Raw genomic sequence first — 110,661 nt, 5'->3', positions numbered from 1 at the left:
GGTCGTCGGGCTGCAGCTCGGCCTTCGTTCCGTGGAAGAAGGGTCCGGGATCGTCGGCTGCGGACCGGGTCGGTTCGTTCGTCATGCGCACTCCCGTCGGCGTTCACGCACGTCGGTGGCCCAGCGTCCACCCGTCGCGCTCGTGTGGACGCTAGCTCACCGACGCGCAGCCCGCGCATCGATCACGAATCGAGAAGCGTCCCTCGTGCGGCTCCGGCATCGTGGCGAGCACGACGACACCACGTCGACCGAGACCACGAGGAGCATCCGATGACCACCACCAAGAAGGCCGGCCAGAAGGAATCGACCGGCGTCGGCTTCACAGACGACGAGCGCGCCGCGATGAAGGAGCGCGCCGAGGAGCTGAAGGCGGAGGGGCGAGGCGGCAAGAAGAAGGCCGACAACCTCAAGGCCGTGCTCACGAAGATCGCCGAGATGGGCGACTCCGACCGTGTGATGGCCGAGCGCATCCACGCGATCGTCTCTCGCGTCGCGCCTCAGCTGGGCGCCAAGACCTGGTACGGGATGCCGGCCTACACCGACGAGAACGGCAAGGTGGTCTGCTTCTTCAAGGCCGCGGAGAAGTTCGACGGCAGGTACGCGACGCTCGGGTTCGAGGAGTCTGCCACGCTCGACGAGGGCAGCATGTGGCCCACGTCGTACGCGCTGACCGAGATCACCGACGCCGACGCGGAGAAGATCGAGCAGCTCGTGAAGCGCGCGGCAAGCTGACGACCATGGCGTGCGGGTCTGCCGATGATGGGGTGGGTCGACACGATCCCAATGACGCTGGCGCGGGTAGTCGGCATCGCGCCAGGCCTGGCAGTGGTCGCCGCGCTCTGCCTCGCGGTGCTGCACGTGCTGCCCGCGGGGCTCCACCTGTCTCGCGGCGAGGTGAAGGAGATCGCTTGCTGACACCGGCTTCTGTCGGTTGGCCGTGCCAGAGTGGCGTGCGACATGCCGACGAACGGAGCCAGCGATGAGCCGCGAATTCCAAGTGACCTTCGATGCGCACGATCCCAGGGCGCTGTCGACCTTCTGGCGTGACGTCCTGGGATACGTCCACCCTGGCCCGCCCGGCGTCGACGTCCCAGAGGGCGACGATCCGCTCGCTGCGTGGGACGACTTCCTCGCGCAGATCGGTGTCCCTGAGGAGGCGCGCAACTCGCGCTCTGCCATCGAGGATCCCGACGGCAAGGGCCCGAGGGTGTTCTTCCAGCAGGTGCCGGAGGACAAGGCCTCCAAGAACCGCCTCCACCTCGACGTCCGTGCGGCTCCCGGGCTGGAGGGAGACGCGCGGATGGACGCGTTGGAGGCCGAGTGCGAGCGGCTCGTCGCCTTGGGGGCGACCCGCCTGCGCCGCTTCGAGCCCGCGCCGCCGTTGGAGGCCGGGCACGTCATGATGGCCGACCCGGAGGGCAACGAGTTCTGCCTGGACTGACCGGCCCTCGCGAGCTGGCGCGGCAAACTCCAGGGTCAGGCAGCGAGGGCGCGCTCGAGGCGCCGTGCCCGCAGATAGGCGTACGGCGGCTCGCCGTAGGCGCGCTCGAACTGCCGAATGAGCTGGCCCGTCGACATGCGGGCACCGGCGGCGAGTGCCATGACGTTCAACGGCTGGGCGTATTCCCGCTCGAGCCGGTCACGGACACGGCGAAGCCGTACGAGGTCGTCGAGGCGTTCGGGCCGGTCGTGAGCCGGAAGGGCATTCATCCTCATGCACATGACGTCACGCTAGGCGTGGGCCAGACGGCGTGCTTCTCGATTCCTGACGGGCCTAGGCTGACGGCCATGAGCGAGGAACGCTGGTCACCGGATCGTTGGCAGGGGATCGCGACACCGTTCCTTGCGGTCGACCTCCCGACGCTGCGACGCAACCTCGCCCGCGCGCAGGCGCTCTGCGACGACCGCGGTCTGCGGCTGCGTCCTCACGTGAAGACCCATAAGATCCCGGAGATCGCGCGGCTGCAGGTCGCGGCCGGAGCGCGTGGCCTGACGCTCGCGACCGTTGGGGAGGCGGAGTGCTTCGCGAAGGCCGGGTTCGACGACCTGTTCGTCGCGTACCCGGTCCTTGCGACGGACGATCTCGCGGACCGGCTGCGGCGGCTGCTCGACGCAGCGACGGTCATCCTCGGCGTCGACTCGCGTGACGGCATCGACGCCCTCGTTCGCCACGGCCTCGCGGACCACCCGCGCCTCTCGGTCCTGGTCGAGGTCGAGTGCGGGCTGCGTCGTACGGGTGTCGTGCCCGAGGAAGCCGGCCTGCTCGCGGCGCACGCCACCGAGCGTGGTCTGAGGATCGGCGGGGTGTTCACCTTCCCTGGTCAGGGGTACGCGCTCGGCGCAGGCGCGCCCGCCGCAGCTGACGAGGCGAGTGCGCTGTCGCGTGCCGCCGACGCGTTCGCCGCAGAGGGACTGCCGTGCGAGATCCGCAGCGGCGGGGCGACTCCGTCGTACGAGGCGACCGACGTAGAGGTCGTCACCGAGACGCGGCCGGGTGTGTACGCGTTCCAGGACGCGCAGCAGGTCGCACTGGGGACGGCCGGCCCGGACGAGGTCGCGCTCGCGGTGATCACCACGGTGGTGAGCGCGCCCGCGCCGGATCGCCTCGTCCTCGATGCAGGCTCCAAGACCCTCGCCGCCGACCGGCCGCCGTACGTCAACGGGCACGGAGTGCTGCTCGGAGTCCCCGGCGCGCGCATCGACCGGATCTGGGAGCACCACGGCGTGGTCGACGTGAGCGGCGCGGACCCGGCGGACGTCCCGGCGGTCGGCGACCGGGTCGCGGTTCTCCCGAACCACGTGTGCACCGCGATCAACCTCGCCGATCGGGTTCACGTCCGCGACGATGGAGAGGTGGCGACGTGGACCGTCGCGGCGCGCGGGCAGAACGGCTGAGGGAGCACCGTGAGCGGAGACGATCACCCTGACGACGCGGGTGACGCGGCTGCCCGCAGTCTCGATGCGATCGCCGACCAGCTCGACGCGACGCTCGGCCTGGCCGTGCTCGACCAGCCCGACGGCGTTCACGCGCACCGCAAGGCCGTACGGCGGCTACGCAGCACGCTTGCGGCGTACCGGCCGTTCTTCGACACCGACACGGTCCGCCGCCTGCACGGCACCTACCGGGACTGGGGACGCGAGCTCGGCGAGGCGCGCGACCTCGAGGTGAGGATCGCGGTGGCCGAGCGGTTCCTCGACGACGACGACGACGCCGCTGGCGCCCGGATGCTCGACGAGCTCCGCACCGCGTACCGCGACGCCCACCGCGCGGTCGCACGCCGCGGGGTGAGTGTCGAGGCGAGGGACCGTCGGGCGGATCTCGGGGCCTTCCTCGACGCGCCCCCTCGGACCGCGAAGGCGTCGCGTCGTACGAAGCGCGGCGTGCGTCGCAGGATCGTCAAGGAGGGCGACAGGGTGCTGCGTCGAGCCGAGGCGGCTACCTCGTGTCCCGGTGATGACGTCGCGTTGCACGAGCTGCGCAAGGCGGCGCGACGCCTCCGCTATGCGGTCGAGTCCGTCACTCGCCCCCCGGTCGGACTCTTCGGTGCCAAGGCAGATGCGCTGGCGGTGAGCGCCGAGCAGATCCACGACCTCCTCGGCGACGTCCGGGACCTGCTCGCGTTCGCCCGGGCGTACGAGGCGGCAGGCGGCGTCAGCGACGGCCCGGCCGCGCGCGCCAAGGTCGAGGCGGCCGAGAAGCTCGACGAGCTCCCAGCCGCGGTCGACGACCTGCGCGGCGCGCTCGCTCAGTTCCGCTGACGCGCTCCACCCCGCCTACGCGCCCACGCGGTCGCGCCGATCGCCACAGCGAGCGCGGCGGCCGCCGTCGGCACGAACAACGCCCGCCGATAGTCGTCCAGGGTCGCGTCCTCGGGGCTCGCGCCGAGGAGGACGATCGTGACCGCCGAGAGGCCGAGCGCCGCGCCGAACTGGAAGGCGGTGTTGACGATCCCGCCGGCGACGCCGTGCTCGGACTCGTCGAGCCCCTCGGTCGCAGCCGCGGCGAGCGGCCCATACGCGAACGCGAAGGCGAAGGCGACCAGCAGGAGCGTCGGGAGCAGGTCGACGTACGTCCAGTCGGCTTCGAGTCGCAGGGTCAGCGCGAACGCCGCGGTCGCGCTGGCGAACCCGGCCGTCATCACCGCCGCGGTACCGAGCCGTGCGACCAGGAGCGGCGTGAGGAGCGGCGCGATCACCATGTCCGCGCCCATGATCGCGAAGGTCAGGCCGGTCTCGAGCGGAGTCCAGCCGCGGAGCTCTTGGAGGTACAGCGTGACCAGGAGCTGGAATCCGAAGAACGCGCCCATGAAAAGCAGCCCGGCCGTGCTGCTCGAGAGGAGCATCCCGTGGCGAAGGATGCTCAGGCGAAGGAGCGGCGCAGGGGAGCGGCGCTCCCACAGGACGAAGCCGACCAGCAGCGCGGCGGCGCCGGCCAGGGTGAGCGCGGCCGTCGCTGTGTGTCCCTCGCCCAGGCTCACGAGTGCGAACACGATCGACACCATCGCGGCGGTGACCGTGACCGAGCCGACGACGTCGAACCCGGAGGTCGAGGGGAGGCGTGGCTGGTCGGGACGGATCAGGGCACGGCCGACGACGAGGAGGAGTGCCCCGAGGACCACGGGGGCGAAGAAGACCCAGCGCCAGCTCGCGGTGGTGAGCAGCCCGCCGGCGACCATCCCGAGCGTGAACCCGCCTGCACCGACGGCTCCGTACACGGAGAGCGCGCGGTTGCGCAGCGGTCCCTCCGGGAAGCTCGACGTGACGATGCTGAATCCGGCCGGCGTCATGAACCCCGCGGCGACTCCGGTCGCAAAGCGTGCGGTCACGAGCAGCCAGCCGGAGTCCGCGAAACCACCGACTCCGGAGAACGCGACGAAGACGGTGAGCCCGACCAGGAACACGCGCCGCCGCCCGAACAGGTCTGCCGAGCGGCCGCCGAGCAGCATGAAGCCGGCGTAGCCCAGGACGTACGCGCTGATGATCCAGTGCGCGGTCCCGGTCGCGAGCCCGAGGTCGGCGGCGATCGCGGGGACGGCGACGTTGAGCATCGCGATGTCGATCCCCTCGAGGAAGAGGGCGCCGCAGAGGACGAGCAGCAACCCCCATGAGCGCGGTGTCATCTGCTGTGCGGGTGGATCGAAGACGGGTGCGACGGTCACGCGGGCTCCTAGGGTTACCAAACATCAGCCTGGTTACTTCTTGTAACTGCGATCAGTCTGGGTGAGGATGGGGGCATGGCGGAAGTACGCACTTCGACATCACCTAGTTCTCTTGAAGTGACCGAGCCTCTTGAAGTGACCGAGCCTCTTGAAGTGACCGAGGAGGACGAGCCCCGCTGGGACGTGTTCCAGTGGGACGCGCGCGAGGGCTGCGAGGTACGTCAGATCCTCGACCGGATCGCCGACAAGTGGTCTCTGCTCGTGATCTCGCTCCTCGAGGAGAAGACGATGCGGTTCAACGAGCTGCGTCGCGCCATCGACGGGATCAGTCAGCGCATGCTGACGGTCACGCTGCGCAACCTCGAGCGCGACGGCCTGATCTGCCGGACGGTGTACGCAGAGGTGCCGCCGCGCGTCGAGTACTGTCTGTCCCCGCTCGGATGCACCCTCCTCGGCACGATCCAGTCGCTGGTCCAGTGGACCGAGAAGCACCAGGAGGAGATCGTGCAGGCGCGCGCGGAGTTCGACCGCGCCGCACGCTGACATCACCGGTAGCGTGGCACGGGATGACGACTTCACCGACCACGAGCACGCCGACCCGACCCTCACGCGCGCTTGCCTGGGTGGTGCTCGTCGCGGCGATCGTCCAGGTGGTGACCCCGGCGGTGCAGGCGCTCGGCGACCTCGGCGCTCCACCGAGCAGCCAGGGCGACGACCTGCTGATCACGCCCTCGGGCTACACGTTCTCGATCTGGAGCCTCGTCTATCTCCTGACGATCGCCTACGCGATCGCCGTGCTCGTGAAGCGTGCGACCGGCACCGTGGCGTCTGGCCGCCTCCTCGGTGACCTGGCTCTGCTGTATCTGGGCGCGTCGCTCTGGATCGTCGCCTCGGCCTTCGAGTGGTCGTGGATCACCGCCGTGATCCTCCTTGTGATGGTCGTGATCGCCGTCGATGCGGCGCACGTGGCCGCCGCCCGTACTCCCGACACCGAGGCGCCGACGTGGCTGACGCGATTGGCGCGGGCGACGACGGGTCTGTACGCGGGGTGGGTGACCGCCGCCGGGGGCCTCAACGTCTGCACGGCGCTCGTGGCCGACGGTGACTTCGACGGGATGGAGACCAGTTGGCAGGTGTGGGCCCTCGCCCTCGTCGCCCTGGTCGCCGTGGGCTTCAGCGCGCTGATCGGCGGCTCGATCGCTTATGCGGCGGCGCTGGTGTGGGCGCTCGTCGGAGTGGTCGTGGCCGTACGGGACACGTCAGGCGCGCTGGTCGCCACGGCGGTTGTCGCGGCCATCGCGATCGTGGCCGTCAATGCGCTGCTGCTCCTGCGGCGGCGCAGTCGAACCTAGACTCGACCCATGAGCACCACGACCGACGGACGGCGCGCGCGCGGCGACGCGACGCGGCGCAAGGTGGCCCGCGAGGCCGCCGACGTCGCGACGCTGCACGGGCTCGACTCCCTGTCGGTCGGAGGGCTCGCCGCGGCCACCGGCGTGAGCAAGAGCGGCATCCTCACCGTCTTCGCGAACCGCGAGGCGATCCAGCTCGCGGCGATCGCAGAGGCCCGCCGGGTGGTCATCGCCGAGGTCGTCGCCCCGGTCTGGTCGACGGAGCCGGGCGCACCGCGTCTGCGTGCGCTGGTCGAGAGCTGGGCCGCGTACGCGCGCAGGCGGGTGTTCCCTGGCGGTTGTTTCCTGGTGACCTCGTCGTCGGAGTTCGGGGCGCAGGAAGGGCCGATCGCCGACGCCGTCCGTGCCCTCAAGCAGGAGTGGCTGGATCTGCTCGCGGTCGATGCGGTCGCGGCGGGAGGTGACGGGCGTACGGTCGCGTTCCAGCTTGATGCGTTCCTCGCCGCGGGCATCACGCGGTCGGTCCTCTTCGACTCCGAGGCCGAGCTCGACCTCGCCCTGGCGTGCGCCCTCGCCGCGATCGCCGCACTCGCCTGACCGTACGAGCACTCAGACAGCCGGCCGCTCCACGTGGTCGGCGAGCAGCGGCGCCGCGTAGGTCCACTGCTCGTCGGTCAGCGGCGTCGGCCGCAATGTCGCCGGGTCGAGGTTGACGAGACGGCGCGAGCCCTCCGCGTGCAGGATGGCGCGGTCGGCAGAGGTGATCCGGAACCGGTAGTTCACGCTCGTGCGCCCCGCCTGGTCGACCCACAGGTGCACGGCGACGTCGCCGATCGCCGTGATCGGCTGGTGGAAGGTGAGGTGGACCTCGCGGATCACCTGCACCGACGAGGTCGGGTCGAGCACCCAGCCCGCGTCGGTCCAGAAGTCGATGACCGCGTGGTCGAACAGCCGCGCGTACTCGACGTGGTTGAGCATCCCGAACCCGTCGAGGTCGTCGAGATAGACGCGGACGGGGACCACGACCCCGTACGACGGCTCGTCCAGGGCAGGCGTCTTGTCGTTGGTGAGTGTCATGCACGCAACTTTACGACCGATCGGTCGTAAAGTCGACAGGTCTGCGAGGAGTGACAGCGCGCCACCGTCGCGCGAGCATGGACCGATGAGCACGCAGAGACTGACCGGCCCGCAGATCGCCGACGAGCGACTCGACGGGTGGGCGAACCTGATCGGCGGCCTCCAGACACGCATCCGTACGCCCGACTTCGCGACGGGCCTGGCGCTCGTCAACGCGATCGGTGCTGCGGCCGAGGAGATGGGCCACCATCCCGACGTCGACCTGCGCTACACCCACGTCGATGTCCGGCTCACGAGTCACGACGCCGGCGGCATCACCGAGCGCGACGTCGGTCTCGCGCGCACGATCAGCGGGCTCGTCGCCGACGCCGCCGCGGGCGCCGACATCATCATGGAGTGTGCGACCGTCTCGCGGCTGGAGCTCGGGCTCGACACCCCTGCGTACGAGGGAGTGCTGCCGTTCTGGCGTGCCGCGCTCGCGATGGAGGATGCGTCGTCGTCGGAGGTGGATGACGAGGTGATCGACCCGTACGGTGCGCTGCCGACGATCTGGTTCCAGCCGTCCGGCGGCGAGGAGCCGAGACAGCGTTGGCACCTCGATGTGTGGGTCGAGCCCTCGCAGGTGCGGCCGAGGATCGACGCCGCGGTTGCCGCCGGTGGCACGCTCGTGAGCGAGGCGGAGGCGCCGAGCTTCTGGGTCCTCGCCGATCCGGAGGGCAACAAGGTCTGCCTCTGCACCTGGCAGGACCGCGGCTGACTCGCGTTTCGCGCCACGGAATCCGTTCGACGGCCCGCCGCTGCGCCCGTACGGTCTGGGCATGCGCACCACAGAGTACGGCGATGTCCGCGTCCTCCTCGTCGACGCCGAGGGGCCGGCAATCTCCAGCGAGCAGGACGCGCTGGATCTCGTGGGCGACGCGTTCGGGTGCGAGGCACAGCTGATCGCGGTGCCGGTCGCACGCCTGTCCCCGGAGTTCTTCCGCCTCCGGTCGGGTCTTCTCGGCGAGGTGACGCAGAAGCTCGTCAACTACCGGCTGCGGCTCGCGGTGGTCGGCGACGTCGCAGGGCACGTCGCGGGGAGCGACGCGTTCCGCGACTTCGTCCGCGAGGCGAACCGTGGGACCCAGACCTGGTTCGTCGCGGACGAGAGCGCGCTCGCGGGTCGGCTCTCGCCCGCCTGAGCGAGCCCGGGCCGGTGCTCGCCAGCGCCTCAGCCCGCGGCCCTTGCCGCCAGCGATAAACAGCAGCGGTGCGCGGTCGTCGTTGTCGTGGTCGACCCACGTCTCCTGGTGCCCGGGTCTCGGGGACGGTGAGGTTCGCGATCACGTCGGGGTTCTCGCGGAGCGCCTCGACCTCGATCTCGAAGCCCGGGTATCCGGGCGTCACGACGCGATAGCCCGTCTCGATGGTGTCGTCTCACCCGAGAATGGCCTGCTGCGGAGCACTTGGCCCGCGCGTTGCAAGAGGGGCTCGGTGCCGCCCCCGCCGACGCCGAGCCCCTCTGTCACAGGCCGCGAACCGATGACGCTCTTAGCAGACCAGAAATCTTGACGACTGACAAGATTTTTGTAGGCATTCGTCCAGAAAAGTACCGGGCTGGCCCTTCTTCCGGCCGTACGATGGACGAGATGGGCATCACCGAGGGTCCGAGGAGTCGACAGCGCGCACGCGCCGAGCGCGCCGCGGTCGACAAGTTCGAGCGCCGCCGGGCCGAGATCGCCGACTCCGCCCTGGTGACGCTCGCGGCGAACGGATACGCCCACACCGGGCTGAGGGACATCGCCCAGAACTCCGACTTCTCGCACGGCGTCGTGCACTACTACTTCAGCGACAAGCTCGACCTGATGCAGCACTGCATCCGCCAGTACAAGCAGGACTGCGTCAAGCAGTACGACGAGATCCTCGAGACGGCGACCACGTCCGTCGAGCTGCGCGACGGCTTCGCCGAGGCGATGGCCGAGACGCTGCGAGACGAGAGCACGCTCCACCGCATGTGGTACGACCTGCGCAACCAGAGCATGTTCACCGCCGAGCTCGTGGGCGTCATCAAGGAGATCGACCTGCTGCTGGAGCAGATGATCTGGCGGGTGGTCGAGCGATACGCCGACCTTGCCGACAGCCCGCCGACCATCACCTCGCCGGTGGCGTACGCGCTCTACGACGGGCTCTTCTTGCGCTCGCTGATCGACTTCCTCGCCGGCGACCTCGAAGCGCTCGAGACCCTGCGCCGCGAGTGTGCAGCGCTGCTGGTGCGACTCTGCCCCTAGGCTGGGCGGCGACACCCCTCCGGCGAACAGAGGTCTCATGTCCGACGACGCATCCGCGACGAGGTCGCTCTCCGCGCCACGTACGATCGGGCGCCTCGCGCTCGGTTCGTTCCTTCTCTTCGCCGGCATCAGCCACCTGACGTTCGCGCGTCAGGAGTTCCTCGCGCAGGTGCCGGACTGGGTGCCGCTCGACGGCGACACCGTCGTCCTCGCCTCCGGGTTCGTCGAGATCGGGCTCGGTGGTGCGCTGATCGGTCTGCCCGGCAAGCGCGTCGCCGTCGGCTGGCTCACGGCAGCATTCTTCGTCGCGATCTTCCCCGGCAACATCTCGCAGTACGTGACGCACACCGACGCGTTCGGGCTGAACGACGACCGTGCTCGGGCGATCCGCCTGCTCTTCCAGCCGCTGCTCGTGCTCTGGGCGCTGTGGGCGACCGGCGCATGGCGCGACCGGCGGCGCGACGGCTGAGCACCCTCGCGCCAGCGCGCCACCGGTTGCCGCCACCGGACACCAGGCGCACAGTGAGAGACGACCTGGATCCTCTGGAGGTTCCCCATGCGTCGTCATGCGCTCGTCCTCGTCTCCACGCTCTCCGGCCTGGCTCTCGGCGCCGCCCTGCTCGCGGCACCGGCGCAGGCCCGCCCGGGTCCGCGCCCTCACTTCACGCCGGGCGCTGTCGGCATCGGTGACCCGTACTTCCCGACCGACGGCAACGGCGGGTACGACGCGCAGCACTACGGGCTGGACGTCCGCTACGACCCCGCTACCGACCGCCTCACCGGCACCGCGCGCATCCGTGCACGGGCCACGCAGAACCTGTCGCGGTTCAACCTCGACCTCGATGGTCTGACCGTGAGCGCGGTGAAGGTGAACGGCAGGCGCGCCGGCTGGAGGCACGTCGACGGCGAGCTCACCGTGATCCCGTCGCGCGGATTGCGCAAACGCAGCACCTTCACGACCGAGGTCACCTACGGGGGCGTGCCCGCCACCCTGGAGGACGGGTCGGGCTTCATCCACACGAACGACGGCGCGCTCATCGTCGGTCAGCCGCACGTCGCCGCCACCTGGTATCCGGTCAACGACCACCCGAGCGACAAGGCCTCGTACTCGTTCCGCGTCACCGTGCCGCAGGGCCTCGAGGCTGTCGCGAACGGCGTCCCGCGCGGCCACCGTACGCACAAGGGCTGGACCACGTGGGCGTGGGAGGCGCGCGAGCCGATGGCCTCGTACCTCACGACGGCGACGATGGGTGAGTTCGCGCTCAAGGACTACCGGTACGACGGCATCCGGATGGTCGAGGCGATCGACCCGCAGCTGTACGAGCCGGCGCCGACGCGCACGGGCGACCAGTACGCCATCTCGCAGGTCGCCGGCGAGGCTGCCTCGTACAAGCGCTTGAGCCGCACGGTCGAGGTGCCCGCCGGCGGTGGAGAGCTGGGCTTCTGGGTGGACCGCGACACGGAGACCGACTGGGACTTCGTGTTCGTCGAGGCTCGGACGCCGGGGCAGGACGACTGGACGACGCTGGCGGATCTCGGTGGGGCGACGAGCACGAGCGTCGGCGACGCCTGCCCGTTCTGGCTGAGCCTGCACCCGTTCCTCGGGCACTACCAGAGCGTGCAGCCCGACGACACGTGCGCGCCGACGGGCACGACCGGGACGTGGAACGCGGCGACCGGCAGCTCGGACGGCTACGAGCAGTGGCGCGTCGACCTAGGGGCGTGGGCCGGCGGGTCGGTCGAGGTCGCGATCACCTACGCGAGCGACGACGTCTTCCAGGGGATGGGCGTGTTCGTCGACGACGTCACGACGCCCACCGGTGTCGGGAGCACGTCGTTCGAGGACGACGGCGACACCTTCGACGGCTGGGCGGTCACCGGTGCACCGGCAGGGAGCGAGCCGAACCCGAACGACTGGATCGCGGGCACGCCCGCCGACGGGCCGCCGACACTGGGCGAGAAGGCGGAGGCGAACTTCGCGAAGCACCCGCAGGTCCTCGACTTCCTGCAGGCGAGCTTCGGCCCGTACCCCTTCTCGGCATCGGGCGGTCTCGTCGACGCTCACCCGGGGCTCGGGTTCGCGCTCGAGAACCAGACGCGCCCGATCTATGCGCAGGAGTGGTTCAGCGGCTCCGACGAGACCGCCGAAGGCGTGATTGTGCACGAGCTCGCGCACCAGTGGTACGGCGACAGCCTCGCGCTGTACAGGTGGAGCGACATCTGGCTCAACGAGGGCTTCGCCTCGTACGCGGAGTGGCTGTGGTGGGAGAGCCAGGGTGTCGCGACCGCGCAGGAGATCTTCGACGCGACGTACGGCTCGCACCCGGCCGACGACTCGTTCTGGGACATCGTGATCGGTGACCCCGGGCCGGACGACCTGTTCGCCGGTGCCGTGTACGACCGCGGCGCGATGACGCTGCACCAGCTGCGGGTCACGGTGGGCGACGACGACTTCTTCGCGATCCTGCAGGGGTGGGCGGCACGGAACAAGGGAGGCAACGTGACGATCCCGCAGTTCGTCGCGTACGCCGAGCGGGTGTCGGGGCAGCAGCTCGACGCGCTGTTCGACGCGTGGCTCTTCACGGCGCAACGGCCCGACGTGCCGGCCGCCCTGGCGCGGCGCGCGCCCGTCGACCTGCCGCCGCTGGTCGGGTCGAGCCGGTTGCACCGCCACTGAGCGCGGCGGCGCAGCTCAGAGCCCTTCCCACGGGTAGCCGTGGCGAGTGAACGCCTCGGCCACCCGGCCGCGTCCGGCCTCGACGTCCTGCTCGAAGAGACGCCGGCCGTCGGTGCCGTCGATGACCACCTTCTTGCGGTCGGTGTAGACGGCGGCGACCTGGGCGTGCGCGATCGTGCGCCGGTCGTCGCCGTGCTGGACCACGATCTGCTCATCGCTCACGTCGAGCCGGTAGGCGTCGGCCACGACGACGGCAGCAAGCACGAGACCGACGACCAGGCCGACCGCCGGGCGTGCCACCCACGCCCACGGCTGGTCGAACGAGCCGACCCACTCGAGCGGACCCCTGAACGGGACGAGCGGCACGTCGGCGAGCCACGCCGCGAGCAGCGGGGCGAGGAGGAAGATCGCCAGCCCGGCGCCGCCGAAGACGACAGCGGTGCCGATCTTGTCGTTGCGGGTGTAGCCGAGGGTGGTCGTGGGGGCATCGACGCTCACGCACCCGACCGTACGGAGGCAGGCGCGGTCGCGACATCCGCCATCGGGCTAGCGGCCTGCGACGAAAGTAGGAGGCCGTGCATCTGTCCCGGGTGTCCCGGGCTCCCGCATCGGCGGCGGCAGCTCGGCGAGCCGACCGATCGGGGTGAGCACGATCGCGACGCACGCGAGCGCGTGCACCCCGGCCATCGCGAGCATGGTCGGCCGCGTGCCGACTTCATGCGCGAGGAGGCCTGCGGTCACGCCTGCCAGTGGCATCGCGCCGTAGATGACCACCTGGCTCGTGGTGACGACGCGTCCGATCAGCCGGGCCGGGATGTAGCGCTGCCGCCACGCTCCGCGGATGACGTTGCCGGACACGACGGTGGCCCCGACAAGGACGAGCCCGGTGACGGTGATCCAGACGTGGCGGCTCGACGTCGGGAGTGTGATGAGGAGCGCGGCGGGTCCGCTCAGCAGGAGGAGGCCGGTCGACGCGCGACCGGTGCCGAGCCGGTGGGCGAGCGGGACGGCCACGAGTGCGCCGAGGACACCACCGATGCTGCCGAGCATCATGACGAGCCCGGTGTACGAGGCGTCGATCTCGAGGACGTTCACCAGGTAGATGACGAGCAGCGTGGTGAGGCCTGTGAGTCCGAAGTTGGACACGCTGCCGATGAGCACGAACGGCGCGAGGTAGCGATCGCTCCTGACGACCGTGATCCCCTCGGCGATCTGGGTACGCAGCCGCACGGGCGCGGCCGTCGCGCTGCGCGCAGCCTGGCGGGGCCGTACGCCTCGCATGCACGCCACGGACACCAAGAACCCGGCGACGTCCACGAGCAGACCGGTCGCGGCGGAGACGACCGTGACGAGGAGGCCGCCGATGCCCGGCCCGGCGACCTGGGTCAGCGACTCGGTGCCGAGCAGGCGGGCGTTGGCCCGCTCGAGTCGCTCCGGTGGCACCACCAGCGGCACGATCTTGATGCCGGCCGCGCGTGAGAACAGGCTCGCGGTGCCGGTCGTCAGTGCGACCACGAGCAGATGGCCGAGCGTCAGGTGGCCCGCCCAGCCCGCGAGAGGGACGGTGAGGAGCGCCGCGGCGGCGACGAGGTTGGCGACGACGATGACCGCGCGCGGGGGGTGGCCGTCCACGAGAGCACCGGCCACCAGCCCGACGACGACCCACGGAAGCCACGCTGCCGCGGTGAGGAGGCCCATCCACAACGGCCCGGCCTGCAGGTGGACGACGGCGAGCACCGGGATCAGGAACGAGCTCGTCGCGTTTCCAACGAGGCTCGCGCCCTGGCCGAGCCAGAGATAGCCGAATCCCGACCCGTGTGTGCTGCTGTCGTCGGATGGCGTCAACCTGAGCTCCTCAGGGCAGGCCGACATCACCTCGCGAGGAGGTGTGCGCGGCGGAAGGTGGGGCTGGCTAGGGCTGGTGGGGGAACCCGCGGGAGAAGACGAGGATGGGCTCGCGCTCGGCCCCGTCGTCCGGCACCTCCCTCCGGTGCCAGCGCGTCAGGAGGTCGACCATCTCCTCGCCGAGCTCGCGCAGCTCGGCAGGTGTCAGTCGCAGCCACGTCTGGGCGACGAAGGCAGCACCGTCCCAGTCGCCGGACGTCTCGGAGTTGGCGAGCCAGATGCGGGCTGCCTCGGACTGGCGGTCGAGCTCCATGGACTCCGCGACCTTGGCGGCGTCGACGGCGGCGGTGTCCGTCGCGAACTCGTTGCGTGACCACCGAAGCGAGGGCGACACCTTGCGCCACCAGCGCTCTCGGCGGTCCCGAGCCAGCTCGGGCGCCTCCTCCACGAGTCCCGCCTCGTGGAGGACCTTGAGGTGGTGGCTCGCGCTGCCGACCGCCTGTCCGGTGCGCTGCGCCAGCGCGGAGGCCGTCGACGGGCCGTCCACGCTGAGGGCATCGAGCATCCGCGCACGGAAGGGGTTGGCGAGTGCTGACAGCGCCTTGGCGTCGGTGATCGTACGGCGGTAGGCGGCGTCGTCGGGTCCGTGCTCGCGGTCGTCGCTCATGATCGTCACGCTATATACGCAAGGGTGCTTGTGCAAGAGGTCTTGTGCAATGTTTTTTGTGGATCTGGGTTGCCTAGACTCGACGAATGGGGGTTCGTACCGGCATGCAGCGCGGGCGCCGTGGCATCGGCGCGGTGGCGCTGGCGATGGTCCTGCTCGGCGGCTGCGGCGGCGGAGGCGACGACAGTCCGGGTGAGGCGACGCCGGCGCCGCAGACCAGCGGGACGACCTCGGAGGTGAGCCCGTCGGCCCCGGCCACGACGACGCCCAGTGCGACGGCCGCCAGTCCTGAGCCTGGAACCGTGCCGCCCGCGTGGCTCGGCACCCGAGAGCTGCCTCGTACGGAGGCCGGCTTCGGCGAGGTGCAGCCGACGCCGCCCGAGCTGCGCAACCGGCGGTTCACCCTGCCCGACTCCCTGCCGCAGCTGCCGGGCGACGGCTTCGCGAGCCAGATCACGGATCCCGCCCCTGCGCGTGTCATCGCCCGGTCGACCTGGAAGCGCGGCTGTCCGGTCGGACGGCGAGACCTGGCCTGGGTGAGAGTGGCGTTCTGGGGCTTCGACGACGCCCGCCACACCGGCGAGCTGCTCGTGAACGGCCGCGTCGCCAAGGACGTGGTGGAGGCCTTCCGGCGCATGTACGAGGCACGCTTCCCGATCGAGGAGATGCGCATCACCCGCGCCGCCGAGATGGACGCGCCGCCGACCGGCGACGGCAACAACACGGGCGCGTTCGCGTGCCGGCCCACGCGTGGGGCCACCACCTTCTCGGAGCACGCGTACGGGCTGGCGATCGACATCAACCCGTTCCAGAACCCGTACGTGAAGGGTGACGTCGTGCTGCCCGAGCTCGCGTCCGCCTATCTCGATCGCAAGGACGTCCGGCCGGGGATGATCATCGCCGGCGGCCCCGTCGTCGGCGCCTTCGACGCGATCGGGTGGGGCTGGGGCGGCGAGTGGCGCATGCTGAAGGACTACCAGCACTTCAGCGAGAGCGGGCGTTGATCCGCGCCACGCTCATCCCCAGGCGTGGCTCGTCCACCGCTGCGTCATGGGTCCACGCCGCTGTCGGCGGGAGCCCCTAGCGTCTTAGGTGTGTTCGAGTCCGATGCAGTGCAGGCGCTCAGCGAGGCGGTCGACGCGTTGTGCGTGCAGCCGTTGGCACTGGCCGACGGCACGCAGACCCGCGCGCTGCTGCGGGCGTTGCAGGCGGGCATCGACCGGCTGGAGGGGCTGAAGGCCGCCGCGTTGGACCAGCTGGACGAGACCGGTGGAGGTGCTGAGGAGGGGGCCTCGTCGGCGTTGGGGTGGGCGCGGCGCGAGCTGCGGATGGGTGATGCGGAGATCAAGCGGCGGCGCACGGCGGGTCGTTCGATGCGGCTGATCCCCGAGCTTGGCGAGGCTGTGCGCGGGGGCGAGGTGCGTCTGGACCACGCGTACGAGTTCTCCGCGGGCCTCGCCACTCTCGGTGTCGAGAAGATGCGTGAGGCGAGTGCGCAGATCCTCCTGCCGCTGGCGCGGGTTGCGGGTGCCGCGGACGTGCGCATGGCGATCCGGCGGATCGACGAGCTGGCCCGTCCCGAGCGGTTGGACGAGGCCTACAAGCGCGGCATGGAGCGGCGCAACCTGTCGGTGACGCGCTGCGGCGACGGGTTCCACGTGGCGGGGTTCTTCGACCTGGTCAACGGCGCCAAGCTCGCGACGTGGCTGGGTGCCGCGTCGGCGCCGCGGGGCGCCGACGACGTGCGTACTCCGGCGCAGCGACGCCTCGACGCGTTCGGTGAGCTGATCGACGCGACGTTGGCGCACGGGATGCCGTCGGACCGCGGTGTGCGCCCGCAGCTGCACCTGATGGCTGATGCGACGTGGCTTGCCGGGCAGGGTGGGGAGCCGCCACGGTTGGTCGGGTTCGGGTCGATCGGGCCTCAGCTGTTCGCGCAGCTGGCCTGTGGCGCCGACGTGACCCCGATCCTGGTCGACGGAGTGACGGGCGGGCCGACGCCTCAGGCTGACGTCCTCAACGTCGGGCGCACCCAGCGGTTGGCGACGACCCGGCAGCGCACCGCGGTGATCGCCCGTCAGGAGGGGATCTGCGCGGCGCCGGGGTGTCGGCACCGGATCGCTGAGATCCACCACGCCACGTGGTGGTCACGCGGCGGCCGTACTGATCTGGACGAGCTCGTCGGGTTGTGCGGACGTTGCCACCACGCGGTCCACTCCGGCAGGTTGCACGTCGAGCCCGACGGGCGGCGCGGGTTCGTGTTCCGTCGCGGCGCCGGCGCGGCCGGGCGGGCGATCGAGGACCACGACCGGGTCCAGCACACCCGCATCAGCGCCTACCTGCACCCGTTCGAGCACCCGCTGGCGCGCACGGCACCGCTGACACGACAAGACGGCACGCGCCGTCGCCACCTCCTCGACCCTCGGACGTGACGAGGCCGGAGCGGAGCACCACCACACTCACTCACAGGGGCACGCGAACGTCAGAGCCGCCCTCGTGGGTGAGGCGTTGCGCCATCTGGACGATGGCTGCTGTCGTCGTGAACCCGCCGGCGAACAGCGCCTGCCCTTGGACGAACGTGCCCGAGCGCGTCAGCAGCTCGTGCGGGGCGTAGCCGAAGTACTGGCCGAGCTCTTCGAGGTCACGCGGGGAGGTCATCTTCATGAGGGCGAGGTTGTCGCACTGCGAGAGCGCGTTCGGATGGATCTTTGAAGGACGTTGGGTGGACAGCAGCAACCACAGGCCATACTTGCGTCCCTCGGCCGCGATCTGGACGATGCGCTCGGTCAGTGCGACCTCGACGGGGAGCAGAGGGTCGGCCGGGCAGAGGTTGTGGGCCTCGTCGATCACGATGAGCAACGGTCGCCGGCTCTCGCGGGTCGCCCACAGGTGGTCGAGGATCGCGAGCGAGGCGACCTTCGACTCGTCGGGCGTCTTGAAGCCCCCGAGATCGAGCACGGCCGCACGCGGGCGCTCGTCGATCACGGCCTGAGTCGATCCGCCTCCCCACGCCCACACGTCCCAATCGAGGACACCGAGGTTCTCCAGACGCATGAGGAGCTTGCGAAGGCCGGGGTCCGTCGATTCCCTGAGTCGACGCAGGAAGGTCGTACGGTCGAACGTCGTCGGCCCGAACTGCGACTCGAGATGAAGGAGAACGTTGTACTCCTCGGCGTCCTTCAGCGGGTCGAGCCGGAGGATCGCAGCGCGAGAGCGCAGGCTCAGGTCGACGAACTTCACGCAGAGCCGCTCGTCCCCGTTCGCGCTCGGGCGGAACACCCTCGGGCGGACCGCCGTGAGCCTCTGCGCCGCGTCGCCGTCCACGTCGTCGCGCACCTCACCGAGACGCACGAAGTCGGCGTTCGGGTCCATCACGAGCAGCGGGAGCTGGGTCTGCAGGAGGAGCTGTTCGAGGACGACCCCGAGTGCGTACGTCTTGCCTGAGCCGCTCTGTCCACACCAGAACGTGTGCCGGTTGAACCGCATCGGGTCGAGCGTTGCAGGGGCGCCGTCCACGGAGTCGACGAGGGAGCCGATTGGCAGCTGGTTGTCCATGCGCCGACCGTAGTGGCGGAGAAGGTCGTCCGCCCGGGAGATGTGAGCCCTTGTCGGTGGGCCGTCGTACGGTGGCGACTCGACCGGCGGGGTGCCCGCCCGAAGGGAGCACGCATGGGACCGAAGCGACCGACGACGCGAGCGCCTCAGCTCGACACGCTCGCCGTGGATGCTCTCGTCGAGGGCAGCGTCGACGACCTCGTCGCCTCGGCCAACCTCGACGGGCTCGCCTTCGTTGGCCTCACGCTCGACTCCGCCAACCTCTCGGGCGCCCAGGTGCGGGAGTCGCTGCTCGAGCGCGTCAACGTCGCGGTGCTACGCGCACCGCGTGCGACGCTGCGCGACGTACGGATCGAGGGCGGAAGGATCGGGTCGGCCGACCTCTACGACGGCGTCTGGGAGTCCGTACGGGTGAGCGGCTGCAAACTGTCGTTCGTCAACCTTCGAGGGGCGCAGCTGCGCGACGTCGTCTTCACCGACTGCGTCATCGACGAGCTCGACCTGGTGCAGGCGACCGCCGTGCGGGTGAGCTTTGCCGGGTGCACGATCGCGCGGCTCGACGTGCAGCACACGAAGTCCACCCACGTCGACCTGCGCGGTGCCGAGCTGCGCGAGATCGTCGGAGTCTCCTCGTTGCGCGGCGTCACCATCACCCCGCTGCAGCTCTCGCTCCTCGCGCCGCTGCTCGCCGACTCGCTCGGGATCACCGTCGAGGACTGAGCTCCGGTCAGCGACCGTCGCGCGGGCCGAAGGCGGCGATCGCCTCGGCATCGCCGTTGCGCGAGCGGACGTACTCGTCGGCCCACGCGGCCCGCTCCGGGTAGGTCGAGCGCCGCACGATCTCCGCAACCACCGCATCGACATCGACGGCGGTGTGACGCAGGGCGACCTGCCCGTCACGCATCAGCGCCCATGCGCCGCCGACGCGCCCGTACGGCATGCCGATGCTTCCCGGGTTGACGACGAGGCGCCGGTCCACGAGCCGGACGAAGGGCATGTGGGTGTGCCCGCACACGACTGTGCGTACCTCGTCGGGAAGGTCGGCGAAGACCTCCGCCCAGCGCGCCATCCGCGTGTCGACGAGCACCACCTCGTCGTCGTCGCGCGGCGTCCCGTGGCAGAAGACGACGGGGCCGAATCCCGCGACGTCGAGCGTGACGGGGTGCGGCATCGCGTCCAGCAGCTCCACCTGGTCCGGGCGCAGCTGACGACCTGCCCACTGCGACTCGGGGTGCGACGAGGTGCCGCCGCGTGCGACCTCCATCAGCTCGCGATCGGCGTTGCCTCGTACGAGGATGCAGCGCTCACCGAGCGACGTGAGCCGGTCGAGGACGTCGACCGGCATCGGTCCTGCCGCGTGGTCTCCCGTGACGACGATCCGGTCCGCCGTCGCCACCTCGGGCTCGGCCAGCACCGCGTCGAGCACGGGGAGGACACCGTGGACGTCGGAGAGCACCGCGACGGACGTGACCATCTCGTGACCGTACCGCTAGTCTCGCCGGGTGATCGCACCGTACGGACGCCCCCGCCGCCCGACCGCCGCGACCCCGAAGAGCGCCGTCCTTGCTCTCGCCGGCGTGCTCGTGGCGGCGACCGCGATGCTCTTCGCGGCGGCGCCGCCCGCTTCGGCCGCACCGGCCGACACGATCGCCAGCCTCGCCAACGACGCCCGCGCCGCGCAGGGCGCGAGCCCGCTCGCCCGCAACGCCGCGCTCGACGCCGTGGCCCGCGGGTGGGCGCACCAGATGGCGTCCAACGGGAGCCTGTCGCACAACCCCGACGTCGCTGACGAGATCCCCAGCGGGTGGCGCCGAGTCGGTGAGAACGTCGCGCAGGGCTATCGCACCGCCGCCCAGATGCACTCCGGTTGGATGAACTCGTCCGGTCACCGTGCCAACATCCTCGGCGACTACACCGACATCGGGGTGGCGTTCATCGAGTCGGGTGGCACGACATGGGGCGTCCAGGTGTTCGCGAACTATCCGAACGGGTCGGGGGCGCGTCCGGCTCCGCCGACTCCGTCGGCGACAACGACCGCGACGTCTCGTCCAAAACCCACGGCGACGGCGACCACGCGGAAGCCGGCGAGCGCGCCGCGTCCGCCCAAGGCGACGCCCACCCGGACCCCGTCACCGACCGCGACGAAGACGACGCCGACACCGACGCCCACCCCGAGCCCGACCCCCAGTGTGACGGCCTCACAGGCGGCGGCGCCTGGCACGCCGTCGTCCGGTCCGGGGCAGGACCCGACACGCGAGGTCGTGGCCGACGCCCCCGCCGGAAGGGCGATCGATCCCGTGGTCCTCACGGTGGTGGGTCTTGCCGCGCTGCTGGCGGCGATCGCCGCGCTGGTCGCCTGGCGCCGGCACGCCGTTGCCAGGGATGCGCGTCACCGCGGCTGAGTCCTACTCCGGCACCACCGTGAGGACGAGATCGCGCACGAGGGCCTGGAGCGCGGTGTCGTCGACGCCGATGACTCCGGGCAAGGTCAGGTGCTCGAGGAGCAGTCCGCTCATCGCGAGGTAGAGGAGGAGCGCCGTCGTCGCGCCTCCAGGGAAGCCTCCCTCGACGTGGGCGGCGGTGATCTCGTCGAGGTTGGCGCGGTAGCGCGCGGTGAACGCCTCCTGCAGCTCCGGCCGACGGGCCGCCTCGAGCCGGAGCTCGAACATCGCGAGGTAGCCTGCGCGGTCGGCGCGCGCCCGCTCGACGATGTCCTGCATGAGCACGACCTCGAGCTCGCGTGACGGCGGCTCGGCCAGGCGCGCGGCGGCCTCCTCGGGGTCGGGCGCGAGCCGGACGAACACGTAGTCGCTGAGGTCGCGCAGCAGCGCGTCGCGGTTGGCGAAGTAGTTCGACGTGGTCCCCGTGGGGACTCCGGCCTCCTCGTCGACGGCGCGGAAGGTGAGGCCGCGGGCGCCGAGGCGGGCGATCACCTCGATGCCGGCGTCGAGCAGGGCCGTACGGCGTCCGGGGTTGCTGACCATGGGGAGCATCCTCCCGTGTTCGCACGCAGATAACAACTACGCTTGACGTACTTCATCTGTCGTGGTTGAGTCGGCGGCATGCGAGAACTGACCTACTACATCGCCCTGACCCTCGACGGATTCATCGCCGGACCCGACGACCAGGTCGACTTCTATCCGGTCTCGGAGGACCACACCCAGCACATGAACGCCACCTATCCCGAGGTGCTCCCCACCCACATCCGCCAGGCCATCGGCGCTGACGACGCGCCGAACCGCCTGTTCGACACGGTCGTCATGGGGCGCCGGACGTACGACCCGGCGCTGGAGCTCGGCATCACCGACCCGTACGCGCACCTTCGTACGGTCGTCTTCAGCCGGACGCTCACCGAGTCGCCGGATCCGAAGGTGGAGGTGACGGCCGCAGACCCCGTGGCGCGCGTGCGCGAGCTCAAGGCGGAGGAGTCGCCGTACGGGATCTATCTGGCCGGTGGCGGCGCGCTCGCGGGCGCGCTGCTGGACGAGATCGACCGGCTGGTCGTGAAGAAGTACCCGGTCGTCGCCGGCGCCGGCATCTCGGCGTTCACGACGGACTTCCGCCCGACGCAGCTCGCGCTCGAGGAGGTGAGCACGTTCGACAACGGCTGCGCCGTCCTCACCTACGCGCGGGCGTGAGCGCGTCGGCGCGCAGCAGGTCGACGAGGGTGTCGACGTCGTACGTCGCGAAAGCCGCGACGTACTGCTCGAGCAGCACCGCGTCCCTTGGATCGAGCAGAGCGTACGGGGCGGGCGGCGTGTCGACGTCGACCTCCCGCAGTGTCCGTCGGGCTCGCTGCAACGCGCTGTTGACCGACGCGACCGTGGTGGCGAGGAGCGCCGCCACCTCCGCCGCCCGCCAGCGCAGCACGTCGCGAAGCACGAGCACCGCCCTCTGGCGCGGTGGGAGGTGACGGACGGCGGTGGTGAACGCGTCCCGTACGGCCTGGTGCTCCGCCGCGACCTCGGCCGGGTCGGGCGCGGGGAGGACGTCGACGATGGTGAACGCCGCCCCCTCCGTCGTGCCGAGGTCCGCTGGTCGCGGGAGGCGCGCACGGGACCCCAGGGAGTCATGGCACACGTTCGTCGCGATGCGGTAGAGCCACGACCGCACCGACGCACGTCCCTGGAACGTCCTTCGACCACGCCAGGCCCGGATCATCGTCTCTTGGACCGCATCGTCGGCGTCGGACACTGATCCGAGCCGCCACGCGCAGTAGCCCAACAGGTCGGACCGATAGCGCTCCAGGTCGGCCGTCGCCACCGGCGCGACGGGCGTGATCCTCACCGCCGCGCTCACCGTGCCGACTCCGTGTCGAACACGACGGCGAGCGCGGTGGCGCGCTCGGTGCTGAGGAACTCCTGGTCGATCTGCGGTGAGGCGTGGATGCACAGCATGCGCAGGGTCTGAGGTCCGACCGCGCGGAACGCGTGCGGGGTGTGCGGGCCGACGACGACGACGTCACCGGCCTCGCCGTGCGTCTCTCCGTCGGCGGTGCGGATGTGCGCGACGCCTGCGAGGACGACCCACGTCTCGGAGTACGGGTGGACGTGGGCGTCGGGCCCCGTCCCGGGCGCGTTGTCGACGTGGAAGAACGAGATGCCTGACCCGTACGCCTCGCCCTCGAACCGCGTCGTACGGCTTCCGGGGAGTCGCAGGTCGGCTTCCTTTGCGACGATCAGCATGAGGTGCTCCTTCGTACGTCCGTTGTTCTGGTGACTCGATCGTCGGCCGGGAGACCGGCTCTCCGGATCCGTGCCGAGCACGGAGCCGCCACGGAATCGGCACGGGTCTTCCCTCTGTGGACGGCATACTGAGCGGGTGCCAGATCTGCGCGGCGACGCCGTCTCCCCGCGGGAGCGGGACGTCCTGGGCGCCGTGGCCGAGCACCTGACCAACGCCGAGATCGCACGCCGGCTGCACCTGTCCGTCCGCACCGTCGAGAGCCACGTCTCGTCGCTGCTGCGCAAGCTCGGAGCGCATGATCGTCGCGAGCTCGCTGCGTGGGCCGCCGGGGCCTCGACAGGAACGCAGGCGCGCGCTGCCGCCGGCGAGCTGGTCGGACTGCCGCGTCCACGGACGTCCCTGGTCGGGCGTACGGCCGAGGTCGACGCCGTCACCCGGCTCGTTGCGGAGAGCCGGATCACGACCCTCCTCGGACCCGGAGGTGCCGGCAAGACGCGGGTCGCCGTGGCCGTGGCGGACCGTTCGCGGGCGTGGTTCGCGTCGGGCGGTGCGTTCGTCGACCTGGTGCCGGCCGCCGAAGGAGCCGTCGACGCGACGGTCGCTGCGGTCCTGGGTGTCTCCCAACGCCCGCAGGTCAGCCTGGCCGACGCGCTCGCCGCCGGCCTGAGAGGGCGGACGCTGCTGGTCCTCGACAACGCCGAGCACGTGCCGGACGACGTGGCGAGGCTGGTCGCCCACCTCGCCGACGCCGTCCCTGATCTGCACGTCCTCGTCACCAGTCGTGAACGGCTCGGGGTCCCGGGGGAGGCCGTCTTCCTCCTCGCACCCCTCCCTGACGACGAGGCCGCGGCCCTGTTCGTCGAGCGCGCGTCGGCCGTGGACCCCGCCGTGACGCTGCCGGAGGTCGCTGCCGGCGAGCTGTGCCGGCGCCTCGACGGATCACCGCTGGCGATCGAGCTGGCGGCGGCGCGCGTCGCCTCGTTGGGGCTGGCCGGGGTCGAGGCGGGACTCGACGACGTCCTCCGGCTGCTCACCCTGGGTCGCCCCGCCGACCGTCGGCACCGGTCGCTGCGCGCGGTGGTCGAGTGGAGCCACGCCGCGCTCGCCGACGACGAGCGCGCGGCGCTGCACACCGTGGCGGTGTTCGCGGGCGCGTTCGACCTGGACGCGGCCGCCGCGCTCCTGCCGGACGAGGGGCGCGCCGGTGCCGCCGACCTGCTCGGGCGCCTCGCTGACAAGAGCCTCGTACGCCGTACGCCCGGTGTGGACGGCACCGACCGCTGGTCCTTGCCCGTCGGCGTCCGCGAGCTGGCCCGTGAGCGCCTTGCGTCGTCGAAGAGCGTGGGGGAGACCCGTGACCGCTACGCCGTGTGGGCCCGTGCGCGCGCTCGGGACCTCGTCGAGCGACGCCCGTACGCCGCAGCGACCCTCGCTGCGTGGGCGACGGATGTCGACGCCGTCATGGACGACCTGCGCTCCTGCGTGCCGGGGATGGGACACGGCGATCCCAGAGCGCACGGTCTCGCACGCGACGTGGCCACGCTCGCCTACGCCCGCGGGTTCGTCGCCGAGGCAGGACGACACTTCCGCACGGCCGCCGGCCTTGCGGCGCGGGGCCGTGAGGCGGCGGCCGACCTGACCGATGCCGCTGCCTGCGTCCACCTCGTCTCCGACGCGAGGGAGGCCTACCGGCTCCTGCTGGACGCGGCCGACGCCGCCCGGGGCGAGGATCCGGAGGTTGCAGCAGTCGCCCTGGCGTCGGCTGTCACTGTCGCGGAGCGGTTCCGTGGGGGCGGCTTCGCTACGGACCCCGACCCTGCGAGGTTGGAGTCCCTGCTGGCAGAGGCCGAGGCCCTCTCGGGAGACACGGAGGTGGCGCGCGCGTCCTTGGCCACCGCGCGTGCGTGGACCTCGGGGGCCGACCACCAGCACGTCGTGCCCGCGGCGGCGGCCGAGGCAGTCGCCACCGCGCGCGCCGACGGAGACGTCCTGGTCCTCAGCGCCGCGCTCGACGCGTCGTCCACCGCGGCGGCGTTGTCCGGTCGTCCCGACGAGTCGCTCCGGCTCTCTTCCGAGCGCCTCGAGCTGGTCACGGCGGCGTCGGCGGAACGTGACCCCCGAGGTGCGATCGAGGTGGTCGACGCGCTGCGCTCCGTGACGGCGTACGCGGTCGCGACCGGAGGGCTCGAGGTGGCGCTCGCCGCCACCCGTCGGGGCACCGAGAACCCGACGCTCGAGCCGCACCCGTGCTGGGCGAAGGGCAGTGCGATCGCTCCGCTAGCACTCGCCGGAGACTTCGACGGCGCCGAGCTCATGGCTGTCGACGTGTGGGCGAACGTCGTCGAGACACGGCGCTACCAGAACGCGTCGCTCGCGGGCCCGCTCCTCGGTGCCGTGCTCGCGGCAGGGCTGCGCGGCGACCCGGACGCGTACGACCTGTGGTGGGAGCGGGCGCGGCAGGTCGCCGCTCCGACACGGCTCGACCAGTCGCCGAACCTCGCGCCGTGGGCGGCCTTCGTACGGGCGCGCGTCGCGCTCGCAGAGGGTGACCACCTGGAGCGTGCGCTTGCTGAGGTGTCCGCGTCGTTCGTGCCTGGCAGGTTCGACGGCTATGCCGCCGTGATGGCAGCCGAGCTGGCCGTCGTCCTGGACAGTCCGGACAGTGACCGGCTGCTGGAGCGCGCGGAGCGGTACGCCCCGCACCACCGGTGGGTCGCCGCCGGCGTGCTCCGGGTCCGTGGTCGACGCGACGGCGATGAGGCGACGCTCGACGCGGCGGTCCGAGCGTGGGACGCGATGGGCGCCGCGTATGAACGCGAGGCGACACGAGTGCTCGCCGCACAGGCTGAGCGAGGACGGATGTCCTGAGGTTGCGGGTGGGTCAGGCCGACGCGAGCACGTCGTCGTCGCAGTCCCACGCCGGAGGGCGTTCGTGGCCCGACCTCTCAGCCGCGTCGATGTAGTCGGCGAGCGCCTCGCGAGAGTGAGCGATCTTGCTCATCTGGGCATCAAGCCGTTCGAGGCGTGTGCGCATCGCGGTCAGCAGCTCCGGACACCCGGTGAGGTCCGGCGCCTCACCGGTCGCGCACGGCAGCAGGTAGGCGATGTCGTCGGACGAGAGGCCCGCACCGAGCAGGTGTCGGATCTGCGTCACCCGCAGCACGGCGCCCTCGTCGTACGCCCGATATCCGTTGGACCCGCGCTCGGCCTCGAGGAGGCCCTGTGTCTCGTAGTAGCGCAGCTGGTGGGCGTTGACGCCCGTCCGCCGGCTCAGCTCACCGATCAGCATCGACGCTCCTTGACCTTCACACCGATATCAAGGTTGACGATTCTTCCATGAACGCAGACACCGAGAAGTCCGTGACCGTGATCGGCCTGGGGCTGATGGGCCAGGCGCTCGCCAGCACCTTCCTGGAGGCCGGGCATCCCGTCACCGTGTGGAACCGTACGGCGGCCAAGGCCGAAGGGCTGGTGGCGCGGGGTGCACGGTCGGCGCCCACCGTGGGCGACGCCCTCGGAGCGAATGCCCTGACCATCCTGTGCGTCACCGACGACGAAGCGGTCCGTGAGCTGCTCGGTCAGGATGACGGAGGGCTGGACGGTACGACGCTGGTCAACTTCACCTCCGGCGACTCCGCCCAGGCTCGGAAGGTCGCTCGATGGGCAGAGCAGCGCGGCGCACGCTACCTGGACGGCGCCCTCATGGCCGTCCCTCCGGCGATCGGGTCCGCCGACGCGGTGATCCTGCTCAGCGGGTCGCCGTCCGACTTCGAAGCACACAGATCGACGCTCGACGTGCTCGGAACCACGACGCACCTCGGCGCGGACCCAGGCCTCGCCGCCTTGTACGACGTCGCCGGCCTCGCCATGATGTGGAGCATCCTGAACGCCTGGCTCCACGGGACGGCCATGCTCAAGACGGCCGGGGTCGACGCCGCGACGTTCGCCCCCTTCGCCCAGCAGATCGCCGTCGAGGTCGCGCAGTGGTTGCCGGGCTATGCCGAGCAGATCGACCGCAGCTCCTTCCCTGCCGAGGTCTCGGTGCTGGAGACCGATGCGCGGGCGATGGCCCACCTCGTCGGGGAGAGCGAGGCGCTGGGCGTGAACGCCGAGCTTCCGAGGCTGATCCAGGCGATGGCCGAGCGTGCGATCGCCGCAGGGCACGGTGCGGAGCAGTATCCCGTGCTCATCGAGGAGTTCAGCAAGCCGTAGCGGTCGCTACGGTCACAGGCGCTCGAACACCGTGGCGTTCGCGAGCCCGCCCGCCTCGCACATGACCTGCATGCCGTATCGGCCACCGCGCTGCTCGAGCACCGACAGCAGCGTCGTCGTGAGGCGGGCACCGCTGGCGCCGAGCGGGTGCCCGATCGAGAGCGCGCCGCCGTTGACGTTGACCTTTGCTGGATCGGCGCCGGTCTCGGCGAGCCAGGCGAGGACGACGCTCGCGAACGCCTCGTTGACCTCGAACGCGTCGATGTCGCCGATCGAGAGTCCGGCGCGCGCCAGCACCTTGGCGGTCGCCGGGATGATGCCCGTGAGCATCATGACCGGGTCGTCGCCCGTGACCGCGAACGCGTGCAGGCGGGCCCGTGGCGTCAGCCCTAGCCGAGCGGCCGCCTCCTCGCTCGTGACCAGGAGCGCGGCAGCGCCATCGTTGACCGGTGAGGAGTTGCCGGCGGTGACCAAGAAGTCGAGGTCGGGAAAGCGCTGCGCCCAGTAGTCGTCCTTGAACGCCAGACGCAGGCCCGCCAGTGTCTCGACGGACGTCCCCGGGCGGACCGTCTCGTCGTCGAAGACCTCGTGCACCGACCCGTCCTCGCGGGTCACCTTCACGGGAGCGAGCTCGGCGGCGAACAGCCCGTGGTCGTGGGCCTGCGCGGCACGGTGGTGGCTCTGGGCCGAGAAGGCGTCGAGCTGGGTGCGGCTCAGCCCCCACTTCTGCGCGATCAGCTCCGCGCTGATGCCCTGCGGGATCAGCCCGGACGGGTACCGGTCGGCGACTTCGGTCCCGACGAAGTCGCGTCCCAGAGTCTGGCTGCCGATCGGGATGTGGCTCATCGACTCCACGCCCGACGCGATGGCGATGTCGTACGCGCCGCTCATCACGCCCTGCGCGGCGAAGTGCAGGGCCTGCTGGCTGCTGCCGCACTGGCGGTCGACGGTCACGGCGGGGACGGACTCGGGGAACCCGGCAGCGAGCACGGCCCAGCGGGCGGTATTGCCGCTCTGCTCGCCGACCTGGCCGACGGTGCCGGTGATGACGTCGTCGACGGCAGCCGGATCGAGTCCGGTGCGCTCGACGAGCGTGCGCAGGACGTGGGCGTGAAGGTCGACGGGGTGGACCGAGGCGTACGCCCCGGTCGGTTTGCCCTTGGCGACCGGCGTACGGACGGCGTCGACGATGACGGCGGTGCGGAGCGGTGCGGACATGCGAGGCCTCCAGGCGTCTGAGTCTAGTTTTGTGAACTCAGTTGCACGCTAGCACCGCTGGGTTCAGTTGAACAGACCTAGATCCGGTGCGACGATGGCCAGGTGATCCTCAAGGGAGTGCTCAGTGACCGCGATGCGTGGAGTGCCGTCGGCCACTGCGCGATCGAGAAGGCCGTCGAGGTCGTCGGGACCCGCACGGCGATGCTCGTGATGCGCGAGGCTTACTACGGCACGACGCGGTTCGACGACTTCGCCGAGCGCGTCGGCATGACGCGCGCGGCGACGGCGACCCGGCTGTCGGCACTCGTCGAGGCGGGGCTGCTCGAGCAGCGCGACTACCGCGAGGAGGGGCAGCGCACGCGCAAGGAGTACGTCCTCACCGACGCCGGACGTGACTTGGTCCCCGTCGTGTGGGCGCTGTTCCAGTGGGGGCGCAAGCACCTGCCGAGCGAGACCATCCTCGAGCTGGCCCACCACGACTGCGGCGCGCCCGTCGACGTCGAGGTGCGGTGCGCCGACGGTCACGAGGTCGGTCTCGACGACGTGGAGCTGCGGCTGCCGCGACGCTAGGTCTTGTACTCGACCCGCTCGCCCTCGCTGGGCTTCCAGATGGTGATCTCCAGCCGGTCGTCGCCGGCCGCTGCTGACGACGCACCCGTGAGGTCGGCGACGTAGAACGGGTCGAACACCTGCCCCCGCAGGTCCATCCCCGTCTTCTCGAACAGGTCGGCGGCGAAGCGGGCGTGGAGGTCGGGGGCCTGGAGGTTCGTGACACGGCCCCAGAGCTTGGCGTCGCCCTCTCCGAGCATGGGGTCCGTGGTGGCGGTATGGAGGCAGAACCGAGGGTCGCGGGCGAGGTCACGGAACTTCGTCGTCCCGGGCATGCCGACGAGCACCAGGTGGTCCTCGAAGAGCGTCGGTTCCATCGGGCTGATCCGCGGGAAGCCGTCGGAGCGCAGCGTCGCGAGCATGCACAGGTTGCCGGTCGCCGCGTGCCGCCGGGTGAAGACCTCGGCGATGCGCGGCGCCTCGTCCTGGAATGCGGCCCACGTGACCATCGCCGCCGAGACTACTCGCGCGACGCCGTCGGCGCCGGTCGGCACAATGGCACGCATGTCCGTCACCTTGCGCTGGATCACGGCCTACCTCGACCAGCCCGCTGCCACCGCTCCCGGCGCGCTGGCGTACTGGGAGGCGGTGAGCGGCACCCACGCCTCGGTGCCTCGGGGCGAGCACGACGAGTTCCGTACGCTGCTGCCGCCCGAGGGGGACGCCGCGCTCCGGTTCCAGGTGGTCGGCGACGTCGAGGCGCGTCTCCACCTCGACCTGCACGTCGACGACCCAGGTGCCGCGACGCCCGAGGCGGTGTCTCTCGGCGCGACGGTCGTGGCCGAGCCGGACTCGTACGTGGTCCTTGCATCCCCGGGTGGGATGCCGTTCTGCCTCGTCCCGTACGAGGATCAGCACGTCGTCCCGCCACTGCCGAGGTGGCCCGCCGGCCACACGAGCGCCGTCGACCAGGTGGCGCTCGACATCCCGGCGGACGCGTACGACGTCGAGTGCGCGTTCTGGGCGGCGCTCACCGGCTGGACGTTGCGCGACGTGGACAGCCCGGAGTTCATGCGGCTGCCGCGGCCCGCCGCGATGCCGCTCGGGATCCTCCTCCAACGCCTCGACGACACCCCGCCCGGCCGCCCCGTCACGGCCCACCTCGACCTCGGCGCCGGTGGCGCTGTCGATGCCGAGGTCGAGCGCCACCTCGCGCTCGGCGCCGAGGAGCTGTGGCGCTCGAGCTGGTGGGTCACGCTGCGTGACCCGTACGGGCGGGTCTACTGCGTCACGCGGCGCAGCCCGGGCAAACCGGTCAGCTCATGACGGTGCGCGCAGCTGCGCGGCGAGCGGGCAGTCGAACGGGTCACGGGCGCGCAGACCGACGTGGTTGAGGTAGTCGACGACGATCCCGTACGACTCCAGCAGCCCGGCCTCCGTGTACGGGATGCCGTTCCGCTCGCAGTACGCACGGACGATCGGCTGCGCCTTCTTGAGGTGCGGTCGCGCCATGCTCGGGAACAGGTGGTGCTCGATCTGATAGTTCAGGCCGCCCATCATCACGTCGGTCACCGGCCCACCGCGCACGTTGCGCGACACGAGCACCTGGCGGCGCAGGAAGTCGAGACGCATGTCGCGCGGCACGATCGGCATGCCCTTGTGGTTCGGTGCGAAGGACATCCCGAGCGACACCCCGAAGACCGCCATCTGCACCGCGAAGAACGCGGCGGCCATCCCGAGCGGGAGGACGATCAGCAGTACGGCGACGTACCCGACGAGGCGTGTGGCGATCAGCGTGAGCTCGAGCCGTCGCCACGGCTGCCGCGACGTGCGATCCATGGTCGAACGGACGCTCGCGTAGTGAAGATTGAGCCCCTCGAGCGTGAGCAACGGGAAGAAGAGCCAGCCCTGGTGGTCGGCGAACCATCGCCCGAACGCGCTGCGTCGCTGCTGCACGATCGCCGGCGTGAACGCGAGGGCGCCGGGAGCGATGTCAGGATCGACCTCTTCTTGGTTCGGTCCCTTGTGGTGCTTGTTGTGCTTCGCGCGCCACCAGCCGTAGCTGAGACCGGCGAAGGGGCCCGAGAGGAGGCGCGCCGCCCATGCGTTGGCCGACGCCGACGCAAAGATCTGCCGGTGCGCGGCGTCGTGTCCCAAGAACCCGAACTGGGTGAGCACCACCCCCATCGCGGCTGCGACGGCGAGCTGCCACCACGAGGTGCCGAGGGCGAAGAACGCCACCCACAGGCCGACGAACGCGCCGACCGCGAGCGCGATCTGGAGGCCGTACCAGCCTCGCCGTCGCCTCAGCAGTCCGCGCGCGCGCACCTCGGCGAGGAGCTCGGAGAATCGTCCGGTGTAGCGGTCGGAGGTGGTGGTCGGGGCCAGGGCAGTCTGGATGCTGCTCATGCTCATGGGAGGCTCGTTCCGTGAGGTCGGTGAGCACCACATGTGCCCTTTCCTCGACGTTAGAAACGGCATGCGTCCGAGACGAGGGTGCTGACGCCCCGAGGTGGGTGGGCCTAGCACCACCCCGCCTCGCGATATCGGTTTGATGAGACCGGCGGCTGCGGGCGATCATGCATGGGTGTTCGGGTCCTTCGTCGCAGGTGCTGCCGCCGGGTACGCGATCGCGATCCCGGTCGGCGCCATCACGACCTACCTGGTGATGCTCGGCGCTCGGCACGGTTGGCGGGTCGCCGCGGCGGGAGGTCTGGGCGTCGCGACGGCCGACGGCCTGTACGCGACGGTCGCCCTGACAATCGGCGCGGTCATGGCGCCGGTGATCGTGGCCGTGCAGACGCCGCTGACCTGGATCTCGGTGGTCGTGCTCGCCGGCGTCGGTGTGGCGCTCGCCCTTCCCGCACTGCGGTCCGCCCCCGCGCGCACAGCGGCAGCGGACACGTCGTTGACGACGGCCCGCCGTGCGTACGTGGTCGTCCTCGGACTCACGATCATCAACCCGGCGACCGTCGTCTACTTCGCCGCGCTCGTCGCCGGGTCGTCGTTCGGCTCGTTCGACACCCTGCCCGAGCGGGCCGCGTTCGTCGCAGGTGCCTTCCTTGCGTCCGTGAGCTGGCAGCTGTTCGTCGCCGGGGCAGGCGCGTCGCTCGGCCGGATCCTCACCGGGCCGACCGGGCAGCGGGCGACGGCGCTCCTCGGCGGCGCCGTCGTCATCGCTCTCGCCGTCAAGACCGGGCTCGGGGCATGAGGCTAGACCTCTGCGCCCACCGGAACGCCTGAGTCGTCGCCGACCGACCGCTGCATCCAGGCGACGTCGTGCCACGCGTTGTGCTTCAAGCCGATCTTGCGCAGCGTGCCGACCGGCTGGAACCCGAGCGCGGAGTGCAGCCCGAGGCTCGCGGCGTTCGGCAGCGTGATCCCGGCGAGCAGCGTGCGGAACCCGCGGCCGGCGAGCCGTGGCAGCAGCGCCTCGTAAAGCGCGCGTCCGGCGCCCGAGCGCGGCTGGTGACCCTGGGCGAGGTAGACGCTCACCTCGCACGACCACGCGTACGCCGCACGGGACTTGAACTCCGTGCCGTACGCGTAGCCGGTCACCTCGCCGCCCTCGCACAGCACCAGCCACGCGTGGCGTTGTTGCGCGGCCGCGATGCGTGAGGCCATCCCGGTGACGGTCGGCGGCTCGGTCTCGAAGGTGATCGCCGTGTCGCGGACGTACGGAGCGTAGATCGCGGCGCATGCGGGGGCGTCGGCGCTGGTCGCATCACGGATGTCGAACGGCATGCGGTGACCGTACTCGCGGAACGGCGCACGTCGCGGCGTACGCACTACCGTCGGTGACATGCCCGCGCGCCTCCTTCCGGTCCGTGTCCCGCGCTCTGCGACCGGAGCCGTGCTGGTGCTCCACGGCGGCGGCAGCCGCGAGGACGGCGCGGTCGTCAGCCGCTTCCAGCCGTCGGTGGTGCGGATGGTCCCCGTGGCCTGGCGGCTCGCGCGGGTCGGCCACGGAACCCTCGCGGTCTACCGCCTCCTGAACTCCCACCGTGGATGGGTCGAGGGTCAGAGCCCGCTCGACGACGTCCGGTGGGGGCTCGGGGAGATCCGGGACCGCCACGAGGGCGTTCCTGTCGGGCTCGTCGGGCACTCGTTGGGAGGGCGCGCGGCGCTGCTCTCGGCTGGCGAACCGTCGGTCCACTCGGTCGTCGCTCTTGCCCCATGGGTCTACGCCGACGACGGAACGAAGGTCGATCCTCGGGGGCGTCACCTCATGGTCGTCCACGGGACCGAGGACCACGTCTCCGACCTCGGCCGCGCAGAACGGGTCGTCGATGCGTTGCGGCGGTCCGCCCAGGCGGGCCTCGTGCTGGTGGAGGGTGGGACCCACGGGATGCTCCGCCGTCGAGGTCGGTTCGAGTCCCTCGCCGCCGACTTCGTCGCTGCGACGATGCTCGACCGCGCGCCCACCGAGCCTGCGGTGCGTGACGTCCTCGACGGTGCCGCTCGCGTCCTCGTCTGAGCTGCTGGGAGGATCGGTGGATGAACTCGGTTGGCGACGACCTCGTCGCGCGTCTGCGTGCTGTCGGCTCGGTGTTCGCCGAGGACGAGGCGCGCATCCTCACCGCCTCGGCGTCCAGCCCGGTCGAGCTCGAGGAGTGGACGGAGCGTCGCCTCGCGGGTGAGCCGCTCGAGCACGTCGTCGGCTGGGCGGAGTTCGGCGGGCTGCGCATCCTCGTCGGCCCCGGCGTGTTCGTCCCGCGGGTGCGGACGGAGGCCCTCGCCCGCCGTGCCGCCGCGCTGACGGCCGAGGGCGGGAGGGTGCTCGACCTGTGCTGCGGCTCCGGTGCCGTCGGCGCGGTCGTTGCGCAGCTGCGCCCGGACGTCCGGGTCGTGGCCGCCGACATCGAGCCGGCTGCGGTCGCGTACGCGCGCCGCAACCTCCGGCCCGAGGATGTCTTCGAGGGCGACCTGTACGACGCGCTCCCCGACGATCTGCGCGGCAGCATCGACGTGATCGCGGTCAACGCCCCGTACGTCCCGACCGAGGCGATCGCGTGGATGCCGCCCGAGGCGCGCGACCACGAGCCGCTCGTCGCGCTCGACGGTGGAGTCGATGGTGTCGACGTGCACCGGCGGCTCGCCGCCGAGGCCCCGGAGTGGCTCGCACCGGGTGGCCACGCCCTCATCGAGACGAGCACGTCTCAGGTCCCGTGGACGGCGCTGGCGCTGGCCCGCCACGGGCTGCACGCGCACGTGGCCGACCACGACGACGAGATCGGTACGGCGGTGGTGGCCGGGGTCCCCGTACGCCAGGATCTGCCCGTCGAAGCGTTGCCGCCGTTGGAGTTCGCGTTCCCCGGTCCGCTGCGTGACCGGTTGGCAGGGCTCGTGCTGTCCGGTGCGAAGACGACCACGACGTCGTTGGTGGTCGAGCTCTTCGCAGAGGCGGGTGCGGAGCCGGCCGGTGAGCCGGAGGGGATGCCCGCGGTCGGTGAGCGCTGGCGGGTCATCGACTCTGCCGGTGAGACGCTGTGCGTCGTCGAGACCACCGACCTGCGCATCGTGCCGCTCGGCGAGGTGGACCTGCGCCATGCGCTCGACGAGGGGGAGGGCGACGAGACGCTCGCTCAGTGGCGCGCAAGCCACGAGGGCTTCTGGAACGGATCTGACATGCGGGCGTTCCTGGGTGACCCCGACTTCCGGGTCGACGACGAGACGCTGGTGGTGCTGGAGCGGTTCCGCGTCGTCGCCGATCAGCCCTTCTCGTAGAAGTAGGCGTTGCGTGCGACCAGGGTCCCCATCCCGATGCCGCCGGTGACTCTGATCAGGACGCCGTCGGGCGCGGGATCGCCGCCGCGCTTGTTCTTGATCGTCCCCCACCCGCTGCGCAGGTCGTCGACATCGACGACCCATCCCGGCGGCGGGATCAGGACGAGGTTGCCGGTGCCGCCCTTGACCTCGATCTCAACGACGCGGTGCGGGCAGCGGGCCTCACGGAAGTCGAGCTTGACGTTGCCCATCGCTGGCGAGACGGTGATCCGCGGCGGGACCGTCCATGACCCCGAACGCTTGACGTCGCTGAGCATCGCCGTGAGCGTGAGCTCGCCCTGCACCTGAGCCGGCCCCGCCGCGGCGGCCGGTGACGGCAACGGCGTGTCGGTCGGCAGGTCGGCCACGAGTGCCTCGAGGTCTCGGAACGTCTTCGCCTGGTACGTCTGGTCGAGGCGCTCCCCGAGCTCGTCCGGCTCGAGCCGGCCCTCGCTGGCCGCGTCGCGCAGGATGTCGGCGATGCGTTCGCGGTCAGGATCGCTGGCCCGCAGGTCGCGCGGGTCGAAGGGGTCCATGGGCGACACCGTACCCGCGGGTCCTCCACCTCCCGGCGCGGACCTCGTACGCTCGAGGCGTGCCGATCCCTCCGTACGTCGCCGCGCTCCGTACCCGCATCGGGACCGACCTGCTCTGGCTCCCGGGCGTGACGGCGGTGGTGCTCGACGACGACGGCGGCCAGATCCTGCTGGGTCGACGTGCCGACTCCGGCGAGTGGGCACTGCTCAGCGGCATTCTCGACCCGGGTGAGGAGCCGGCCGTCGGGATCGTGCGCGAGGTGCGGGAGGAGACGGGCGTCGACGTCGTGGTCGAGGCGCTCGCGGCGGTGACGGTCACGGAGAGGCTGCGCTATCCGAACGGCGACGAGTCTCAGTACCTCGACCTGTGCTTCGTGTGCCGTCCGGTCGACGCCGAGTCGGCACAGCGCGCTCACGCCGCGGACGACGAGTCGCTCGAGGTCGCATGGTTCGCGGTCGACGAGATCCCCGACGTGTTCGCGGCGACGTCCGCGGTCCGCCTCGACCGCACGCTCGACTTCATGCTCGCGCCTGCCCGCGGCCCGTGGTTCGGCCGCGCTCAGAACGGATGACGCCACGCCCCCTGCCGTGGGAGCATGCCGGGCATGGATCTTCTGACCCGCGTCACGCTCGCTCTGCTCAGCGTCGCGGCCGGGGTCACGATCGTGGTCGTCGGAGCGACGTACCTCGTGATGTCGTGGATGGCCGCGTACGAAGCCTCCGTAGGCGACGTGCTGGGTGGATCGATGTTCTTCGGGTCGGGCAGCGAGGTCGCGTGGCAGGCGACCCTGATCGTGCTCGACTTCTGGGCCCTCGTGGTGCTCTTCCTGCTCCCGGCCGCACGCCGCGTCCCAGGCACGTGGCGGCTCGCGATCGCGGCAATGCTGTGGTTCGGGATCACGAGAGGACTCACGGCAGGACGGCTCGCGTCCGACGCTGTGCTCCCCTGGGAGTCCGCGTTCGCTGTCGTCAACGCTGTTCTGGCGGCGCTCGCGGTGGTCGGGATCGTGCGCGTCTGGCCGCTCGCCCGCGGTCGGGCCGCGCTCACCGAGCCGCGGCTCGCACCTGTCCCTGCGACCGGTACGCCGTCGGACTGAGGCCGCGCTCGCGCGAGAACGCGGCGCTGAGCGCGAACGGAGACGCGTAGCCGACCTCGCGCGCGATCGCGGTCAGCGTCCGGTCCGTCCGCTCGAGCAGGTCGGCAGCGAGCGCGAGTCGCAGGCTCGTCAGGTAGGCCATCGGTGGCTCGCCGACCACCGCAGAGAAGCGTCGCGCCAGCACCGCGCGGGAGACCTGGGTGTGGGCCGCGAGCGACGCGACCGTCCACGGCTCCGCGACACGCCGGTGCAGCTCTTGCAAGGCCGGACCGACGACGGGGTCGGCGGAGGCGCGGTACCACCCCGGAGCCGCGTCCTCCTGGTCGGCGAGCCACGTGCGTACGGCGGCGAGGACGACGAGGTCGAGCAGGCGGTCGAGGAAGACCTCCTGCCCCGGGACGTCGCGCTGCATCTCCGCGCACAGCAGCGCGACGAGGTCGTAGCTCCACTCGCCGCGTCGCAGCACGACGATCGGCGGCAGCGCGCGCAGCAGCCGCTCGCTCACCGCGGACGCGCGCTCGTACGTGCCGGTGACGAGCATCGTCGCGCCGTCGGCCGCGTTGCCCCACGTCCGAAGGCCGAGCAGCATCTCCTCGGACATCGACCGACCGGCGGCGTCGACGCAGTGCTGGCCGGGCTCGACGAAGACCTGCGGAGGTGTCTGCGGGTCGTCGGCGATCGTGTACGGGTCGGGGCCGCGCAGCAGCGCGAGGTCGCCGGGCTCGAGCAGCGTCGGCGCGCCGGTCGCGGTGACGACCCACGCCGACCCTTGCGCGACCACGACGGCCGACAGCGGCGCGCGGTCGCGGATCCGCAGCGACCAGGGCGGCGCGAAGACCGAGCGCAGCAGGAACGCCCCGTCCGCGCGCGGGCCGTCGAGGAGCCCTCCGACGATGTCCACCCGACCAGCGTAGGCGCTCGTGAGACGTTCGCGTATGGAACTGCCCTTGTCAGCCATGGATCGTCTCGGCGCAGTGCAGTGAGATGGAGTCCTCATCAGCCACACCCACCCAGGAGGAACCCATGTTCAGCACTCACGACGCTCCCGTCCTCGTCGTCGGCGGAGCCGGCAAGTCCGCCCGCCGCGTCGCCTCCCGACTCGACTCTCTCGGCGTCCCCGTCCGCGCGGTGTCCCGTACGACGGCCATCCCGTTCGACTGGTCGGACCCGTCGACGTGGGACGCCGCCCTCGACGGCATCACGGCCGCCTATCTCTCGTACGCGCCCGACCTCGCCTTTCCCGGCGCCGCCGACCAGATCGCCGATCTCGCCCGCCGGCTTGCCGACCACCGGATCGAGCGCGTCGTCCTGCTCTCGGGCCGCGGCGAGGCCGGTGCCCGAGCGGCGGAGCTCTCGCTGCTCGACGCCGTTCCGACCGCACGGGTCGTCAGCTGCTCGTTCTTCGTGCAGAACTTCACCGAGGGCGTCTTCGCGTACGACGTACAGGCGGGCGAACTCGCGATCCCCGTCCCTACGGACGTCCCCGAGCCGTTCGTCGACCTCGAGGACGTCGCCGACGTCGCGGTCGCCGCGCTGCGCGACGACACCTATGCGGGTGAGGTGCTCGAGCTGACCGGACCCGAGGCGATGACGTTCGGCGAGGCGTGCGCGTCCGTCGGCGCCGCGCTCGGCCACCCCGTGAGCCTGCGCGCGATCTCCGTCGAGGAGTTCGTGGCGTCCGTCGTTGCGGCGGGCGAGCCTGCCGAGGTGGCGTACGGGCTGGCAGAGCTCTTCGCCGAGGTCTTGGACGGCCGCAACGTCGCCACCACCGACACGATCGCGCGCGTGCTGGGCCGACCTTCGACGTCCATGAGCGCTGCTGCACAGCGAGACGTCGCCCAGCTCGCGCACTGACGGGACGCAGTTCGTCTGTGCGCCCGACAGACGAGACGGGCGGTGAGCCTGCCGTCACCGAGCTTCCTCGGATGACGGCGGACCCACCGCCCGTTCGCGCTGCGGAGCCGCCTACTCCAGCAGCGCGTCCAGGGACCTCCCGAGGAGGTCGCTCCGTGCGCCGGCGTCGAGGCCCTCGAGCCCGAAGCCGAACAGCACCGAGTCGTCGGTCATGACGGCTGCGCCCTCGTCGACCGACTGCTGACCGCGCTCCCAGTCGTTCGGGTTGCCCGGCGAACCAGCCGGTGCGCCTGGCACCGTCCAGTCACCGAGGTCGGACTCGAACGACGTGTCGCTGACGGTCGCGCCGCCCACGGTGACGCTCGCGTCGTCGATCCACACGCCGAGGTTGGTGGTGCCCCAGTCGGTGGCGTAGACGATCGCGACCTCGACCTCCTGGCCGGCGTAGGCCGACAGGTCGGCCTTCCAGTCCTGCCAGCCGGAAGAGTTGCCGCTGAACGCGTTCCACTCGCCCGTGGTGCCGGTGGGCTCGCAAGCTGCGTTCATGTAGTGGCCAAGCTGCGGATGGATCTCGGCGACCCAGCCCGAGGTGCAGCTGTCACCGGTGCTCTGCGTGGTGTCGGAGGTGCCGCCGGTGTCCGGCAGCGTCGTCCAGTCGTCGGTCCCGACCGGGCGCACCTCGACGAACAGTGCGTCCCAGTCGGCCTCGACGTCGGCACTGAACTTGAAGTCGATCGAGCCCGACGTCGCCCCGGTCAGGTCGACCGTCGTTGCGAGCCGCTTGTACGACTGGTCGGCCGAGCCTGCGCTCATGAACCACTCGCCGGTGTACGGCGAGTACGGGTCGCCGAACCCGCGCAGCCACGACAGCGGAGCGCTGGACGCGAACTGCGGGAACTCGTCGGCCGGCAGGAAGGACGACGTCGCGACGAAAGCGCCCGTGTGGTCCTGCGTCGCGTCGAGCTGGGCGGCGAATCCGGCGAACGGCCCGTCCTCGTCGCCCGACAGCGCGAACGCCGTCCCGTCGTCGCGCGTGCCGCCGTTGTCGACGTACTGGTACGACCCCAGCCAGTACTGGAGGAAGTCGTTGCCCATCGGCAGGCACGGGTAGGCGCCCGGCGTCGTGCACGAGCCGGCCGTCTCCTCGTCGGGGTGGTAGTAGTACGAGCCGTCCGCCGCCTGTGCGTAGAGCGCGTACTTGCCGGCGATCAGCACCTTGCCGCCGTCGTTGAGGTAGTCGCGGACCCGGAGCTCGGTGTCGTAGCCCCACTTCGCCGCGGAACCGCCGGGCTGGCCGACGTTGCGCGGGATGATGTCGTTGCCCGTCTGCCAGACGACCGCGTCGTAGTGCGACAGGACGCCGAGGTCGTGCGGTGCCTTCCGGCCGTTGGCGTCGATGTCGTACACGTCGGTGCTGAAGCCGGCATCGTCCAGCGCCGCTGCGTACGCGGCGACGGCGTTCGGTCCGCCGGTCTGGGCCGGTGATGCGCCGGTGTAGTCCTCGGCGGCGAGGATCAGCACGTCACCGCCGATGTCGCTGGCGACCGTGTAGGAGAACGACTCCTTCGCGCTGCGCAGCGGCTTCACGTTGAGGCCGGTAAAGATCACCTCGACCTTGTCGCCAGGCTTCTGTCCCTTCACCGCGGCGCGGTACTCGGCGTAGTGCTTGTCGTTCTCGCCGCCGTACTTCTCGCCGCCCTTCCACTCCTTCATCGGAGTGATGCCGCGGATGCGCCCGTTGATCTTGTACGTCATGAGCAGGCCCTTGAGCTTGCGCTTGGCCGTGACCGCGACGGTCTGCTTCGTGCCGTACGAGGTCGTGAACGCGTCGGGCCGGATGTCCTTGACCCGCTGGCCGATCGAAGACTTCGGGTCGTCCGGGTCGTGCGCCGACTCCGCGAGCGACAGGGCGAACGGGATGTTCTTCTCGAACTCCGCCTGGACGAGCTCCTCGTCGTCCGGGAACGCGAAGACGCTCGTACATGCCTCGGGCTCCCACTCGTCGTCAGGATCGACCGCACTGGCCGTCGCGCAGGTCGCCATCTCCGGCGTGAACGCGAGCGTGCCCTGCTCCTCGTGGGTGTGGCCGTCGGTGTCGCCGTTGGTGGTGTAGAGCTCGGCGGAGATGTCCGGGTCGTATCCGGGGATCGCCGAGTTGGCGTCGTTGCCGGCGAGCGCGGTGTAGATCTCGTCGTCCGGCGTCGGGGTGTCGACCTGCCACCCGGTGCCGTAGAGCAGCAGCTCTGCGGCCGAGTGGTAGTTGACGAAGAACTCGAACCCGACCTTGTCGACAAGGCCGACGGTCGCCTGCGTCTCGGGCTCCGAGGCCGGCTCCGGGCCGCGGTAGGTGTCGCTGAAGGGCTGCGGCGAGCTGCCCTCGTTGTCGTAGCCCCACTTGAACGGGAAGTTGCGGTTCATGTCGACGCCGTCACCCACGGTGACCTGACCGTCGCCGTTGTTGTCCCGCACCGTCTTGCGCCACTCGCGGTTGCCCTCGGTGAAGGTGAAGTCGTAGCCGTCGGGGTTCTGGACGGGCAGGAACCACAGCTCGGTGGTGTCGAGGATCTTGGTGATCCGGCGGTCCTTGCCGTACTGGTCGAGCATGTGGTGCATGAGGCGCTGGACCATCTCGGGCGTGATCCACTCGCGCGCGTGCTGGGCGGCGCCGTAGAGGACGGCCGGCTTGCTGCCGTCCTTGGTCTTGCTCGCGTTCTTGCCGACCTTGACGGCGAGGATGTCCTGGCCGGTGCCAGACTTGCCGGCCTTCACAAGCTTGGTCAGCTTCGGGTAGGCCCGTGTGGTGGCGACCATGTCGTCACGGATGCCGCCGGCCTCGCTGTAGGAGGTGAACACCTCGTAGCCCGCGGCGGACTGGCGTGCGGAGAGGGTGGTGGCCTTGACCCCGTCGATCTTCTTGAGCTTCAGCGGCACGCCCTGTTCCACGAGCTTGGCGGCCTCGCCGGTCGGGAGGACGACCTCGACCTTCGCCTTGCCGTCACCGGTCGGTGCAACCACATCGTGTCCGCGGTCGACCCCGGCCTCGCCGAGGAGGTCGAGTCCCTTCGCGTCGACGGTGGCCGTATAGATCTCGAGGTCACCTGGCGGGGAGTCCGCGGACGGTGACGCTGGTGGAGACGCGGCGGCCGGAACGGCTGCCAGGAGCCCTCCGACGAGTGCGGCGGTGAACACGATCGCTACAGGACGTCTCATGCTGTGCCTCCACGGGGCCAGGTCGTGTCTTGTCCGACACGTACTGCCGAAAATGTTCCAGTGTCGAGGCACCGTGTCAACGGTTGTGCTGAGCAACCTGCCTAGCGGCCCGCGGCGACGAGGCCCGTCTCGTACGCGATCACGACCGCTTGAGTGCGGTCGCGGGCGCCGAGTTTGGCCAGGACGTTGGCCACATGGGTGCGGACCGTCTCGACCCCCACGACGAGCGCCGTGGCGATCTCCGGGTTGGACATTCCCCGCGCGACGAGCGCGAGGACCTCGGCTTCCCGCGGTGTCAGCGCGGGCCCACCGTACGAGATCCGGGCCGTGCCGTGTCGCAGGGCGATCCGGCGTACGGACTCGGGGAACAGCAGGCTCTCGCCGGCTGCCACCGCGCGCACCGCGGCGACGACCTGGTCGGCATCGGCGCGCTTGAGCAAGAACCCCGAGGCGCCGGCTCGCAGCGCGTCGAAGACGTGGTCGTCGCTCTCGAAGGTCGTCACCACCAGCACGCGAGGCGCCGGGTCCAGCGTGAGCACGAGCTCGGTCGCACGGATGCCATCGACGTCAGGCATGCGCACGTCCATGCACACCACGTCCGGCGAGAGCGACCGGGCAGAAGCCAGAGCGGCCGCGCCGTCGCCCGCCTCACCCACGACCTCGATCTCTGGATCGCTCTCGAGGATCGCCCGCAGGCCCCGCCGTACGAGGGGCTCGTCGTCGACCAGCAGGACCCGGATCGTCCCGTTCATGGTCGTGGCTCCCTGTCGATCCCGAGCGGGACGCGGGCGAGGAGCACCCACGTCGTCGCGTCGACCGTACCGACCTCGAGCTTGCCTCCGAGCAGCGCCACGCGCTCGCGCAACCCGGCGAGCCCGTGGCCGGAGCGTTGCCCGCGAGAAGTGGCGCGGGCCCCGATCCCGTTGCGGACCTCCACGACGAGGGCGGGTCCGAAGTGCGTCGTGAGCACGATCGCCGTGCCGTCGCCGTGCTTGTGCGCGTTCGTGAGCGCCTCTTGCACGATCCGGTATGCCTCGCGCGAGACGAGCGGCGCGATCCCGGCGGGCTCGGCGAGGTCGGCACGGACGTCCGCGCCCGCGGACACGTACGACGCCACGAGCGCCGGCACGTCGGTGAGCCGCTGCTCGGGAAGGCGGGCGGTGGGTTCGTCGCGCAGCACGCCCAGCGCGTGGTCGAGCTCGTCGAGGGCGTCACGAGCGGTCCGCGCGATGATCTCCAACGACTCGGCGGCGTGCTCGGGATCGCGGTCGACGACGCGGCGTCCCGCGACGGCCTGCAGCGAGATCACGCTCAGCGCGTGGCCGATGCCGTCGTGAAGGTCGCGCGCCAGCATGCGCTGACCGTGCTCGCGGCGGATGCGCTGCTCGGCGACGGCAAGCCGATCGGTGTCGGTCGGGCCGAGGCAGACGACGGCGAGCCTGGCGAGGAGGATCCCGAGCGCGGCGACGGCGGCGAGGATCCCGACCACCGCACCCACCGCCGCGTACCAGGGAAGCTCGCTCGCGGCGAGCGGGATGCCGACGACCAGTGCCGTGCCGGTCAGCCCGCCCAGGAGCACGTGGGCGAGCACGAACCAGGTCGTCCGCCAGCGGTGGCGCCGCGGCTCGGCCGGCTCCTCGACCAGCTCGCCGTCGGGGTCGAGCAGGATGCGGGCCGCCGCGACCTCGACGTCGCGCACGCCGGGGAACAGCGACACCGCGACGAGCAGCGCGACCACGAGGACGACGCCGACCACGCCCACGAACACGTGGGCGGTGGTGCGCCCCACGGCGGCGACGCTGAGACCGAGCAGGCCGAACGCCAGGAACAGCGCTGCGCCGATGAGGAGGAAGACCGTACGGAGCAGCGCCGTCCTGATCGCACCGGCTGCGCTCATGCAGCCATCCTGCCGGGCGAGAGGTCCGCCTGCGGAGCGGGCCGGTCGTCCAGGCGGCGTCGACGGACGTATCCCCAGACCGCGACGGTCAGGGCTGGTCCCCACAGCCAGAACGGGAGGAGGAGCAGCATCCACAGCGCTTCGCGGTCTCCGTCGGCGGCCTGTTCGACGGACATCAGCGCGATCGAGGGTGCCGAGGCGGTCAGGACGAACGCGACCGCATAGCCAGGGACTGCCGCGGCCGCGACGGGAACGGCGCGACCCCCCACGGACGGCATCCAGGCGGGAAAGACGCGGCCCCACGGGCGGAGCAGTCCCAGCGTCAGGACCGCACCGCCGAGAGCTGCCGCACCGAGCATCAGCCCCCACAGCCGCATCGACGGATCAAGGTCTGCAGGCGTGATCGGGCCGGTGAAGAGGCTGTCGGGGACGAGCCAGGTGGCACGGATGGCGACGTACGGCAGAGGGCTGAGGATCGCGAGGACCGTGGCGACGGTGGCGACCCGGTCGAGGCGTGCGGACGGGCGTCTCAGCCGTGCGGTGAGCGGTGCCGCGAGGGGGAGCGTGGCCGCCATCCACTGGACGGTCGCGAGGGCGAGGCCCACCAGGAGCCACGGCCGACTCCCGACCCGGGCGAAGCCGCCGCCGAGCTCACGCACCATCTCGCCGACCGCGTCGGGAGCCAGCGATTCCGAGGCGGCTCCCCACCACGCGACCAGGCCGACTACGACGACGGCCGTCGTACGCGCAGCGGTCGATCGGCGCAGGGCCGCGACGAGGAGGGCGATCGCGACGAACGGGATCGTCATCGCGCACACGTAGCCGACGAAGGAGATCAGCTGCGTGTCCATGCACGACAGCGCGAGCACGACGGTGACCGTCGCGGCGGGGACGAGGAGCCGTTGACGTTGCGCCGGCGTACGGGCCTGGCTTCGGAGTGCGGCAGCGACGGCGAGGCCGAGCACCCCGGCCAGCAGGACGAGGGTCGCCGGGAGCGGGCCAGGGAGCAGGGCGACGACGGAGACGCTGCCGGAGCTGGCGTCGAAAGGGTGGGTGTCGGGCTCGACAAGCCACCACAGGGCCAGGGCGGCCGCGAGGGTCGACGTGACGGCGAGTGCGAGGGGTGAGCGGGCGTGGGCGCCGAGGGCGTTGAGCACGAGGACCTCCTGAGAGGGGATCGGGACTCGTCCAGCCTCGCGACGACGCGCACCGCCGGACTCCTCCGTACGGGGGAGACCGGCGGCGTCGGCGGGGGAGATTCGCGGGTTCAGATCACCACGCGGGCAACTCGGCGGGAGCTGGCCGCGCCGGCGAGGACGAGGGTGGTTGCGACCGCCACGCACAGCAGGTACTGGATGACCACCGACGGCTGCGCCACTGGCTGTGTCCCGACGATCGGGACCATCACGAGGAGCACGCAGACCGTCGCCAACCCGACACTGACCGTGAGCGGGACGAGGGTCTCGCGCATCCGTGCGCGGTCGAGCGTGCGAGGGTCGGTGCCGGCGAGGGTCAGTGCGCGGTACTCGGCGTGCTGCTCGATCACGCGACCCGCCTGCATCACCCCGGTCGACACTGCGGCGAGGACACCCGCGATCGCGAGCGTCAGAAGGCCGCCCGTCTTGAGGTCGGCGATGAATGCCGCCTCGTCGACCCGCCCGCTGTCGGTCGGGTCGAGCAGCGAGAACGTGCTCGTCAGGCCGGCGATGAAGGCCGCGAGAGCGACGCCGCCGACCGAGCGCCACGCCGACTTGGGGGAGTCCGCGATCCGCCGTCCGGCGAGCAGGGTGGGTACGGAGCGCGCCGCGCCCGCCGTCATGCGCCCGGCGATCCAGAGGACGAAGGGGCCGACGAGGTTGAGCGTCGCGAACATCGCGAGCAGCAGCGCCACCAGCACCGCGAGCGCGACTCCGGCTGAGCCGCCGGTGAGCTGCGGCGCGACGATGAGGGCGCCGGCGACGGCGAGCATCACGAGGACCCGCACCGCTCGCATGCCCGGCGGCGTGACGCGCTGGGCGACGCCGAGCGGGGTGATCGCCACCCGACGCAGGCTCGCGATCGCCGAGAGCACCGCCACGGCGAGGACGGCCGCGACCGCGCCGATCATGACCGGCACACCGACCCAGAGCTCGGACAGTCCGAAGCTCCGCCCTTGGAAGCGCACTTGTGCGACCGCCGGCACCAGCACCGCGTACCCGACGAGACCGATCAGGGCACCCACCGCCGCCTGGGCCGCGGCGTCGAGGACGGTCAACCCGGTGACCTGGCTGCGGGTCGCGCCGCACAGTCGCAGCGTCGCGAGGCGCGCGTCGCGTCGTGCCGCCGCCATCCGGGCGGCTGCCGCGCCGAGGGTGGCGAGCGGGACGAGCAGGAGGAGCGCCGCGATCCCGGCGAGGAGCGGGTACTGGATCGCGTAGGGGGTCTCGGGGGCCTCGAGCCCGGCCCGGATCCCGTCGGCTCCACCGGCTCGGTCCCAAAACGCTTGGACCCCCGCGATGACGACCAGCAGGACGGCGGTCGACGTGGCGAAGGCGACGACGGCCAGCACCGCGGTGAGGCGGCGCGGATCCTCATCGCCTGCACTCCGGGAACGAAGCAGCGACCACAGGCGCAGCGTCGTCATCGTGTCGCCTCCGCGACGTACTCGCCGGTGACTCGTCCGTCGCGCATCGTGATCGTGCGCGCGCAGTGGCGTGCGACCCCGGCGTCGTGGGTCACGACGACGAGCGCGGCGCCGGTGCTGCGGGTCGCCGACGTGAGGACCGAGAGCACCTCTGCGCCCGTCGCCTGGTCGAGCGCCCCGGTCGGCTCGTCGGCGAACACGACACCGGGCGCGCCCGCGAGGGCTCGTGCGATCGCGACACGCTGTGCCTGACCTCCCGAGAGCTCCCCCGGTCGGCGCTTCTCCATTCCGCCCAGCCCGAGATGGCCGAGCCATGCTGCGGCGACCCGGGTGGCCTCGACGCGAGACGTCCCGGCGAGCATCAGCGGGAGCGCGGCGTTCTCGACCGCGGGCAGCTCGGGGAGGAGCTGGCCGGACTGGAACACGAAGCCGAAGTCCGTACGCCGCAGCGCCGTACGACGACGGTCAGACAGTGCCGCGAGGTCGCTGCCCTGCCACGTGACCGATCCTGAGGTCGGGCGGATCACCCCGGCGAGGCAGTGCAGCAGAGTGGTCTTGCCGGAGCCGCTGGGGCCCATGATGGCGACGGACTCGCCGGGGGCGACGGCGAGATCGACGCCGGCGAGGGCGTGGGCGGTGGTGGGGCCTTCGCCGTAGGTCTGGACGAGGTCGCGAGCGACGAGCGGTGCGTTCATGCCGCCACGGTAGGAATTCGCAGGGGTGGGTTTCGTCGGTCTGCGGGACGGGACTGCGGCTCGCGCGTCATACTCCGGTCGGACGGCGAGCGAGGAGGACACGTGGCGGACGGCGAGCTTCTTGCGCAGGCCTACTCGGCGGCCTGGCAGCACCGGGAGACCACCGGCGACGCCTCGCGCTGCTGATGCGGGCATGGACGCGAGGGACGCCTCCCGAGCGTCTCTGGCGGCCGATGCTGTGGAGCGGGGTCACGTCCACCTTGGCCACGGTGCGTCTCCTGTATCGGATGCTGCGGACACCGAAGGAGTTCACGCTCCCGCGCGGGGTGGTCGCGTTCGGCAGCGTGCGAGAGGACGACCCGGAGTATGTCCTCCTCGAGACCCTCCCGTTCCACGAGGAGGCGGGCACACAGGCCGTGCTGGCATGGGCGTGGCCGATCACGCACGACCCCGCCGATCTCGACGACATCGACGACGTGCCCGTCTGGCTCGACGTGATCGAGGGAACTGACGTCGCCGCTGTGATGATCGGCGAGCGCCGTGTCGGCACCACGACGGTGCCCGAGGGGACGTACGACGCGCTCCGACTGCTCGACCGTCGCCAGCGCAGGTGTGTCCCGGACGGTTCGCTCGACCTGCGGCGGCTCCCCGACGGGCGGCTCGTGGTCGAGCACCTCGACGTCGAGCTGCCCTGACGCGCCGAGAGGCTAACGCTGCCGGACGGCGTAGGTCAGGTGGGTCACGTTCCGCGACGACTCCGCGCGGACCTGCTCCAGAGCGACGCGGTCGGCGTCGACGCCGTCGAACAGGCGGACCCCGCACCCGAACAGCACGGGCGACAGCGCGATCGAGAACTCGTCGACCAGGCCCGCGTTCAGATACTGAAGGATCGTCTCGCCGCCGCCTGCGATGCGGACGTCGCGGTCGCCGGCGGCCTCGCGGGCCTGGTCGAGCGCGGACTCGATGCCGTCGTTGACGAAGTGGAAGGTGGTCCCGCCCGGCCGCTGCCAGGGCTCACGCTTCTCGTGCGTCACGACGAAGACCGACGTGTGGAACGGCGCCTGCTCCGGCCACATCGCCTCGCCGGCGTCGAACATGCGCTTGCCCATGACGCTCGCGCCGGTGCGAGCGAACGTCTCGCGCAGGATGTCGTTGTCGCGCCCCTCCTCGCCGCCCTCGCCGAGCAACAGGTTCTCCCGGAAGAACCGCTGCGGGAACACCCACTGCTGCAGCTCCCTCCACTGCTTCCCCATGAGCTCGTCCGAGGACTCGGGCGCGATGAAGCCGTCCAGCGACATCGACACGCTGAAGAACGCCGTCCCGGCCATCAGCCTTCCTCTCCCGACCGAGCGATCTCGGCGACGTAGGCAGCCAGGTTGCCCAGAGTCTGCTGGCCGCCCTCGATCGCGTGGAACTTCTCGACGGCCTCGGCGCGCAGCTCCGCGGTGGGGAACACCGTGCGCATCTCGATGCGGGTCGCCGCCCCGTCCGGCTCGAACGTCAGGACCGACTCGAAGGCGTTCGGGTCGTCGCGGGACTCACCGTGCAGCATCGCGATCCGCTCCGACGGGACGATCCCGGTCCACGTGATCCACTCCTGGTAGTCCGTCCCGTCCGGTCCGTGCATCACGAAGTCCCACTCTCCGCCGACGCAGAACTCGAACGACCGTGTCGTGGTGGTGAACCCCTCCGGTCCCCACCACTGCGACAGGTGCCGCACCTCGGTGAACGCCTCGAACACCAGCTCCCGCGGGGCGTCGATGACCCGCGAGATGACGATCTCGCGGTCGGCTGCCGTCGACGTCGGCGGCGTTCCTTGTCCTGTCGTGCTCATCAGTCGATCTCCTTGTCGTGTCGTGTGAGGTCCTGCACGTAGGCGTCCAGGCGGTCGAAGCTCTCGTTCCAGAACTGCTCGAACCCGCCGGCCCACTCGTGGACCGGGCGCAGCCCGCGGGCGTCAAGGCCGTACAGACGTTGCTTGCCTGCCTTGCGGTCTCGCACCAGCCCGACCTCCCGAAGCACCCGGAGGTGCTTGGACGCCCCTGGCTGCGTCATCCCCAGCTCCTCGGCCAGCTCGGTCACCGGCCGCTCGCCTGTCCGCAGCAGCACCAAGATCTCCCGGCGCCGCGGCTCGGCGATCGCGTTGAAGACGTCCGACGTCGTTGCTGCCCGTGCCATGGGAAGAATCATATACCCATATCGGCATGCGTCAAGCAGTCAGAGCGCGAGCGTCGCGCCGTCCCACTCCCGACGCCACCAGCGGTCGTGGGTGACCAGCACGACCGGGACGCGCGACGCGGCGAGCGCCTCCTGGAGCTCCTCGACGAGCGCGACCGACAGGTGGTTGGTCGGCTCGTCGAGGAGCAGGAGCTGCGGGTGCTCGCTGACGACCCGCGCGAGGGACAGCCGTCGTTGCTGTCCGATCGACAGGTCCGCCACCGGCTTGTCGAGGTCGCGGGGGTGCAGCAGGCCGGTCTCGCGCAGCGCGTCGCGCCACTGCTCGGCCGGCGCGTCGCGGCCGGCGGCGAAGGCAGCGAGCGCGCTCGCGCCGGGATCCGCGTACGCGTCCTCCTGCGGGAGGTAGCCGACCCGCAGCCGACGCTGCCGTCGTACGGTCCCGGAGTCGGGCTCGAGGACGCCGGCGAGGACACCGAGCAGCGTGGACTTTCCTGCGCCGTTGGGACCGACGACCAGCAGCCGGCTGTCCGCGGTGACGTCGAGCGCGTCGAGACGCAGGCGTCCGGCCACCACGACGTCGCGGACGGAGACGAGCACGCCGTCGGCGGGTGCGGCGTCGACGAGTCCGGTGAACGCCCGCTTCTCCGGCGGCGGTTGAACCGGGTGGTCCGCGAGCCGCGCGAGCCGGTTCTCGGCATCGCGGACCCGCCTCGACACCGCGGCGTCCTTGCGCTCGCCGAGGAAGTGGCCGATGAACTTGTCGTTGTCGCGCGGCGCACGGTAGCCCTGGTGCCCGACCTGCCGGCTGCCGTTGGTCACGACCGCCTTCGCCTCCGCGTACGCGGTCTCCCACGCGTCGCGCGCCTGCGCCCAACGCACGCGGGCGGACGCCTTCGCGTCGAGGTACGCCGTGTAGTCGCCGGTGTAGCGGGCCGGACCGGTCGACGTGGTGCCGTCCGGCGCGACGTGGAGGGTCGGGTCGAGGTCGAGGATGCCGGTGCAGGTCGCGTCGAGGAAGGCACGGTCGTGCGAGACCACGACGACCGCGCCGTGCTGCTCGGCGAGCGCGCGCTCCAGGTAGTCCACCGCCGCGTCGTCGAGGTGGTTCGTCGGCTCGTCGAGAAGCATCAGGTCCGCCGACACGACCAGCGCCAGCGCGAGCGCGAGCCGCGAGCGTTGCCCGCCCGAGAGGGTCGAGAGTTGTCGGTCCGAAGGGAGGTCGCCGAGCCCGAGTCCGGCGAGGGCGCGTGCTGCCCGCGCGTCCGCCGACCAGCCGTCGCGCCGCTCGTACTCGTCGAGGACGTCGCCGTACTCCTCGAGCACCGCCTCGTCACCGTCGGTCATCGCGTGCTCGAGCGCGCGCATCCGCGTCTCGAGAGTGCGGAAGTCGGCGAGCGCGGCGTCGGCCGCATCGCGGATCGTGCCGTCGTCGGGGAGGTCGGGGACCTGGCCGAGGTATGTCACATGCGCGGGACGCGTGACCGTGCCGTCGTCGGGCGCCTGGATCCCGGCGAGCACACGCAGCAGCGTCGACTTGCCGGCGCCGTTCTCGCCGACGAGCCCGAGGCGCTCACCGGGAGACGCGGTCAGGGCGACGCGGTCGAGGACGGTGCGCAGCCCGTACGCGACGGTGATGCCGCGGGCGACGAGCGCGCGGCTGGTCGCGGCGGCGAGCGAAGCGGCGGGGGGATGAGCAGAAGAAGACACCGAGGAACCTCGTGGGGTCCGGAGGGGCTCGCCGGGCACGTGGCCTCGGACGCGAGCGGAGTCGGTGTCAGTTCTTCATCGCCCATCCAGGATGCCATGCCGGGTCAACCGATTAACGCTGAGCGAAGAACGCCGGTCGATTGCTCAACGCTCGTCGAGCGTGCCGCGGCGCACCGAGACTCCGCCCCAGATCGCGACCCCGCGGACCCGTACTGTCGGCGAGTTCGGCCCGACCTCGCTGTCGTCGGTCGGACCACCGAAGCCGCCCATGATCCCGATGCCGTCCATCACGACGCGGGTCGTCGGGGCGACTACGACCTCGGCGCCACCCATGATCGCGTTGACGGTGATGACGACCTCGGGTGCGCTGAACCGGGCGCGCCGGGTGTCGATGAGCGCGCCGCCCATCACGGCGGTGACGGTCAGGTGCTGCGGGACCAGCCAGTCCCCGCGCCGCTCGAAGCCGCTCATGATCGCCACCCCACGTTCGCGTGCGGGGCCGGCCGGCACGACCGCATTCACGTGCTGCGCCGGCTGCGCGGGGCGGACCGGGAGGGCCTGCGCGAAGGGCGGCGCATCCGGCAGGTCGGCGGTCAGCGGGACGAGGTCGGCGACCGTGCGGGCCGTGTAGGCGGCGCCGAGCCGCTCGTCGAGCTCGTCGGCGTCGATGCGCCCGTCGCCGGCGGCCGCGCGCAGGATCTCGGCGACGTGCTCGCGTTCGGCGTCGGACACGCGCATCCGCCGTGCCGGGTCCTCGGTGGGCTCCATGCGCAAAAGGCTACGGACACGTGGGTGCGAGAGCCACGGGGGACCAGCGTCGCGCCGGCCAGGTCAGCGCGAGACGAGCGCACCGACCCCGTTCAGGATCAGGAGCACGCCGATGATGCCGAGGAGCCACGCCGTCGCCGAGCCCGCACCACGCTCGGCCCACGTGCCGAAGCGACGCAGCGGCGCGTCGACCCAGCGCGCCGCCACGATCCGGAGCGCGAGGATGACGAGTGCGGGCGTGATCATCACGAGGCAGTACACGACGAGCGTCGCGATCGTCGTGGCCGCGCCCAGGTCGGCGGCCGTGAGTGCGCCGATCGCCGCGAGGTAGGGGAGCATGCTTGCGGCCTCGACCGCACCGGCGGCAAGAGCAAGGACGACGATGCCGCGGCGGGTGCCCAGAGCCGCGGCGATGCGCTCGTGCCAGCGACGAGCGGTCGACTCTGGATCCTCGCCGCGCTTCGCCTTGGCCTTCGGATCGACCCGATAGCTGAGCCAGACCAGCAGAGCACCCGCCGCGATCACCACCACATCGCCCACGACGGAGTCGAGCGCGTCGACGATCGCCGGCCCGACGGCATACGCGCCCGCGGCGAGTGCGAGCCCGAGGACGAGGTAGAAGGCGGCGATGGTGAGGAGGTAGGCCAGGACCCGCCCGAGCTCGCCCCGCCGGGTCACCAGCACGAGCCAGATGGGGATGACGAGGGTCCCGATGCTGGTGCCGTCGACCAGCGCCATCACCAGGAGGAAACCCGCGAGTGAGAGCGTCACCCCCTCAGTCTCGCTGCCTCCAGGCTCATGGCGCATCGGCCGGAGGTCGAGCGACGGCCCCACCTTTGGTAGGGGGCGTACGGCAAAGGTCGCGCGGGAGATTCCCACACGGTGGCGTGATGTGGGAGCGTCGCTCTCATGCTGAGTGCGCTGCTGTGGGGCGTTGTCGCCGCGTCGTCGTTCGTCCTCGGCGGGGTGCTCGCACTGTGGCGCCCGCCGAGGCCGTCGTGGGTCGCCGTCGGTGCCGGGATCGGTGCTGGCGCGCTGCTCGGGGCGGTGTCGTTCGAGCTCATCATCGAGGCGGCGGACCACGCTGGTCGCGAGCTGGTCATCGCCGGGGGGATGCTCGCCGGGGTCGCGCTGGCCACGACCCTGATGCTGCAGCGGGGGCTAGGTGCCGCGATCGCCGACACCCGGCAGGCACCGCCCGAGATCGAGCACCGCTTCGCGACGCTCCTGCTCGCGGTCGCTGCCGAGGCGGTGATCATCGTCGGGGCGCTGCACGGGCACGGCATCACCGCCGCGGTCGTCGTCGCGGTCTTCCTCTGCGGCGTCCCCGAGGCCGTCGTCGGCACCGCGCTGCTCGTCGACGGTGGGGCCAGCGGCGCGCACGTGATGCGGACGTGGATCGCGCTCGTCGGGTACGGCGGGCTCAGTGCCGTGGTCGCGGACCTGCTGCTCGACCTCGGCGGACCCAACGTGGTCGCCGGTGTCCTGTCGCTGGCAGGGGGCGTCGTGATCGCCGACATCGTGGCGCACCTCATCCCGACCGCGTTCATACGGCTGGGCGTGCTCAGCGCCTTCCCGGTGGTCCTGGGGTTCGCGCTGAGCGTGAGCCTGATCGGCGTCGGCTGAGCGGACGCGCTCGGCTCAGGCGTCGGCCGCGCAGCGGAAGCCGACGTGTCCTGTCGAGCTCCGTACGCCGTGACCCTGGCGCGCGGCTGGTCGGTAACGGTGGCAGTACGACGGCGCGCACAGGTGCGACCCGCCCTTCGTGACCATGCGCGTGCCCTCGTCGAGCGGAGCTGCCGGCGCGCAGCACGACGGCGGCGCGACCTCGCCCTCGTGGGTCTGCGACCACGGCGTGCCCGTCCACTCCCACGTGTTGCCGGTCATGTCGAACAGGCCGTAGCCGTTCGGAGGGTAGCTCCCGACCGGCTGGGTCATCCCGCGCTTCTTCGGGAGGTCGTTGCGCCACGGGAACTCGCCGTGCCAGGTGTTGGCCATGACGCGGCCCTTCGGCATGAACTCGTCGCCCCACGCGTAGCGGGCGCCGACCAACCCGCCGCGGGCCGCGAGCTCCCACTCCTCCTCGGTCGGCAGCCGTTTGCCGGCCCAGTGGACGTACGCGACGGCGTCCTCGTACGCGACGTGGACGACGGGGTGCTTCTCGCGGCCGTCGAGCGTGCTGCCGGGACCCTCCGGATGGCGCCAGTCGGCGCCGGGCTGCCAGCGCCACCAGCGCTGCCAGTCGTCGAGCGGGACGGGGCCCTCGGTCGGGGTGAAGACCAAGGATCCGGGCACCAGCGCGGCCGGGTCGGCCCCGGGGAACTCACGCAGGTCAGGGGCCCGCTCGGCGACCGTGACGTGGCCGGTGGCCTTGACGAAACGGCGGAACTGCGCGTTGGTCACCGCACAAGGGTCGATGCGGAACGCCGGGACGGTCACCTCGCGGACCGGCTGCTCCTCGGGGTAGAAGTCTTCGCTGCCCTGGAGGAGGAGGTCGGGCCCGACAAGGACCATGCCCGCGTCGATCGGCTTCGCGGGGCGTGTCGGCATCACGGCGGCCATGCTAGCCGCCGCGGAACCGGCACACCCCGCGCGCGGGACGTCAGCGGCGGGTGCGCCACGCGGCGACGACGGCAGGACGCGGCACCGAGCCCGGACCGTCCGGCCACCGCGACGCCGGAGCATCGACGCTCGCGCCGTCCTTCTCGCCCGGGTGCTGCACGCACACCATCACCCGGTCCTCGTCGATCCACGGGCCGCACGTCTCCGCGCCGACCGGCACCGTGAGGAACTGCTTGACCTGGCCGCGGCGATCGCCGTCGAGCGGCACTGCGAACAGCCCGTCGTGCGAGCCGAGGGCGTTGCCGTCGGTGGAGATCCACAGGTTGCCGTGCGGGTCGAACGCGACGTTGTCTGGGCACGAGATCGGTGAAACGCGCCGCGCGTCGAAGCCGCCCCAGTAGGTGGTCGGGTCCTTCGGGTCGCCGCACACGAGCAGCAGGTTCCAGCTGAACGAGGTCGCCGCTGCGTCGTCGTCGTGCTCGGTGAGCTCGAGGACGTGTCCGTGCTTGTTGGCGTGGCGCGGGTTGACCTCGTCGGCGACCGCCTGGCCGGCCGCGCCACGGTTGCTGTTGTTGGTCAGCGCGACGTACACCTTGCCCGTACGGGGGCTGGGCTGGACGTCCTCGGGGCGGTCCATCTTGGTGGCCCCGACGAGGTCGGCGGCCTGGCGCGTGAACAGCAGGACCTCCTCGGCGGTCATGCCCTTGACGTACGAGGTCGTCCCGCTGACCAGTGGCACCCAGACGCCCACGCCGTCGAACGCGCCGTCGCTCGGCAGCGCGCCCGTGCCGTCGATCTCGGCCTGAGAGGAGTTGCCGAGGAAGCGCGCGACGTAGAGCGTGCCGCTGTCGAGAACGTCGCGGTTGCGGCGGCGCGCGGAGTCGTTGTCGCCGCGCGCCACCGTGCCGGAGGAGACGAACTTGTAGAGGTAGTCGAAACGCTCGTCGTCACCCATGTACATCGCGACGCGGCCGTCGTCGGTGATCCGCGGCTCGGCGGCCTCGTGCTTGAAGCGGCCGAGAGCGGTGCGCTTCTTCGGCGTCGACGTCGGGTCGTACGGGTCGACCTCGACGACCCAGCCGAACCGGTTGATCTCGTTCGGCTCCTTGGCCACGTCGAAGCGGTCGTCGAACCGCTCCCACTTGCGCTCCGTCGCGCCGCCCGCGGCCCCGTACCGCTTGAGGCGGGCGAGCGTGACGGGGTCGGTGACGGTCGCGCCGTTCGCGAAGTACTGGTTGACGTTCTCCTCGGCCGTGAGCCACGTTCCCCACGGGGTGAGGCCGCCGCCGCAGTTGTTGAGCGTGCCGAGGGCCGTACGCCCCCGCGGGTCGGCCTTTGTCCGTACGAGCGGGTGGCCCGCGACGGGACCGGTCAGCTCGAACGCGGTCTGGGTGTGGAACCGGCGGTTGAGGCGGTGGCCGAGCACCGGCCTGAGCGCGCCCGTACCGCGCTCCTCCTCGACGACGACGACGCTCAGCCCGTGCGCCGCCCAGCCGATCTCGACCTGCTCGCGCGTCGGGTTGGCGGCGTCGTACCCGCGGTGCATCATCTGCTCGCTGGTGTACTCGTGGTTCACGACCATGAGGTGCTGGCCGCGGCCGAGGGGGAGCAGCCCCAGGAAGTCGTTGTTGAAGCCGAACTGCTTGCGTTGCGCGGCCGCGTTCTGGCGGTCGACGTCGAAGGCGGGGACGCCCTTGAAGAGCGGGTCGCCCCACGCCATCACCACCGCCTGCGCGTAGCCCGGCGGGACGGTGACCTGGTCGAGCGTGTTCGGGTCGACCGGTACGAAGTCGAGGCCCTTGCCGCTCGCGCCGCCGTGGCCGGAGCTCTTCGTGCCGGCTCCTGCGGAGACGGACGGCGTGGCGGCAGCAGGTGCCGCGGTGCCGAGCGAGAGGCCGGCGGCGGCAGCGCCGACACCGACGACCGCCCCGGCGCGCAGCAGGCCGCGGCGCGACATCGCGGTGGCGACGTCACCGAAGTACGCGTTGTCGGACGTGTTGGGTGCGTCGTGGGCGCACGCGTCGCCGCAGCGCATGCGGCAGGTGAGGGCGGCGCGCCCCGACGCGCATGGCGAGCCGGAGGACGGGCTGAGGAACGGCAGCAGTGGGGGCACGATGGTCTCCTGGCGTCGTCGAAGAGCGGACGCTGGCACGCTAGGAATCTGGAGCGACCGCATCCCTACGCTGGCGCGAACGCGCGGTGAACACTCGACGGCGCGCACCTTCGTGCATCGGCTGTGCATCGATGCTTGGCAAACGTGAGGTGATGCCGAGAAGCAGGGATGATGGGCTGAGCTGACCGCACGAAGGAGCGCGCGTGGACTATCTGCTCGTCGGCATCGCAGCGATCGTGTGCATCGTCGCGGTCACCGTTCTCTCGCCCCGGGTTGGAGTCGCAGCCCCGCTCCTGCTCGTGCTCGTCGGCGTCGCGATCAGCCTCCTCCCGTTCGTCCCCGCGATCGAGATCTCGCCGGAGGTCCTGCTCGCCGGCGTCCTCCCGCCGTTGCTCTACTCGACCGCCGTGTCGATGCCGGCGATGGACTTCCGTCGTGACTTCACGGCGATCAGCGGGCTGTCGGTGATCCTCGTCCTGATCAGCGCGGTCGTCCTCGGCCTGTTCTTCCGCGCGGTCATCCCCGGCATCGAGCTGTCGACCGGGATCGCGCTCGGCGCCATCGTCAGCCCCACCGACGCGGTCGCGACGTCGATCGTGCGTCGGCTCGGGGTCTCACCGCGGGTGGTCACGGTGCTCGAGGGCGAGAGCCTGCTCAACGACGCGTCCGCGCTCGTGCTGCTGCGCTCGGCGATCGCGGCGACCGCAGCCTCGGTGTCGGTGTGGGGCGTCGCCGCCGACTTCGTGTGGGCCGTCCTTGCCGCCGTCGCCATCGGCGTGCTCGTGGGCTGGCTCAACCTCGTCGTGAGGCGCCGGATCACCGAGGCCCCGCTGAGCACGGCGATCTCCTTCGTCGTGCCCTTCGTGGCGTACGTCCCCGCAGAGCACTTCGGCGCCTCCGGGCTCGTTGCCGCCGTCGCCGCAGGTCTGGTCACCGGCCGGGGCTCGCCGAAGTACCTGAGTCCGCAGGACCGGCTGTACGAGACGTCGAACTGGCGCACGATCGAGCTGCTCCTCGAGGGTGGTGTCTTCCTGCTCATGGGCCTGGAGCTGTACGGCGTCCTCGAGGACGTGCAGGACGCACACGACAGTCCAGCGAACGCGTTGGTGGTCGGGTTCGCCGCCGGCGCGATCATCCTCATGATCCGGTCGGCGTACGTCCTCCCGCTCCTGCTGTCGGTGCGCCGCAAGCGCCGCAACGCATCGGAGTACCGCCAGAAAGTGGAAGGGCTGCAGGAGCGCCTCGACCAGGGCGAGGTCGCCCCGCGCGGGGGCGCTCACGAGCAGCACATACGACGCCGTATCGGACGCGCCCTCGCCGATGTCGACTACCTGACCGCCGTCCCGCTCGGCTGGCGCGAAGGCGTGGTCCTCGTCTGGGCCGGGATGCGTGGCGTCGTCACACTTGCCGCCGCGCAGTCGCTTCCGCACGACACCCCCGAACGGGCGACGCTCGTGCTCGTCGCGTTCGTCGTCGCCGCGGGCACCCTCCTCGTCCAAGGCAGCACGCTCCCGTGGGCGGTGCGGATGCTGGGGCTCGCGAGCGACGAGGCCGGTGGGCGCGACCCCGACCTCATGCAGCTGGAGGGCGAGATGAACCGGGCTGCCTCGACGCTTCTGGACTCTGCGGACCTCCGACGCCGGGACGGGACGCCGTACGACGACGAGGTCCTCCGCCGCGTGCGCGCGACGCTGCGGCGCGAGGTCGCGGGCGACGAGGAGGAGGCCGCGGAGTCCGCGCGCATCCGCGACGAGGTCCGTGAGCTGCGGCTCCACACCATCGCGGCCGAGCGTGCCGCCCTCCTGCGCGCACGCTCGCTCGGGACGTACAGCTCGGCAGCGCTGTCGGAGGCGCTCGCGATGCTCGACGCCGACCAGATCAGCCTCGAGCTGAAAGCCGCCCCCGAGCACGGCGACGACAACACCTGAGCACGGGCACGGCCGACCGCGTGCGGCGCCGGTACGGCGAGACGTACCGCATCGTCCGTGCGGAGTCCGGCGCCCGTGCGCTCGAGGCGCTCAAGGAGCTGCGGCTGCGCGGTGAGGAGGTCGCGGTGATCCTCGCCGACCATCGCATGCCGCAGATGACCGGCATCGAGGATTGCGACGACGCAGGTCTCCACGTTGGTCGACGCCGCCAAGCAGTACTCGCAGCTCGACCGCGCGCCGTTCGTCCGTACCGACGTGCACGAGCTGATCGACGCGACGCTGGTGACCTCACGGTGGAGTCCGAGCCCGGCGATACGCGGTTCACGGTCCGCATCCCGTACGACGCCCCCGCGATGTGACGCCTTACCCACCTTTCGCGGCGCGGATTCGGTGGACAAGGCGTCACATCGTAAAGGTGGACGGCAGTGAGTCAGCCCAGGGTCGAGGCGCGGGCGACCAGCTCGGGGGCGAAGACGATGTGCTGGTGGTCCCCGCGACCACCCGCCTCGATCTCGGCCAGCAGCAGCTCGGCGGCTCGGCGCCCCATCTCGCGCGACGGCTGCCGGATCGACGACAGCGGGATCGCCGCCGACGCCGCGTAGTCGATGTCGTCGTAGCCGATGAGCGCGACGTCGTCGGGCACCCGGAGCCCGCCGAGCGTGAACGCCTGCAGCATCCCCATGGCGATGAGGTCGTTGGCGGCGAACACGGCGTCGGGTCGTTCGCTGGGCGGCAGGGCCACGATGCGCTCGCCCTCGACCAGCGCCGGAGCGACGTTCATCCCGGCGATCTCACGGTGCTCGAGGGTGGCGCCCGCGACCTCGGCCACCGCCTGGGTCGCACCCTCGAGACGGTCGCGCACCTGCTCGATGTCGGTCGAGGCGCCGACGAACGTGAGGCGGCGACGCCCGATGGACAGCAGGTGCTCCGTCGCGAGGTGGCCGCCCTGGACGTCGTCGACGGAGACCGAGCTGTACGACTCCGTCGACGCGAGGCGGTCGACGAGGATCACGGCCATCCCGCGAGCGCGCAGCCGGTCGAGGCGCTCGAGCACGTCGCCGACCGGGGAGATCAGGAGGCCGTCGACCCGCTGCTCCTCGAAGAGGTCGAGGTACGCGCTCTCACGGGCGGCGTCCTCGGCGCAGTTCGCGAGGAGCACGCTGCGCGAGCGCGCCGTGACCTCGTCCTCGACCCCCTGGGCGACGTCGGTGAAGAACGGGTTGCGGATGTCGAGCACGATGAGGCCGACCGAGCGGCTGTGGCCCTGGCGGAGCTGGCGAGCGGCCTCGTTGCGGACGAACCCGAGCTGCTGGATCGCGGCGAAGACCCTCTCGGCGGTCTGCGCGGAGACCTTCGTAGGATGATTCAGGACATTTGAGACGGTGCCGACCGAGACGCCGGCGAGTGCGGCGACGTCGCGCAGGCTGGACGCGGGCGTGGGCGCAGTGGGTGACTCGGCCACGACGTCTCCTCGTGTCGCAGGGATGTGCGCGAAGCAGTCTGTCGCACGGTGTGTGCAGTCTGCCACTGAATCGTTTCAAAGTCGCGCTTGACCCTGTGAGCGGGCTCATATACGTTGTGAACGCCACGTTAATTGAAACGATTCAAACACGGCCTCTGTGAACGGCGTGTGTACGGAAGTCGGTGAGGAAGTCGATGGCCACAGCTCCCCCCGGGACGGTCGCGCTCGCACTGCGCGACGTCTCGAAGACCTTCGGGCAGGTGGTCGCCCTGCGCTCGGGCAGCCTGACCGTCACCACGGGGTCGATCCACGCGCTGGTCGGGGAGAACGGCGCTGGCAAGTCGACGATGGTCAAGATCATCGCCGGCCTCTACCGTGCGGACTCCGGCTCGTACGAGCTGTTCGGCGAGTCGGTCGACTTCCGTACGACAGCCGAGGCCAAGGACGCGGGCGTCGCGGTCATCTATCAGGAGCCGACGCTCTTCCCTGACCTCAGCGTCACCGAGAACCTCTTCATGGGCCGGCAGCCCCGCAACCGCTTCGGCCGCATCGACCGCAAGGCGATGGACACCGAGGCACGTGCGCTGTTCGCACGGCTCGGCGTCGCCATCGATCCCGAGCGTCCCGCTGATGGGCTCTCGATCGCCGACCAGCAGATTATCGAGATCGCCAAGGCCATCTCCCTCGACGCCCGCGTCCTCATCATGGACGAGCCCACGGCGGCGCTGTCCGGCATCGAGGTCGACCGGCTGATGACGATCGCCCGCTCGCTGCGCGACGAGGGCCGCGCGCTCGTGTTCATCTCGCACCGCTTCGACGAGGTCTTCGCGCTCTGCGACACCATCACGGTGATGCGGGACGGCTCGTACATCTCGACCGACCGCATCGAGGACGTCACCATCGACGACGTCGTCCGCCGGTTGGTCGGACGCGAGGTCGGCAACCTCTACCCGAAGCAGGCAGCCGAGATCGGCGAGGTCGTCTTCGAGATCGAGGGACTCAGCCGCGCGGGCGTCTTCCACGACATCGACCTCCAGGTCCGCCGCGGCGAGATCGTCGGACTGGCCGGTCTCGTCGGCGCCGGGCGCAGCGAGATCATGCAGGCCGCCTTCGGTGTCGACCCGTACGACTCCGGCGCGGTCAAGGTCAACGGCAAGGCCGTGCCGGCGAGCGACCCGGCCGCGGCCATCCGCCTGGGTCTCGCGCTCGTACCCGAGGATCGCCGCAAGCACGGGCTCGTCCTCGAGTCGACCATCACGCGCAACATCACGATGGCGATCCGCCGGCGCCTGAGCCGCGGCGGTCTGCTCTCGTCGCGCGCCGAGAGCGCCACGGCTCGCGAGTGGGCGGCGCGGCTCGAGGTCAAGACGAGCACGCTCGACACCCTCGCGGGCACCCTGAGCGGTGGCAACCAGCAGAAGGTCGTCCTCGCGAAGTGGCTGAGCACCGCGCCTGACGTGCTGATCGTCGACGAGCCCACGCGCGGCATCGATGTCGGCACCAAGGCAGAGGTGCACCGGCTGCTGTCGACCCTCGCCGGCGAAGGCCTGGCTGTCGTGATGATCTCGTCGGAGCTCCCCGAGGTCCTCGGGATGGCAGACCGGGTCGTGGTCGTCCACGAGGGGCGCATCACCGCAGAGCTGAGCCGCGACGAGGCGACCCCCGAGGCCGTCATGTTTGCCGCGACCAACACCGCCGCGGCGACGAACACCAAGGGAGCGTCCGCATGAGCACCGCAGCCCCCACGGCCCCCACGACGCCGAAGCCGTCCGCAGGCGCCCGGGTCCGCAAGATCCTCCAGGCCCGCGAGACCGGCGTCATCATGGCGTTCCTCGTGGTCCTCGCGGTCACCACCGCCATCAACCCGTCGTTCCTGTTCAGCAAGGACGGGTGGCGCGACCTCTTCCTGACGCCGTCGATCCTTGTGGTCCTCGCGGTCGGCCAGGCGATCGTCATCATCACCCGCAACGTCGACCTGTCCGTCGGCTCGATCCTCGGGCTCGTGGCGTACGCGACCGGGCGGATGTTCGTCGACACCGGGCTGCCGATCGTGGTCGTCCTGCTGCTCGCGGTCCTGCTCGGCGTCGGGCTCGGCCTGATCAACGGCGCGCTCGTCGCCTTCGCGAAGGTGCCGGCGCTCGTCATCACGCTCGGCACGCTCTACATCTACCGCGGCATCATGATGTCGTGGGCCGGCTCGGACCGGATCAACGCCTCCGACATCCCACGCGACCTGCTCTCGTTCGGCACGTCGTCGATCCTGGGCATCCCGTCGCTGGCCTGGATCTCGTTCGTCGTCCTCGGCATCGCCGCGTACCTGATGGGGCGCACCCGCGGCGGCCGCGAGATGTACGCGATCGGGTCGGATCCCGACGCCGCCACCCTGTACGGCCTCAAGAAGACCAAGCGCACGCTCCTCGCGTTCGCCGCGTCCGGCGGCCTCGCGGGGCTCGCGGGCGTCCTGTACGTCGCGCGCTACGGCACGATCAGCTCCGGCGCCGGTCTCGGCATCGAGTTCGAGGCTGTGGGTGCTGCCGTCATCGGTGGCGTTGCGATCTTCGGCGGCAGCGGCACGATCTTCGGCGCGGCGGTCGGCGCGTACCTGCTCATGACGATCAACCGCGGCCTCCCGATCCTCGGTATCCAGGACTTCTGGCAGCGCGCGGTGGTCGGTCTCCTCATCATCGCTGCGATCGTCCTCGACAAGGTGCTTCGCGAGCGTCAGCACAAGAAGCTGCTCGCAGAGAGGGATGCCGCATGACCAGCCTCCTCCACCCCTCCGACGCCCCGGCGCAGCAGGGCACCCGGACTTACCGCGACCACCAGAGGCCGCTGTGGCAGCGCGCCCTCCTCAACCGTGACGTCGCGGTGTGGGCGGCCCTGGTCGCCGTCTATCTGTACGCGTCGGCGACCGTGCCGTTCTTCGACCGGCCGATCACCATCACGTACCTGCTTCTCGACGTCGCGCCGATCCTGCTGATCGCGCTGCCTATGACGCTGGTGATCATCACCGGCGAGATCGACCTCTCCGTCGCGAGCACCGTCGCGCTGGCGAGCGTCTCGTTCGGCGTCCTGTACGACAAGGGCACCCCGATCCTCGTCGCGGCGGTGGCGGCGCTGCTGGTCGGCGTTCTCTGCGGTGCGTTCAACGGCTTCCTGGTGACCGTCGTCGGACTCCCGTCGCTCGCGGTCACGATCGGCACGCTCGCGCTCTACCGCGGTGTCGCGGTCGGCCTGCTCGGGACGACGGCGGTCACCGACTTCCCCGACGCCTGGACCGACTGGGCGCGCGGTCGCATCGGCGAGTCCGACATCCCGTCGATCATGATCCCGTTCGCGGTGCTCGCGATCCTCTTCATCCTGCTTCTCCACTTCACCGCCTTTGGACGTGGTGTCTACGCCATCGGTCTCAACGAGGGCGCAGCACGGTTCTCGGGCATCCGTGTCGAGCGGACCAAGCTCATCTTGTTCGTGCTGACCGGCGTGGTGTCCGCGCTGGCCGGCATCTACTACACGCTGCGCTACGGCAGTGCCCGCGGCGACAACGCCAACGGGATGGAGCTGCAGGTCATCGCCGCGGTCCTTCTCGGTGGAGTCTCGATCTTCGGCGGACGAGGTGCACTGCCCGGCGTGATCGCCGGCGTGCTCCTCATCGGGGCGATCGGCAGCGCATTGCGCCTTGCCGACCAGACCGCCGACGTCATCAACATCGTCACCGGCCTGCTGCTGGTCGTCTCGGTCGTGGGCTCCAGCGCCCTCGGCTGGGTCAGCAGCAGGCGACGACGGCGTGGCGCCCCCGAACCGCAGTCATCAACGACCAAGACCGGCAACACCCTCCCCGACACGGACTCACCGGTCGGCGAACGAGAGAGAGAATCCCGATGACCACAGCAACGACGAGGCGACGTGGCGTCGCCCGGTTCGTCCCGGCCGTCGCCGCCGTGCTCGGCCTGAGCCTGGTGCTCACGGCCTGCGGCGGAAGCGACGACGAGGGCGGCTCCGGCGACGGCGGCAACGGCGACCTGTCGGTGACCTTCCTCCCGAAGAACCTCGGCAACCCCTACTTCGACGCGTCCTCCACGGGCGGCGAGGCGGCTGTCAAGGAGTTCGAGGGCACCTTCAAGGAGGTCGGCCCGTCCGAGGCCACCCCCGACTCGCAGGTCAGCTACATCAACACGCTGACCCAGCAGGGCACCGGCGCGATCGCCATCTCGGCGAACGACCCCAAGGCCATCGGCGACGCGCTGCAGGAGGCGCGTGACGCCGGGACCAAGGTCGTCACCTTCGACTCCGACACCGATCCGGAGTACCGCGATCTCTTCGTGAGCCAGGCCGACGCGAAGGGCATCGCCTCCAAGCAGGTCGAGCTCATCGCCAAGGCCATCGGCGACCAGGGCAAGATCGCCGTCCTCTCGGCGTCGGCGAACGCGACGAACCAGAACGAGTGGATCCGCCTCATGGAGGAGGAGCTCAAGGCGAACCACCCGAACATCGAGCTCGTCGAGACCGTCTACGGCGACGACGACGACCAGACGTCGTTCGACAAGACGGCCGCGCTGCTCCAGAAGCACTCGGACCTCAAGGGCATCGTCTCCCCGACCACGGTCGGCATCGCCGCTGCGGCCCGCTACCTGTCGGACTCGCAGTACAAGGGCAAGGTCGCGCTGACCGGTCTCGGCACCCCGGACCAGATGCGTGAGTACGTCAAGAACGGCACCGTCGGCTCGTTCGCGCTGTGGAGCCCCGAGGACCTCGGCTACCTCACCGCGTTCGCCTCGAAGGCGCTCATCGAGGGCGACATCGAGGGCAAGGAAGGCGACACCTTCGAGGCCGGCAAGCTCGGCGAGTACACCGTCGGCGCCGACGGCGTCGTCGTGCTCGGCGAGCCGCTCGAGTTCAACAAGGACAACATCGACGACTTCAACTTCTGAGTCGTCGACCCAAGACGTGGTTCCCGGCCTCCCCGGCGGCCTGGGGAGGCCGGGACCACCACCCGCACGACACACACCAGATCTCGGAGGAACGATGCGACGCGTCTGCTTCCAGCTGCAGGTCCGGCCCGACCGGATCGACGAGTACAAGCGCCGGCACGCTGCAGTGTGGCCCGAGATGCTCGAGGCCCTGTACGCCGCCGGCTGGCACAACTACTCGCTGTTCCTCCGGCCCGACGGGTTGTTGATCGGCTACCTCGAGACCGAGTCGCTCGAGGATGCTCAAGCACGGATGGCCGCCACCGACGTGAACCGTCGCTGGCAGTCCGAGATGGCCGAGCTCTTCGAGGACCTCGACGGAGCCCCAGACGAAGGTTTCCTCGAGCTGGAGGAGATCTTCCACCTCGAGGACCAGCTGGCCGCCCCGCGCGAGGCGGCCGCCCCGACCGCGTACGAGACCCGTACGCATGGAGAGAGCAACTGACATGACGAACTTCGCTGACATCTCGTCGCGGCTCGCGGAGCAGGAGATCGAGGTCCCGTCGTGGGCCTACGGCAACTCCGGCACCCGCTTCAAGGTCTTCGGCACGCCCGGCACGCCTCGTACGCCCGAGGAGAAGGTCGCCGACGCGGCGACCGTCCACCGCTTCACCGGACTCGCGCCTCGAGTCGCGCTGCACATCCCGTGGGACGAGGTCGACGACTACGCCGCGCTGCGCCGGTTCGCCGAGGACCAGGGCATCGCTCTCGGCACGATCAACAGCAACACCTTCCAGGACGACGACTACAAGCTCGGCGCCCTGACGCACACCGATGCCAAGATCCGCCAGAAGGCGATCGACCACCACTTCGCGTGCATCGACGTGATGAACGAGACCGGCTCGCGCGACCTCAAGATCTGGCTCGCCGAGGGCAGCAACTACCCCGGCCAGGCCGACATGCGTGGACGCCAGGACCGTCTCGCCGAGTCGCTCGCGGCGATCTATGCGCGGATGTCCGACGAGCAGCGCCTCGTGCTCGAGTACAAGTTCTTCGAGCCGTCCTTCTACCACACGGACGTGCCGGACTGGGGTACGGCGTACACGCAGGTCGCGGCTCTTGGTGACAACGCCGTCGTCTGCCTCGACACCGGCCACCACGCGCCGGGCACGAACATCGAGTTCATCGTCGCGCAGCTGCTGCGGTTGGGGAAGCTCGGCTCGTTCGACTTCAACTCGCGCTTCTATGCCGACGACGACCTGATCGTCGGTGCGGCCGACCCGTACCAGCTGTTCCGCATCCTCTTCGAGGTCATCCGCGGCGGCGGTTACGGCAACGACGGCGACACCGCCTTCATGCTCGACCAGTGTCACAACATCGAGAAGAAGATCCCGGGCCAGATCCGCTCGGTGCTCAACGTCCAGGAGATGACGGCGCGTGCGCTGCTCGTGGACACTGCGGCGCTGACCGTGGCCCAGGAGGACGGCGACGTCCTGCTCGCGAACGAGATCTTCATGGACGCCTTCTACACCGACGTGCGCGCCGACCTCGCCGCATGGCGTGAGACGCAGGGCCTGCCGGCGAACCCGATGCAGGCCTACCTCGCCAGCGGCTACCAGGACCAGATCGAGGCCGAGCGGGTCGGCGGGACCCAGGCCGGATGGAGCTGATGACCATGTCCACGACTGAACCTTCTACGACTGGCACCGCGAAGGCGCTGATCGAGCGTTCGAACCGCCTCGGCGCCGATCCGCGGAACACCAACTACGCCGGCGGCAACACCTCGGCCAAGGGAACCGAGACCGACCCGGTCACGGGCGAGGCCGTCGAGCTGCTGTGGGTGAAGGGCTCCGGGGGCGACCTCGGCACCCTCAAGGAGTCCGGTCTCGCCGTCCTGCGCCTCGATCGCATGCGCGCGCTCGTCGGCGTCTATCCGGGCGTCGACCGCGAGGACGAGATGGTCGCGGCGTTCGACTACTGCCTGCACGGCAAGGGCGGTGCCGCCCCGTCGATCGACACCGCGATGCACGGACTCGTCGACGCCGCGCACGTCGACCACCTCCACCCCGACTCCGGCATCGCGATCGCGACCGCCGTCGACGGCGAGGCGCTCACGGACACGATCTTCGGCGACAAGGTCGTCTGGGTCCCGTGGCGTCGTCCCGGATTCCAGCTCGGCCTCGACATCGCCGAGATCAAGGCCAAGAACCCGCAGGCCATCGGATGCATCCTCGGCGGCCACGGCATCACCGCCTGGGGCGACACCTCCGAGGAGGCCGAGCAGAACTCGCTGTGGATCATCCGCACCGCGGCCTCGTACATCGAGGAGCACAGCAAGGCCGAGCCCTTCGGACCCGCCCTCGACGGGTACGCCGCGCTGCCCGAGGACGAGCGTCGTACGAAGGCCGCCGCGCTGGCACCGACGATCCGCGGGATCGCCTCGCAGGACCGGCCGATGGTCGGCCACTTCACGGACTCCGACGTCGTGCTCGACTTCCTCGCGCACGCCGAGCACCCGCGGCTCGCCGAGCTCGGCACGTCGTGCCCGGACCACTTCCTCCGTACGAAGGTCAAGCCGCTCGTGCTCGACCTCCCCGCGGACGCGTCGGTCGAGGACTCGATCGCGCGTCTGACGGAGCTCGCGGTGTCCTACCGCGAGGACTACCAGGCCTACTACGACCGCAACGCGGTCTCGGACAGCCCCGCCATCCGTGGCGCCGACCCGCTGATCGTGCTCGTGCCCGGCGTCGGCATGTTCAGCTTCGGCAAGGACAAGCAGACCGCGCGCGTCGCCGGCGAGTTCTACATCAACGCGATCAACGTGATGCGCGGGGCCGAGGGCCTCTCGACGTACGCGCCGATCGACGAGTCGGAGAAGTTCCGCATCGAGTACTGGGCGCTGGAGGAGGCCAAGCTCCAGCGCATGCCGAAGCCGAAGCCGCTGGCCACCCGCGTCGCGCTCGTCACCGGCGCCGCGTCCGGCATCGGGCGCGCCACGGCGGAGAAGCTGGCCGCCGAGGGCGCCTGCGTCGTCATCGCCGACCTGTCACTGGAGAAGGCGCAGGCGGCAGCAGCTGAGATCGGCAGCACTGACGTCGCGGTCGGCGTCCAGGTCGACGTGTCCGATGCCGCTGCTGTCCAGGCGGCCGTCGACGCGGCGGTGCTCGCCTTCGGCGGTGTCGACCTCGTCGTCAACAACGCCGGCCTCTCGCTCTCGCGCTCGCTGCTCGAGACCACCGAGAAGGACTGGGACCTCCAGCACGACGTCATGGCGAAGGGCTCGTTCCTCGTCTCGCAGGCCACCGCCAAGGTGATGATCGCGCAGCAGATGGGCGGCGACATCGTCTACATCTCCTCGAAGAACGCGATCTTCGCCGGCCCGAACAACGTCGCGTACGGCGCGGCCAAGGCGGACCAGGCCCACCAGGTGCGGCTGCTGGCCGCCGAGCTCGGCGAGCACGGCATCAAGGTCAACGGCGTGAACCCCGACGGCGTCGTCCAGGGCTCCGGCATCTTCGCCAGCGGCTGGGGCGCCAACCGTGCCGCGGTCTACGGCGTGGAGGAGAAGGATCTCGGCAAGTTCTACGCGCAGCGCACGATCCTCAAGCGCGAGGTGCTGCCGTCGAACATCGCCAACGCGGTCTTCGTCCTCTGCAGCGCGGAACTGAGCCACACGACCGGGCTGCACATCCCCGTCGACGCAGGCGTCGCTGCCGCGTTCCTGCGCTGAGGCGGGCATGACTGAACCTCTCCGTGTCGCAGCGGTCGACCTCGGTGCCACCAGCGGACGTGTGGTGGTCGCCGAGGTCGGCCTCGGCGGTGTGCGGCTCGAGGTCGTGCACCGCTTCGTCAACACCCCCGTACGGCTGCCCGACGGCCTCCACTGGGACGTGGTCGGCCTGTTCCGGGAGATCGTCACCGGTCTGCGCTCCGCGGTGCGGACCACGCCCGAGCTCGTCGGCCTCGCGGTCGACAGCTGGGCGGTCGACTATGCGCTGATGCGCGACGGCCGGATGGTGTCGACGCCGTTCCACTACCGCGACGCGCGCAACCTCGCCGCGGTGGAGCAGGTCCATGCCGCGGTCGACCCGGCGGCGCTGTACGCCCGCAACGGGCTCCAGCACCTGCCGTTCAACACCGTCTTCCAGCTGGCCGCCGACGGCGACCACCTGGAGCGCGCAGACACGCTTCTGCTCGTACCCGACCTGATCGGCCACTGGCTGAACGGGCACGTCGGCGCGGAGGTCACCAACGCCTCGACGACCGGTCTGCTCGACGTCTCCACCGGCGGATGGGACACGGACCTGGCGGCGACGCTCGGCTTCTCGTCGGGGATCCTGCCGCCGCTCACGCCGCCCGGCACCACGCTCGGCGGGCTGCTGCCGCACGTGCGCGAGGAGCTCGGCGGCCACGACCTGACGGTCACGACGGTGGGCTCGCACGACACCGCGTCCGCCGTCGCCGGCACCGTGCTCGGACCCGACGACGCGTACGTCTCCTGCGGCACGTGGGGGCTTGCCGGTCTGGAGCTCGAGCGCCCGGTGCTCACCGAGGACGCACGGCTGGCTGGCTTCACCAACGAGGGCGGCGTCGACGGGCGGATCCGTTTTCTCCACAACGTGATGGGCCTGTGGCTGCTCAGCGAGTCCGTCCGTACGTGGGAGCGCGAGGACGGGCGGTCCCTCGACTTCGCGGGCCTTCTCGCTGCCGCGGGCGATGCCGAGGCGCCGATGCTCTTCGACGTCGACGACCCGCGCTTCCTCGCACCAGGGGACGTGCCTGCGCGCGTCCGGGCGTACGCCGCCGAGCACGGGCTGCCTGCGCCGGAGGGTCGCGCCGAGATGGCGCGCACGATCCTCGAGAGCCTCGCCGAGGCGTTCGCGACGACGATCCACCGTGCCGCCGACCTGGCCGGGCGTCGCGTGCGACGGATCCAGATTGTGGGGGGCGGAGCGCTCAACACGCTGCTCTGCCAGCTCACCGCCGACCGCTCCGGCCTGGAGGTCCTCGCCGGTCCCGTCGAGGCCACGGCCTTGGGCAACGCGCTCGTCCAGGCCCGTACCCTCGGCGGCGTCGAGGGAGACCTCGACGCGCTTCGCGCGCTCGTCGGCGCGACGCTCGACCAGCAGCACTACCTGCCTCGCCCGCTCCACCGCACCACTCTTCGAAAGGTCTTCTGATGGAACGCCGCGCCCCCCGCCCTCGCGACCTCCGGCCGCTGCTGAAGTTCAAGAAGCCGACGCTGTCCCCGAAGGAGCGTCGCCTCGCCGCCGCGCTGACCATCGAGGACCTGCGGGCGATCGCGAAGCGTCGTACCCCGAAGGCCGCTTTCGACTACACCGATGGCGCCGCCGAAGAGGAGCTGTCGCTCGCCCGTGCCCGCCAGGCGTTCCGCGACGTGACCTTCCACCCGCGGATCCTGCGCGACGTCTCGACGGTCGACACCTCGCGCACCGTCCTCGGGTCCACGTCGGCGCTGCCGTTCGGGATCGCGCCGACCGGGTTCACGCGGATGATGCAGTCCGAGGGCGAGTACGCGGGCGCGTCCGCCGCCGGCGCGGCAGGCATCCCGTTCGCGCTGTCGACGATGGGTACCGCCTCGATCGAGGACGTCCGCGACGCCAACCCGCACGGGCGCAACTGGTTCCAGCTGTACATGTGGAAGGACCGCGATCGGTCGATGGCGCTGGTCGACCGCGCGGCCGCCGCCGGGTACGAGGCACTCGTCGTCACCGTCGACGTCCCCGTCGCAGGCGCACGGCTGCGCGACACCCGCAACGGGATGACGATCCCGCCGACCCTCACGCCTCGTACGGTCGTCAACGCGATCCCGCGGCCGGCGTGGTGGATCAACTTCCTCACCACCGAGCCGCTCGCGTTCGCCTCGCTCGACCGCTGGTCGGGCACGGTCGCCGAGCTCCTTGACACGATGTTCGACCCGACGGTCACGTTCGACGACCTCGCCTGGATCAAGCAGCAGTGGAAGGGCAAGCTCGTCGTCAAGGGCGTGCAGAGCATCGAGGACGCCTCGCGGCTCGCCGAGCTCGGCGTCGACGCGATCGTGCTGTCCAACCACGGCGGCCGCCAGCTCGACCGTGCGCCGGTGCCGTTCCACCTGCTGCCCGAGGTGGCCCGCGAGGTCGGCGGTGCGACCGAGATCCACCTCGACACCGGCATCATGTCCGGCGCCGACATCGTCGCGGCCGTGGCGCAGGGCGCGAACTTCACAATGATCGGCCGCGCCTACCTGTACGGACTCATGGCTGGCGGGCGCGAGGGCGTCGACAAGACCATCGAGATCCTCTCCACCCAGATCGAGCGGACCATGCGCCTGCTCGGCGTCCGTACCCTCGACGAGCTCCAACCCGAGCACGTCACCCAGCTCGAGCGGTTGGTCCCGAGGAGGTAGCAGGCGATGAGGGGGACGGGGGGAACGATGACACGCGGCGGTCACCAGCGGCGTACCGCACCACCGGGGCCGCTTGACCACGACGACCTCACGCTGCTTGCGCTGGTCGCCCAGGGGCTGACTGTGGAGGCAGTCGGGCGGCGGATGCTCCTGTCGGAGCGGACGGTGCGCCGGCGGCTCCGTACGGTGTGCTCGGCGCTGGACGTCTCGACCCCGATCGAGGCCGTCGTCTGGGCCGTCCGCCGCGACCTCATCTGACCGCCCCGGGTCCCTTTCTGGCCGCCCCGGGTCAGCGCCGACCCGGGGCGGGACGGGAGTGACCCGCGAGGCGCAGAGAGTGACCCGGGGGAGAACGGGGGAGGGTCCCCGGGCCGGGTGGCTCGGGGACCCTCCGTACGAACGGCGTCACGACACGGGCAGCGACCACACGTCCGCGATCGACGGGTCGTAGTCGGCCCCCGTGTCCTGGAACCGGACGCGCACCACGCCGTCGGCCGTGAGGTCCGGACGGTCGACGAGGACCTGGTACGTCTGCGTGCCCGCACCGTCCTCCGTACGTCGCGCGTCGTGCGCGTGCACGACCTCCCCGTCGACGACGATGTCGTACGTCTTGCGACGCGCGCCGTCGTACGTCTCGATCGCCCGCAGCACGAACGCCTTCCCCGCAGGGACGGCGAGGTCCATCTCGAACCAGCCGCCCGGGTACGAGGAGTGCGCGTAGCGCCGGGTCAGCCCCGCCTCGACGTTCGTGCCGGATTGCTGCGACGCCGTCAGGCGGTGCGCCTGCTCCGACGAGGCGAGCCCGACGTCCACGTGGTCGACCGCGCCCTGCGGCGGCGTCGCGAGCGTGACCCCCAGCGACGCCGTCGCCTTCTCCGCCTCGGTCGCTCCAGTCGACACCGTCAACGCGAACGGTCCAGCGGTCACCGTCGTCGGCACCGCCACCGCTACAGGGACCTCGGCCGTCGCGCCTGCGGGCACGGAGTACGCCGTCGGCGCGGGCGACGTGACACCCGGACCCGACACCGTCAGCTCACCCGAGGCCGCCCGCGCGCTGTGGTTGCGCACGACCGCGGTCACCGTGACCTCGTCCCCGGCCGTCGCCGTCCCCGGCGTGACCGACGCGGAGTCGAGCGTGAGCGTCGGCGACACGACGACGTCCGCCGCGACCGGGAGCGTGGCCGTGCCCCAGCTCTGCCGGTAGGAGACCGTACCCGCCAGAGCCTCGGTGCCGACCGGAGTGCCGGCCGGGACCTTCACGTCGTACAGGTGCGTCAACGTCTTGCCGGCACCGACCGATCCCGGTCGTCCACCGACCGCCTTCACGGACCAGCCCGACGTCGACGTCAGCGTGCTCGCGACGTTCGGCAGCGTCTTCGGGCCGGTGTTCTCCAGCGTCACCGCCACCCGGACGGTGTCACCGGCGAGGTGCACCGTCCCCTCCGGCGCCGCCTTGGCGACCGCGCCGACGATCACGCCGGAGGCAGCCGACAGGTGCGCGTCGATCCGACCCAGCGTGGCTTTCAGCGCAGCGGCGGTCGGCTTGTCGACGAGTCGCAGCACGCGCTGCAGGTCGACCCACAGCTCGAGTGCGGACACGGTCGCCAGCGCCTGGTGCGTCCGAGCGGCAGCGCCGTCGCGGTCACCGGCAGCTCGGGCTGCCCGCGCCTGCTCGACCTGTCGGTCCAGCGTGGCGACCTCGCCCTGCAGGTGCCGCTTGAGAAGCGCCGTGAGCTTGCCCTTCGTCGCCAGCGCGTCGACCTGCCCGGCCAGCACGTCGACGTCGACCGCGGCCTCGCCGAGCTCACCGAGCGCACGGTCGATCCCGAACGCGTAGTCGCCCGACCCGACCTCGTACACGGCGTGGCCGTCCTCGAACCGGACGAACCTCACCCCTTCGGCGGACTCCGCGGCCGCGCCGCCCTCGGTCACCGCCCAGCGGCTCTCCGTCGGCACCCGGACCTCCGCCGTCGCGTTCTCCGGCACCGACACCTCGAGGTCGAGCCCGCCGGCCACCTTCTTCCACGCGCTGCGGACCTTGCCGTAGCGGGTCTGGACCGAGAACGCCGCGTGGTCGATCCCGTCGCCGGGCTCTGGCGCCACGAGCACCTTGCGATAGCCCGGCTCGAGCGCGGACACGCCCGCCATCGTGCGGTACATCCACTCGCCGACCGCGCCGTACGCGTAGTGGTTGAACGAGTTCATGCCCACGTCGTTGAACGTGCCGTCAGGGTTGATCGAGTTCCAGCGCTCCCAGATCGTGGTCGCGCCCTTGCCGATCTCGTACCCCCAGGACGGGTAGTCCTCGTTCTGCAGCAGCCGGTACGCGATGTCCGTACGCCCGGCCTTGGTGAGCGCCGGCAGCAGCCCGTCGACGCCGAGGAACCCGGTCGACAGGTGGTAGTCGCGCCGCTCCAGCGTCTCGACGAACTGGTCGACCACCGCGTCGCGCCGGTCGGCCGGCTCGAGGTCGTTCATCAGCGTGAGGATGTACGAGGTCTGGCTGTCGCCCTTGACCGTCCCGTCGGCGTTGATGAACGCGTCCTGGTACGCGGCGCGGATCGCCTCGTACCGGTCCTGCAGCTCGGCCGCGTCGGCGTCCTTGCCGATCGCCTCGGCCATCTGCGCGAGCTCGCGGGTGCTCTTGGCGACGAACGCGGTGTCCAGCACGTCGGCCGGCGTCGGGTCGTCGAGGTTCAGCCAGTCGAGGTAGCCGCCGGCCGAGCGGATGTGGTTCGTCGAGTCCGCCGCGAGGAAGTCGACGTACTTGCGCATCATCGTCCAGTTCTCACGGACGACGTCGAGGTCGCCGTACGCCTGCCAGAGCGTCCACGGCACGTGCACGCCCGCGTCCATCCAGCCGGCCGACTCGTACCCGCCGTCGAAGCGGCCGGGCACGATCGGTGCGACGCCCGGCAGCGAGCCGTTCGCGCGCTGCGTGTCGCGCAGGTCCTGCAGCCACTTGTCGAGGAACGCCTGCGCGTCCATGTCGTACACGGCCGTACGGGCAAACACGTTGATGTCGCCGGTCCAGCCCATCCGCTCGTCGCGCGCCGGGGTGTCGGTCGGGATCGAGAGGAAGTTGCCGCGCATGCCCCACACGATGTTGCGGTGGAGCTGGTCGACGAGGTCGGACGACGTGTCGAGCGAGGACGTGAGCTCACCGTCCGTGCCGACGACGACGCCCACGAGGTCCTCGGCGTCCGGCGCCGCGTCGACGCCGCTGATCTCGACGTAGCGGAACCCGTGGAACGTGAACGCCGGCTCGTACGTCTCGGGCCCGTCCGAGCCGAGCGTGTAGTAGTCGGTGGCCTTCGCGCTGCGCAGGTTGGCGGTGTAGAGCGTGCCGTCGGGGTTGAGGACCTCGCCATGCCGGATCTTGACCGTGTCGCCCTTCGCGCCGTCGAGCGTGACGCGGACGTGGCCGACCATGTTCTGCCCCAGGTCGTACAGGTGGACCCCCTCGGTCGGCGAGTCGAGGCGCTTGGCGTCGGTGAGCTCCTGCGTGACGCGGACCGGTGTGGTGGTCTGCGGCTCGAGCGTGTCCTTCGGCTCGTTGCGCGTCACGACGTCCGACCAGCCGTCGGCCTCGTACGACGCCTCGTCCCAGTCGCCGATCGCGTCGGCGCGACGGCGGTCGTACGACTCGCCGTCGAGGAAGTCGGCCTCGCGGACCGGCCCGTCGGTGGTGCTCCACGTGCCGTCGGTGCCGACCGTCGTGGACGTGCCGTCGGTGTAGTCGACGCGCAGCTGCGCGATCAGCGAGGTGTCGGTGCCGTACGTGTTCGCCCCGAACATCGCGATCTTGCCGGTGTACCAGCCGCTCGCGATCTCGGCGCCGAAGGCGTTGTCGCCGCGGCGCACGAGGTCGGTGACGTCGTAGGTCTGGGAGTCGATGCGCTTGTCGTACGCCGTCCAGCCGGGCGCGAGCTCGTCGTCGCCGACGCGCTCCCCGTTGAGGCGCAGGCGGTAGACGCCACGCGCTGACGAGTAGACGCGGGCGCGTTCGACGTCCTTGTCGGCGAGCGCGAACTCCTTGCGCAGCAGCGGCACCGGGTCGTCGCGGCGCAGCCACGCCTCGGGCCCGGCGGCGTCGACGGTGAGCGCTCCGCCTGCGACGGTGCCCGCGGCGAACGAACGGTCGCCGGCGGGGAAGGTGGTGTCGACGAGCGCGGTGCCGTCCTTCGCGGTCACGACGACGTCGTGGACGCGGCCGGTCTCCGGCCCGCTGGTACGGAAGCCGACCGAGCCGGGTCCGGCGAACGTCGCGTCGGTCCGCTCGTCGAGGAGCGTGCCATCGACCGACGTACGGATCGTCGTGCCGTCGACCTCGATGCGGTAGCGGTGCTCAGCAGCGAAGTCGAAGCCCGCGGGGAGCGCCGTCGCGGGCAGCACGCGGTAGGCGCCGTCCTTCACGTGCGGACGCAGGGACTTGTCGGCCTGGCTGAGCTGCCACATGTACGCGTGCTCGGTGTCGCGTCCACGGAAGTAGACGCCGAGTGCGCCGGTGATCTTCGAGGCCGTGAACTCGATCGCGTAGTCGGTCCACTCGGGTCCGAGCTCCTCGCTCGGAGCGCCGATCCACGACGCGGTCCACTCGTCGGCGTCGAGCACGCCCGTCTCGAAGGTCGCGGGCTCGCTCCACGCAGAGGCGGCACCGGCGTCGTCCCAGACGCGGACCGACCACACGTACCGGGTCTGCGACGCGAGCGTCGGGCCCCCGTACGCGACCTCGACCGACTCGCGCGAGCTGGTCTTGCCGCTGTCCCAGACGTCCGGGTCGGAGAGGCGGGACCGGCTGCTCGCGACGCGGACCTGGTAGGCGGACTGGGTGACGGCGCGGCGCGCTGCGTCGAGCTGCCAGCCCAGACGCGGGGCTGCACCGTCGATGCCGAGCGGATTCTCGGTGCTGTTGACCCGCAGCGCGCCGACCGTCGGCGGCGCGGCGGAGGCGGTGGCGGGTGAGGCGCCGTAAGCAGAGGCACCGGATGCGGGGGCGGTGGGGGCCTGGAGGCCGACCACCATCGCCGCGGCGGCGAGGAGGACGAGGGGGCGGGGACGAACGGCCACGATGGCTTCCTTCGTTGCGGAACGTTGGAACGTTTCAACTAGACGGTAGGGTGACCTGCATCACATGGCTACGCCTGTGTCCGCTTTCGGTCACGGGCGCCAGCTGCTCAGGGCGGCGCGTTCAAGACCGTTGTCGAGAGAACTGTCGGATGCGTACGGTTTCCTGAGGCGTGCAGCGAGATCCGCTGCTGCCACGTGCCGAGGGGGCACCATGACGGCCGTTGCGACGACTGAGCTTGATCTCGAAGGACATCGACGCGAGCTCACCGGATACTGCTACCGCATGCTCGGCTCAGCGTTCGATGCTGAAGACGCCGTGCAGGAGACGATGGTCCGCGCGTGGCGGAGCCTCGACAAGTTCGAGGGGCGGTCCTCCCTGCGTTCGTGGCTCTACCGCATCGCCACCAACGTCTGCATGGACTCGCTCGGCTCCGGTCAGCGCCGCGCTCGCCCGATGGACCTGTCCGCGACCGCGTGGCAGCCGGTCGTCGACTCCCTCGCAGCCCAGCGCGTAAACGAGGCGTGGATGGAGCCGATGGCCGACGAGCGGATCCTCCCCGACTCGGCGGACCCTGCGGAGATCGCCGCCGGCAGGGAGTCCATCCGGCTCGCGTTCGTGGCGGCCCTGCAATATCTCCCGCCGCGCCAACGTGCCGTGCTCGTGCTTCGCGAGGTGCTCCGCTGGAAGGCCGCCGAGGTCTCCGAGCTCCTCGACACCACCGTCGCCTCGGTCAACAGTGCCCTCCAGCGGGCCCGTGCGACCCTCGCCGACGCGCAGGGCGAATCGGGTGAGGGCTTCGACCCGCTCGACGAGGATCAGCAGGAGCTCCTCGACAAGTACGTCGACGCCTTCGAGGCGTACGACATCGACACCCTCGTCACGCTACTGCGCGAGGACGCGACCCAGAGCATGCCGCCGTACGAGATGTGGCTCCAGGGCCGTGACGACATCCGGACCTGGATGCTCGGGCCCGGGGCGGAGTGCCGGGGGTCGCGGGTGGTCCGCCTCACCCTCAACGGCTCCCCGGGGTTGGCGCAGTGGCGAGCCGCGCCCGAGGGGGGCTACGTTCCGTGGGCGTTGTACGCCCTCGACGTCCGAGACGGCATGGTCACCAACATCTCGACGTTCCTCGACACCCGGCTGTTCACGCTGCTCGGCCTCCCGGAGACGCCGCCCGAGTGAGCAGATGTCACGTTCTCGTGGCCTGCGTCGTCTTTCTCGCAGAGACGACACCGCACGGAAGGAGCGCGTCATGAGAGTCGCCGTCGCCGGAGGCACCGGCATGCTGGGTGCACAGGTCTGCGAGGCCCTGGCCTCGCGAGGACACGAGGCGCGGGCGCTGAGCCGCTCGAGCGCCGACTTCCCCGTCGACCTGAGCACGGGTGAGGGGCTGCGAGAGGCGCTCGCGGGCTGCGACGCAGTCGTCGACGCGAGCAACGGGCAGGGCAAGGCCGCTCAGGCGGTCCTCGTCGACGGGTCGCGCCGGCTGCTGGATGCAGAGGCTGCCGCCGGCGTCGGACACCACATCGCGATCTCGATCGTCGGGTGCGACCTCGTGCCGTCGTTCGGCTACTACCGCGCCAAGGTCGCCCAAGAAGGCGTCGTACGCTCCGGGTCCGTGCCGTGGACGGTGGTCCGGGCGACGCAGTTCCACGGGTTCCTCGACATGGTCTTCGGCGCCGCTGCAAAGGTCGGGCTGCGTCCGTCGTCGTCGATGCCGCTGCAGCCCGTCGACGTGGACGATCTCGCCGACGTGGTCGCCGGGGTCGCCGAGGGCACGGGCGAGGGGCGCACGCTCGAGGTCGTCGGTCCCGAGGTCGTGTCGCTGCGCGACCTCGGGCGGGCGTGGCGCCGCGCTTCCGGACGCGGCCGCGTGCCGCTCCGCATCCCGTTCTGGGGCAAGACCGGGCGGGCGCTTCACGACGGTGCGCTGACGTCGGTCGACCCGTACGCCCGGGGCAAGGTCGGCTTCGAGTCATGGCTCGAGCGTCGGTACGCATGACCCTCGACGACCTCGCCGCCGACTTCGAGACGCATCGCGCCCACCTCGAGCGCGTGGCGTACGCGGTGACGGGTTCGCGCGCGGCCGCGGAGGACTGCGTCCAGGAGGCGTGGCTGCGACTGCAGTGCGCGGACTCCGAGGCCATCGACGACCTTCGGGCGTGGGCGACGACCGTGGTCGCGCACCTGGCGCTCGACCACCTGGGGAGCGCGCGGGTCCGCCGTGAGCAGTACGTCGGGACGTGGCTGCCGGAGCCGGTGGTCGAGCCCCTTCCGCCGTTCGTCGCGCCGCCACCGGCCGACCCGGCCGACCGCGTCACGCTCGACGAGTCGCTGAGCATCGCGCTGCTCGTCGTCCTCGAGCGACTGTCTCCGGCCCAGCGGGTTGCCTACCTGCTGCACGACGTGTTCGGGATGTCCTTCGACGACGTGGCCGACGTGGTCGGACGCTCACCCGCCGCCGTCCGGCAGCTCGCCGCACGGGCTCGCAAGGACGTCCGCGAGCGGGCTCCGAGGGCAACCCCGTCGGTCCACGAGCAGCGCAAGGTCGTCACGGCGTTCGTCGCGGCGTGTGCGGGCGGCGATCTCGCGGCGCTCGTCAGCCTGCTTGACCCGGACGTCGTGATGCGCTCCGACGGCGGCGGCAAGGTTCCGGCCGTGCGTGACATCCAGCACGGAGCGGAACAGGTAGCCCGCATCCTGTTCGGGTTCCTCCGACGTCCACCCCTCGAGGTGCGCCCCGTCCTCGTCAACGGGTCCTACGGCATCGTCATGTGTGACGCGACGGGTGCGTGGTTGGTGACGTCGTTCGTGGTGGTCGGCGGCCGGGTGGCAGCCGTCGACATCGTCCGCAATCCCGACAAGCTCAGCGACGTGCACTGAGCCTGCGGCGGCTGGGCCCCGCCGCGCTCGCCCCCACCGGACGTCATACGAATCGGGGGTTCTGACCCACGATCCGTATGACGTCCCGGCTAGTGCGGCAGGAGGGACATCGCGCGTCGGCGCCAACCGCACTGCTCGCTGCCGCGCCGTACCGTCGTCGGGAGCGTCCACCGCGAGGGCAGCTCGGTCGCCATCGAGCGGCGGGTCCGCCGGACGTGCTGCGCGTGGGCCCGCACCAGCTCGGGATGGTCAGCGTAGGCGTCGAGCACGCGCGCAGTGCCCGGGAGCGCCGTCGCGGTCTGGGTCCACAGGGCGTCGACGGCCTCCTGGTCGCCGTACGCCCCGTTCTCCATCAGCGTGTCGAGTCGCGCGTCGAAGGTCCGCACCCACTGGGCGTGCGCCTCGAGCAGCAGCGTCTCGAGCGAGCCGAAGGTCTGCGTCCTCGCGCGGCGCACGGCGTCCTGCAGCGTGGCCGGGTCCTTCTCGACGGACGAGGTCAGGGTGCGGAGAGCGCGTTGGCGCTGGGTGGTCCGCTCCCAGGCGGAGCGGGTGGTCGTGGAGCTCGTCATCTGGGTCTCCTCCCATGAAGATCAAGGTCGACCGACGCAGTGCTTGTGACGTTCTCTGCGTCGGTCACATACACAGTGTATGTCTTATCCTGGGAGTATGTCACGTCCCCGCAGCAGGCGCGAGCAGTACTCCGATGAGACGCGTGAGGCGTTGCTCACGACGGCCGCGGGCCTGTTCGCCGAGCGAGGATTCGCCAAGACCGCCCTGTCCGAGGTGGCATCGGCGGCGCAGGTGACCCGAGGCGCGGTCTACCACCACTTCAAGGACAAGCAGGACCTCTATCGCGCCGTCCTCGAGCGCACCGAGACCGACGGCATGGCGGCGATCCGCGAGGCCTACCTCGTGCACGAGGACCCGGTTGCAGGCGCGCTGGCGGCGATGAACGCCTACCTCGACCACGCGGTCGACTCCGACTACGCCGAGATCGTGCTTCGGCAGGGGCCGATCGCGCTCGGTTGGGAGGAGTGGAAGGCGTGCGAGGAGCAGTACGCCGCGGGCCTGATCGAGCAGATCATCACGGCCCTCGTCTCGGCGGGGAGACTTCCGCCGCTGCCGATCGCGACGACGGCGGCGATCACGTTCACCATGCTCGGAGGCTGCGGCATGGCGCTCGCCGCCGCGGCGCCTGAGGACCGTCCACGCGTGAAGGACGAGTGCTCCGAGGTGCTCGCACGACTGGTCGCTGGACTGCTGGTCTGACCTGCGGCGTCCGAGGGGCTGCTCAGCGGGGGGCGCGGCGGCGCATCCGCGTGATCGCGACGCCGAGGAGGCAGAGCACTCCGCCAGTGAACCCGAGTGCGGTCGGGACCTCCGACAGGAACAGCCAGGACAGCAGGATCGCGGTCGCAGGGGCGGCGTACGTCGTCGCGCTGGCGGGCCCTGCGCCGACGCGTCGCAGCGCGTATGCCCACGTCGTGAACGCCAGCGCCGTCGGGAACAGCCCGAGATAGGCCACGCCGAGGATCGCGCCCGTCGAGGCGTCGCGCGCCTCGGCCACGAGCTGGCCGACGAACGGCAGGCACACCACCACGCCGATGACGCAGCCGAGCCAGGTGACCAGCAGCGGGCTGACGCTGCCCATCACCGGCTTCTGCAGCAGCACGCCCGCGGCGTACAGGACGGCGGCCAGCACGCAGAGCACGACGCCGACGAGCTCGTTGCCAGAGCCGTCGCCGCCTAGGGCGATCAGGGCGACGCCGGAGAACGCGACCGCGAGCCCGAGCACGAGGGTGCGGGGGAAGCCCTCGCCGAGGAACAGGCCGGCGATCACGGCGATGATGATGGGCCCGAGCTGGACGAGCATCGCTGCCGTGCCGGCGTCGATGTGGCGCTCGCCGGCGTTGAGCGCGATGTTGTAGGCGCCGAACCACAGGACGCCGTAGCCGAGGATCAGCCACGCCGTGCGTCCGCGGGGCATCGCCTCGCGGCGGGTCGCGGAGAGCTGTCGCGGGACGAACAGGACCGAGAGGGCGAGAGCGGCGACGAGCAGCCGGCCGAGCGAGAGTGCTCCGGGTGAGAAGGTCTCGCCGATCGCGCGGATCCCGACGAACGCCGAGGCCCACAGCACCACGGTCACGACGAGTGCGGCGAAGGAGAGGTCGCGTGCGGCGTGCGAGGTCGTGCTGGTGTCGGTGTCGTCCGTAGAGGTGGTCACGAGCCGACGTTACGGAGCGGGACCGACAGTGCGCCACGCGATAACCGCCAGGTGCAGGGACAGATCGCGCCAACGTCCAGATCGCGGCACGCGCGCCCGTACGGACTCGCCGCCGCGCCTGCTCTGCGAGGCTTGACGCGTGAACGATCCGATCCCCACCGGAGTCCCGACGAGGCCGGGCCCCAAGCCCCACGTCGTCGTGCCGTACCCCCGGCTGTCGGCAGGCCTTCGACGCTATCTCTCGACCGAGTCCGGCGGAGCGATGCTGCTGCTCGCGCTGTCCGCGGCCGCGCTGGTCTGGGCCAACGTCGCGGGCCACTCGTACGAGGAGTTCTGGTCGACGCCGGCCAGCATTGCGATCGGCGACGGGAGCATCGACCTCTCGCTGCACCACTGGATCAACGACGGCGCGATGGCGATCTTCTTCCTCGTCGTCGGCCTCGAGGTCAACCGCGAGTTGACTGTCGGCGAGCTGCGGAGCTTCCGCGCGGCGTCGGTGCCGCTGTTCGGCGCGGTCGGCGGCCTGGCGATCCCGATCCTGCTCTTCATCCTCGTCAACCCCTCCGGTGCGGACTTCGACGGCTGGGGCGTCCCGATGTCGACCGACACCGCATTCGTCGTTGGCGTCCTGGCGCTGGTCGGCCCCCGGTGCCCGGACCAGCTGCGCGTGTTCTTGCTGACGCTCGCGATCTTCGACGACATCGGCGCGATCGCGCTGCTCGGCATCTTCTACTCCGACGACGTCTCGTTCACGGCGCTCGCGATCAGCGCGGCGCTCGTCGCTCTGCTCGTCGCGATGCGGTGGGTGGGCATCTGGCAGGTCGCCCCGTACCTTTTCGTCGGGGTCGCGCTGTGGCTGGCCGTCCTTGAGTCAGGACTGCACCCGACCCTCGCCGGCGTCGCGGTCGGCCTGAGCGTCCCCGTCCGCCACAGCTCGCGTACGGAGGAGGTGCGGCTGCGGCTGATGTTCTATGGGCGGGCGCTGATCGAGGACCGGGACGCGACGCGCTCGCGGCTGGCCGTCAGTGCCGTACGCTCCGCCGTGCCGACCGCCGACCGCCTCCAGGACGCGCTGCACCCGCTCAGCTCGTACCTCGTCGTCCCCGCGTTCGGACTCGCCAATGCCGGCATCGTTCTCAGCGGTGACGCGCTCAGTGATGCGCTCGGCAGTCCCGTCACGCTCGGCGTGGTGCTCGGCCTGTTCGTCGGCAAGGCGCTCGGCGTCGTGGCAGGTGCGGCGATCGCGCTGCAGACCGGACTCGGCACGCTGCCCGGGCGGGTCCGGTACGGCCACCTGATCGGGGGCGCGTTCCTGTGCGGCATCGGGTTCACGATCGCGCTGTTCGTCAGCGAGCTCGCGTTTGCCGACGAGGCGCTGCGCAACGAGGCGAAGATCGGCATCCTCGTCGGCTCGCTCGCGTCGGGACTGGTCGGCGCCGTGATCCTCAGGTTCTTCGGCGAGCGCATGTCGTTGTGCTCGCCGGATGAGGAGGACGGCCCGCCGCCGCTACCGGACGGACCGTGGCGATCCCCGGCGTGACAGGCCGAGCGCCTTGCGCAGGTCGGGCACGGTGACCCCGTCGAGGTACGGCTCGCCGTCGAGGAACAGCGTCGGCGTGCCGTGCACCCCGAGCGCGATCCCGTCGGCGTAGTCGCGACGGACCGCGTCGGCGTACACCTGCGCGGCGTCGCCGACCAGCGTGCTGGTGTCGAGGTCGAGCTGCTCGCCGTACGCGAGGATCGAGGCGTCGTCGAGCCGGTCCTGGTGCTTGAACAGCAGTCCGGCCATCGGCCAGAACGCGCCCTGCTGCCCGGCGGCCTCGGCGGCGAGCGCGGCGGTCAACGCGAACGGGTGCACCGTGTAGAGCGGGAAGTGCCGCCACACCAGGCGCACCTCGCCGTCGGAGCCTGAGATGAGGTCGTGCAGGACGGGCTTCGCGGCGCCGCAGTACGGGCACTCGAAGTCACCGAACTCGACGATGGTGTGCGGGGCCTCCGGGTTGCCGTACGACCAGCGCTCGACGAACTCCTCGGTCTCTCGCCCGTCGACTTCGGGCACGTACGGCGCCGTGGTCGGCGCATCGTGCGGCTCGTGGGCGTCGTGAGGCTGCTCCGGTGCCATACCGTCCATGGTGGCACGGCTTCGGCGGGCCCGGCGGCGTCCTCCGGCGTAACCTGGCGGGACCGCTGCGCCGACGGGAGGGCGATCTGATGACCGAGGGGATCGACGTGGACGTGACGCCGAGCGGGCCGGGATGCGTCGAGTGCGAAACCGCTGACCCGCGGGGCTGGTGGTTCCACCTTCGCCGCTGCGCGCAATGCGGGCACGTCGGGTGCTGCGACTCCTCACCAGCCCGTCATGCGACCGCCCACTGGAAGGCGACCGGCCACCGCTACGTGCAGTCGTTCGAGCCGGGGGAGGACTGGTTCTACGACTACCAGGACGAGACCCTCGCAACGGGCCCGGACCTCGCACCCCCGACCTCGCACCCCGCGGACCAGCCGTCACCAGGGCCGGCCGGGCGCGTGCCGCCCGACTGGATGGCGCACGTCCCGCGTTGAGGGGGAGTGTCTGCGCCTTTCCCTACGGTCGGAGCCATGACTGACGAGACTCCCGCCGACCGCTACGCCCGCCTGCGTGAGCGGTTCGGCGCGACCCTGCGGGGCGTGCCCGACGACGCGTGGGACAACCCGACGCCGTGCGAGGACTGGTCGGTCCGGGCGCTGGTGCAGCACGTCGTCGACACCCAGGGTCTGTTCGAGTCGTTGGTCGGACGCACGATCCCCCCGGCGCCGAGCGACGGCCTCCGCGCCGCGTACGACCACGCCACCGGCACCGTCCTCGCCGACCTGCGCGACCCGGAGGTGGCAGGCACCCCGTACGAGAGTCCGATCTTCGGGGCGACGACATTCGAGGCGATGGTCGACGGGTTCCTGAGCTTCGACTTCGTCGTCCACGGGTGGGACCTCGCCCGCGCCCTCGGCGTCGACGACACGATCCCCGACGCCGACATCGCGTGGGTCCGCCGCCGCACCGACACGCTCGGCGACCTCATGCGCACCAGCGGCCAGATCGGCACCGAGGTCGAGGTCGGCCCCGACGCGTCGCCGACCGAGCAGCTCGTGGCCTTCCTCGGGCGACACCCGTAGCCCCGGCGTCGCCGCGCGCTAGCGTGATCCCATGGCCGAGATCCTGCGCTACACCGCGTTCTCCGACGACCCCGCCGGCGGCAACCCTGCGGGGGTCGTGCTCGACGCCACCGGCATGAGCGCTGACGAGATGCGCGCGACGGCTGCGGATGTCGGCTACTCCGAGACGGCCTTCCTGGTCCCGCGCGACGGCGACGGTCGGACGTACGACGTGCGCTACTTCGCTCCGGCGTCCGAGGTCGCGTTCTGCGGGCACGCCACCGTGGCCACCGCGGTCGCGCTCGCCGATCGGATCGGTCCCGGGCCGCTGGCGTTCCACACGCCGGCGGGCGAGATCGCGGTCGACACCGTCGAGCGCGACGGCCGGCTCTGGGCCACGCTGACCAGCGTGGAGCCGCAGGTCGAGCCGGCCGACGCCGATCTCGTCGACGACGTGCTCGACGCGCTGGGCTGGTCCCGCGACGACCTCGACTCGCGCTATCCGCTCTCGCGCGCGAACGCCGGTGTCTGGCACCTCGTGCTCGTGACCCGAACCCGCGTACGGCTCGCCCGGCTGTCGTACGACCTGCCGCGGCTGGCGGCCCTCATGCGCGAGGCGGACCTGACGACGCTCCAGCTCGTCTGGCCCGACCACTTCGGCACGTTCCAGTCGCGCAACCCGTTCCCGGTCGGCGGCGTCTTCGAGGACCCCGCGACCGGGGCCGCGGCCGCCGCCTTCGGCGCCTACCTCGCCCACCACGGGCTCGTCGCCTCCGACGCCGCATTCTCGATCGAGCAGGGCGTCGACATGGGGCGTCCGAGCCTGATCCACGTGAACCTGAGCCCCGATACGTCGCGTGTACGGGTCAGCGGCAAGGCGGTCGTGCTCTGAGCACGTCGGGCGCCGAAGGCCCACGCGTCAACGGCCGGATCTCGTACTGGATGGACAGCCTCGGGCGCACCGCACCCACACGTCCTCCGCTCACGCACGACCACCGTGTCGACGTGGCGATCGTCGGCGGCGGGCTGACCGGACTGTGGACGGCGTACTACCTCGCCAAGGCCGATCCGAGCCTGCGGATCGCGGTCCTCGAGAAGGCGCTGTGCGGCTACGGCGCGTCCGGGCGCAACGGCGGGTGGCTGACCGCGGCGATGGCCGGCTCGCCGGAGCGGTACGCGCGTACGCACGGCCGCGACGCCGTGGTCGCGCTCGCCGAGGAGATGAAGGGGTCCGTCGACGAGGTGATCGCGGTCGCTGCCGCCGAGGGTGTCGACGCCGACATCGTGAAGGGTGGCGAGCTCACCGTCGCGTGCAGTCCGGCGCAGGACGAGCGGCTGCGCGCCGAGCACGAGCACGCCCTCACGTGGGGCGACCACGACCACCAGCTCCTCGACGCCTCCGCGCTCGCCGGGCGCGTCCGGATCGCCGAGGCCGTCAGCGCGCTGTGGACCCCGCACTGCGCCCGCCTCCACCCGGCGAAGCTCGTGACGGGTCTTGCCGAGGTCGTCGAGTGGCTCGGGGTCGAGATCTACGAGGACACGGAGGTCGTGGCGATCGAGCCGCGTCGCGCCGTGCTGCGGGCCGGGCGGGTGGACGCGACCTACGTCGTCCGCGCGACGGAGGGGTTCACCCCACGCCTGCCCGGGCTGCGCCGCACCTGGCTCCCGATGAACTCCGCGATGATCGTCACCGAGCCGCTCGGCGACGCGGTGTGGGACGCGATCGGGTGGGACGGCTACGAGACGGTCGGCGACATGGCGCACGCTTACATGTACGCCCAGCGCACCGCCGACGGGCGGATCGCGATCGGCGGCCGCGGCGTCCCGTACCGCTACGGCTCGCGCACCGACCATGACGGCGCCACCCAGCAGGCCACGATCGACAGCCTGCGCGCGATCCTCGCGCAGCGGTTCCCGCAGGCGGCCGGCGCGAGGCTCGACCACGCGTGGGCGGGCGTGCTCGGCGTCCCCCGAGACTGGTGCGCGGCTGTGACGCTCGACCGTACGACAGGGCTGGCCGCGGCCGGCGGCTACACCGGCCACGGGGTGACGGCCACCAACCTCGCGGGGCGGACGCTGCGCGACCTCGTCCTCGGGGAGCCGACCGCGCTCACCGCCCTTCCGTGGGTCGGCCACCGCACGCGTCGGTGGGAGCCCGAGCCGTTGCGGTGGCTGGGGGTTCAAGCGATGTACGCCGCCTACCGCGCCGCGGACCGTCGCGAGGACAGGCGCGGCGGCCCGACCTCGTGGATCGCCCGGGCCGCCGACGTCGTCAGCGGCCGCTGAGCCCGCAGCGTCGTCTCGGCGAGGTCGGCCGCGGTCCGCTGCCGTACCGCCAGGTCGTGCCGTCCCAGCGCCAGGCCCGCTGCGGCGCACGCCCACACCCCGGCCACGAGGCCGGGTGCGAGCAGGGCGATGTCGTCACGCAGCAGCAGCGGGTCCACGGCCACTCCCTCGCTGAGGGCGCGAGCGGCCCACTGCCAGACCACGCAGAGGAGCGAGGCGAGCAGACCGATGAACGCCCAGGCGGGGTACGGGGTCGCCAACGCCTGACGGTGACCGTCTCGGAGCGCGACGGCGCCGGCCGTCGCGTACCACAGCGCCGTGGTCGCGACCGCGGAACCGATCGTCGCGTCGGGGGTGTCACCGGCCAACGTTCCGACGGCTCGTCCGAGGACGACCCATACGGCGACGAGGGCGGCGACCCTCCACGCGACGTCCCCCAGGCGTCGCATGCCGTCATCATCCCCCGCGCGGGCGCGGTCGGCAGGTCGGTTGCGCAGGGTCGCGCAGGGCGGCTCAGCGCGTGCGGTGGTCCATCCGGGTGATCCGCGGGCCGCGACGCGGTCGCCCGAGCACCCCGTCGGCGTACAGCAGGTGCACGACGCGGCCCCGGTGGCCACGCCACGGCTCGAGGATCTCGAGCATCCTCGCGTCGTCCACCGGTGCGCCGTCGAACGTGGTGCCGACATCCTTGGCCAGGTTGTAGTCGCCGACCGAGACCGCATCGGGGTCGCCGAGACGCAGCGTCACCTCCGCCGCCGTCCACACCCCGACACCGGGGAGCGAGCGCAGGCCGGCGGCGACCTCGTCGTACGGACGGTCGACGAGCCGCGCGAGGGCCGTGGCGCGCTCGGCGACGCGGATGACGGTGCGGGAGCGTGCGGGATCGACGCCGGCGCGGTGCCACACCCACGACGGCAGCGTCCGCCACTGCTCGGGCGGCAGCGGGACCGACATCGGCCGTGGCGTCGGGCCGGGTGCGGGCTCGCCGTGGGCGCGCAGCAGGCGGCGCCATGCGGCGAACGCGTCGACGCCGGGGACGCGCTGCTCGAGGATCGCGGGGACGAGCACCTCGAGCACGCGACGCTGGCGGGGGAAGCGTAGCCCGGGGTGGCGCTGGCGGGCTCGGGCGACGAGGGGGATGAGCGGATCGAAGCCTGTCCAGTCGTCGTCGGCGCCGAGAAGCGTGGGGGCGTCGGCGACCAGGGTGCCGGAGCCCGGCCCCCAGGCCTCGACCCGGATCTCGTCGTCGACGGACGTGACGCGGTAGGTAACGGCGCCGTCGGGCATCCGGCTCGCACGCCACACCGCACCGTCGGGGGTCACGTGGTGCGCAGGGTCGTACGGGCCCTTGGCGAGCATCGCGAGGGTACGGCGCACGTTGACGGGCCCGTCCGGACGCCAGGTGCGGACGGCGTCGGGGCGCGGGGGACCGGACGTGCTCACCCTTCGATCGTGGCACGCGATCCTGACAGGCCGGCGGCTGTGGGATCCGTCACGACCAGCCCTCGCGCCTGTCGCCGCCGGTCAGGGCGTGCGTAGGATGCCCGGTCTATGAGGGAATCGTCATGAGCGGCATCGTGTCCCTGCTGCCGGCCGCCACCGACATCGTCCTCGCCCTCGCCCTGGGCGACGACCTCGTCGCGGTGACTCACGAGTGCGACGAGCGGGCCCGTACGGGGCGTCAGGTCGTCGTCCGCGCCGGCCACACCCGCTCGGTCCTCGACGTGGACGCGTTGGCCGGGCTCGACCCGGCGCTGATCCTCACCCAGGACCTCTGCGCGGTCTGCGCCGTCCCCGCCGGCGATGTAGACCTTGCGCTCGCACGGCTCGGCTCCGACGCGGCCGTCGTCACGCTCGACCCGCACTCGCTCGCCGACGTCCTCGTCGGCATCGCAGAGGTCGCGCAGTGCGCCGGGGTCCCGCAGCGCGGAGAGGCCCTGGTCGCGCAGCTGCGCAGCCGTCTCGCGGACGTCTGCCTCGCCGTCGAGGGGCGCGAACGGCCGCGCGTCGCGGTCGTGGAGTGGACCGACCCGTTGTATCTCGCCGGCCATTGGATCCCGGACATGGTCGCGCTCGCGGGCGGAACCTGCGCAGCGGGTCATCCCGGAGCACCGTCGCACCCGACCGGCTGGAAGACGCTGCGCACGGCCCGGCCGGACATCGTGGTGGTCGCGCCGTGCGGGTACGACCTGGACGGCGCCGCCAAGCAGGCCGAGGAGGTCGCCGCGCGCGTGGCCGAGATGGTCGGGCCGGTGCCGGTGTGGGCGATCGACGCCGACGCGCTGGTCGTACGGCCGGGGCCGCGGCTCGTGGACGGCGTGGAGGCGCTTGCGTCGGTGCTGCACGCGGGTGCGGTGGCCGAGCACGCCGGCGTCCGGCGGGTGGCGTGAGCGGGCGGTACGCCCCGAGCCCTTCGGGGGACCTGCACATCGGCAACCTCCGTACGGCGCTGCTCGCGTGGATGTTCGCCCGTTCGACCGGACGGGGATTCCTCATGCGTGTGGAGGACCTCGACCGCGTGCGCGAGGGGGCCGAGGAGCGCCAGCTCGCGGACCTCGCCGCGCTCGGGATCGACTGGGACCCGCCGGTCGTCCGGCAGTCCGAGCGCCGCGCCGTCTACGACGAGGCGGTCGCCGCTCTGGTCGCGCGCGGCCTGACGTACGAGTGCTTCTGCACCCGCCGCGAGATCGCCGAGGCGGCGTCCGCGCCGCACGGGACGCCGGGCCTCTATCCGGGGACGTGCCGCCGGCTCAGCGAGGCCGAGCGCGAGGAGCGCCGCGCCGAACGGCCCGCCGCGCTGCGCCTGCGTGCGGGCGTCACGCAGTTCACGGTTCGCGACCTGCTCCACGGCGCGTACACGGGTCCGGTCGACGACCTCGTCCTCGTCCGCAACGACGGCGTCCCCGCGTACAACCTGGCGGTGGTCGTGGACGACGGTGCGATGGGCGTCGACCAGGTCGTACGAGGCGACGACCTGCTGGCGTCGGCACCTCGTCAGGCCTACCTCGCGGCACTCCTCGGCCTCACGCCGCCGGTCTACGCGCACGTGCCGCTGGCGCTGAACGTCGACGGCAAGCGGCTCGCCAAGCGCGACGGCGCCGTGACGCTCGCGGACCTGCACGCGCTCGGATGGAGCACGGCCGACGTGGTCGCGACGATCGCGGACTCGCTCGGCATGGCCGCGCGCGACGCGGCGGGGATGCTGGCGGGGTTCGACCCCGCGGCGCTGCCCCGTACGCCCTGGGTGTTCGTGCCCCCGTCCGCGCCCCCGTCCGCGTGGTGAAAGCAACCTGACCGAATCGCGGGCCCAGAACGGTCAGGTTCCTTTCACAGCGCGGACGCGAGAGGATCGGCAGGAGAGCCACGTACGAGGAGGTCGTCATGCCTGTGGACGGTGGAGTGCTTCAGGGTCGCGAGGCCGAGGTCGTCGCCGGGGTGCACCCCCAGCTGTTCGTCGCCGGGAAGTGGCGCGACGCCGAGGGCGCCAAGACCTTCGCCGTGCACGACCCGTCGACCGGCGAGACGATCGCGCACGTCGCGAACGCGTCGGTGGCCGACGGGCGCGCCGCACTCGATGCCGCCGTCGCCGCGCAGGACGACTGGGCCAAGACGCCGCCGCGCGACCGCGGCGAGATCCTCCGTAAGGCGTTCGAGATCATCACCGAGCGCGCCGACGATCTCGCGCTGCTGATGACGCTCGAGATGGGCAAGCCGCTGTCGGAGTCGAAGGCCGAGATCGCGTACGGGGCGGAGTTCTTCCGCTGGTTCTCCGAGGAGGCCGTGCGCATCACCGGCCGGTACGCGGTCGCGCCCAACGGGGCGACGCGCCTGCTCACGCTCAAGCAGCCGGTCGGCCCCTGCCTGATGATCACCCCGTGGAACTTCCCGCTGGCGATGGGCACCCGCAAGATCGGCCCGGCCATCGCCGCGGGCTGCACGATGGTCGTCAAGCCGGCCGCGCTGACGCCGCTCACGATGCTCGCGCTCGCCGACATCCTCGTCGAGGCCGGGCTGCCCGAAGGCGTCCTCAACGTCATCACCACCCAGTCGACCGGCGAGGTCATGGAGCCGCTGGTCCGTGACCCGCGCCTGCGCAAGCTCACGTTCACCGGCTCCACCGAGGTCGGGCGCCGGCTCATCGAGCAGAGCGCCGAAGGCATCCTCCGGGTGTCGATGGAGCTCGGCGGCAACGCGCCGTTCCTCGTCTTCGAGGACGCCGACCTCGACCGCGCGGTCGACGGCGCGATGCTCGCCAAGATGCGCAACATCGGCGAGGCGTGCACCGCGGCCAACCGGTTCCTCGTGCACGAGTCCGTGGCTGACGAGTTCTCGCGGCGCCTGTCGGAGCGGATGGGCGCGATGTCGGTCGGACGCGGCTCCGAGGAGGGTGTGCAGGTCGGTCCGCTGGTCGAGGAGAAAGCCCGCACGAAGGTTGCCGAGCTGGTCGCGGACGCCGTCGGGTCGGGCGCGGAGGTGCTGACCGGCGGCGAGGTGCCGGAGGGGCCGGGGTGGTTCTATCCGCCGACGGTGCTCGCCGGTGTCTCGACGGATGCGCAGGTCTTCCGCGAGGAGATCTTCGGCCCGGTCGCGCCGGTGTTCACGTTCTCCTCCGACGAGGAGGCACTGCGGCTGGCCAACGACACCGAGTACGGCCTCGTCGCGTACGCGTTCACCGAGTCGCTCGAGCGTGCGGTGCGGGTGTACGAGGGGCTGCAGACCGGGATGGTCGGCATCAACCAGGGCGTGGTGTCCAACCCGGCCGCGCCGTTCGGCGGCGTGAAGTCGTCGGGCTTCGGCCGCGAGGGCGGCGCCGAGGGGATCGACGAGTACCTCGAGGTGAAGTACGTGGGGCTCGCGCTGTAGCGCGGGAAAAAACTTCTGTGGTCGCTGTAGAAGTCGGCCGCCGTCGTTCGTGGAGGTCGTGAGAGGCCGACGCGCAGGGCGGCGGCCGACAACCGCAGGAGACCACGATGGCCACCACGACACGCACACCCGAGACCCACGGCACCACCCGTACGCACAACGACTGCGACCCCGCGACCCGCGTCACCAGGTCGCTCCTCGGGTACGGCGTGCTCGCCGGCCCGTTCTACGTGAGCGTCGCGCTCGCCCAGGTGTTCATGCGGGACGGCTTCGACCCGGCAGTCCATCAGTGGAGCATGCTGGCGCTCGGCGACCACGGCTGGATCCAGATCGCGAACTTCACCCTCACGGGTCTCATGCTCGTCGCCTTCGCGGTCGGCCTGGGGCGGGCGCTGACCCCTGGACGCGGAGCTCGCTGGGCCCCGCGCCTCGTGGCGGCGTACGGGATCTCGCTGGTCGCGGCGGCCGCCTTCCGCGCCGACGCGGCGTACGGGTTCCCGGTCGGCACCGCCGAGGGGCCTGGCGACATCTCGTGGCACGGGACGCTCCATCTCGCCGCGGGTGCAGTCGGCTTCACCTGCCTCGCCGTCGCGTGCTTCGTGCTGGCCCGGCGCTACACGGCGGACGGGCGTCTCACGCGGGCCGTCTTCTCGCGGATCGTCGGAGTCGTCTTCCTCGCCGGCTTCGGTGCTGTTGCCGTCGGCGCGGGCGCTGCCGCCGCTAACCTCGCGTTCACCGCCGCCATCGTCCTCGTCTTCGGGTGGATCACCGCCGTCGCGCTGGACCGCTACCGCCGCACCGTCTCCCCGTCCTGACCAGAACCCACACCAGAACCACTTCGAAGGAGATCACCATGCGTTACCTCGTCATTCTCGACGGAACCCCGCCCGAAGGCCCCCCGCCGCCCGAGCTCATGGAGGCGATCATGACCCTCGGTGCCGAGGCGACCAGCTCGGGCGCGATGCTCGACAACGCCGGGCTCGCCCCAAGCGCGTTCGGCGCCCGTGTGGACCTCACCGGCGGCGAGATCACCGTCGCCGACGGCCCGTTCACCGAGGCGAAGGAGCTCATCAGCTATGCGCTGTACGAGGTCCGTACGAAGGAAGAGGCGGTCGAGTGGGCGCGCCGGTTCCTCGCGGTCCACCAGGAGCACTGGCCCGCGTGGGAGGGGAGTGCCCGCGTCGTGAAGATCTTCGGCCCGGAGGACTTCGCGCCCCCCGCCTGACCCCCGTCCCCGCCCCGCCCCGCCCCACGATTTGACGGGTTGCCCACCGCTTTCTTGCCGAGAACGGTGGCTAACCCGTCAAATCGTGGGGCGGAGCGGGGTGTGTGCTTGGATCGGCGGTGTGACATCCGGCGAGGGGGCGGCGCGCGCTGCGGTCGAGGCGGTGTGGCGGATCGAGGCCGGCCGGCTCGTCGCCGGACTCGCACGCGTGACCGGTGACGTCGGGCTCGCCGAGGAGCTCGCGCAGGATGCCCTCGTCGTCGCGCTCGAGCAGTGGCCGACGGCGGGCATCCCGCCGAACCCCGCAGGGTGGCTGATGACCACCGCCAAGAACCGCGCGATCGACGGCGCGCGGCGTCGCGCCACCTACCAGCGCAAGCTCGAGCAGGTCGGACGCGACACCGAGATCGCGACGCACCCCGGCGACGAGGTCGAGGACGCGCTCGACGACGACATCGGCGACGACCTCCTGCGGCTGATCTTCACCGCGTGCCATCCGGCGCTGTCGGTGGAGTCCCGCGTCGCGCTGACCCTGCGGTGCGTCGGCGGGCTGAGCACGAGCGAGATTGCGCGCGGTTTCCTGATCCCGGAGAAGACCGCGGGCCAACGCATCTCGCGGGCGAAGAAGGCACTGACCGACCGCGGCGTCGTCTTCGCGATGCCCGATGCGGCCGAGCGGGCAGCGCGGCTGCGCTCGGTGAGGGAGGTCGTCTTCCTCATCTTCAACGAGGGGTACGCCGCGCAGGCAGGCGACGACTGGATGCGCCCGGCGCTGTGCCACGAGGCGCTGCGCCTCGCCCGGTTGCTCACGACACTCGTACCGGATGATCCCGAGGGTCACGGGTTCGTCGCCCTCCTTGAGCTCCAGGCCTCACGCCTCCCGGCCCGGACCACTCCCGATGGACATCCCGTCCTCCTCCTCGACCAGGACCGGCGGCGCTGGGATCGCACGCTCCTCCGTCGAGGGCTCGAGGCGCTCGCCCGCGCGGAGGAGCTCGCGAGCGCCCCCGGACCGGACGGGCCCGCGCTCGGCCCATACGCGATCCAGGCCGAGATCGCCGCCTGCCACGCGCGTGCGGCACACGCGGACGACACCGACTGGAGGCGCATCGCCGCCCTTTACGTCCTTCTGCGGCACGCCTGGCCGTCGCCGGTCGTCGAGCTCAACCGCGCGGTCGCCGTCGGTTTTGCCGAAGGTCCCGAGCGGGGGCTCGCCGTCGTCGACGCGATCGCCGGAACGCCCGCGATGGCCTCGTACCCGCAGCTCCCCGCGGTCCGCGCCGACCTGCTCGCCCGCCTCGGTCGCACCACGGAGGCGCGGGAGGCGTACGAGCAGGCGGCTGCGCTGTCGGGCAACCTGCGGGAGCGCGAGGTGTACGCCGCGAAGGCCACTGCCCTGTCCGGCTGAGCCTTTCGCGTGCGGTGCTCAGACCTCCTGTACGACCGGCTCCGGGGTCGCGTTCCCCCATGCGGACTCGCGGCGCTGGGTCACGAGGGCGACCAACGCGGCGAGCACGGCCGCCGCGCTAGCGGCTGCGGCCCTCGGCCAAGTAGGCCAGCCGACGCAGCGCCTCGCGGTTGCGTGCGCGCAGGCTGAGCGCCTCGACCGGGCCGGGCAGGAGCTTCGCGGGCCCGCTGACGGTGTGCTCCTCCATCTCCACCGTCGTCGTCCCGTCGCGATCGCGGAGGGTGAGACCGACGTATCCCTCGCCCATGGGCCACGCGCGTACCTGCAGCTCGAGTCGCTTCCCAGGCTCGCACGCGAGGACGGAGGTGGTGTCGTCGATGAGTATCGGCCACGTGCCGACCGAGTGGTAGATCTTCGTCCCGGGCGAGGGGAAGCCCTCGTCGACGTCGCGGATGCGTGAGGCTCCGACGACCCAGGACGCGTACGTCCAGCCGTCGGCGAGGACGGCGAACACCTGGTCCGCAGGGGCGTGGATCTCACGGGTGACGAGTGTCATCATGGGCTCCTTCTCGAGGCTCGCAGCCGGCGCAGCAGCGTCGGCTCGGCGAGGACGGCGCGGGCCGCGTTCGCGCCGGGCGCGCCGTGGACACCGCCACCGGGATGGGCGGATGCGGAGGCTAGGAAGAGCCCCGGGACCGGGGTCGATGCGCGGCCGTTGCCGGGGACCGGTCGGAACACGAGCTGCTGGTGGATCGCCGACGTGCCGCCGTTGATCGCGCCGCCGACGAGGTTCGCGTCACGGGACTCCAGCTCGCGCGGGCCGAGCACCCGACGCGCCACCACGCGGCTCGCGAGGTCAGGCGCGTACGCCTCCAACCGCCGCTGCACGCGATCGGCGAACCGCTCGACCTCGTCGTGATCCCACCGCCCCGTGAGGCCCTCGCCTCCGGCGTCGTGGCGGACCTCCTGCGGCACGTGCGTGTACGCCCACAGCGCCTCCGTTCCTGCGGCCGAGCGCGTGGGGTCGGCAGTTGACATCTGCCCCACGACGAGGAATGGCTCGGCCGGGATCGTGGACCCCGCGATCTGGGCGTGGGTCTCGGCCATCGCGGTGACGGAGTCGGCGAGATGGACGGTGCCCGGGGCGGTCGGTGGTGGCGACGACCACGGCACCGGCCCGTCGAGCGCCCAGTCGACCTTGACCGTGCCCGGGTCGAGTGTGAAGTGGCGCATCCGCCGCCGCAGCCGCGCCGGGAGGTCGTCGACCGAGATCAGCTTGCCGTACAACGAGGACGCCACGACGTCGGCGACGACTGCGCGGTCCGCCCGTACGGTCTGGCCGTCGTCGAGACGCACGCCGACCGCCTGGCCGTCCTGCAGCTGCACGCGCTCCACGCGTGTCGAGGTCCGGACCTCGCCGCCCAGGGACACGAATCGCGAGGCGAGTGCGGCGGTGAGCTGCCCGGCGCCACCGCGGGGAACGGGGAACCCGACCGTCTGACCGAGCATCGTCATCAGCAGACCCATCAGGCCGGACCCGGCGGCGTCGGTGGGGATGTCGGCGTGTCCGGCGTTGCCGGCGATCAGCAGCGCCGCCCCTGGGCCTCGGAAGCCATCGCGCCCGAGCGCGGTCGCCGGCTCCAGCAGGCGCCGCACGTAGTCGAGGCCGCCGACCGAGCGCAGCGCCCACAGGGTCCGTACTCCTGCGCGCACGGGCGGGAACGGCGACGTGAGCGCGTCGACCACGGCGTCGCCGACGTGCGCCCAGTCGCCGACCCATTCGTGCCAGAGGTCGCCATCGCCCGTTCCGAGCGCCTCGAGGGACCGAGCCGTCGCGTCGACGTCGCGGTGAAGCATCACCCAGGCTCCGTCCGGGAGCGGGTGCCCGAGTACGGCAGGAGCGTGGCTCCACTCGAGCCCGTAGCGCTCGAGGTCGAGGCCCCGCATCGCCCGCGACGCCGCGGCCAGCGGATAGAAAGAGCTGAAGGTGTCGTGCACGTAGTCGGGGTGCACGTCCCGCGCGCTGCGGACCGCGCCGCCCAGATCGGACTGCGCCTCGAGGACGACCACATCGAGCCCGGCGTCAGCAAGCAGGTTGGCCGCGACCAGACCGTTCGGACCTGCACCGACGACCACCACGTCGTACGCGTTCGTGCCCACGTCGACTCCTCGTGCACTCGTGGATGGCGGCGTTGAGGCGGTACCCGCCGGCGGGCGACCCAAAACATCGACTGCCCTCGACGCGGTTGGGTACCGGAGGTCCGACGGAAGGATCCCGATGCATTCCTGGTGGTACGACCAGAACCCTGACCGCCCGACGTACGAGCCGCTCACCGACGACCTCGCTTGCGACGTCGTCGTGGTGGGCGCGGGCCTGGTGGGGGTGACCACAGCGCTGGCGCTGGCCCGTGCGGGCACGTCGGTAGTCGTCGTCGAAGCGCGAACGGTGGCGGCTGGAACGACGGGCGGGACGACCGGCAAGGTCAGCCTGCTGCAGGGGACGCGGCTCTCGACGATCCAGCAGCACCACGCCGAGAGCCTGCGCGGGTACGTCGGCGCGAACCGTGCCGGGCAGGACTGGATCCGCGCGTACTGCCAGACCAGCGGTCTGTCGTACGACGAGCGTGACGCGGTCACCTACGCCACCACGGCCGCTGGTGAGCGTCGGCTGCGCCAGGAGCAGGAGGCATGCGTAGAGGCCGACCTGCCTGTGGTGTGGGACGGCGAGCCTGGCTTGCCGTACGAGGTGCGCGGGGCGATCCGGTTGGTGGGGCAAGGACAGGTCGACGCCGTTGCACTGACCGCCCGCGTCGCTGCCGATGCCGTCGACGCCGGTGCGCGGATCTTCGAGGGCACTCGCGTGCTCGGCGTGGAGAGGGGACCCCGCCGCCGAGTCCGAACCGCGCACGCGACGATTGAGGCCCAGGACGTCGTGCTCGCCACCGGCACACCGATCCTCGACCGTGGGGGATTCTTCGCAAGGCTGTCGCCGAAGCGGTCGTACGCCGCCGCGTTCCGCACCGAGGGCCCGGCGGTCGACGCCATGCACCTGTCGATCGACGCCCCGACGCGGTCGTTGCGGACGTCGACACCGGACGGATCCGTGCTCCTGGTCGGCGGCAACGGGCACACGACCGGGCGTGCGCGTTCGGAGGCCGCGAAGCTCGACGAGCTGGTCGCGTGGGCACGAGAGACGTTCGGGGTGGGGACACCGCTGGCGACCTGGTCGGCGCAAGACTACTCCCCGACGGGCGGGCTGCCGTACGTCGGACGTCTGCTGCCGGTCGACCCGCACGTCCACGTCGCGACCGGGTTCGACAAGTGGGGGATGGCGATGGGCGCTGCCGCAGGCCTCGCGCTCGCCGGGGACCTCCTCGGTGAGGCGCCAGGCTGGCGCGACTCCGTACGGGCCTGGCGGCGACCCGCCCTCCGGGACGCGACGACGGCGGCGGTGGTCAATGCGGAGGTCGGGGCCGAGCTGGGCAAGGGCTGGGTGTCGGCAGCACTGTCGCGCGACGAGGACCCGCCGTCCGTACGGGGGCTTCCGCCGTGCGCGGACTCCGGAGACGGCACGCGGCTGAGCGCGGTCTGCACGCACCTCGGCGGGGTCGTGGAGTGGAACGACGCCGAGCGCACCTGGGACTGCCCGCTGCACGGGTCTCGGTTCGCCGACGACGGATCGGTGATCGAGGGGCCGGCCACGCGACCGCTGCGGCGCCGCTGAGTTCGCGCGGCCCGAGCGGTCCACCGTACGAGGGCCCGTCCATGGGCCCGGGACAGGAGAACGTCATGCTCGCCGAATCACCCGCCTTCCAGGGCTTTTCCGTCGACGACATTCCGAAGGCCCGTGACTTCTATGCCGATGTGCTCGGTCTGGACGTCGACGAGGAGGACGGGATGCTGCGGCTCCACCTCGCCGGAGGTCGCGACACGCTCGTCTATCCGAAGGGCGACCAGCACGAGCCGGCCTCGTACACGATCCTCAACTTCCCGGTGCCCGACGTCGAGGCCGCCGTGGACGGACTGAGCGCGCGCGGAGTCGTGTTCGAGAAGTACGAGGGGACGCCGATGGCGACCGACGAGAAGGGAGTGTTCCGCGGGGGCGGGCCGCTCATCGCGTGGTTCACCGACCCCGCCGGCAACGTGCTTTCCGTCATCCAGGAATAGCTCGCGAGCCTAGAGGGGGACGTCGGCGCGGACGTGGCCTTCGCGGTCGCGGACGCACGTCCCGTCCCGGAACAGCACGCCGTCGCGGAAGCGCCCTTCCACCTCGCCGCCGCCGAACTGCTCGACGTACAGCCGCGAGTACAGCCCGCCCTCCGCGAGCAGCTCGGCGTGCGTGCCCCGCTCGACCAGCCGGCCGTCCTCGAGGCCGAAGATCACGTCGGCGTTCTGGATCGTCGAGAGCCGATGCGCGATGGCGATCGTCGTACGCCCGACGGTCGCGCGCTCCAGCGCGTCCTGCACCAGCCGCTCCGTCTCCGTGTCCAGCGCCGACGTCGCCTCGTCGAGGATGAGCACGCGCGGGTTCATCAAGAACACGCGCGCGATCGCGATCCGCTGCTTCTCGCCTCCCGACAGGCGGTAGCCGCGCTCGCCGGTGATCGTCTCGTACCCCTCGGCGAAGCTCATGATCCGGTCGTGGATGTTGGCGTCGCGGGCAGCCTGCTCGACCTCCGCAGGTGTCGCACCCTCCTTGGCGTACGCGATGTTGGCGAAGATCGTGCCGTGGAAGAGGTACGGCTCCTGCGTCACCATCCCGACGGTCGTTGCCAGCGAGTGCTCGGTCGCGTCCCGGACGTCCACGCCGTCGATGAGCACCGCGCCCTCGGTGACGTCGTAGAAGCGCGGCACGAGGTACGTCATCGTCGTCTTGCCCGACCCCGACGGTCCGACGATCGCGGCGAGCTGGCCCGGTTCGACCGCGAGCGAGACCTCCCGCAGCGTCCAGCGCTCCTCGGTGACCGGGTCGTGCTCGTCGGTGCCACGAGGCGGGACGCCGAGCAGTCGCGGCGGCGGATAGCGGAACGACACCGCGCGGAACTCGACCCGCCCGCCCTGCCCGGTGTCGGGCAGCGGTCGCGCGTCCGGACGCTCGATGATCGCGGGCTCGAGGTCGAGGTACTCGAAGATCCGGCGGAACAGTGCGAGCGATGTCTGGACGTCGAGCGTGACCCGCATGAGCTGGATCAGCGGCATCTGCAGGCGTGACTGCAGCGTCGTGAAGGCGACGAGCGTGCCGGCGGTGAGTCCGCCGCCGGAGAAGTCCATGCGTCCGGTGAGCATGAAGCCGGCGACCAGGTAGATGATCGCCGGGGTGATCGCGAAGAACGTCTGCACCATCGCGAAGAACGTGCGGCCAGTCATCGCCGCCGTCACCTGCAGGTGCGTCTGGCGCTGGTTCTCCTCGCGATAGCGCAGGGTCTCGCTCTCGGCGCGGTTGAACACCTTCGCCAGCAGGATGCCGGAGACCGACAGCGCCTCCTCGGTGATGGCCGTCATCTCCGAGAGCGACTCCTGCGTCTTGCGGGCCAGTCGCTGCCGCCGTCGCCCCACCCGGACCTGGATCACCACGAACAGCGGCATCAGGATCAGTGTGATGAGCGTCAGCTGCCACGACAAGATCACCATCGCGACCAGCGCCGAGCTCACGGTCACGACGTTCTGCAGGATCGTGGTCGCGGTGTCGGTGAGCACCGTACGGACGCCGCTGACGTCGTTGGCCAGGCGCGACTGGATCGCGCCGGTCTTGGTCGCGGTGAAGAAGCCGAGCTCCATCGTCTGCAGGTGCGCGAACAGCCGGCTGCGCAGGTCGGCCATCGCCGAGTTGCCGATGGTCGACGTGAGGTAGTTCTGCCCGATCCCGATCAGCGCGGTGACGATCGGGATGAGGCACAGCCCCGCGACGAGCCAGCCGAGCAGCCCCAGGTCAGCGCTGCCTCCGTCCACCGGGAAGAGGGCGTCGTCGAACACCGCCTTGGTGAGGAACGGCGCCAGCGAGCTGAGGATTGCGCCGGTCACGACCGCGAGGGCGACCAGGAGCATCTTGCCCTTGTACGGAGCCAGCAGCTGCGCAATCCGTGGCAGTACCCGCGACGCATCTGCCCGTGCGTCGGCGCGACGTTCGGCCCGCGCGGCCTCCTCGATCTCCGACCTCATGGGACGAGCCTAGGTCCGCGTGCGGCACGTGACCGGGTGTGAAGTCGCCACGATCGGGTACCGAATGCCCGAAGCCACCCGGAGCGGAAGGGAGCACGATGACCGACCCGGATCTCAACGGTCGCCGCGTCCTGGCGATCGCGACCAACTACGGAGTCGAGCAGGACGAGCTCGTCGTCCCGGTGGAGCACCTGCGCGCGAGGGGTGCACACGTGGACGTCGCCGCCGTCTCCGACGAACCGATCGAGACGCTGGTGGGCGACAAGAACCCCGGCAAGACGGTGAGTCCGGCGACGACGCTGGCCGACGTCGACGCCTCGGCGTACGACCTCCTGCTCGTTCCTGGCGGCACACTCAACGCCGACTCGCTGCGCCTCGACGGTGACGCCGTCACGATCGTCAAGGCGTTCGCTGGCAGCGGCAGGCCGATCGCCGCGATCTGTCACGGCCCGTGGGCGCTGGTCGAGGCGGGCGTGGTCGACGGTCGGCGCCTGACGTCGTACGCCTCGCTGGCCACGGACATCCGCAACGCCGGTGGGTCCTGGGTCGACCAGGCGGTGGTCAGGGACGACTCCGGCAGTCCCGTCCTGGTGACCTCGCGCACACCGAAGGATCTCGACCCGTTCCTCGGCGAAGTCGGTCGCGTCCTCGCCGGCACCTGACCTGCGCGCGGGCCTTGTGCGCGACACGCTCACGCACGAGGCCCGCGCGTGGCGCCCCCCGCGTACGAGAAGGTGGGACGGTGACGTCTCCCCTTCCTGCGGCGGCCCTCGCCGACACGACCGACCTGACCGTACGCGAGGCGCTGGGGCGTGCCCTGGTCTTCGACGGGCACAACGACCTCGCCTGGGAGTCGCGCACCGCGGCCTCGTACGCGACCGACGGCCTCGGGACGCGCGACCCGCACGGGCGCTTCCAGACCGATGTGCCGCGGCTGCGTCGGGGAGGCGTCGGGGCGCAGTTCTGGTCCGTGTACGTGCCGACCGACCTCGACGGCGCGGACGCGGTGGAGGCGACGCTGGAGCAGATCGACTTCGTGCACCGCCTGGTTGAGGACTATCCGGAGGACTTCGCGCTCGCCCGTACGGGGGATGACGTCCGCGCCGCCTGGGCGGCAGGAAAGATCGCGTCGTTGCTCGGAGCCGAGGGTGGGCACAGCATCGACGGGTCGCTCGCCGTGCTGCGGACCTTCGCGCGGCTCGGCGTCGCCTACATGACGCTCACCCACAACGACAACACCCCGTGGGCGGACTCCGCCACCGACGAGCCGGTGCACGGCGGGCTCACTGACGTCGGGCGTGACGTGGTCCGTGAGATGAACCGTCTTGGCATGCTCGTCGACCTCTCGCACGTGGCGCCGGCGACGATGCACGACGCACTCGACGTGACCACGGCGCCGGTGGTCTTCAGCCACTCGGGCTGCCGAGCCGTGACCGAGCACCCGCGCAACGTCCCCGACGAGGTCCTCGTCCGGCTGCGCGACAACGGAGGCGTGCTGATGGTGGCGTTCGTGCCGAGCTTCCTGAGCGAGGAGTGGGCCGCGTGGCGCCACGACGGCGAGACCGGGCCCGAGCCGGTCGTCGGCGTGGATGCGGTGGTCGCGCACCTCGAGCACGCACGCGACGTGATGGGGGTCGAGCACGTCGGGCTGGGCGGCGACTACGACGGCTTCGCCGTGTTCCCTGCCGGGATCGAGGACGTGTCGGGCTATCCGCGGATCCTCGAGGCGCTCGCCGCCCGCGGCTGGAGCGCCGACGAGATCGCGGCGGTGGCGGGAGGCAACGCGCTGCGCGTCTTGGACGCGGTCAGTCTGGACGCGGTCAGCGACGGCCGCTGAAGACCTCCGCGACCGACAATGCCGGTCGTCCGAGCAGGTCGGGAATGTCGCTCGTCACGTGAGCGAGCTCGCCGTCGCGGATCGCGGTGTAGGTGCTGATCCAGGCCTCGACCATCCACCGCGGCGCGCCGTAGTGTGCCCGCGACGCGAACGCCTCTTCGATGGTCTCGTCCACGTACGTGACCGGCACGCCGGTGGCCTCGGAGAGCAGCGCGGCGACCTCGCCGAGCGTGAGCGCCTCCGGTCCGGTCAGCGTGTACGCCCGCCCGACGTGGCCGGTCGGGTCGGCGAGGACGTGCGCGGCCGCAGCGGCGACATCGACCTGGCTCACGGACGCGACCCGCCCTTGGCCGCCAGGCCCGCGGATGGCCCCGTCCGTCGCGAACGCCCGCAGCGCCTCCGTGTAGAGGTTGTCGCGCAAGAAGGTCCACTCCAACGGGGTCGCCTTGAGATATTCCTCGGTGGCGCCGTGGTCGCGGGCCAGCAGGAACGTCGCGTCGGCCCCGGCGCCGGCGAACGACAGATAGACGACCTGACGGACGCCCGCAGCGACGGCGGCATCGATCGCGGTCTGGTGCTGCTGGACACGGTCGGCCGACTCCGTGGCGGACACGAGGAACAGCGTGTCCACGCCTTCGAAGGCGGTGAGGCATGCGTCCCCGTCGTCGTACGACGCGACCGCGACGTCCGCTCCGGGCAGGGACGGTGCCCGGCTCGGATCACGGACGACGAGCCGGATCGGCAGCCCCGCATCGGCGAGGTGGCGTGCCGTCATCCCTCCGACATGGCCGCTCGCGCCGGTGATCGCCCGCAGCGTCGTCATGCGGCGATCGTGTCACGGCCGATCAGCGCCCGCTGTGCACGCGCATCGCGTCGAGCTCGGCACCGATGCGCTGGCGGTCACGGTTGCCGTTGCCCGTCCGGTAGGCCGGGAATCGCGGGGTGTGGGTGCTGTGGTGCTTCTTGAAGAACCTCATGGCACTCAGTTTGCGACGAGCGAGATCCTGCCACCAGTGGCGGAAAGGTCATTGACCATGAAGATCCTGCCACGTACGGTGAGGGGATGATTCGGACAGTGGCAGCCCTGGTCCTCGACGACGTCGCGACCTTCGAGCTCGGCGTCGCGTGCGAGGTGTTCGGGATCGACCGGACCGAGGACGGCGTGCCCCCGTTCGACTTCCGCATCTGCGGTCCGGAGGCGGGCGTCCCGCTGCGGCTCTCGGTGGGCTCGGCGGTCGTCCCCGAGCACGGGCTCGAAGGCCTGCGCGGTGCCGACCTCGTCGTCGTCGTCCCGTCGTGGCGACGGACGGGCGAAGAGCTCACCGACATGGACCCGGTGATCCTCGACGCCCTGCGCGCCGCTCACTCCGACGGCGCGATCATGCTCAGCATGTGCAGCGGGGCCTTCATCCTCGCGGCCGCCGGGCTGCTCGACGGCCGGCCGTGCACGACCCACTGGCGGCACGCGGCGCACCTGCGCGAGATGTACCCCGTGGCGAAGGTCGACGAGGACGTCCTCTTCGTCGACGATGGTGATGTCGTCACGAGCGCGGGCACCGCCGCCGGCATCGACGCGGCGCTGCACCTCGTACGCCGCGAGATCGGCAGCGACGCCGCCAACGCCATCGCCCGCCGCATGGTCGTCCCGCCGCAGCGCGACGGGGGTCAGCGGCAGTTCATCGAGCGGCCGGTGCCGACGTGCAGCGACGACGTGTTCGCCGAGGTCCTCGACTGGATGGTCGAGCACCTCGACGAGCAGCAGCCTGTCGCCCGGCTGGCCGAGCTGGCCGGCTTGTCGACCCGGACGTTCGCACGGCGCTTCTCCGCCGAGACCGGGACGACCCCCGTGCAGTGGCTCGTCCAGCAGCGGATCTTCGCCGCACGGACGCTGCTGGAGTCGACCGACCTCGACGTCGACCATGTCGCGCACCGGTGCGGGTTCTCGTCGGCGACGCTCCTGCGGCACCACTTCCGGCGCCTCGTCGGCGTCACGCCAGGGGAGTACCGCCGGACCTTCGCGACCGTCTGAGCACCGCGACACCCGGACGTCATACGGAGGGAGGGTCGGAACCCACGATCCGTATGACGTCCGGGGTGTGCGGTCAGAGGCGGCGCAGGCGCAGCGAGTTCGTGACGACCAGCACCGAGCTCGCCGCCATCGCCGCACCCGCGATCAACGGGTTGAGCAGCCCGGCCGCCGCGAGCGGGATCGCCGCGACGTTGTAGCCGAACGCCCATCCGAGGTTCTGCTTGATCGTGCGCAGCGTCGCGCGCGACAGCTCGATCGCCTGAGGGGCCAGCCGCAGGTCACCCCGTACGAGGGTGAGGTCCGACGCCTCGATCGCCACGTCGGTGCCCGTACCCATCGCGATGCCGAGGTCGGCGGTCGCGAGGGCAGGGGCGTCGTTGATGCCGTCGCCGACCATCGCGACCGTACGGCCCTGGGCCTGCAGGTCGGCGACGACCCGCACCTTGTCCTCGGGCATCACCTCCGCGACCACCTCGGTGATCCCCACCTCGGCGGCCACCGCGTCGGCGACCGAGCGGCGGTCGCCGGTGAGCAGCACCGGGTCGAGGCCGAGTGCGCGAAGCTCCGTGACGGCCTGTGCCGACGTGGGCTTGACCCGGTCCGCGACCGCGACCACGCCGCGTACGGTCCCGTCGATGGCCACGTGGACGGGAGTGGTCGCGGGGTCGACCTCGGGCAGGTCGTCAGGGACGAGCGCGCCCTGCTCGATCAGCCACGGCAGCCGCCCGACGAGCACCTTGCGATCCTCGACCACGCCTCCGACACCGAGCCCGGTGGTGGTGACGAACTCGTGCACCTCCGGGAGGTCGCCGGCTTCGCGCGCCGCGGCGGTGACCGCGCGGGCGAGCGGGTGCTCCGACGCGGCCTCGACCGCACCGGCCAGCCGCAGGACCTCGGCTCCGTCGTGACCTGGTGCGGCCGCGGTGGCGACGACATGCATCGCGCCCTCGGTCACGGTGCCGGTCTTGTCGAGCACGATCGTGTCGACCTTGCGCGTCGACTCGAGGATCTCGGGACCCTTCACGAGGATGCCGCGCTGCGCGCCCCGCCCCGTACCGGCGAGCAGCGCCGTCGGCGTCGCGAGACCGAGCGCGCAGGGGCAGGCGATGATCAGCACGGCGACCGCCGCGGTGAACGCCTCGTTGACCGTCCCGCCCACGAGGAGCCACCCGGCCCACGTGCCGAGGGCGAGCACGATGACGATCGGGACGAAGACCGCCGAGATGCGGTCGGCGAGCCGCTGGACCGGCGCCTTGCCGCTCTGTGCGTTCTCGACGAGCCGGGCCATCTGCGCGAGCTGTGTGCCCTCGCCGACCGCGGTGGCACGGACGAGGAGGCGACCTCCGTCGGCGACCGTGCCGCCGACGACGCGGTCGCCCGGTCCGGTCTCCACCGGCACGCTCTCTCCGGTGAGCATCGAGGCATCGATCGTCGCGGACCCCGAGACGACCTCGCCGTCGGTGGCGACCTTCTCGCCGGGACGGACGACGAACGTGTCGCCGATCGCCAGGTCGCCGATCGGCACGGCGACCTCGCGGCCGTCGCGCAGCACCGTGACCTCCTTGGCCCCGAGCGACAGCAGCGCGCGCAGCGCGGCACCGGAGTCGCGCTTGGCGCGGTGCTCGAGATAGCGGCCGAGCAGGAGGAACACGGTGACGACGCTCGCGACCTCGAGATAGATCTCGTCGGGGCCCGAGCCCTCGGCGAACCAGCTGATCTCCATGCGCATGCCGGTCATCCCGGCGTCGCCCCAGAACAGCGCGTAAACCGACCATGCGTAGGCGGCGGTGACGCCGAGCGAGATGAGGGTGTCCATCGTCGCGGCGCCGTGCCGGGCGTTGATCCACGCGGCACGGTGGAACGGCCACGCGCCCCAGACCGCGACAGGTGACGCGAGCGTGAGGGTGAGCCACTGCCAGTTGTCGAACTGCCAGGCGGGGATCATCGAGAGCACGAGCACCGGCGCGGACAGCAGCGCGGAGATGATCAGGCGCTGGCGCAGCGAGGTGAGCTCGGGATCGTCGACGGGCTTGTCGGTTCCGCCGTCAGTCTCGGCCGTGGCCACCGCGCGGACGGGCTCGGCGGTGTAGCCCGTCTTCTCGACCGTCGCGATCAGGTCGGCGACGTCGACGAACGCGGGAGCGGAGACGTACGCCCGCTCCGTCGCGAAGTTGACCGACGCCTCGACCCCGTCGAGCTTGTTGAGCTTCTTCTCGACGCGTGCAGCGCAGGACGCGCAGGTCATGCCGCCGATCTCGAGCTCGTACGGGACGAGGTCGGTCGCGCCCCCGCTCACGAGACGACCTGGTAGTTCCCTGCCTCGTCGACCGCGGCCGCGACGGCGGCGTCGTCCAACGGGGCGGTGCTGGTCACGTGGACGGTCGAGGTGCCGCCGGCGACGAGCTCGACCTCGACGGCCTCGACTCCGTCGAGCGCGCCGATCTCCTCGGTGACGGCGCCCGCGCAGTGTCCGCAGGTCATCCCGGTGACGGAGTAGGTCTTCTTCATGACGTGTTCCCTTCGTGGTGTACTGATACGGGGTAGGGGTATGGTCTCGACAGGGCTCGACCGGCGGGTGTCCGGCTCGACCGGCGGGTGTCGGGCTCGACCGTCGGGTCCTGGGCGGCGTCGGGAGCTAGGAGCGGACGAGGCGGGCGATGGCGGCCGATGCCTCGGCGATCTTGGCCTCGGCGCCATCACCCGAGGCGATCGCGTCGTGGACGCAGTGGGCGAGGTGCTGGTCGAGCAGGCTCAGGGCCACCGACTCCAGCGCCTTGGTGGCGGCGGAGACCTGGGTCAGGACGTCGATGCAGTAGGTGTCCTCCTCGACCATGCGTTGCAGGCCGCGGACCTGGCCCTCGATGCGCCGGAGCCGCTTGAGGACGGCGTCCTTGTCGGCGCTGTAACCGGGTGCGTGGGTGTCCATGCCGTCGACCATACCCCTAGGGGGTATCAAGTTCAAGAGGGTCGGGGAGCACAATCGTCGGATGACTGATGCAACCACGTCTGAGCCCGGCCTCGGCGGTGTCCTCGGCTTCTCGTACGACGAGGTGTCCGGCGATCGCGTCGTGGTCACCTGGACCGTCGGTCCGGAGCACCTCCAGCCGTTCGGGATCGTGCACGGCGGCGTCTACTGCGCGGTCCACGAGAGCGCCGCGAGCACGGCGGGCCAGGCGTGGCTGCGCGACAAGGGAATCGTCGTCGGCGTGAACAACAACACCGACTTCCTGCGTCAGGCGCATGCCGGCGACGCCCTGCGTACCGTCGCGACCCCGATCCACCGCGGCCGCACCTCGCAGCTGTGGGAGATCTCGACCACGAACGTCGAGGGCAAGCTTGTCTCGCGCGGCCAGGTCCGCCTCGCGAACCTCGACGGCTCGCCGCCAGCGGAGTTCCTCGCGCACCTCGGCGGAGCCTGACGAACGTCTCGACCTCTGCGCTGCAATGACGGCGCGAATGTCGAGACGTACGTCGGGAGTTCGCGCGACCGCCTACACTGAACGGGTCGCGACTGGCGTTCAGGTGGATACCACCGGGGAGCGACACGACCAACGAAGACCGCGGGACCGTTCGCCTGGGCCCTGGGTCGACCGCCACCAGCCGGTGGGACGACCTGACCAGGAGGACGTTGCCCGTGACGACACAGACGCTCTACACGATGACCGCTGACCTTCCCGTGACCACGCCCCGGCTCAACGACGGCGACATCCGCGTCCTGCTCCTCGAGAACATCCACGAGGACGGCGCCGAGTTCTTGCGCGCCCAGGGCTACCAGGTCGAGGCCCGCAAGGGCGCCCTCGGCGAGGACGAGCTGATCGAGGCCGTGCAGGGAGTTCACCTGCTCGGCATCCGCTCGACCACGTACGTCACCGAGCGCGTCCTCGCCCACGCTCCCGACCTGCTCGCGATCGGTGCCTTCTGCATCGGCACCAACCAGATCGATCTCAAGGCCGCTGCGCAGCGTGGGGTCACGGTCTTCAACGCGCCATACTCCAACACCCGCTCGGTCGTCGAGCTCGCGATCGGCGAGATCATCTCGCTGGCGCGTCGCCTCAACGAGAAGACCAACGACATGCACGCGGGCGTCTGGAACAAGTCCGCCCAGGGCAGCCACGAGATCCGCGGCCGCAAGCTCGGCATCGTCGGCTACGGCAACATCGGCAGCCAGCTCTCGGTGATCGCCGAGGCGCTCGGCATGCAGGTGTACTACTTCGACGTCGCCGACAAGCTCGCCCTCGGCAACGCCAGGCGCTGCGCGACCCTCGACGAGCTGCTCGAGACCGTCGACGTCGTGACGCTGCACGTTGACGGCCGTCCCGGCAACGCCGGGCTGTTCGGTGCCGAGGAGTTCGCGCGCATGCGCCCGCGCTCGCTGTTCCTCAACCTCTCGCGCGGCATCCTCGTGGACACCAAGGCGCTACGCGCCCACCTCGAGTCCGGCCACATCGCGGGTGCCGCGGTCGACGTGTTCCCGGTCGAGCCCAAGAAGCAGGGCGACCCGTTCGAGTCCGACCTGCGCGGCCTTCCGAACGTCATCCTCACCCCCCATGTCGGCGGCTCGACGATGGAGGCGCAGCAGGACATCGGCCGTTTCGTGGCCGGCAAGCTCCACACCTACCTCGCCGAGGGGTCGACCGACCTCTCGCCGAACATGCCGCACCAGCAGCTGCCGTCGTACCGCGACCACCACCGGCTCGCGCACCTCCACCACAACGTCCCGGGGGTGCTGTCGGCGATCAACGTGATCCTCGGCGACCACGGCGTCAACATCGAGGGGCAGACGCTCGGGACCCGCGGCGAGATCGGCTACGTGCTGACCGACATCGACAAGCAGCTCGAGCCCGAGACGCTCAACGCGCTCGGCACCTTGCCGGAGACGATCCGGCTCCGCCAGCTGAGCTGACTCTCACCCGCGCGCGTCGAGGAACCGGGTGACGGCGCGGGTGAACGAGGCGGTGTCCTCGAGCATCGGGAGGTGGCCGGTGTCGAGACTCGCCTGCCACGGGGAGCCGAGGTTCGCGGCGAACCGGCGCTGGAGGGCCGGGGCGATCTCGCGGTCCTCGAGCGTCGTCACGTATCCGCGGGGCAGTCTCAGCTCGCCGTCGCCGACCTGCCCCCGGTAGAGGCCGACCGCTTCCGGGACGAACGCGTCGACGATGCGCTCCGCCGTACCGTCGTCGAGCCCGGTGGTCAGGCCTCGGCGGATGGCGCTGTCCGGCGGTCGCGTCCCCGCGAACCGCATCGCCAGACTCAGCACGTGGCGCTGCGGGAAGGGCATCGACGACACGAACGACCCACCCGGTCGCGGGACGACGGCGCAGACGGCGAGCAGTGCGCGGACCCGCTCCGGCGCACGGCGTGCCAGCTCCGCCGCCACCACCGCGCCCGCCGAGTGCGCCACGACCGCGAACCGCTCCCACGGGGCGGCGCCCAGTGCGGCCTCGACGTAGTCCGCCAGCGCGGCTCCGTCACGGGACGGGCGCGGTGCGACCGCCGTCGGGCGTGGGGCGAGCAGCTCGCGCGTCCCCTCCCAGATCCAGGAGGGCAGGCCGGCGCCGCTGAGCAGGAGCACGGGTTCGTCCGAGGAGGTCATGGATCCATCCTCACGGGCAGTCTTGTCATCCTTATGTCACCATTTCTCGGGTGAACCGCACCGATCGGCTGTACGGGATCCGCGAGGAGCTGCGCCGTGCCGGGACGCGGGGACGCACGGCCGAGCAGCTCGCGGCGACGTACGAGGTGAGTCCTCGTACGATCAAGCGCGACGTCGCGGCCCTCCAACATGCGGGCTTCCCGATCTGGGCACGCCTGGGCCGCCACGGTGGCTACGTGGTCGACCCGGCAGCCACCCTTCCGCCGATGAACGTCACCGCCGCCGAGGTGTCGGGTCTGGCCGCCGCGATCGCCGCGCACCGGGGCCAGCCGTTCGACGGGCAGGCCCGTACGGCCCTCGCCAAGGTGCTCAGCGTGATGGAGCCGAAGGCGCGGCTCGGCGCGACCGCGCTCACCGAGCGGGTGTGGATCGACCGTGCTGACACCGCCGGCGACCCGCGCTCACGGCGCGCCGTCGAGCAGGCGCTGCATGAGCGTCGCGTCCTGTCGCTGCGCTATCGCGACGCCGACGACACCGTGACCGACCGTCGGGTCGATCCGCAGATCCTCGCGTTCACTCGGGGCTCGTGGTACCTGGTCGCACGCTGCCGACGTCGTGACGACCTGCGCTGGTTCCGGCTCGACCGGGTCGAGCGCGCGAGGGTCACCGCGCAGGTCGCGGTCGACGTCCCGGTCGAGAGCATCGGTACGCCGCCGCCCACCGCCGCACCCGTCGCGGACCTGTGAGGGTCACTGCGCCATCGCGGCGAGCTTCTCGACCGTGCGGAGGTTGCGCCCGGTCCCGGGGACCCCGGCGAGCTTGAGGAGGCGCGGCGCGGTGACCGCGCTGCGCCCCGCGCCGTCGGCGTACCAGAGGTGCAGCTCGCGCCCGAGCACGCGCAGGCGGTCGTCGCCGAAGTCGTACGCCTCGACCGCCTCGGCGGCCTTGCGTGAGGGTGCGATGGTGAAGAACCAG

General features: G+C 71.2%; 115 protein-coding genes and 1 riboswitch (2 of these 116 cut by a window edge). Of the genes, 65 read left to right on the top strand and 50 right to left on the bottom strand.

The window, feature by feature from the left end:
• Positions 1-85 carry the 5' portion of an NAD(+)--rifampin ADP-ribosyltransferase gene (gene arr, locus HCT63_RS00860; protein WP_167000652.1) on the bottom strand. The gene continues 344 nt to the left of window position 1, outside the view, so 85 of the gene's 429 nt are visible here — the first part of the coding sequence; its start codon is at positions 83-85; the stop codon falls past the left edge of the window.
• Between the two features lie 185 nt (positions 86-270).
• On the opposite strand from arr, the gene HCT63_RS00855 reads away from it, so the two are divergent.
• The 3 genes from HCT63_RS00855 (at position 271) to HCT63_RS00845 (ending at position 1,441) form a co-directional block, all read left to right on the top strand.
• Positions 271-732, top strand: a complete 462-nt coding sequence (locus HCT63_RS00855) for a DUF1801 domain-containing protein (protein WP_167000650.1) — start codon at positions 271-273, stop codon at positions 730-732.
• Between the two features lie 24 nt (positions 733-756).
• Positions 757-915 carry a hypothetical protein gene (locus HCT63_RS00850; protein ID WP_208322209.1) on the top strand — a complete coding sequence of 53 codons (159 nt, stop codon included), beginning with the start codon at positions 757-759 and terminating at the stop codon, positions 913-915.
• 64 nt (positions 916-979) lie between these two features.
• Positions 980-1,441, top strand: coding sequence for a VOC family protein (locus HCT63_RS00845; RefSeq protein ID WP_167000648.1), 462 nt, complete (start codon positions 980-982; stop codon positions 1,439-1,441).
• Positions 1,442-1,476: 35 nt separating this feature from the next.
• On the opposite strand, the gene HCT63_RS00840 is transcribed toward HCT63_RS00845, so the two are convergent.
• Positions 1,477-1,722 (bottom strand): hypothetical protein, encoded by a 246-nt coding sequence (locus tag HCT63_RS00840; protein WP_182397124.1) that lies wholly within the window; start codon positions 1,720-1,722, stop codon positions 1,477-1,479.
• A 66-nt stretch (positions 1,723-1,788) separates the two neighbouring features.
• On the opposite strand from HCT63_RS00840, the gene HCT63_RS00835 reads away from it, so the two are divergent.
• Together HCT63_RS00835 and HCT63_RS00830 are read left to right on the top strand one after the other, a co-directional pair.
• Entirely contained in the window at positions 1,789-2,895 is a 1,107-nt protein-coding gene (locus HCT63_RS00835; protein WP_167000646.1) for an alanine racemase, read from the top strand.
• A 9-nt stretch (positions 2,896-2,904) separates the two neighbouring features.
• A complete protein-coding gene (locus HCT63_RS00830; protein WP_167000644.1) occupies positions 2,905-3,759 on the top strand; it encodes a CHAD domain-containing protein in 855 nt (284 codons plus the stop codon).
• Here the strand turns inward: HCT63_RS00830 and HCT63_RS00825 are convergent.
• Positions 3,747-5,159: an MFS transporter gene (locus HCT63_RS00825; RefSeq protein ID WP_243842830.1), complete on the bottom strand. Its 1,413-nt coding sequence runs from the start codon at positions 5,157-5,159 to the stop codon at positions 3,747-3,749. The two genes, HCT63_RS00830 and HCT63_RS00825, sit on opposite strands and share 13 nt — an antisense overlap.
• A 135-nt stretch (positions 5,160-5,294) precedes the next feature.
• Between HCT63_RS00825 and HCT63_RS00820 the strand changes: the two genes are divergently transcribed.
• From HCT63_RS00820 to HCT63_RS00810, 3 genes are read left to right on the top strand one after another with little or no spacing between them, the layout of a single operon-like run.
• On the top strand, positions 5,295-5,702 hold the full coding sequence (locus HCT63_RS00820; protein ID WP_243842829.1) for a helix-turn-helix domain-containing protein: 408 nt from the start codon (positions 5,295-5,297) through the stop codon (positions 5,700-5,702).
• A gap of 23 nt (positions 5,703-5,725) precedes the next feature.
• Positions 5,726-6,511 (top strand): MFS transporter, encoded by a 786-nt coding sequence (locus HCT63_RS00815; RefSeq protein ID WP_167000641.1) that lies wholly within the window; start codon positions 5,726-5,728, stop codon positions 6,509-6,511.
• A 9-nt stretch (positions 6,512-6,520) separates the two neighbouring features.
• On the top strand, positions 6,521-7,108 hold the full coding sequence (locus tag HCT63_RS00810; protein ID WP_167000640.1) for a TetR/AcrR family transcriptional regulator: 588 nt from the start codon (positions 6,521-6,523) through the stop codon (positions 7,106-7,108).
• Positions 7,109-7,120: 12 nt separating this feature from the next.
• Here HCT63_RS00810 and HCT63_RS00805 read toward each other — a convergent pair whose 3' ends face one another.
• Positions 7,121-7,588 (bottom strand): thioesterase family protein, encoded by a 468-nt coding sequence (locus HCT63_RS00805; RefSeq protein WP_167000639.1) that lies wholly within the window; start codon positions 7,586-7,588, stop codon positions 7,121-7,123.
• 85 nt (positions 7,589-7,673) lie between these two features.
• Here HCT63_RS00805 and HCT63_RS00800 point away from each other — a divergent pair, with 85 nt between their 5' ends.
• The 5 genes from HCT63_RS00800 to HCT63_RS00780 all read left to right on the top strand — a co-directional run bounded on the left by HCT63_RS00800 (position 7,674) and on the right by HCT63_RS00780 (position 12,532).
• A complete protein-coding gene (locus HCT63_RS00800; RefSeq protein WP_167000638.1) occupies positions 7,674-8,345 on the top strand; it encodes a 4a-hydroxytetrahydrobiopterin dehydratase in 672 nt (223 codons plus the stop codon).
• 61 nt (positions 8,346-8,406) lie between these two features.
• Positions 8,407-8,769, top strand: a complete 363-nt coding sequence (locus tag HCT63_RS00795; protein WP_167000637.1) for a DUF4180 domain-containing protein — start codon at positions 8,407-8,409, stop codon at positions 8,767-8,769.
• A 447-nt stretch (positions 8,770-9,216) separates the two neighbouring features.
• Complete coding sequence (locus HCT63_RS00790) at positions 9,217-9,855, top strand: TetR/AcrR family transcriptional regulator (protein ID WP_167000636.1); 639 nt, start codon at positions 9,217-9,219, stop codon at positions 9,853-9,855.
• Between the two features lie 37 nt (positions 9,856-9,892).
• Positions 9,893-10,324 (top strand): hypothetical protein, encoded by a 432-nt coding sequence (locus tag HCT63_RS00785; protein ID WP_167000635.1) that lies wholly within the window; start codon positions 9,893-9,895, stop codon positions 10,322-10,324.
• 87 nt (positions 10,325-10,411) lie between these two features.
• Entirely contained in the window at positions 10,412-12,532 is a 2,121-nt protein-coding gene (locus HCT63_RS00780) for a M1 family metallopeptidase (protein ID WP_167000634.1), read from the top strand.
• Between the two features lie 15 nt (positions 12,533-12,547).
• On the opposite strand, the gene HCT63_RS00775 is transcribed toward HCT63_RS00780, so the two are convergent.
• From HCT63_RS00775 to HCT63_RS00765, 3 genes are all read right to left on the bottom strand, one after another.
• Positions 12,548-13,030, bottom strand: a complete 483-nt coding sequence (locus HCT63_RS00775) for a hypothetical protein (protein ID WP_167000633.1) — start codon at positions 13,028-13,030, stop codon at positions 12,548-12,550.
• 48 nt (positions 13,031-13,078) lie between these two features.
• Positions 13,079-14,377, bottom strand: a complete 1,299-nt coding sequence (locus tag HCT63_RS00770) for an MFS transporter (protein ID WP_167000631.1) — start codon at positions 14,375-14,377, stop codon at positions 13,079-13,081.
• Between the two features lie 67 nt (positions 14,378-14,444).
• The gene (locus HCT63_RS00765; protein WP_167000629.1) at positions 14,445-15,044 is read right to left on the bottom strand and encodes a helix-turn-helix domain-containing protein; all 600 of its coding nucleotides are present in this window, start codon (positions 15,042-15,044) and stop codon (positions 14,445-14,447) included.
• An 86-nt stretch (positions 15,045-15,130) separates the two neighbouring features.
• Between HCT63_RS00765 and HCT63_RS00760 the strand changes: the two genes are divergently transcribed.
• Both HCT63_RS00760 and HCT63_RS00755 read left to right on the top strand, forming a co-directional pair.
• On the top strand, positions 15,131-16,048 hold the full coding sequence (locus HCT63_RS00760; RefSeq protein WP_243842828.1) for a M15 family metallopeptidase: 918 nt from the start codon (positions 15,131-15,133) through the stop codon (positions 16,046-16,048).
• 90 nt (positions 16,049-16,138) lie between these two features.
• The gene (locus HCT63_RS00755; protein ID WP_167000627.1) at positions 16,139-17,476 is read left to right on the top strand and encodes an HNH endonuclease signature motif containing protein; all 1,338 of its coding nucleotides are present in this window, start codon (positions 16,139-16,141) and stop codon (positions 17,474-17,476) included.
• A 31-nt stretch (positions 17,477-17,507) separates the two neighbouring features.
• Here the strand turns inward: HCT63_RS00755 and HCT63_RS00750 are convergent, their stop codons facing one another.
• Positions 17,508-18,599 (bottom strand): ATP-binding protein, encoded by a 1,092-nt coding sequence (locus HCT63_RS00750; protein ID WP_167000625.1) that lies wholly within the window; start codon positions 18,597-18,599, stop codon positions 17,508-17,510.
• Between the two features lie 114 nt (positions 18,600-18,713).
• On the opposite strand from HCT63_RS00750, the gene HCT63_RS00745 reads away from it, so the two are divergent.
• Positions 18,714-19,319, top strand: a complete 606-nt coding sequence (locus HCT63_RS00745; RefSeq protein WP_167000623.1) for a pentapeptide repeat-containing protein — start codon at positions 18,714-18,716, stop codon at positions 19,317-19,319.
• 7 nt (positions 19,320-19,326) lie between these two features.
• Here HCT63_RS00745 and HCT63_RS00740 read toward each other — a convergent pair whose 3' ends face one another.
• Positions 19,327-20,073, bottom strand: coding sequence for a metallophosphoesterase family protein (locus tag HCT63_RS00740; RefSeq protein ID WP_167000621.1), 747 nt, complete (start codon positions 20,071-20,073; stop codon positions 19,327-19,329).
• A 28-nt stretch (positions 20,074-20,101) separates the two neighbouring features.
• On the opposite strand from HCT63_RS00740, the gene HCT63_RS00735 reads away from it, so the two are divergent.
• Positions 20,102-21,001, top strand: a complete 900-nt coding sequence (locus HCT63_RS00735) for a CAP domain-containing protein (protein ID WP_167000619.1) — start codon at positions 20,102-20,104, stop codon at positions 20,999-21,001.
• A 3-nt stretch (positions 21,002-21,004) separates the two neighbouring features.
• Here HCT63_RS00735 and HCT63_RS00730 read toward each other — a convergent pair whose 3' ends face one another.
• On the bottom strand, positions 21,005-21,583 hold the full coding sequence (locus HCT63_RS00730; protein WP_167000617.1) for a TetR/AcrR family transcriptional regulator: 579 nt from the start codon (positions 21,581-21,583) through the stop codon (positions 21,005-21,007).
• A gap of 78 nt (positions 21,584-21,661) precedes the next feature.
• On the opposite strand from HCT63_RS00730, the gene HCT63_RS00725 reads away from it, so the two are divergent.
• A complete protein-coding gene (locus HCT63_RS00725; protein ID WP_167000615.1) occupies positions 21,662-22,237 on the top strand; it encodes a dihydrofolate reductase family protein in 576 nt (191 codons plus the stop codon).
• Here HCT63_RS00725 and HCT63_RS00720 read toward each other — a convergent pair.
• Together HCT63_RS00720 and HCT63_RS00715 are read right to left on the bottom strand one after the other, a co-directional pair.
• Complete coding sequence (locus HCT63_RS00720) at positions 22,218-22,886, bottom strand: sigma-70 family RNA polymerase sigma factor (protein WP_208322208.1); 669 nt, start codon at positions 22,884-22,886, stop codon at positions 22,218-22,220. The genes HCT63_RS00725 and HCT63_RS00720 overlap by 20 nt on opposite strands.
• An 8-nt stretch (positions 22,887-22,894) precedes the next feature.
• Positions 22,895-23,284 (bottom strand): cupin domain-containing protein, encoded by a 390-nt coding sequence (locus HCT63_RS00715; protein WP_167000612.1) that lies wholly within the window; start codon positions 23,282-23,284, stop codon positions 22,895-22,897.
• 136 nt (positions 23,285-23,420) lie between these two features.
• On the opposite strand from HCT63_RS00715, the gene HCT63_RS20175 reads away from it, so the two are divergent.
• Positions 23,421-26,153, top strand: a complete 2,733-nt coding sequence (locus HCT63_RS20175; RefSeq protein WP_208322207.1) for a LuxR C-terminal-related transcriptional regulator — start codon at positions 23,421-23,423, stop codon at positions 26,151-26,153.
• A 13-nt stretch (positions 26,154-26,166) separates the two neighbouring features.
• On the opposite strand, the gene HCT63_RS00705 is transcribed toward HCT63_RS20175, so the two are convergent.
• Positions 26,167-26,574 (bottom strand): MerR family transcriptional regulator, encoded by a 408-nt coding sequence (locus HCT63_RS00705; protein WP_167000610.1) that lies wholly within the window; start codon positions 26,572-26,574, stop codon positions 26,167-26,169.
• 47 nt (positions 26,575-26,621) lie between these two features.
• On the opposite strand from HCT63_RS00705, the gene HCT63_RS00700 reads away from it, so the two are divergent.
• On the top strand, positions 26,622-27,497 hold the full coding sequence (locus tag HCT63_RS00700; RefSeq protein WP_167000608.1) for an NAD(P)-binding domain-containing protein: 876 nt from the start codon (positions 26,622-26,624) through the stop codon (positions 27,495-27,497).
• 12 nt (positions 27,498-27,509) lie between these two features.
• Here the strand turns inward: HCT63_RS00700 and HCT63_RS00695 are convergent, their stop codons facing one another.
• Positions 27,510-28,715, bottom strand: coding sequence for a thiolase family protein (locus HCT63_RS00695; protein ID WP_167000606.1), 1,206 nt, complete (start codon positions 28,713-28,715; stop codon positions 27,510-27,512).
• 102 nt (positions 28,716-28,817) lie between these two features.
• Here HCT63_RS00695 and HCT63_RS00690 point away from each other — a divergent pair, with 102 nt between their 5' ends.
• A complete protein-coding gene (locus HCT63_RS00690; RefSeq protein ID WP_243842827.1) occupies positions 28,818-29,285 on the top strand; it encodes a helix-turn-helix domain-containing protein in 468 nt (155 codons plus the stop codon).
• On the opposite strand, the gene HCT63_RS00685 is transcribed toward HCT63_RS00690, so the two are convergent.
• The gene (locus HCT63_RS00685; protein WP_208322206.1) at positions 29,282-29,830 is read right to left on the bottom strand and encodes a pyridoxamine 5'-phosphate oxidase family protein; all 549 of its coding nucleotides are present in this window, start codon (positions 29,828-29,830) and stop codon (positions 29,282-29,284) included. The two genes, HCT63_RS00690 and HCT63_RS00685, sit on opposite strands and share 4 nt — an antisense overlap.
• On the opposite strand from HCT63_RS00685, the gene HCT63_RS00680 reads away from it, so the two are divergent.
• Positions 29,829-30,590: a VOC family protein gene (locus tag HCT63_RS00680; RefSeq protein WP_167000605.1), complete on the top strand. Its 762-nt coding sequence runs from the start codon at positions 29,829-29,831 to the stop codon at positions 30,588-30,590. The genes HCT63_RS00685 and HCT63_RS00680 overlap by 2 nt on opposite strands.
• Here the strand turns inward: HCT63_RS00680 and HCT63_RS00675 are convergent.
• On the bottom strand, positions 30,585-31,679 hold the full coding sequence (locus tag HCT63_RS00675; RefSeq protein WP_167000604.1) for an acyl-CoA desaturase: 1,095 nt from the start codon (positions 31,677-31,679) through the stop codon (positions 30,585-30,587). The genes HCT63_RS00680 and HCT63_RS00675 overlap by 6 nt on opposite strands.
• Positions 31,680-31,851: 172 nt before the next feature.
• Between HCT63_RS00675 and HCT63_RS00670 the strand changes: the two genes are divergently transcribed.
• Positions 31,852-32,475 carry a LysE family transporter gene (locus HCT63_RS00670; protein ID WP_243842826.1) on the top strand — a complete coding sequence of 208 codons (624 nt, stop codon included), beginning with the start codon at positions 31,852-31,854 and terminating at the stop codon, positions 32,473-32,475.
• A 2-nt stretch (positions 32,476-32,477) separates the two neighbouring features.
• Here HCT63_RS00670 and HCT63_RS00665 read toward each other — a convergent pair whose 3' ends face one another.
• A complete protein-coding gene (locus tag HCT63_RS00665) occupies positions 32,478-33,068 on the bottom strand; it encodes a GNAT family N-acetyltransferase (protein WP_243842825.1) in 591 nt (196 codons plus the stop codon).
• Here HCT63_RS00665 and HCT63_RS00660 point away from each other — a divergent pair.
• Together HCT63_RS00660 and HCT63_RS20320 are read left to right on the top strand one after the other, a co-directional pair.
• Positions 33,067-33,741, top strand: coding sequence for an alpha/beta hydrolase (locus HCT63_RS00660; protein WP_167000600.1), 675 nt, complete (start codon positions 33,067-33,069; stop codon positions 33,739-33,741). The two genes, HCT63_RS00665 and HCT63_RS00660, sit on opposite strands and share 2 nt — an antisense overlap.
• A 20-nt stretch (positions 33,742-33,761) precedes the next feature.
• Positions 33,762-34,991: a putative protein N(5)-glutamine methyltransferase gene (locus tag HCT63_RS20320; RefSeq protein ID WP_243842824.1), complete on the top strand. Its 1,230-nt coding sequence runs from the start codon at positions 33,762-33,764 to the stop codon at positions 34,989-34,991.
• Here the strand turns inward: HCT63_RS20320 and HCT63_RS00645 are convergent.
• Positions 34,976-35,566, bottom strand: coding sequence for a DUF1707 domain-containing protein (locus tag HCT63_RS00645; protein WP_167000599.1), 591 nt, complete (start codon positions 35,564-35,566; stop codon positions 34,976-34,978). The genes HCT63_RS20320 and HCT63_RS00645 overlap by 16 nt on opposite strands.
• A 59-nt stretch (positions 35,567-35,625) precedes the next feature.
• Between HCT63_RS00645 and HCT63_RS00640 the strand changes: the two genes are divergently transcribed.
• Together HCT63_RS00640 and HCT63_RS00635 are read left to right on the top strand one after the other, a co-directional pair.
• Positions 35,626-36,138: an NUDIX domain-containing protein gene (locus tag HCT63_RS00640; protein WP_167000597.1), complete on the top strand. Its 513-nt coding sequence runs from the start codon at positions 35,626-35,628 to the stop codon at positions 36,136-36,138.
• A gap of 33 nt (positions 36,139-36,171) precedes the next feature.
• Positions 36,172-36,663 carry a hypothetical protein gene (locus HCT63_RS00635; RefSeq protein ID WP_167000595.1) on the top strand — a complete coding sequence of 164 codons (492 nt, stop codon included), beginning with the start codon at positions 36,172-36,174 and terminating at the stop codon, positions 36,661-36,663.
• On the opposite strand, the gene HCT63_RS00630 is transcribed toward HCT63_RS00635, so the two are convergent.
• Positions 36,611-37,564 carry an AraC family transcriptional regulator gene (locus HCT63_RS00630; protein WP_167000593.1) on the bottom strand — a complete coding sequence of 318 codons (954 nt, stop codon included), beginning with the start codon at positions 37,562-37,564 and terminating at the stop codon, positions 36,611-36,613. The two genes, HCT63_RS00635 and HCT63_RS00630, sit on opposite strands and share 53 nt — an antisense overlap.
• A gap of 122 nt (positions 37,565-37,686) precedes the next feature.
• Here HCT63_RS00630 and HCT63_RS00625 point away from each other — a divergent pair, with 122 nt between their 5' ends.
• A complete protein-coding gene (locus HCT63_RS00625) occupies positions 37,687-38,517 on the top strand; it encodes an NmrA family transcriptional regulator (protein WP_182397123.1) in 831 nt (276 codons plus the stop codon).
• 111 nt (positions 38,518-38,628) lie between these two features.
• Here HCT63_RS00625 and HCT63_RS00620 read toward each other — a convergent pair whose 3' ends face one another.
• From HCT63_RS00620 to HCT63_RS00595, 6 genes are all read right to left on the bottom strand, one after another.
• On the bottom strand, positions 38,629-41,727 hold the full coding sequence (locus HCT63_RS00620; RefSeq protein ID WP_167000590.1) for a M14 family metallopeptidase: 3,099 nt from the start codon (positions 41,725-41,727) through the stop codon (positions 38,629-38,631).
• A gap of 101 nt (positions 41,728-41,828) precedes the next feature.
• Positions 41,829-42,479 (bottom strand): response regulator transcription factor, encoded by a 651-nt coding sequence (locus tag HCT63_RS00615; protein ID WP_167000588.1) that lies wholly within the window; start codon positions 42,477-42,479, stop codon positions 41,829-41,831.
• Positions 42,476-43,624 carry a histidine kinase gene (locus tag HCT63_RS00610; RefSeq protein WP_167000587.1) on the bottom strand — a complete coding sequence of 383 codons (1,149 nt, stop codon included), beginning with the start codon at positions 43,622-43,624 and terminating at the stop codon, positions 42,476-42,478. The genes HCT63_RS00615 and HCT63_RS00610 overlap by 4 nt, the downstream gene beginning before the upstream one ends.
• Entirely contained in the window at positions 43,621-44,781 is a 1,161-nt protein-coding gene (locus tag HCT63_RS00605; RefSeq protein WP_167000585.1) for a hypothetical protein, read from the bottom strand. Before HCT63_RS00605 ends, HCT63_RS00610 begins: the two co-directional genes overlap by 4 nt.
• Before the next feature lie 110 nt (positions 44,782-44,891).
• Positions 44,892-46,247 (bottom strand): FtsX-like permease family protein, encoded by a 1,356-nt coding sequence (locus HCT63_RS00600; protein ID WP_167000583.1) that lies wholly within the window; start codon positions 46,245-46,247, stop codon positions 44,892-44,894.
• Positions 46,244-46,942: an ABC transporter ATP-binding protein gene (locus HCT63_RS00595; protein ID WP_167000582.1), complete on the bottom strand. Its 699-nt coding sequence runs from the start codon at positions 46,940-46,942 to the stop codon at positions 46,244-46,246. The genes HCT63_RS00600 and HCT63_RS00595 overlap by 4 nt, the downstream gene beginning before the upstream one ends.
• A 269-nt stretch (positions 46,943-47,211) precedes the next feature.
• Between HCT63_RS00595 and HCT63_RS00590 the strand changes: the two genes are divergently transcribed.
• Positions 47,212-47,637 carry a hypothetical protein gene (locus tag HCT63_RS00590; protein ID WP_167000580.1) on the top strand — a complete coding sequence of 142 codons (426 nt, stop codon included), beginning with the start codon at positions 47,212-47,214 and terminating at the stop codon, positions 47,635-47,637.
• Positions 47,638-47,649: 12 nt separating this feature from the next.
• On the opposite strand, the gene HCT63_RS00585 is transcribed toward HCT63_RS00590, so the two are convergent.
• From HCT63_RS00585 to HCT63_RS00560, 6 genes are all read right to left on the bottom strand, one after another.
• On the bottom strand, positions 47,650-48,270 hold the full coding sequence (locus HCT63_RS00585) for a dihydrofolate reductase family protein (RefSeq protein WP_167000579.1): 621 nt from the start codon (positions 48,268-48,270) through the stop codon (positions 47,650-47,652).
• A complete protein-coding gene (locus HCT63_RS00580) occupies positions 48,270-48,776 on the bottom strand; it encodes an SRPBCC family protein (protein ID WP_167000577.1) in 507 nt (168 codons plus the stop codon). The genes HCT63_RS00585 and HCT63_RS00580 overlap by 1 nt, the downstream gene beginning before the upstream one ends.
• The gene (locus tag HCT63_RS00575; RefSeq protein ID WP_167000576.1) at positions 48,776-49,120 is read right to left on the bottom strand and encodes a metalloregulator ArsR/SmtB family transcription factor; all 345 of its coding nucleotides are present in this window, start codon (positions 49,118-49,120) and stop codon (positions 48,776-48,778) included. The genes HCT63_RS00580 and HCT63_RS00575 overlap by 1 nt, the downstream gene beginning before the upstream one ends.
• A 39-nt stretch (positions 49,121-49,159) precedes the next feature.
• On the bottom strand, positions 49,160-50,827 hold the full coding sequence (locus HCT63_RS00570) for an ABC-F family ATP-binding cassette domain-containing protein (RefSeq protein WP_243842823.1): 1,668 nt from the start codon (positions 50,825-50,827) through the stop codon (positions 49,160-49,162).
• 144 nt (positions 50,828-50,971) lie between these two features.
• Entirely contained in the window at positions 50,972-51,595 is a 624-nt protein-coding gene (locus HCT63_RS00565; RefSeq protein ID WP_167000574.1) for a DUF1707 domain-containing protein, read from the bottom strand.
• Positions 51,596-51,658: 63 nt separating this feature from the next.
• A complete protein-coding gene (locus HCT63_RS00560) occupies positions 51,659-52,366 on the bottom strand; it encodes a GAP family protein (protein ID WP_167000573.1) in 708 nt (235 codons plus the stop codon).
• A 138-nt stretch (positions 52,367-52,504) separates the two neighbouring features.
• Here HCT63_RS00560 and HCT63_RS00555 point away from each other — a divergent pair, with 138 nt between their 5' ends.
• Positions 52,505-53,221, top strand: a complete 717-nt coding sequence (locus tag HCT63_RS00555) for a hypothetical protein (RefSeq protein WP_167000571.1) — start codon at positions 52,505-52,507, stop codon at positions 53,219-53,221.
• Positions 53,222-53,236: 15 nt separating this feature from the next.
• Here the strand turns inward: HCT63_RS00555 and HCT63_RS00550 are convergent, their stop codons facing one another.
• Together HCT63_RS00550 and HCT63_RS00545 are read right to left on the bottom strand one after the other, a co-directional pair.
• A complete protein-coding gene (locus HCT63_RS00550; RefSeq protein WP_243842822.1) occupies positions 53,237-54,145 on the bottom strand; it encodes a formylglycine-generating enzyme family protein in 909 nt (302 codons plus the stop codon).
• Between the two features lie 52 nt (positions 54,146-54,197).
• Positions 54,198-56,270 (bottom strand): PhoX family phosphatase, encoded by a 2,073-nt coding sequence (locus tag HCT63_RS00545; RefSeq protein ID WP_167000567.1) that lies wholly within the window; start codon positions 56,268-56,270, stop codon positions 54,198-54,200.
• 203 nt (positions 56,271-56,473) lie between these two features.
• Here HCT63_RS00545 and HCT63_RS00540 point away from each other — a divergent pair, with 203 nt between their 5' ends.
• Both HCT63_RS00540 and HCT63_RS20170 read left to right on the top strand, forming a co-directional pair.
• On the top strand, positions 56,474-58,198 hold the full coding sequence (locus tag HCT63_RS00540) for a sodium:proton antiporter (protein WP_167000565.1): 1,725 nt from the start codon (positions 56,474-56,476) through the stop codon (positions 58,196-58,198).
• 20 nt (positions 58,199-58,218) lie between these two features.
• Positions 58,219-58,557, top strand: a complete 339-nt coding sequence (locus HCT63_RS20170; protein WP_208322205.1) for a hypothetical protein — start codon at positions 58,219-58,221, stop codon at positions 58,555-58,557.
• 71 nt (positions 58,558-58,628) lie between these two features.
• Here the strand turns inward: HCT63_RS20170 and HCT63_RS00530 are convergent, their stop codons facing one another.
• The gene (locus tag HCT63_RS00530; RefSeq protein WP_243842821.1) at positions 58,629-59,660 is read right to left on the bottom strand and encodes a LacI family DNA-binding transcriptional regulator; all 1,032 of its coding nucleotides are present in this window, start codon (positions 59,658-59,660) and stop codon (positions 58,629-58,631) included.
• Positions 59,661-59,854: 194 nt separating this feature from the next.
• Between HCT63_RS00530 and HCT63_RS00525 the strand changes: the two genes are divergently transcribed.
• From HCT63_RS00525 to HCT63_RS00480, 10 genes are all read left to right on the top strand, one after another.
• Positions 59,855-61,390, top strand: coding sequence for a sugar ABC transporter ATP-binding protein (locus HCT63_RS00525; protein WP_167000563.1), 1,536 nt, complete (start codon positions 59,855-59,857; stop codon positions 61,388-61,390).
• A complete protein-coding gene (locus HCT63_RS00520) occupies positions 61,387-62,421 on the top strand; it encodes an ABC transporter permease (protein ID WP_167000561.1) in 1,035 nt (344 codons plus the stop codon). Before HCT63_RS00525 ends, HCT63_RS00520 begins: the two co-directional genes overlap by 4 nt.
• Positions 62,418-63,545 carry an ABC transporter permease gene (locus tag HCT63_RS00515; protein ID WP_167000559.1) on the top strand — a complete coding sequence of 376 codons (1,128 nt, stop codon included), beginning with the start codon at positions 62,418-62,420 and terminating at the stop codon, positions 63,543-63,545. The genes HCT63_RS00520 and HCT63_RS00515 overlap by 4 nt, the downstream gene beginning before the upstream one ends.
• Positions 63,542-64,591, top strand: coding sequence for a rhamnose ABC transporter substrate-binding protein (gene rhaS, locus HCT63_RS00510; RefSeq protein WP_167000557.1), 1,050 nt, complete (start codon positions 63,542-63,544; stop codon positions 64,589-64,591). The genes HCT63_RS00515 and rhaS overlap by 4 nt, the downstream gene beginning before the upstream one ends.
• 94 nt (positions 64,592-64,685) lie before the next feature.
• On the top strand, positions 64,686-65,075 hold the full coding sequence (locus tag HCT63_RS00505) for an L-rhamnose mutarotase (RefSeq protein ID WP_167000555.1): 390 nt from the start codon (positions 64,686-64,688) through the stop codon (positions 65,073-65,075).
• A gap of 1 nt (position 65,076) precedes the next feature.
• Positions 65,077-66,240, top strand: coding sequence for an L-rhamnose isomerase (rhaI, locus tag HCT63_RS00500; protein ID WP_167000553.1), 1,164 nt, complete (start codon positions 65,077-65,079; stop codon positions 66,238-66,240).
• A gap of 5 nt (positions 66,241-66,245) precedes the next feature.
• Positions 66,246-68,300 (top strand): bifunctional aldolase/short-chain dehydrogenase, encoded by a 2,055-nt coding sequence (locus HCT63_RS00495; RefSeq protein ID WP_167000551.1) that lies wholly within the window; start codon positions 66,246-66,248, stop codon positions 68,298-68,300.
• Positions 68,301-68,307: 7 nt separating this feature from the next.
• Positions 68,308-69,750, top strand: a complete 1,443-nt coding sequence (locus HCT63_RS00490) for a rhamnulokinase family protein (protein WP_167000549.1) — start codon at positions 68,308-68,310, stop codon at positions 69,748-69,750.
• Positions 69,750-70,979, top strand: a complete 1,230-nt coding sequence (locus HCT63_RS00485) for an alpha-hydroxy acid oxidase (protein ID WP_167000547.1) — start codon at positions 69,750-69,752, stop codon at positions 70,977-70,979. Before HCT63_RS00490 ends, HCT63_RS00485 begins: the two co-directional genes overlap by 1 nt.
• Positions 70,980-71,006: 27 nt before the next feature.
• Positions 71,007-71,237, top strand: coding sequence for a LuxR C-terminal-related transcriptional regulator (locus tag HCT63_RS00480; protein WP_167000545.1), 231 nt, complete (start codon positions 71,007-71,009; stop codon positions 71,235-71,237).
• A 147-nt stretch (positions 71,238-71,384) separates the two neighbouring features.
• On the opposite strand, the gene HCT63_RS00475 is transcribed toward HCT63_RS00480, so the two are convergent.
• On the bottom strand, positions 71,385-76,049 hold the full coding sequence (locus tag HCT63_RS00475) for a family 78 glycoside hydrolase catalytic domain (protein WP_243842820.1): 4,665 nt from the start codon (positions 76,047-76,049) through the stop codon (positions 71,385-71,387).
• Between the two features lie 64 nt (positions 76,050-76,113).
• On the opposite strand from HCT63_RS00475, the gene HCT63_RS00470 reads away from it, so the two are divergent.
• The 3 genes from HCT63_RS00470 to sigJ all read left to right on the top strand — a co-directional run bounded on the left by HCT63_RS00470 (position 76,114) and on the right by sigJ (position 78,933).
• A complete protein-coding gene (locus HCT63_RS00470; protein WP_167000543.1) occupies positions 76,114-77,232 on the top strand; it encodes a sigma-70 family RNA polymerase sigma factor in 1,119 nt (372 codons plus the stop codon).
• 70 nt (positions 77,233-77,302) lie between these two features.
• Positions 77,303-78,052, top strand: coding sequence for an NAD(P)H-binding protein (locus tag HCT63_RS00465; RefSeq protein ID WP_167000541.1), 750 nt, complete (start codon positions 77,303-77,305; stop codon positions 78,050-78,052).
• Positions 78,049-78,933 carry an RNA polymerase sigma factor SigJ gene (sigJ, locus tag HCT63_RS00460; RefSeq protein ID WP_167000539.1) on the top strand — a complete coding sequence of 295 codons (885 nt, stop codon included), beginning with the start codon at positions 78,049-78,051 and terminating at the stop codon, positions 78,931-78,933. Before HCT63_RS00465 ends, sigJ begins: the two co-directional genes overlap by 4 nt.
• Before the next feature lie 89 nt (positions 78,934-79,022).
• Here the strand turns inward: sigJ and HCT63_RS00455 are convergent, their stop codons facing one another.
• Entirely contained in the window at positions 79,023-79,502 is a 480-nt protein-coding gene (locus HCT63_RS00455; protein WP_167000537.1) for a hypothetical protein, read from the bottom strand.
• Between the two features lie 97 nt (positions 79,503-79,599).
• On the opposite strand from HCT63_RS00455, the gene HCT63_RS00450 reads away from it, so the two are divergent.
• A complete protein-coding gene (locus tag HCT63_RS00450) occupies positions 79,600-80,202 on the top strand; it encodes a TetR family transcriptional regulator (protein ID WP_167000535.1) in 603 nt (200 codons plus the stop codon).
• 22 nt (positions 80,203-80,224) lie between these two features.
• Here HCT63_RS00450 and HCT63_RS00445 read toward each other — a convergent pair whose 3' ends face one another.
• Positions 80,225-81,157, bottom strand: a complete 933-nt coding sequence (locus HCT63_RS00445; RefSeq protein ID WP_167000533.1) for a DMT family transporter — start codon at positions 81,155-81,157, stop codon at positions 80,225-80,227.
• A 139-nt stretch (positions 81,158-81,296) separates the two neighbouring features.
• On the opposite strand from HCT63_RS00445, the gene nhaA reads away from it, so the two are divergent.
• On the top strand, positions 81,297-82,697 hold the full coding sequence (nhaA, locus tag HCT63_RS00440) for a Na+/H+ antiporter NhaA (RefSeq protein ID WP_208322204.1): 1,401 nt from the start codon (positions 81,297-81,299) through the stop codon (positions 82,695-82,697).
• On the opposite strand, the gene HCT63_RS00435 is transcribed toward nhaA, so the two are convergent.
• A complete protein-coding gene (locus tag HCT63_RS00435; protein WP_167000531.1) occupies positions 82,665-83,279 on the bottom strand; it encodes a thioredoxin domain-containing protein in 615 nt (204 codons plus the stop codon). The two genes, nhaA and HCT63_RS00435, sit on opposite strands and share 33 nt — an antisense overlap.
• Before the next feature lie 89 nt (positions 83,280-83,368).
• Here HCT63_RS00435 and HCT63_RS00430 point away from each other — a divergent pair, with 89 nt between their 5' ends.
• The 4 genes from HCT63_RS00430 to HCT63_RS00415 all read left to right on the top strand — a co-directional run bounded on the left by HCT63_RS00430 (position 83,369) and on the right by HCT63_RS00415 (position 86,572).
• A complete protein-coding gene (locus tag HCT63_RS00430) occupies positions 83,369-83,719 on the top strand; it encodes a UBP-type zinc finger domain-containing protein (RefSeq protein WP_167000529.1) in 351 nt (116 codons plus the stop codon).
• A gap of 36 nt (positions 83,720-83,755) precedes the next feature.
• Complete coding sequence (locus HCT63_RS00425; RefSeq protein WP_167000527.1) at positions 83,756-84,307, top strand: TIGR03086 family metal-binding protein; 552 nt, start codon at positions 83,756-83,758, stop codon at positions 84,305-84,307.
• Positions 84,308-84,338: 31 nt separating this feature from the next.
• The gene (locus HCT63_RS00420; RefSeq protein ID WP_167000526.1) at positions 84,339-85,178 is read left to right on the top strand and encodes a PhzF family phenazine biosynthesis protein; all 840 of its coding nucleotides are present in this window, start codon (positions 84,339-84,341) and stop codon (positions 85,176-85,178) included.
• 113 nt (positions 85,179-85,291) lie between these two features.
• Positions 85,292-86,572, top strand: coding sequence for an FAD-binding oxidoreductase (locus tag HCT63_RS00415; RefSeq protein ID WP_243842818.1), 1,281 nt, complete (start codon positions 85,292-85,294; stop codon positions 86,570-86,572).
• Here HCT63_RS00415 and HCT63_RS00410 read toward each other — a convergent pair.
• Both HCT63_RS00410 and HCT63_RS00405 read right to left on the bottom strand, forming a co-directional pair.
• Entirely contained in the window at positions 86,485-87,021 is a 537-nt protein-coding gene (locus HCT63_RS00410) for a hypothetical protein (protein WP_167000524.1), read from the bottom strand. The two genes, HCT63_RS00415 and HCT63_RS00410, sit on opposite strands and share 88 nt — an antisense overlap.
• 64 nt (positions 87,022-87,085) lie before the next feature.
• Complete coding sequence (locus tag HCT63_RS00405; RefSeq protein WP_243842817.1) at positions 87,086-88,015, bottom strand: DNA-3-methyladenine glycosylase 2 family protein; 930 nt, start codon at positions 88,013-88,015, stop codon at positions 87,086-87,088.
• A gap of 122 nt (positions 88,016-88,137) precedes the next feature.
• On the opposite strand from HCT63_RS00405, the gene HCT63_RS00400 reads away from it, so the two are divergent.
• The 6 genes from HCT63_RS00400 (at position 88,138) to HCT63_RS00375 (ending at position 94,068) form a co-directional block, all read left to right on the top strand.
• A complete protein-coding gene (locus HCT63_RS00400) occupies positions 88,138-88,962 on the top strand; it encodes an ABC transporter substrate-binding protein (protein WP_208322203.1) in 825 nt (274 codons plus the stop codon).
• Positions 88,959-89,855, top strand: coding sequence for a tRNA glutamyl-Q(34) synthetase GluQRS (gluQRS, locus tag HCT63_RS00395; protein ID WP_208322202.1), 897 nt, complete (start codon positions 88,959-88,961; stop codon positions 89,853-89,855). The genes HCT63_RS00400 and gluQRS overlap by 4 nt, the downstream gene beginning before the upstream one ends.
• A gap of 98 nt (positions 89,856-89,953) precedes the next feature.
• Positions 89,954-91,435 (top strand): NAD-dependent succinate-semialdehyde dehydrogenase, encoded by a 1,482-nt coding sequence (locus HCT63_RS00390; RefSeq protein ID WP_167000522.1) that lies wholly within the window; start codon positions 89,954-89,956, stop codon positions 91,433-91,435.
• A 107-nt stretch (positions 91,436-91,542) separates the two neighbouring features.
• Positions 91,543-92,250, top strand: a complete 708-nt coding sequence (locus tag HCT63_RS00385; RefSeq protein WP_167000521.1) for a DUF998 domain-containing protein — start codon at positions 91,543-91,545, stop codon at positions 92,248-92,250.
• A 38-nt stretch (positions 92,251-92,288) separates the two neighbouring features.
• A complete protein-coding gene (locus HCT63_RS00380; protein WP_167000520.1) occupies positions 92,289-92,660 on the top strand; it encodes a YciI family protein in 372 nt (123 codons plus the stop codon).
• 121 nt (positions 92,661-92,781) lie between these two features.
• Entirely contained in the window at positions 92,782-94,068 is a 1,287-nt protein-coding gene (locus HCT63_RS00375) for a DUF6596 domain-containing protein (RefSeq protein ID WP_208322201.1), read from the top strand.
• A gap of 118 nt (positions 94,069-94,186) precedes the next feature.
• Here HCT63_RS00375 and HCT63_RS00370 read toward each other — a convergent pair whose 3' ends face one another.
• Together HCT63_RS00370 and HCT63_RS00365 are read right to left on the bottom strand one after the other, a co-directional pair.
• Complete coding sequence (locus HCT63_RS00370) at positions 94,187-94,624, bottom strand: SRPBCC family protein (RefSeq protein WP_167000518.1); 438 nt, start codon at positions 94,622-94,624, stop codon at positions 94,187-94,189.
• Entirely contained in the window at positions 94,624-96,228 is a 1,605-nt protein-coding gene (locus HCT63_RS00365; RefSeq protein WP_167000516.1) for an NAD(P)/FAD-dependent oxidoreductase, read from the bottom strand. The genes HCT63_RS00370 and HCT63_RS00365 overlap by 1 nt, the downstream gene beginning before the upstream one ends.
• Positions 96,229-96,346: 118 nt before the next feature.
• Between HCT63_RS00365 and HCT63_RS00360 the strand changes: the two genes are divergently transcribed.
• Positions 96,347-97,792: an FAD-dependent oxidoreductase gene (locus HCT63_RS00360; protein WP_167000514.1), complete on the top strand. Its 1,446-nt coding sequence runs from the start codon at positions 96,347-96,349 to the stop codon at positions 97,790-97,792.
• Between the two features lie 65 nt (positions 97,793-97,857).
• Positions 97,858-98,235 carry a VOC family protein gene (locus HCT63_RS00355; RefSeq protein ID WP_167000512.1) on the top strand — a complete coding sequence of 126 codons (378 nt, stop codon included), beginning with the start codon at positions 97,858-97,860 and terminating at the stop codon, positions 98,233-98,235.
• A 9-nt stretch (positions 98,236-98,244) separates the two neighbouring features.
• On the opposite strand, the gene HCT63_RS00350 is transcribed toward HCT63_RS00355, so the two are convergent.
• A complete protein-coding gene (locus tag HCT63_RS00350; protein WP_167000510.1) occupies positions 98,245-100,227 on the bottom strand; it encodes an ABC transporter ATP-binding protein in 1,983 nt (660 codons plus the stop codon).
• A 98-nt stretch (positions 100,228-100,325) separates the two neighbouring features.
• Here HCT63_RS00350 and HCT63_RS00345 point away from each other — a divergent pair, with 98 nt between their 5' ends.
• Positions 100,326-100,889, top strand: a complete 564-nt coding sequence (locus tag HCT63_RS00345; RefSeq protein ID WP_167000508.1) for a type 1 glutamine amidotransferase domain-containing protein — start codon at positions 100,326-100,328, stop codon at positions 100,887-100,889.
• An 80-nt stretch (positions 100,890-100,969) separates the two neighbouring features.
• Positions 100,970-102,064 carry a dipeptidase gene (locus HCT63_RS00340; protein WP_243842816.1) on the top strand — a complete coding sequence of 365 codons (1,095 nt, stop codon included), beginning with the start codon at positions 100,970-100,972 and terminating at the stop codon, positions 102,062-102,064.
• Here HCT63_RS00340 and HCT63_RS00335 read toward each other — a convergent pair.
• The gene (locus tag HCT63_RS00335; protein WP_167000506.1) at positions 102,048-102,887 is read right to left on the bottom strand and encodes an SDR family oxidoreductase; all 840 of its coding nucleotides are present in this window, start codon (positions 102,885-102,887) and stop codon (positions 102,048-102,050) included. The two genes, HCT63_RS00340 and HCT63_RS00335, sit on opposite strands and share 17 nt — an antisense overlap.
• A 22-nt stretch (positions 102,888-102,909) precedes the next feature.
• A complete protein-coding gene (locus HCT63_RS20620) occupies positions 102,910-103,041 on the bottom strand; it encodes a hypothetical protein (RefSeq protein ID WP_255490670.1) in 132 nt (43 codons plus the stop codon).
• 86 nt (positions 103,042-103,127) lie between these two features.
• Here HCT63_RS20620 and HCT63_RS00330 point away from each other — a divergent pair, with 86 nt between their 5' ends.
• Positions 103,128-104,093: a helix-turn-helix domain-containing protein gene (locus HCT63_RS00330; RefSeq protein WP_167000504.1), complete on the top strand. Its 966-nt coding sequence runs from the start codon at positions 103,128-103,130 to the stop codon at positions 104,091-104,093.
• Positions 104,094-104,166: 73 nt separating this feature from the next.
• Here the strand turns inward: HCT63_RS00330 and HCT63_RS00325 are convergent, their stop codons facing one another.
• The 3 genes from HCT63_RS00325 to HCT63_RS00315 form a co-directional block, all read right to left on the bottom strand.
• Positions 104,167-106,389, bottom strand: a complete 2,223-nt coding sequence (locus HCT63_RS00325; RefSeq protein WP_347877909.1) for a heavy metal translocating P-type ATPase — start codon at positions 106,387-106,389, stop codon at positions 104,167-104,169.
• On the bottom strand, positions 106,386-106,601 hold the full coding sequence (locus HCT63_RS00320) for a heavy-metal-associated domain-containing protein (protein WP_167000502.1): 216 nt from the start codon (positions 106,599-106,601) through the stop codon (positions 106,386-106,388). The genes HCT63_RS00325 and HCT63_RS00320 overlap by 4 nt, the downstream gene beginning before the upstream one ends.
• A 127-nt stretch (positions 106,602-106,728) precedes the next feature.
• On the bottom strand, positions 106,729-107,019 hold the full coding sequence (locus tag HCT63_RS00315) for a metal-sensitive transcriptional regulator (RefSeq protein ID WP_167000501.1): 291 nt from the start codon (positions 107,017-107,019) through the stop codon (positions 106,729-106,731).
• Positions 107,020-107,080: 61 nt separating this feature from the next.
• Here HCT63_RS00315 and HCT63_RS00310 point away from each other — a divergent pair, with 61 nt between their 5' ends.
• Both HCT63_RS00310 and serA read left to right on the top strand, forming a co-directional pair.
• Positions 107,081-107,512 carry a PaaI family thioesterase gene (locus tag HCT63_RS00310; RefSeq protein ID WP_167000500.1) on the top strand — a complete coding sequence of 144 codons (432 nt, stop codon included), beginning with the start codon at positions 107,081-107,083 and terminating at the stop codon, positions 107,510-107,512.
• A 78-nt stretch (positions 107,513-107,590) separates the two neighbouring features.
• Positions 107,591-107,680, top strand: a riboswitch (ZMP/ZTP riboswitch).
• A 71-nt stretch (positions 107,681-107,751) separates the two neighbouring features.
• Positions 107,752-108,996 carry a phosphoglycerate dehydrogenase gene (gene serA, locus HCT63_RS00305; protein WP_279587725.1) on the top strand — a complete coding sequence of 415 codons (1,245 nt, stop codon included), beginning with the start codon at positions 107,752-107,754 and terminating at the stop codon, positions 108,994-108,996.
• A 3-nt stretch (positions 108,997-108,999) separates the two neighbouring features.
• On the opposite strand, the gene HCT63_RS00300 is transcribed toward serA, so the two are convergent.
• Entirely contained in the window at positions 109,000-109,686 is a 687-nt protein-coding gene (locus HCT63_RS00300; protein WP_167000499.1) for an alpha/beta hydrolase, read from the bottom strand.
• Positions 109,687-109,736: 50 nt separating this feature from the next.
• On the opposite strand from HCT63_RS00300, the gene HCT63_RS00295 reads away from it, so the two are divergent.
• Positions 109,737-110,432, top strand: coding sequence for a YafY family protein (locus HCT63_RS00295; protein ID WP_167000498.1), 696 nt, complete (start codon positions 109,737-109,739; stop codon positions 110,430-110,432).
• A 3-nt stretch (positions 110,433-110,435) separates the two neighbouring features.
• On the opposite strand, the gene HCT63_RS00290 is transcribed toward HCT63_RS00295, so the two are convergent.
• Positions 110,436-110,661 carry the end of a DUF1697 domain-containing protein gene (locus HCT63_RS00290; protein WP_208322200.1) on the bottom strand. It continues 314 nt past the right edge of the window, so only the last 226 of its 540 coding nucleotides appear in the window; its start codon lies off the right edge, out of view — the gene reads right to left on this strand; the stop codon is at positions 110,436-110,438.

The organism is Mumia sp. ZJ430 (genome assembly GCF_011751845.1).
In the GTDB taxonomy this organism is placed as follows: domain Bacteria; phylum Actinomycetota; class Actinomycetes; order Propionibacteriales; family Nocardioidaceae; genus Mumia.
This window is presented reverse-complemented; position numbering and strand designations above follow the sequence as displayed.

Bases quoted from the DNA above. Each gene is read 5' to 3' on its own strand.
- HCT63_RS00700 (WP_167000608.1), top strand. From the start codon at position 26,622: ATGAACGCAGACACCGAGAAGTCCGTGACCGTGATCGGCCTGGGGCTG.
- HCT63_RS00350 (WP_167000510.1), bottom strand. From the start codon at position 100,227: ATGAGGTCGGAGATCGAGGAGGCCGCGCGGGCCGAACGTCGCGCCGAC.
- HCT63_RS00470 (WP_167000543.1), top strand. From the start codon at position 76,114: ATGGCTACGCCTGTGTCCGCTTTCGGTCACGGGCGCCAGCTGCTCAGG.
- HCT63_RS00370 (WP_167000518.1), bottom strand. From the start codon at position 94,624: ATGACACTCGTCACCCGTGAGATCCACGCCCCTGCGGACCAGGTGTTC.
- HCT63_RS00585 (WP_167000579.1), bottom strand. From the start codon at position 48,270: ATGGCCGGGACGGCGTTCTTCAGCGTGTCGATGTCGCTGGACGGCTTC.
- HCT63_RS00410 (WP_167000524.1), bottom strand. From the start codon at position 87,021: ATGCGACGCCTGGGGGACGTCGCGTGGAGGGTCGCCGCCCTCGTCGCC.
- HCT63_RS00745 (WP_167000623.1), top strand. From the start codon at position 18,714: ATGGGACCGAAGCGACCGACGACGCGAGCGCCTCAGCTCGACACGCTC.
- HCT63_RS00740 (WP_167000621.1), bottom strand. From the start codon at position 20,073: ATGGTCACGTCCGTCGCGGTGCTCTCCGACGTCCACGGTGTCCTCCCC.
- HCT63_RS00520 (WP_167000561.1), top strand. From the start codon at position 61,387: ATGAGCACCGCAGCCCCCACGGCCCCCACGACGCCGAAGCCGTCCGCA.
- HCT63_RS00790 (WP_167000636.1), top strand. From the start codon at position 9,217: ATGGGCATCACCGAGGGTCCGAGGAGTCGACAGCGCGCACGCGCCGAG.
- HCT63_RS00420 (WP_167000526.1), top strand. From the start codon at position 84,339: ATGGCCGAGATCCTGCGCTACACCGCGTTCTCCGACGACCCCGCCGGC.
- HCT63_RS00450 (WP_167000535.1), top strand. From the start codon at position 79,600: ATGTCACGTCCCCGCAGCAGGCGCGAGCAGTACTCCGATGAGACGCGT.
- HCT63_RS00580 (WP_167000577.1), bottom strand. From the start codon at position 48,776: ATGAGCACGACAGGACAAGGAACGCCGCCGACGTCGACGGCAGCCGAC.
- HCT63_RS00840 (WP_182397124.1), bottom strand. From the start codon at position 1,722: ATGTGCATGAGGATGAATGCCCTTCCGGCTCACGACCGGCCCGAACGC.
- HCT63_RS00425 (WP_167000527.1), top strand. From the start codon at position 83,756: ATGACTGACGAGACTCCCGCCGACCGCTACGCCCGCCTGCGTGAGCGG.
- HCT63_RS00320 (WP_167000502.1), bottom strand. From the start codon at position 106,601: ATGAAGAAGACCTACTCCGTCACCGGGATGACCTGCGGACACTGCGCG.
- HCT63_RS00385 (WP_167000521.1), top strand. From the start codon at position 91,543: ATGGCCACCACGACACGCACACCCGAGACCCACGGCACCACCCGTACG.
- HCT63_RS00345 (WP_167000508.1), top strand. From the start codon at position 100,326: ATGACCGACCCGGATCTCAACGGTCGCCGCGTCCTGGCGATCGCGACC.
- HCT63_RS00495 (WP_167000551.1), top strand. From the start codon at position 66,246: ATGTCCACGACTGAACCTTCTACGACTGGCACCGCGAAGGCGCTGATC.
- HCT63_RS00330 (WP_167000504.1), top strand. From the start codon at position 103,128: ATGATTCGGACAGTGGCAGCCCTGGTCCTCGACGACGTCGCGACCTTC.
- HCT63_RS00705 (WP_167000610.1), bottom strand. From the start codon at position 26,574: ATGCTGATCGGTGAGCTGAGCCGGCGGACGGGCGTCAACGCCCACCAG.
- HCT63_RS00845 (WP_167000648.1), top strand. From the start codon at position 980: ATGAGCCGCGAATTCCAAGTGACCTTCGATGCGCACGATCCCAGGGCG.
- HCT63_RS00805 (WP_167000639.1), bottom strand. From the start codon at position 7,588: ATGACACTCACCAACGACAAGACGCCTGCCCTGGACGAGCCGTCGTAC.
- HCT63_RS00550 (WP_243842822.1), bottom strand. From the start codon at position 54,145: ATGCCGACACGCCCCGCGAAGCCGATCGACGCGGGCATGGTCCTTGTC.
- HCT63_RS00635 (WP_167000595.1), top strand. From the start codon at position 36,172: ATGGATCTTCTGACCCGCGTCACGCTCGCTCTGCTCAGCGTCGCGGCC.
- HCT63_RS00665 (WP_243842825.1), bottom strand. From the start codon at position 33,068: ATGTCACCGACGGTAGTGCGTACGCCGCGACGTGCGCCGTTCCGCGAG.
- HCT63_RS00615 (WP_167000588.1), bottom strand. From the start codon at position 42,479: ATGAACGGGACGATCCGGGTCCTGCTGGTCGACGACGAGCCCCTCGTA.
- HCT63_RS00355 (WP_167000512.1), top strand. From the start codon at position 97,858: ATGCTCGCCGAATCACCCGCCTTCCAGGGCTTTTCCGTCGACGACATT.
- HCT63_RS00335 (WP_167000506.1), bottom strand. From the start codon at position 102,887: ATGACGACGCTGCGGGCGATCACCGGCGCGAGCGGCCATGTCGGAGGG.
- HCT63_RS00725 (WP_167000615.1), top strand. From the start codon at position 21,662: ATGCGAGAACTGACCTACTACATCGCCCTGACCCTCGACGGATTCATC.
- HCT63_RS00625 (WP_182397123.1), top strand. From the start codon at position 37,687: ATGTTCAGCACTCACGACGCTCCCGTCCTCGTCGTCGGCGGAGCCGGC.
- HCT63_RS00435 (WP_167000531.1), bottom strand. From the start codon at position 83,279: ATGGCACCGGAGCAGCCTCACGACGCCCACGAGCCGCACGATGCGCCG.
- HCT63_RS00430 (WP_167000529.1), top strand. From the start codon at position 83,369: ATGACCGAGGGGATCGACGTGGACGTGACGCCGAGCGGGCCGGGATGC.
- HCT63_RS00750 (WP_167000625.1), bottom strand. From the start codon at position 18,599: ATGGACAACCAGCTGCCAATCGGCTCCCTCGTCGACTCCGTGGACGGC.
- HCT63_RS00595 (WP_167000582.1), bottom strand. From the start codon at position 46,942: ATGAACGCACCGCTCGTCGCTCGCGACCTCGTCCAGACCTACGGCGAA.
- HCT63_RS20320 (WP_243842824.1), top strand. From the start codon at position 33,762: ATGAACTCGGTTGGCGACGACCTCGTCGCGCGTCTGCGTGCTGTCGGC.
- HCT63_RS00575 (WP_167000576.1), bottom strand. From the start codon at position 49,120: ATGGCACGGGCAGCAACGACGTCGGACGTCTTCAACGCGATCGCCGAG.
- HCT63_RS00730 (WP_167000617.1), bottom strand. From the start codon at position 21,583: ATGGTCAGCAACCCCGGACGCCGTACGGCCCTGCTCGACGCCGGCATC.
- rhaI (WP_167000553.1), top strand. From the start codon at position 65,077: ATGACGAACTTCGCTGACATCTCGTCGCGGCTCGCGGAGCAGGAGATC.
- HCT63_RS00600 (WP_167000583.1), bottom strand. From the start codon at position 46,247: ATGACGACGCTGCGCCTGTGGTCGCTGCTTCGTTCCCGGAGTGCAGGC.
- HCT63_RS00810 (WP_167000640.1), top strand. From the start codon at position 6,521: ATGAGCACCACGACCGACGGACGGCGCGCGCGCGGCGACGCGACGCGG.
- HCT63_RS00505 (WP_167000555.1), top strand. From the start codon at position 64,686: ATGCGACGCGTCTGCTTCCAGCTGCAGGTCCGGCCCGACCGGATCGAC.
- HCT63_RS00310 (WP_167000500.1), top strand. From the start codon at position 107,081: ATGACTGATGCAACCACGTCTGAGCCCGGCCTCGGCGGTGTCCTCGGC.
- HCT63_RS00455 (WP_167000537.1), bottom strand. From the start codon at position 79,502: ATGACGAGCTCCACGACCACCCGCTCCGCCTGGGAGCGGACCACCCAG.
- serA (WP_279587725.1), top strand. From the start codon at position 107,752: ATGACCGCTGACCTTCCCGTGACCACGCCCCGGCTCAACGACGGCGAC.
- HCT63_RS00835 (WP_167000646.1), top strand. From the start codon at position 1,789: ATGAGCGAGGAACGCTGGTCACCGGATCGTTGGCAGGGGATCGCGACA.
- HCT63_RS00795 (WP_167000637.1), top strand. From the start codon at position 8,407: ATGCGCACCACAGAGTACGGCGATGTCCGCGTCCTCCTCGTCGACGCC.
- HCT63_RS00675 (WP_167000604.1), bottom strand. From the start codon at position 31,679: ATGAGCATGAGCAGCATCCAGACTGCCCTGGCCCCGACCACCACCTCC.
- HCT63_RS00300 (WP_167000499.1), bottom strand. From the start codon at position 109,686: ATGACCTCCTCGGACGAACCCGTGCTCCTGCTCAGCGGCGCCGGCCTG.
- HCT63_RS00610 (WP_167000587.1), bottom strand. From the start codon at position 43,624: ATGAGCGCAGCCGGTGCGATCAGGACGGCGCTGCTCCGTACGGTCTTC.
- HCT63_RS00660 (WP_167000600.1), top strand. From the start codon at position 33,067: ATGCCCGCGCGCCTCCTTCCGGTCCGTGTCCCGCGCTCTGCGACCGGA.
- HCT63_RS00765 (WP_167000629.1), bottom strand. From the start codon at position 15,044: ATGAGCGACGACCGCGAGCACGGACCCGACGACGCCGCCTACCGCCGT.
- HCT63_RS20620 (WP_255490670.1), bottom strand. From the start codon at position 103,041: ATGAGGTTCTTCAAGAAGCACCACAGCACCCACACCCCGCGATTCCCG.
- HCT63_RS00390 (WP_167000522.1), top strand. From the start codon at position 89,954: ATGCCTGTGGACGGTGGAGTGCTTCAGGGTCGCGAGGCCGAGGTCGTC.
- HCT63_RS00400 (WP_208322203.1), top strand. From the start codon at position 88,138: ATGAGCGGCATCGTGTCCCTGCTGCCGGCCGCCACCGACATCGTCCTC.
- HCT63_RS00565 (WP_167000574.1), bottom strand. From the start codon at position 51,595: ATGGAGCCCACCGAGGACCCGGCACGGCGGATGCGCGTGTCCGACGCC.
- HCT63_RS00465 (WP_167000541.1), top strand. From the start codon at position 77,303: ATGAGAGTCGCCGTCGCCGGAGGCACCGGCATGCTGGGTGCACAGGTC.
- HCT63_RS00855 (WP_167000650.1), top strand. From the start codon at position 271: ATGACCACCACCAAGAAGGCCGGCCAGAAGGAATCGACCGGCGTCGGC.
- HCT63_RS00485 (WP_167000547.1), top strand. From the start codon at position 69,750: ATGGAACGCCGCGCCCCCCGCCCTCGCGACCTCCGGCCGCTGCTGAAG.
- HCT63_RS00480 (WP_167000545.1), top strand. From the start codon at position 71,007: ATGACACGCGGCGGTCACCAGCGGCGTACCGCACCACCGGGGCCGCTT.
- HCT63_RS00800 (WP_167000638.1), top strand. From the start codon at position 7,674: ATGAGCACGCAGAGACTGACCGGCCCGCAGATCGCCGACGAGCGACTC.
- rhaS (WP_167000557.1), top strand. From the start codon at position 63,542: ATGACCACAGCAACGACGAGGCGACGTGGCGTCGCCCGGTTCGTCCCG.
- HCT63_RS00315 (WP_167000501.1), bottom strand. From the start codon at position 107,019: ATGGACACCCACGCACCCGGTTACAGCGCCGACAAGGACGCCGTCCTC.
- HCT63_RS00645 (WP_167000599.1), bottom strand. From the start codon at position 35,566: ATGGACCCCTTCGACCCGCGCGACCTGCGGGCCAGCGATCCTGACCGC.
- HCT63_RS00555 (WP_167000571.1), top strand. From the start codon at position 52,505: ATGCTGAGTGCGCTGCTGTGGGGCGTTGTCGCCGCGTCGTCGTTCGTC.
- HCT63_RS00760 (WP_243842828.1), top strand. From the start codon at position 15,131: ATGGGGGTTCGTACCGGCATGCAGCGCGGGCGCCGTGGCATCGGCGCG.
- HCT63_RS00360 (WP_167000514.1), top strand. From the start codon at position 96,347: ATGCATTCCTGGTGGTACGACCAGAACCCTGACCGCCCGACGTACGAG.
- HCT63_RS00525 (WP_167000563.1), top strand. From the start codon at position 59,855: ATGGCCACAGCTCCCCCCGGGACGGTCGCGCTCGCACTGCGCGACGTC.
- HCT63_RS00850 (WP_208322209.1), top strand. From the start codon at position 757: ATGATGGGGTGGGTCGACACGATCCCAATGACGCTGGCGCGGGTAGTC.
- HCT63_RS00515 (WP_167000559.1), top strand. From the start codon at position 62,418: ATGACCAGCCTCCTCCACCCCTCCGACGCCCCGGCGCAGCAGGGCACC.
- HCT63_RS00685 (WP_208322206.1), bottom strand. From the start codon at position 29,830: ATGCGTGCCATTGTGCCGACCGGCGCCGACGGCGTCGCGCGAGTAGTC.
- HCT63_RS00695 (WP_167000606.1), bottom strand. From the start codon at position 28,715: ATGTCCGCACCGCTCCGCACCGCCGTCATCGTCGACGCCGTCCGTACG.
- HCT63_RS00785 (WP_167000635.1), top strand. From the start codon at position 9,893: ATGTCCGACGACGCATCCGCGACGAGGTCGCTCTCCGCGCCACGTACG.
- HCT63_RS00380 (WP_167000520.1), top strand. From the start codon at position 92,289: ATGCGTTACCTCGTCATTCTCGACGGAACCCCGCCCGAAGGCCCCCCG.
- HCT63_RS00620 (WP_167000590.1), bottom strand. From the start codon at position 41,727: ATGAGACGTCCTGTAGCGATCGTGTTCACCGCCGCACTCGTCGGAGGG.
- HCT63_RS00490 (WP_167000549.1), top strand. From the start codon at position 68,308: ATGACTGAACCTCTCCGTGTCGCAGCGGTCGACCTCGGTGCCACCAGC.
- sigJ (WP_167000539.1), top strand. From the start codon at position 78,049: ATGACCCTCGACGACCTCGCCGCCGACTTCGAGACGCATCGCGCCCAC.
- HCT63_RS00815 (WP_167000641.1), top strand. From the start codon at position 5,726: ATGACGACTTCACCGACCACGAGCACGCCGACCCGACCCTCACGCGCG.
- HCT63_RS00780 (WP_167000634.1), top strand. From the start codon at position 10,412: ATGCGTCGTCATGCGCTCGTCCTCGTCTCCACGCTCTCCGGCCTGGCT.
- HCT63_RS00715 (WP_167000612.1), bottom strand. From the start codon at position 23,284: ATGCTGATCGTCGCAAAGGAAGCCGACCTGCGACTCCCCGGAAGCCGT.
- HCT63_RS00680 (WP_167000605.1), top strand. From the start codon at position 29,829: ATGTCCGTCACCTTGCGCTGGATCACGGCCTACCTCGACCAGCCCGCT.